The following is a 115343-nucleotide window of genomic DNA, read 5'->3' as shown; positions in this document are numbered from 1 at the left end:
GCGTATTCGCATCGCTTTCGACATTGGTTTGTGCGGACGCTTGCCTAAAGTGATAATCGACAGCCCGATATAACCGGTGCAATAACTCAATCTCCACAGGAAAATTTCTATAATAATAGAACGAACAATTGCTCGAAGAACGACTGTAACCAATTCTTCCATTTTCTTCTCCTATCCCTTTTATTTGCAAATCACTGACGTTAAAGATTTTTTCTTACAGAAGCTGTTCAATGGTTTGCTTTGTTCTGACGCAGGTTTAGGAAACAAGTCTATTATTATCACGGTATACCTAAGTGACCTTAGCATACATGCAACGAGATTACTTTGGTATATCAACTTGTTGATTTAGAGAGGAATAAAATGAAAAAGACACTATTAGCACTCACTGGTGCGGTCGTTATTCTAGCAGGCTGTCAGGATGAGAAACCAGCAGAGACAACTGCGGTTGACATTCCTCAGGCCTCAGAAGTTGAAAGCACCGTTGATGCAACACCGATTGAAGAAGAGCAAATGATCACGACAGATACCTTTGTAGATTCTGGTCACAATGCGCAAAATTCGCTGGATTGGAACGGCATTTACAAAGGCAAACTTCCTTGTGCAGATTGCGCGGGTATCGATACAACGCTAACCCTTAACGAAGACGGCACTTATACATTAGTAGAGCTGTATGAAGGCAAAGAAGGCAACCCAATCAAATCAGAAGGTAAGTTCACTTGGAATGAATCAGGCAACACCATTACATTGGTTGATGAGTCTGGTCCAAACCAGTACTTCGTTGGTGAAAACATGCTAATGAAGTTGGATATGAACGGCGAAAAAGCGACTGGCGAACTGGCTTCATTTTACAACCTGAGCAAGATGCCTTAATACGGTATAACCATTTAATCTAGTCCTGATAAAGACCAAATCCGAGCCTCCCCCCGCTCGGATTTTTTCATTCTTGTTATTTAGAACGACAATCAAGAATTTTCATTTATTAAGAAAAATAACAATTCAACCAATTGACGCAAACGATTGCTATTGGTAGATTTCGCCATCTTTCTCATTTGTAAGTATGTCGTATGCAAATCTTTAAACGTTTCGCTGCACTTTTTCCTGCAGTACTTTCTTTCTCTGTTTTCGCTCAAACTCAACCAATCCTTGTGCAAGGTGCGATGGATATTGAAACTAGCACCCTAGTTGAAGCATTGGATGATGCCAAACAAACCACCATTGGTTCTTGGACCTTCTGGCAAGGTGATATAGATGGCTATCCAATCGTGGTTTCTCGTACCGAAGTTGGCTTGGCGAACGCTGCAGCCTCTACCACTATTGCGATTGAACACTTCAATCCAAAGTATATTATCAACCAAGGTACATCTGGTGGTCACGATCCTAAGTTATACCGCAGTGACATTGTGGTTGGCGAAGCGAGTTTCAACATGGGCGCTTACAAGTCTGAGTTTACCGAAAAAGGCAAAGGCATCGACCCAATGAAGTGGCAGAACTTCGACGTAACCATGCGTCTACGTGAAAACGGCGAGTTTGTTGAACACAAACAATTCAAAGCGGATCCGGCACTGGTTGAAACCGCTCTTTCTTTGTCTGAAGAATACAAAAAAGGCAAAGTCGTGAGAGGCTTGATTGGCTCAGCGGACGAATGGAACCGCGAAGTGGATCGTATCAACTGGTTCCATGAAACATACGGTACGTCTGTTGAAGAAATGGAGACTTCCTCTGCGGCATTGGTTGCTCAAGCTTACCAAGTGCCTTTCGTTGGTATCCGTATACTTTCGAACACAGATCAACACAAGCAAGACTTCGATCCGCAAACCGCGGTCGATTGTCAGCTATACACGGTTGATGTGATTAAAGCGCTGATCAAAAAGCAATAGTCGCTTTTAGAATCATAAAGGGAGGCTTAGCAAAGCCTCCCTTTTACTTTGTAATCGTGAGTGAGGGCTCAGTCCAAATATGCGACGAGCAAGTCTGCCTCAATAGCATTGGCGAGCTTGGGAATAGAAGAGAACAAGCGGCTCATAAACTTATGATGGTGACCACACACCACCAAATCGATGTCATTTTCCTTCGCTATACCAGCCAACTTAATATGTAGATCCCCCACCACCACCATGGACTCGCTAATTGGATAATCACTCTGCTTAGCTAAAGCATCAAGTTCTTGCATTAGCTTTTGCTCGTCCTTCGATTCCAGCGCGACCCTATCGTGATCAACAAAAACAAAAGACACCTTACTGTTTGCATCTCTTGCCATCGCAATAGCTTTGTCGATCACTACTCGACTCGAATCTGATAAATCAACTGCCACCAAAATGTGCGCATAGCTCATGATACTCTCCCAACTGACCTGCCTAAATTAAGTCTAGCATCACAAGGAATACCACGAAGCAATCACACAATCTGCGCTATAAGCACTGCTGTTTAAGCCAGTTAGTCAACTTGATGATTTCAGGCTGACGAGCACGATTCTTCTTATGTACAAAGTAAAAGCTATCCCCAGTTTCTAAGCCGTGAGAGGGGATATAAACCAAGTCTTGAGCCTTATCCCGTTCATTCAACATAAAGTCATTGGCAAACGTAATGCCTTGGTCATAGCGAGCAGCTTCGATAGCCAGCAGCATGTGACTGAAGTGCTGCATATCAATATCTTTTGGCAACTCAAACCCACCGACTTTGCACCACTCTGACCAATCTTTACCGCGCTCACGATAGATAGAATCAGTCGAAAGAATCGGATAGTGCCAGAGTGCATTCGGCATTGGTTGGTCTTGAATTTCTTTCCAGATATTGAGGCTACATACCGGATACAAAGTCTCATCATATAAACGCACAGCCATGTAATTACGCTTAGGCTTCTGCACTGTGATAAAACAGTCACCAACGCTGTCGGTTTGTTCTGGATCTCCTGCAACCATGTTGAGCGTAAGATCAATTTCCGGATGCTGACGCTTGAAGTCCGCCAATCGTGGGATTAACCATTTCACCGCCAGCGAGCTGTAAATTGCCAAGCGTAGACTGCCCTTTTCGCCTTCACGCACTTTTTGGCTCGCCATCGCAATGGCACTAATAGCAGGACTGATATCTTCAAGATAACGAAAGCCAGTATCCGAGAGCGATAACTTACGCCCCTGACGAATGAACAGGGCTTCACCAAGGTAGTCTTCTAATATGCGAATCTGATGACTCACCGCACTTTGCGTCACGTTGAGCTCCTCTGCTGCAAGGGAAAAGCTCAAATTACGAGCAACGGATTCGAAACAGTGAACCGCTCTAAGAGGTGGCAATTTCATTATCTAAAAATCTCATACTTAAACTAATAAATATCATTTCACTTCATCCTATGACATCACCTACTCTTTGGCAAAGAATGAGGAGAGGAATAACGTGAAAGTCACATCTGTCGGCGCAGCCATGCTACTATTAATTGTTGGTAACCTAATTGCGGTGCTCTCAGACGCTTTGATCAAAAGCGTCGGTAATGAGGTGCCGGTTTTTCAGTTTGTGTTTTACCGACAATTGTCAGCTGTGATGATGTTATTACCCGTGTACCTACTCACTAAACAAGCCCCATTAATGGAAGGCTTTAAATGGCATGCGGTTCGTGCGCACGTTTGGTTAACTGGTGCGATTTTTATGGTGTTTGCCATCTCATCAATGCCACTCGCTACGGCAAATGCGATCTTTTATGCAGCTCCTTTGATCATGTTGCCACTGGCAGCGATCTTCTTTGGAGAGAAGCTTTCTGCACAATCTATTGCAGCGGCAGTGATGGGCTTTGCAGGTGTACTTGTGATTATTCGTCCTGATCAGATTGATTGGGCGGCGCTATCGGCATTGGTTGTCGCAGTCACTTTGGCGATCAACAACCTGCTAATTCGGAAGTTACCGAAGAACCAATCCGTACCACACACACTTTTGATGACGAATCTAGCCGGTATGCCTGTATCACTCTTGTTGGTGTTTATCGAGGGCGAAGCATGGGATTGGAGCTCATTCCCTGTAGCAGCAGGTTCAAGCTTATTCATCATGATTTATGCAGCAACCTGCGTGTTGGCTTATCGCTCTATCGATAGCAACAAAATTGCTAGCGCAGAATACAGCGGCTTGATTGGTGCCGTGATCGTTGGTTTGATTTGGTTCGGTGAAGTGCCAGATATTTTTATGGCAATTGGTACAGTAATGATTGTCGTGCCTCTGATTTGGCTATCAAAACGAGAACGCCGCAAACAAAAGCAAGCACAAGCCGCCAAACTTGCAGAAGAGCAACATCACCGAGCCCCTGCAGCGTAAGTATTTAAAAAGCCGAGCGTTCATCGCTCGGCTTTTGTATTTTAGTATCCGATATTCATGCTCGCTTCTGAAACTTGGTCTATGTACAGACATCAACACAACACCCGAATTGTCGTTGCCCTTAATTACTTGTAGAAGAGGTGATCTTACCTAGCCCGTACAGCGTGATTTCTCGCTCATTCATATTGTAGATATTGTCAGCCGATGCTGCGTTTATAGTGAAGTAATAAAAGCCTTCTGGGTCGGGTAATCCCATTTTTCTGTAGTAATCAATGTATGGCTGATGATATTCGTGACCAACAGGAAAGTCTGTGGCAACGTCATCCCCAGCTCCCCAAGAATGCACTCCGATCGTCGCCCCACTTTCTATCGTTCTATTCACGCCAGCTACAAACAAATCTGTACCACCAGAGGCTATTTCTCCATCAGCAGCAATGTAAGAATCTAAATGGCTTGCACGTACTTGGTAAGCGAGCTCTAGGTTTGCATCATCATCAGCAGAGCCATCAATACTAATAAACTTAAGTAGTTTAATCTCTGGGTGCTTTTTCATCATACGTTCAAATGCAGCAGGTGACCCTTTACAAACGACCCCTTGTAATTCTGCCACATCCCCCTTAACTGCAAAGGATAGACTAGGTTCATCTGGAAACAGTTGATCTCCACATTGTGATACAAACAAATTAGGTGCATTAGCTGGAGTAGAAGAATGGCTTTGTCCTTCGATACCACAGCCTGTCAACGCAATCAATATAATCATCGTCAATGTTTGTTTCTTCATCACTACTCCAATAAAACATCATTCAATAAAGAGACAAATTTTAAACAAAAAAACAGCCTCTTCTATCGATGCTTACATACGCTTACAGACTCTCCCAACGCTCGTCTCGCTGTTAACGTCATCGAACTTGAAATTCAATGAAGCGTTGCCTGCTATAGTTAAAACAGTAAATAACAAAATTAAGGCAGCATTGAATTCATCATTACCTCTCGGAAACTCTCAACACTCGGGCTTTTTTGTGCAAGAAATCGCTCTTGATTCAATTCAGCGCTGCCACTTTTTTGAGGGTCTGCGCATGCAAATTGGTTTGAAAACCACACTTCAATTCCTTGTAATTACAACATGTTTGCTTCTTTCTTTACTGACTAGTTCCTCTAACGCTTCTCCGCTTAAGGTCGGGACTTACCCATGTCCTCCTTTTGTTATTGGTTCTGTTGACAGTGATTTGAACGGTCTCAGCATTGAATTATGGGAGCAAATTGCCAAAGAAATGAACGTCGAGTTTCATTTTGAAAACCAACCTTTAGACGATCTACTCAACGCGATAGAAACAGAACAAATAGATATAGGTGTTTCATGTATTTCTATTACTCCAGAACGCGAACTGTTCGCTGATTTTTCTCATTCTTTCTACGAAACCCATCTCGCGATTGCGGTAAAAAACCAAGGCTATCTGCATACCTTGCAATCTATCTTTTTGAACCCGGCTTTGTGGCTCATCGTTGGTGCCATCATATTGGTAGCTGGCTTAGTCGGAGCATTTTTCTATGCGTTAGAAGAAGGGAAAAACGAAAAGTTATATTCAATGAAAAACAGAAGCGGTCGCTGGGTTGAAAGCTTTATTCTTGGCTTGCTGTTTATTACCCGAGGACCGTTTAACTACTTTGAATTTAAAAGCTTAACTGGGCGAATTGTGACGGTATTCATTGGTGTTTTCAGCATGCTTTTTATCGCCAGTATTACTGCAGTTTTGGCTAGCAAACTCACCCTTAGCCAAGGTTATTCCCAAATCAAAGGTATCAATGATCTTGCCAATGTTGAAGTCGGTACCAAAACGGCTACCACCTCTTCCTTGTTACTCACTAGCTTTGGCATTCGCCACAAAGACTATGCAGACATGACGGCACTTTTAACTGCCTTAGACAAAGGTGAAGTCGAGGCGATTGTCGCGGATGATGTTGTGCTCAAATACATGATTGGCAGTAGCAGACTATCTGGGCAATTTGAGGATTTAGAAGTGTTGCCGTACCAACTAGAAAAACAGAACTACGGCTTCATCATCACAGAGAACAACCGTTATGAGGAAGAGATTAACCGCGCGCTGTTACAAATCCGTGAATCACGAAAGTGGCGTAAAACGTTGGTCGACTATTTCGCAGACAAGTAGTATTCACCACTATCTTCTAAAACGAAAAAAGCCCTTAAGTTCAATGAACAAATGGGCTTATGTATTCAATCTAGTTGGCGATTATTGCGGTAGAACCACTTTACCATCTTGAATTGGGAAAGTTTTGCCTGCAGGTTTGCTCTTCATGCGCACAGTCGTTGGTGCACCCGCGACTTCATAAGTGACATCGTAACCTACTACTTTTTCTGAAGTGGTGTATTCAGTGTGGCATTGTTTCTCTGTTGAAGTCACAACATCGCCCTTCTGCACATTGTCTTGAATTTCACGCCCCGCCATTGCACCGGCGATGGTTCCTGCCGCCGTTGCAATCACTTTACCTGAACCACCACCGATTTGGTTACCTAATGCAGCACCCGCCGCCGCACCGCCAACCGTGCCAAGGATCTTGTTGTTGTCTTTAGGTGCAACTTGGTGCGTCACTACAACATCTTTACACACTTGATGTGGGTTCTTCACGGTTTCAGTTACCGCTTCAACAAGCGTAATGTTTGCTTCAGTTGGTGCAGGTGGCGTTTTGTCTTTACAGCCTGCTAGTACAGCAACCACTGCCGTCGCGATTGCGATAGATTTCATATTCATGGATTACTTCCCAGTACAGTTATCTTTGATTGGCGGTATAGTAAATCGAGAACTGTAATTCACATCAGGTAAAAACAAGCCCGAGGTCATTAGCAGGTTAAAAAACGGCGTTTTATAAACGGAATGTCAGGAGGTAATCTTGAAAAGGTCAATCGGAGCCAGATCACATCAATGCTGACTATGAATCGCCCAGCAACTACTAAGTCAGATTGAGTAAACTTTAAGCAACCACCATCCATCGAGTCCAAAAGGCGAGCAAAATCGATGCGAACATGACCCAAACCAGCGTCGCGGCTGTCAGTGTACCCACCAAGCTCAAGCGGTAGCTAAAGTAAAAGACAGACATCAGATACGCCGCATAAGGTATTAGAGAGTAGATACCGAACAGTGCGGTTTGGCGCAGTGCCTCCATATCTCGCTCGCTGCCCACAATAAAGTGCGCAATCAATGCGAAGGTCGGAAACAAAGGCACCAAACCTGCAATATAGAAGCTTTTTGATTTAGAGAGCATGGCAATGACGAGTACTGCCACCGCACCGAGTAACGATTTGAGAAAAAGACTGGTCATCAATATCTATCAAACCGTCTAAGCTAAACTCAAAAACAGCTCATCATCTGTCAGATATTTATGACGATGGCTTAGACTGCGTAAGTGCATAAACATAAAGTCAGGAAAACCTGGAGCAATGACGTTGTTTGGCTCCCAGAAGATGCCACCCACGAAAACGTAGCGGCCTTGCTTTTCATCATCATGCAAAGGGTTATTGATTGGTGTCGACAATTCAGCGCGGCATCCTTCAACCACACAGACGATTTGCCCTTTAAAAATGCCAATTACACGTTTAACAAGGTTCGCTTTTATTCCGCACTTCCATGCTTGGCGCGTTGCCCACTCATAACCGTGTTTGTTAATCGCTTTTTTCTGTAAATGCACAACCAAATTCATCGCTCATTCCCGAGTTGACCTTTGTTTGTACTATAACCAAATCGCCTTCTCGGTTTGCCGATTTTAATTTGTCGAAACCATAGAAGATAAAAATCAAGAAACGGGAGCTTTACAACAATTCGCCTTTTCCTTAACGAATTTTAGGATTTTTCTGACAATATAAAACAACTTCTGTTGCATAGAATGGCGTCATATTTATAAAAATAACGACAACAATAAGGTGACGTATGGCTTTTGATGACTATTGGAAGAAGGTTCGTGAAAAGCACTTAAAGAGTGCCAACTTAGAAGGGCTTATTGTTAAAAGAATACGAGCGAATACAGGCAGTAAGAGGCTCCCATATCGAACGAAGTGTGGCGCACTGTGTGAAATCAAGTACAACGAAGTGTGCGACAGTCAAAAAGAGTGATGATTCTGCACCACCCTTTTCTCAGTATTTCAACTTTACCGCCGATACACACCGTTCTTACCGGACTACGCGTCAATAAGGTAGTTATCGCCTTCGTTTTCTAGGCGATCGATCAGTACGCGACACTCATCGAGATCAAGCGGCTGCTCAAAACGACGCTTCAAATTCATCAAAAAGAAGATGTCTTCGCACATCGCTTTCTCTGGCTCATCGCTGATTTTCGCAACAGGTGAGCCGTTGCATGACACCATTTTAATAACGATAGACAAAGGTTTGTACGCAACACCTTGTGCGTTCACGTAATCACCCATATCGTTCGCAAGCGACGTACCAATGCCAAAACTCACTTGAACACGACCTTGGAAGTGCTCACAAATATCTAGCGCTTGATCGAAGTTCAAACCATCGGTAAACACCAAGGTTTTCGTCATTGGATCGATGCCAAGCGATTGATAATGCATAATCATCTTTTCGCCCCATGTGTAAGGGCAGCCACTATCATGACGCACTCCCACATAAGCATTACTGAGTTCTTCATCAAAGTCTTTTAAGAACGCATCAATACCAATGGTGTCCGTTAATGCAATGCCTAACGCGCCATTAAACATCTTTTGCCAACGCTGCAGAGCTACCTTTTGTGAATCACGAACATTCACGAGCGCTTGGTGCCCCATAAACCATTCGTGTGCCACTGTACCGATTGGCGTGAGATCGAGCTCTTTCGCCAAATGGTAGTTACTGGTTCCAGTTAGACTGTCAGGCAACTCTTCGCTCAGATACTGCAACATTGATCGCTGAGCTTGGAACGAGAAACGACGACGAGTCGACATATCAGCAAACTTAAAGTTGGTGATATTACGACGTTTCAGCTCTGCTTTAAGGAGACGAACCTTCTCTTCTAAAACCGATTGGAACTGCTCGACTGGGATCTCTGCCCAACGTGCACGGCTACGCACTTCGGACACAATACTCATGATGATGGTTTCGTAAAGAATGGTTTCTTTCCAAAGACCATTGATGGTAATGCGTAATTGGCTTGTGCCATCAGCCATGGTTTTCGTATTGAAAGAAACATCGCGTTGAGGGTTAAAACGAAACGCATGCAGTGCATCAACAAACTCAGGACTTAGATAAGGCGCAACACCTTTCATGTACTCAATTTCTTCTGCAGAGAAGGTGATATCTTGCAGTTTAAGTACTTCAGCTTTCACCTCTGGCAGCAATTCAGATAGGTCTTCTTCACTGCGCACGATGAATTTATAAGACACCATCGCATCGGGATAAAGCGCTGCAACAGCACTCATCATGTTCACTTTGTATACGTCAAAATCTAACGCACTTTGGATGATGCGAGACGAAAATAAATTGGTGGTCATTCGGAGCCCTTCTACACGCCCTTTTTCGTTTATACCCAAATTCCCTCAGCACGGTACAAACCGCATCTTATTGTTTTCCCGACAAAGTTGGGGGAAAGTTCTCAACAAGGCAAACTTGGGTATATAACTTGTTGTTACTAACTTAATTGCGTAAACAATAAACACCCACTTAGGGTTTGTCAACTTTTGTTACTAACCACTCATTTTTATAAGGTTTTTACGCACAAAATTCGGACAGTTATTGTGGATAACCTGAGCAGATAAGCACACCTTTGCTTAAAGAGGAACGCTAGACAACAATGAACACGTTTCTAACAATCGGTTACTTACCCATTGATTGACTACTTGTTATGCGCTAGATTACTTACAAATTATTCTCAGGACCAAATCATGATCGTAACCGTCGACATTATTCCATTCAGACTATCTGGCTGCGCCGATAAGGGGTTGGAAGTGTTGCTGATCAAGCGTTCGAACCCGGAACGTCCGTACCACGGTGTATGGGCCCTACCCGGCGGGTTTGTGTTTGATAAAGACATGACCCACGAAGGTGGACGCCCGGCGGACGAGAACTTTGAAGCAGCACGACGCCGTATCTGCCGCGAAAAAATCCATACCTACCCTCGTCACTTTAGTGAAGCCTTTGTCGATGGCGACCCAAAACGCGATCCTGAAGATTGGAGTCTGAACATCACTCACTACGCCTTGGTTGACCGTAACAACAAAGAGCAAATCGACAACGCTGGCGTTCCAGAATGTCATCTAAAGTGGTTCCCACTACAAGCAATCCTTGATGCTGAAGAGACCCTCGCTTTTGATCACCAAAAGATGATTGAAAAGGCATGGCAGAAGTTGCGCGCCTCTATCGAATACACCTCGGTCCTATTGTTCGCACTTGATAAAGAGTTTCTGGTTGCCGACATCATTGCCGCCTATCAAGAGTTCGGTATCGACATCAGTCGCATGACGATCAAACGACGCTTGATTGATTCAGGTGTACTCAAGCCAACCAACAAAGTCGCTTCCACTAACAAAGGTAAAGGCGGCAAACCAGCGATGGTCTACACCCTAGCAAGCGACGAAGTAACCTTTTTCCAAAACTGTTTGCGTGGCTAACGCAAGCATAAAGACAGACAAGGAGTCTGCCATGACAGTTCGAGTTAATTACCAAACCACAGCAGTGATCGACGTGGATCCTGAGAAAGGTTTCACCGAACTTTGCCCTGACGAACTGCCAGTCACTGGCGCATTAGAAATCGTTCCAGAACTACTAAAGAACCACGCGAAAGGTCACTTAAAGCTCGTCAGCCGTGATTTGCATCCACCAAAAGCGGCGTGGGACGCAGAAACGCCAGCGAATATGCTTGAACCAGTAGGCTTACCTAACGTGGATATTAAGTGGAACCGCCATTGTGTGCTTGGCACTACGGGCGTTGAACTGTTGGACGGCCTACCTCCTGTTCTGGAGTACGATTTCCAAGTGAACAAAGGCATGGACCCAGACGCACATCCTTACGGTATCTTTTTCCACGACGTGGCTGATACCAAAACCACAGGTGCGAATGAGTTCCTCAAGTTCAACAACATCGATACAGTTGTTGTCGGCGGCTTAGCGCTCGATTTTTGTGTAAAAAAATCCGTCACTCAAGCACTCGACTTAGGCTTCAAAGTAATTGTGAACCTAGCTTCTAGCCGTGCGGTCTTGCCAGATACCGTCGATGCGGTGATTGCAGAGATGAAAGAGAAAGGAGCGATATTTGTCGACAAGGCGGATGACATCATCGTTGAGAACTTCGCGTAATATATGTCGATTTAAATCTAAGCCCATCAGCTTTTGCTTAAAAAGAAAACGGTCCAGCTTATCTGGACCGTTTTTTGTTTGTGGCGTCTAAGAAGGGGATTACTTAATCACACCACACACAATGCGAGCGCCGCCGCCACCAAGTTTTGCCGGATGGTCAGAGTGGTTATCACCACCAGCATGAACCATCAAAGCACGACCTTTTACGTCATCAAGTTTCACTCGTGGTGCCAATACTGGCTGATCCGCCATTCCATGAGCATTCACGTAAAGCGCCGGTAAATCGCCAAGATGATTGTCGTCCGTCCAAGGGAAGCCATGCTTGCCTGTTTTTTCTGGGTCATAATGCCCTCCAGCAGCACCGCCAAGAATGGTTTTACCTCCTTTGGTAATGCTGTCACACGAGCCGTTAGCATGTAAGTGGAAGCCATGCGTACCAGCGGGTAAACCCTGTAATTTCGGTGTAAAAACGGTGCCGTAATCACTGTCGCTGATCATCACGGTACCAGTTGATTGCCCAGAGCCAAGGTCAATCATTTCTACGCTTACTGTCTTGGCAAAAGTTGGGGAAGAGAGAAGCGTTAGTGCAGCAAGCCATGTTGTTTTATTCATACTGTGGGTCCTATTTATTGTTATTTATCAGTGTTGAAGCGATTTCAACACATTGGATTGACCATAGATCTCGGCAAATTCTTTCAAATTTAGCCCAGCTTTATTGCGCAGCTCTGGTGAACAATCCGCTTGATAGAGGTCTTTCGCTATGCCGATTTCACGCTTGATGAGCGCTCCCATTAATGCAGTGTTACCACGTTTATCTTGCAGACAAGCGTTAGCGCCAGAATCGAGCAGCAAGCGAACGGTTTCTCGATGTCCTTGATATGCGGCCACCATCAATGCGGTATAACTTTGGTTATTGCGTTGGTCGATTGGGAAGCCTTGAGAAACAAATGTATCGACCACTTCGTTATTACCAATTCGCGCAGCATCGAAGAACAGTTCAACCAGAGATTGGTATTCCTCTTCCAGCCTGTCTTCAGCGGCCAATAAGCTCAGCGAAAAGCTCAAAGAGAACAGAACGGTACTGAGCAAAAACACGGTTTTCATTTACTCACCCTCATTAACAGAATTGGAGAATGACCCACGGGAGCCCTGATTTTCGGGCAGAAAAGAGCAGATAAATCTCCCGCAGGTCAAAACTTATTGCTTACATCATCGCTTTGTTTTTCACTTGCTTGAGATTGGTATCTGTCGCCTCAGCCAGACGCGTACCGTACTCTTTGTCTGCGCGGTAGAAATAGCTCACCATGGTTTCCTTAACGTCTTTATCCATCACCTTGTTCAGGTCACCCGCTAAGTTGGCAATCAAATCACTCTGGTCTTGCTTGTTCATGCTGCGGAACAACACACCCGCTTGGTAGAAGTTACGAGGATTGCTGATCGCTTTTTGTTGAACAGTGCCAACCAACTTGGTTTCAACTGCTTTAAATTGCGTGTCTTCTGGCAGTGCCAGTTTGCGGCTTGGTTCGTAGTTCACATCACCATTGCCTTGCTTCGCATTGTTGCTCAATCCATCTTGGTTATGGTTATTCACTGATGCTAACGGACGGTTTACTGGCAGTTGGAACAAGTTCACACCCAAACGGTACAACTGTGTATCTGCATAAGCGAACAAACGACCTTGTAGCAAACGGTCTTCCGATGGTTCGATACCAGGAATCAGATTCGAAGGCGCAAATGCCGACTGTTCAGTGTCTAAAAAGAAATTTTCTGGTAGGCGATTCAACGTCATAGTGCCGACTTTTTGATCCGGTACATTCAGCCATACTTTGGTTGCATCCAACCCGTTGTAATCCAGTTTGCTCAGAGCTTCTGGTGACAGCACTTTCACGTAGAGATCCCACTTAGGATAGTTACCACGCCCAATTTCTTTGTACAGATCATTGGTTAAATGGTTGAAGTCCTTACCCTGCATCGCAGTTACTTCATCAGGACGAAGGCTTTCAATACCTTGTTGGCTCTTCCATTGGAACTTCACGTAGTTCACATCGCCTTGCTTATTGATCCACTTGTAAGCGTGCACACCAAAGCCATCCATCGTGCGATAGCTTGCTGGCGTGCCTAAGTTGCTATAAACCCAAGTCAGCATGTTGGTCGCACTCGGCTCATGACTGAAGAAATCAAAGAATCGGTTTGGATCCTGAACGTTGTTAACTGGAGACGGTTTGAGAGAGTGCACCATATCCGGGAACTTAATCGAATCACGGATGAAGAACACAGGCAGGTTGTTCCCTACCAGATCCCAGTTACCCTGCTCAGTATAAAATTTAGTGGCGAAACCACGAGGATCGCGAAGTGTCTCTGGTGATCCTTTTGAGTGAATAACGGTCGAAAAACGTACGAAAACAGGAGTTACCTTTCCTTTGTTAGTAAAAGGAGCGGAAACCGTTAAGTCACTAAAATCACCCGATGCAACAAACTCACCGTGAGCACCTGTACCACGAGCATGCACAACACGCTCAGGAATTCGCTCTCTAGCAAAACGCTGCAATTTTTGGATCAGGTGAACGTCTTGCAGTAATACGCTGCCATTTTCACCTGCTGTGATTGAATTCTGGTTGTCACCAACTGGTGCACCATTGTCTCTTGTCAGGGTTTGCGCCTGTAGAGATGTGCTGGCTAAGCCAACTGTAATTAATAAAAAGCTTTTTGACATCTGCATGGTTGCTCTCCAATGCGTGCTAACCATTTGACCAGTCGAGTGGTCAATGGATACTCAAAAGCTCTTTTCTGCCCACCGAGAATATATCTTCAACAATTACATTTGTTTAATGGGAAATAACGATAGATTTAATAGGGAGAACCAATGAAATTTTTGAGGTTTTATCGGTTTGATTAATAAAACCTAGACTCGGGCTGAGAAACTCGATGGAAGAGTTAATACACTGACAGAAAAGCACAGCGATGAAAAGGACACCAGAATGCACCAACATGAAAAGTTAAATTACGTTGAGTTTGGCACGCGAGACATCAATGCGACTAAACAGTTTTTCGAGCAAGCCTTTGGATGGGGCTTCGTTGATTATGGTCCAGAGTACAGCGCCTTTTCAGATCAAGGTTTAGACGGTGGCTTTTTTGCAGCAGAGCAAGTGAGCCAAACAACAAATGGGGCGGCACTACTGGTGTTCTATAGTTCAGATATTCACACTACGTTAGCTAAAGTCGAGCAGTTTGGAGGTCAAGTAATTCGTCCGATCTTCGAATTTCCCGGCGGTTGTCGTTTCCATTTCACCGAGCCGGGTGGCAATGAATTCGCGGTCTGGTCTGAAAACCATTAATTAATGACAGGTAAAACAATAATTAATGACAAGTAAAACAGCAACGTACCATTACATTCGATAATTGACTCGAAGAGTTACAAACCAGCTCGCCTCGCCTTCTCATTTATTGATAACGCGGGGCTTTTAGAGCGGTTAAATCTTATACAGTTGTTTTTGTTCTTTAAATACAAAAGCAAAGGTAAAACATGGAAGTTTTGAAGCGTTGGTTCATCGCCCTTTCAATAGGGGTTGTATTATCGGCATGTGGCGGGGGAGATGGCTCCTCTGTAGACAGCAGCTCCGCATATGTTCCTGCGGAAAAAATACAAGACAATATTTTTTCCAATATCACTGGCGTTAGTTATCCCTACGACATCTACTTGCCAGAAAACTATGATGAGCGCACGACATCTTTACCCGTCATCTACGTTTCCGACGGTAATGGGACAGGTCAGGGGTTTGGTAACCTCATCGCCAATGCCGAACTCGATGTCATCCTAATCGCCATTCATGAAGGTCCTCCTGGACGCAGAAACATTGATTATTTGCCACCAGGCGTCGATGACTTCTACCTTTTCTTAACCCAAGAACTCATCCCAATTGTTGAAGCTGAATACGATATTGATCCAAATGAACGCACACTGGCTGGACATTCATTTGGAGGCGCAAAAACTGCCTATATCATGCTAACGGAAGACATCGGCGTCGAGTTCTTCAAAAATTTCATCATCTCTGACGGGTCATTTTGGCGCATTGATGACACCATCTATTCTTTGGAGGAGCAACGTTACGAGGCTTCACCATGGTTAGAAGCCACCGCTATATTGAGCTCAACAAACATCGGAAATCATCCATCGGTTGATGCTTTCTATAAACATATCCAATCGAAGGGCTACATGGGTTTTAATTTGCCACCGCTCATCGAGTACAAAAAATTAGATCACGGGAAGATGTGGTACCACACCTACAGAGACAGTCTGCCAATCTTGTTTCCAAAAGAAGAAATTTAAGACCATCAAAATAAGTCAGTGGTAGCCAGATTCGGAACTGACATTGCATTTCTAGTTGATCTCATCCTTGGTTTAATCCACTGTTAGCGCAACAATTAATCAATGGGGCGCTAGACCTCGACCAAGGATGTATCATGACTGCAGCCAGTTTTTTTCGCTTACTTTGTCTCGCTGCTATTTGGGGTGGCTCGTTTCTGTTTATGCGAGTCGCCGCTAATACGTTCGGACCGGCTTACTTAATCGAGTTTCGTGTTGCATTTGCGGCAATAGCATTGCTCTTGATAGCTTTCTATCTCAAAAAGAAACTTGCCTTCACAAAACACATTAAGCACTTTTTCATTATTGGCTTGTTTAATAGCGCCGTGCCCTTTCTGCTTTTTGCTTATGCTGCTCAAACGCTGAATGCGTCGACCTTAGCCATTCTCAACTCAACCGCACCGATATGGGGCGTGTTAATTGGTTTTGTTTGGTATCGCAGTCCTTTAACGGCAAAAGCCATTCTAGGTATGATGATTGGTATTGGTGGTGTGGCTGTACTTGTCGGCTTGGATTCTTCAACCATCGGCAGAGAGGCTATCTTCCCCATCGGGGCAAGCCTAATGGCTTCTTTCAGCTATGGGATTGCAACCAACTACACTAAAAATGCTCCGCAAGTTCCAGCTTTCGACAATGCACACGGCAGTATGTGGGCAGCGGTTATTTGGGTTCTACCGTTATTACCTTTCCTACCAATGCGCGCTGAACCAAGCAGTTTTGAATGGAGCTCCGTCATCGCTCTTGGCGTTGTGTGTACCGGTCTCGCTTATTTACTCTACTTCCGCTTAGTTTCGGATATTGGTCCTGCTTCTGCCTTGACCGTCACTTTCCTTGTCCCCGTTTTTGGTATTTTATGGGGTTACTTGATTCTGGGTGAACCTGTCGGTTTTAATACCATCATAGGGACAATTTTGGTGCTAGGCGGAACCATGTTGGTGACAGGTTTCTCTCCTGCTGCAATGCTGGCAAAGCGAAAACAAAGAGTGGCATAACGACCGTTGTAGTACACAGTCACTTTATTTATGCCCAAGTGACATCAAACCATTTGAGACCGTGGGAATAGCGGTCTCAGTGTATGAGATAGACAAAGCACTCAGTTATACGCTCTTGCTAGCAAGCCACTGCCTTGATATTGGTAAAACTTACAATCGTTAGTGATAAATGCAGATTCTCCGGCTTTAAGGGTCAGACTTGCCTCTGATGTCATGACCTCAACTCTGCCTTCAACACAAAAAACAATCTCTGCACCACGCACAAACTGTTGTTTGCATTCGCCATCGGAAGAGAGAATATCAAATCCAAAATCATCTACCGGAATTGGATAGCTCAATTTGTCCTCTTTATGAATTGGCGGCAGCTTAATCAGTTCCGGTTGCGTGGTGTGAAATGCCGTATTTGCGATAAGCTCATCCACATCAATGTACTTGGGCGTTAACCCAGCTCTAAGCACGTTGTCAGAATTCGCCATGATTTCCAACGCTGTACCTTGCACATACGCATGAGGCGTTTCGGCATGGAGAAACATCGCTTCACCAGGTGCAAGTTCTATCGTGTTCAACATCAACGGAGACAGCAATCCAATGTCTTTCGGGTAATGCTTTTGAAATTCCGCCACATAACTGAGCACTTCTCTTTCCAATGCCGTCTTTGGACCACGCTCTAATGCCGCGTCCAATTCTGCCAAGGCTTGAATTTTATGAGCTTCGCTCAAGGTCATGATCGCCGTGAAGAAGTCTTTCAGCCCGTCTTGATTTGGGTGCTCGGCTAACGCGGTCACCTCGCTGTCTAAACTGCGAATACCAAATTGGCGGAACAGCGTCAGTATCTGTTCTATCGGACGAAAGCCATTCATCGCCTTGTAGAAAGTCAGTGCGTAGACCAACTCTGGCTTGTGATTAGCGTCTTTGTAGCTGCGATTAGGAGCATCAAGTGGAATACCTTGTTCATTCTCTCGTGCAAAACCAAGCTCAGCTTTTCGCTTGTTAGGATGAACTTGAATCGAGAGCGGAGAATCCGCCGCAAGCACTTTGAATAGGTACGGAAGTTCACCGAAACGCATCATGGTGTAATCACCAAACATACTTGCTTTGTCTCTCGCAATCACATCAGATAATAACTCACCGGTTGCTGCGAGGCGCGAGCAACCATTAGGGTGCGCTCCCATCCAAATTTCAGCTTGAGGTTGATGTTTCGCATTGTCGATGCCAAATAGTTTAGAAATCGACTCTTTGCTTCCCCAAGCGTAGTTTTGAATCACGTTATCTAACTTGAACAGTGACATCTCACACTCTCCCGCGGTGTTTTAACACTGCAATTTGATCGCTTGAATCAAAGCTGAAACGCCCTGCTCGACTTTGCTTCTTGGGCAACCCAGATTGAGTCTGAGATAACCTTTACCAGAGCCGCCATAAACATCTCCAGACATGATGGCAATATTGAATTGCTCAATTAACGCCTGATTAAGCAGCGTCATATCTAGATTCAAAACAGATAAGTCAATCCATGCTAAATAGGTCGCGTCTGGGACAAGGTAACTCACTTCAGGAAAGGCGCTTTCCAGTGCTTCTTTCACGTATTGATGGTTAGCCAATACATACTCGTTGAGCGCCTTTAACCAAGGTTCTCCGTGACGATAAGCCGCCATCGTACCAAGCACGCCCATAATAGAAGGCGATGAAAGACCATCCACCTCTTTGAGTTTATGCAGATAACGTTCGCGAGTTGGTGAATCCGCGATCAACGCATACGCGCCATTCAAGGCTGGAATATTGAATGATTTAGACGCCGATGTGACGACAGCCCAATCTTGTGAACAACCAAACCCCACGTAAGGGACATGACGCTTAAAGCACACATCCATGTGGATTTCATCGGAAATCACTTTGACTTGGTGTTGGTTGCAAAGCTCCGCCATCTTTTCCAACTCGCTTTGGCGCCACACTCGCCCTGTTGGGTTATGAGGGCTGCACAACAACAGCACAGTGTTATTCTGGTCAGCGAGTTTGGTTTCCAGATCTTGCCAGTCAATTTCAAATCGACCCTGCTGTTTGATGAGCGGACTGCGAACGCACGTACGGTCTTGCCCTTCAATCATTTTGTCGAACGCATCATAAGCTGGCGTATGGAACACCACGCCCTGCCCCGGCTGACTCCATTGCTCAATCAACTTTGACACAATGTAGATAACCGAAGGTCCGTACACCACTTGCTGAGTATCGATTTCGCAGTCAAAGCGAGTCTGATACCAGTAGCGAATCGCGGACTTAAAATCCTCATGATTCCAGCGGCTATAACCTAATACCGGATGCTCTAAACGTTGTTTAAGCACATTCATTACAGGCTCTGGCGCAGCAAAATCCATATCTGAAATGGTAAACGGGAGTAGACCCGCTTTACCAAATCTATCCTGAACGTAGTCCCACTGCGTGCAGTAAGTGCCAGTGCGATCAATCGGTGTATCAAAGTCGAAATTCTGAGTCATACGAATATTCCAATATTAAGGTCCCTCGTCACAATCTCATTGGGGGGGAGGATGGAGATTGTGCCGAGGGGGAGCATCTATCAAAGCAATGATTAGCTAGCAGACATGATGGCTTGCATTTCATTCTTCACTAGGTGAACTTGCGTGCCAATCACGACTTGCAGGTTGTGCTCATCAAGCTTCACTACACCCAACGCACCGTTGGCTTTCAACTTCGCGTCGTCGACCAAACTCATATCGTTAACAGACAAGCGAAGACGAGTGATGCAGTTATCCAAAGCCGTGATGTTCTCTTTGCCACCAAGGGCTGCCAATACTGCGGCACCTTTGCCAGATTCGTTGATGAATGCCGCTTCAAGCTCTTTGTCCACTTCCGCCGTATCGACTTCACGACCTGGTGTTTTTAGGTTGAACTTAGTGATCGCAAACTTAAATACTGAGTAATAAACCACGAACCAAACACCCGCCACCAGCGGTACTAAGTACCATTTCGTCGCCGTGCCTTGCAGGATACCGAACACCAAGAAGTCAATCAGGTTGCCGTCTGTGTTACCGATGGTGACATCAAGCAAGCCCATCACCATAAAACCCAGACCAGTCAGAATCGCATGGACAAAGTAAAGCACTGGCGCAACGAATAGGAACAAGAATTCAAGCGGCTCAGTGATACCGCCTACCACACAAGCTACGACGCCAGAGATAAGCAGTGCTTTAATTTTTGAGCGGTTCTCAGGGCGAGCACAGTGGTACATCGCAAGAGCTGCACCCGGTAAACCGCCTAGGAAAGTTGGCATTTTACCTTGAGACAAGAATGCCGTGACTTCCGGTGTAAATGCCGTTGTGTCAGGACAAGACAATTCAGAGTAGAAGATGTTTAATGCGCCAGACACGGTTTGACCACAGACGTCCATAGTACCGCCTGCTTCAGTGAATCGAATCAGCGCAACTAAGATGTGGTGAAGACCGATTGGCAGCAATAAACGCTCGCCTGTACCAAACAACATTGGACCGAAATCACCCGCACCTTCAATCACATGACCGATACCATTGATGCCTGCAGCAAAGTAAGGCCATACGAATGGGATAAATACACCGACAACGCCCAGTACCAATGCAGAAATGATTGGCACAAAACGAGCGCCACCAAAGAACGCTAGCGCATCTGGCATTTTGAAGGTGTAAAAGCGCTGGTGAAGTTTCGCAACAATCACACCAACGATTACCGCGCCAAGGATACCAGTATCAATCGATTCAATGCCGATGATGCTTTTCACACCGTAGGCGGCACGTTCCGCTTCACTGTCTAGTACACCAGCGACGGTTAGGAAGAAGTTGATCGCAAGGTTGAACGCAGCATAGCCAACGAAACCCGCGAAACCTGCCACGCCTTTCTCTTCACGCGCTAACCCAAGCGGGATAGCTACTGCGAACATCACAGGCAAGTAGATGAATGCGACAAGACCGATTTTGGTCATCCACATAAACAGGTATTGCAGAGGGGTGTTGTCTAAAAATGGGATGGCTTCTTTGATTGCGGCGCTAGAAAACGAGCTGCCGACACCAAGAAGAATACCTGAGAATGCCAGCAGCGCGACTGGCAACATGAAGGTCTTGCCGAGGCTTTGCAAGAACTCCCACATGGTCGATTTATTGCTTTTAGACATAGTTTGTCTCCGGAAATTGAGAACTTGTAGGGCTCATACACATCACATTATGTGCGCATGAAGTGTTGTTTTTATGCACTCAATATACGCTGCTAAAAATTTTGATAAAACGTTTTACCAAAAATTCTGTGATCGAGTTAGATATCTTTTTCCACAAACTGTGTAGGGCTTTTAAAATCAACCTAATAGGGTTACAGTTTGATGATAAAACGTTTTTCTAATCCATAAAGTGAATCTATGTCGTCAAAAAAAGTGACCATTACAGAAGTCGCTAAACATGCTGGCGTGTCAGTTACCACCGTCTCTATGGTGTTGGGGAATAAAGGGCGGATCTCTCCAGACACAATAGAAAAGGTCAACGCTGCGGTAGAAGAGCTCGGCTATATCCGTAACCGTGCCGCTGCCAACCTACGATCCAATTCCAGCGAAATCATTGGATTGATCCTCAAAGACATCAGTGATCCCTATTACGCAGAAGTCGCAGCAGGATTGAGTGAAGAAATCGAGCAGCAAGGTTACATGCTGTTTCTGGCTCAAAGTGGGGATAACCAAGAAAAGTTTGAGAAGTGTGTATTAACCATGGCACGCCAAGGTGTCGGTGGTATTGCCTTTTGCCCGATTGGTGAAAGCCAGCAGTTCAACGTCGAAAACCTCAAGCAGCACAATCTGCCAATGGTATGCATTTCACGCGCTTCGGTGGATAAGCAAATCGACTACGTGGGACCAGACAACATGTATGCCGCCAAGTTAGCGACGGAGCATCTGGTTAAGCAAGGGCATCGCAGAATCGCTTATGTCGGCGGTGCGAGCAGTTCTTTGTGTCGTGCTGAGCGTATTGGTGGGTATTGTTCAACTCTGATGCAGTTTGGTTTGCCTTTCAAACCAGAGTGGGTGGTCGAATGTGAGAAAAGCCAAGCGTCTGCCGCTCAAACTGTGCAGCAGTTATTGTTGGAACATCCACAGATTACTGCGGTTCTTTGTCACCATTCCTCGACGGCACTAGGCGCGGTTTATGGCATACATCGAGCGGGACGTTCTATCGGTAAAGATCAGTTTATCGGCGAGCAAGTATCGGTGATTGGTTTTGATGACGTTGAAGAAGCAGAGTTAATTGAACCACCGCTCACCTTCGTTAATTCCAATGCACGAGAGATGGGAAGACAAGCAGCAAAACGATTGATCAATCAATTGAAGCAAGAAGACAGCGAGCCTTACAGCTTGATCCTACCTCCCAAACTCATTGTTCGTGAGTCGGCTTAACCCAACACCACTTCCACACCTTGCTTTCTCAACTGTTCGAGGTCGCTTTTCGGAGCGGCTTTGTCGGTTAACAACACAGAGATTTCACTCGTTTTACCAATCGAAGATGGGTAGATTTGCCCAAACTTGCTTGAGTCCGTCAGTACGATGTTACGGCGCTTTTTCGCAATGATGGTTTCAGCGATTTCTGCACGCATCATGTCTCGGCTAGTAAAGCCTGTGTCTTGATGGAAACCGTCAATACCCAAAAAAGCCGTGCTGAAATGAATGTTCTCAATACACAGCTTAGTCAGCGGTCCAACCAAGCTCTCGCCTTGATGCTGATACACACCACCAAGCAAGATGATGTTGGCTGAAGTGTTTCGGATGAGGTGGGCGATGTACGCCGATGGGGTAATGATGGTGACGTCACCACGTTCAGCTAACGTGCGAGCTAAAAGCGCATTAGCACTGCCGCCTTCGATTAACACGGTTTCGTTTGGTGATACCAAATCTGCCGCTTTGTTGGCTAACGCTTGTTTGATGTCGAAGCGCACTTCGAGTCGCGTATCAATATCGTCACTTTGTAGCGCCGTCGCAGCGCCGTGTACACGCTTTAAGTAGCCTTGTTGCTCAAGAAAGTTCAAATCCTGCCTGATGGTCACGCCCGACACGCCAATGATGTCAGAAAGCTCCGTCACTTGAACGCGTTTGCGGTCATTAACCAATTGCAGGATTTCATTTTGTCTTGAGTTCACAGGCTCGCTCCTTTTTGATGAGCTTGCAGTATACGCCCGAACACTTTCATATGAAAGCAGCCTGTGAACGATAGAAATAAGCTAAGCTGCGTTACACTGTAAGCTCAAGACGGTTGCCATCCGGATCTAAGATGCAGCTTTCGTAGTAACCGTCACCTGTTTGTCTTGGACCGTCGACCCATTGGTAGCCATCATCTACTAAGGTTTTGGTTAATTGATCCACTGCCTGTTCTGATCCTAGATCGAAGGCAAGGTGTGCCAACCCTGTTACCTGCATTGCATGAGATTTTTCACATGCGGTCACACCTTCCATCGACATTAACTCCAGTCGTGCACCACTTTCAAACGAAAGAAAGTAAGATGAAAACTGCTTAGTTGGATTGTGGTATTTGTCGTTAGACACCGCGTTAAAGTATTTCTCATAGAAGGCTTTTAGCTCTTCCAAACGTTCAGTCCAAATCGCGATATGTTCTATTTTCATTAGGATTCCCCCTAGCTCTTAACTGCGCTCAATCTAACGAGGAAACGCAGCACAAAAAAGAGAGCAAATCACTTCTGAGTTGTTCCTGTTTTATGGTTGGAGTTGTGTTTGAATGAAAGTGATGCCCATAATGGCGCAAAGTTTTTCAGGACAGAATGATGGAAAAAATTTACTTCGCAGGCGGCTGCCTTTGGGGCGTTCAAGAATTTATGCGTCACCTTCCGGGCGTAATCAGCACCGAAGCAGGACGAGCAAATGGCACGACGGACAACACTCAAACCGAATACGATGGCTACGCGGAATGCGTGAAAACCCAGTTCGACCCTGAACAAGTGTCGGTTGAAACTTTAATGGGGTATCTGTTTGAGATCATCGACCCGCACAGTGTTAACAAGCAAGGTGAAGACGTAGGTGAGAAGTACCGTACCGGTGTTTATAGTCAAAACGAACAACACCTAGCCATCGCTAAAGCATTTATCGCAGCAAGACCAGATGCCGATAAAATCGCCGTAGAAGTACTACCACTCACAAACTACGTGCCAAGTGATGATGAGCACCAAGACAGACTCACACGCTTTCCAAACGACTACTGCCATATCCCGTTAGATTTGCTGCATAAGTACAAGCAAAACTAATGGTATCCACTGAGCACTTCCCAATTTTCCAATAAAAAAGCCCAGCATGTCGACTGGGCAAAATTGCTGCTTAAAAAACATGACGTGCCTTAATCAAGGCAAATAGGACAGATAAAAGCAGTATGCTTGGATATTTATCGTCTATCGCAATACTAGAAGTTGTAGATCACTGCGATTTCGGCACGAGTAATGTTGTCGCTTTGAGGACCGACAACATCACGCGTATAGTCACTATCCAACGCATAGTACAGGTTCAACTCCGTTTTTAGGTTGCCCGTAATGTAGTTGTGGAACTGCAGATAAAATTGAGTGTAAGCGTATTTTTCATCAGAGTTTTCACCGAACAAAATATCCTGATTTAAGGTATAAATCGCATCGTCTGTATCGGCGCGCCACGTTGACATAAAGCCAGTGATAATGCTCTGTTTTGGCATGTACTCAATAACTGAATAACCGCCAACCTGCATCGCGTTACCGTAAGCCCCGTCATGAGCAAAACCTAGAGGATCCCCCGTCCATAGTGGGTTGAACGTGTTCACTTTATCGCTATCCTTGCTTGTTCCCGATGCATAATGAAGGTTTAAACCTGCACGTACATTCCAATCTGCACTCCAGTTGTAGTTCAGATCTGCATAAGCCATATACGCTGAAATATCTTTGCCAGCATGGTCACCAAACTGATAAACACCATCAACCATGTACCCGAAGCCTTCACGAACAAAATCATGTGCGTGCAAGCCCAGCACTTGAATATCTACATCCCCATCCGGAGCATTAACGAATGAACTGTTGGTCACGTCATTGCTCATGAAATAAGCCTGCATTGCGCCATAGTCCGTGCGCCAATTCGCAAAGATACCTGTGGAGGTTTTTCCGTTGGTTTTGTCATCCCAGTTCCCACTCCAACTGCCATCTTTGCGCAATGGGAAGACTTCTTCACCGTAATAAACATCAAAGTTGATGCCATTCACTCTGTATTTGGCACTCGCCGCATTCCAACTCGATTGCACGGGTGTTGGTTCTCGGTTCATCATTTGCCATTCATTGAGGTAGATCTCTTGGCGTCCTAAACGTGTGCTCAAATACTGTTCACCATCATCGAGCAGCTTGAACTCTGTGAATAGTTGGTGGAAGTCAGTACCAGCATCATCTACCGGACCAGGGTTATCTAAGTTGGTGTAGTTGGTGCGGATTTCACCGTAGATTCGAGCCCAATCTTGGTATGTCACATCAGTAGCAAACTGCATTCGGCTACGGAACTCATTTTTCTTACGTACATCAGAGTCATACATATGATTCCAACGATTATCAAAAGCCGCTTTAATGTTACCGCTAAATGAAACTTTCCACTCTCCATCATCAGTAATATCAAGGCGTTTTAACTTCTCTGAAAAGCTCTTTTCGCTCTCCGCAAGATTGTCTACGTAGCTCCAATCTTCATTTGCACGATCACCCCAAAACACGATTGGGTTTCTTTCAGACCATGTAGGGGCTTCGGTTGCGTGTAGCGCACCAGAAATACTCACTGCAAGCAAGGTTAGGGACACTTTTGTTATATTTTTCATAATTATATTTCCATATTTTGGGTACAGAAATCCCTACCCGTGGTGCTCGCACCACAGGAGGGTTCACTTGTTATTGGTTTTTTATTTGTAGGGGGGAATGATTAAGAGTCGACGCCCAGCGCTTCTTTAATACCTGACGCAATGGTAATAACGTTCGCACCGTAGATGACCTGAATTCCTTTTGGCATTCTCACCACGCCAATTGCATTCAGTTGTTTTTTCCAGACATCATCTGCTGCCGCTAACGTTTCATCATGTAGGGAAACCCTTAAGCGTGTGGCGCAGTTTGAAACGTTATCGATGTTCTCAGCACCACCCAGCGCTTTAATAATTTCGACTGGAAGACCTGCAGAGTTCTGCTCTTTTTTCTTCTTGAAGTCTGCTTTTGAGTAAAGAGCGATATCTGCATCATCGTCCTCTTCACGACCTGGTGTTTTAGAGTTGAACTTCAGAATCACGTACTTAAATGTGTAGAAGTAAATAACGAAGTACAGTGGAATAATCCATAGCAACGCCCAAGCATGTACCTTCTCTGGCTGTAGTAGGTTTGGCACCATAAACAACAGTTGGTTACCATGAATAGAGACGCCAAACATCTCAGTAATGACATAAGCCAAACCATTTAATGGCACGTGCACAGCAAAGAACAAGAATGGTTGAACAAACAAGAAAGTGTATTCAAGTGGCTCTGTGATCCCGATAACTGCTGCAGTAAATACGGCAGGGATCATAATCGCAGCGACTTTCTTTTTGTTTTGTGGTTTCGCGGTGACATACATCGCATAAGCCGCACCTGTAAGACCACCAATCTGAATTGGAATACGACCACTAGTAAAGTTATGTGTGATGTAACCAGTTGCCTCAGGGGAGCTCATTTGACCATTCATGATATTACGTACACCTTCGTACACAACGCCATCAATTTCCATTACCCCACCCACACGAGTGTATTCAATTGGGAAGGCGATGAGATGGTGGAGACCAAATGGTAGTAACCCCTTATCAAACACGCCGAATAGGAAAGAGCCAAAGATACCCGAGCTAGTAATAAGCGTCGTGATAGATTGCAGCCCACCCGCGATCGGTGGCCAAGCATGATAAGCGACAAAGCTGATCGGCATAATCGCAAGATAAGCAAAGATTACGACAGCACGTGGACCAGAGAAGAAGCTCAACATTGCTGGCATTTCAAATTTGTAGAAACGGTTGTGCAGTGCCGCTGTGATACAGCCCACAATGATCCCGCTAAAGATCCCCATGTTGTATGAGAATACGCCTAGGTTTTCACCCCATAGTGAATTGAAATTTTGTGCGGCAACTTTGTCGTAACCCATGTTGTTAACAAGGTAATCAACACTGGTCGTTTCCGGTGTCCAGCCGTTAAAAGCGGCAATGGAACCAATCGCGACGTTGAAACACATAAACATGGTAAAGCCTGTAAATGCTGCCCAACCTTTTTCAGATTTTGACAAGGCAAAGGCTAAACCAATCGCAAAGAATGGTGGTAGGTTTCGCATTACCATCAAACCAAGATCGAGCATCAGTTTGAAGAACGCAAAAATGACAGAGTCTTGAGCTGACATTTGGTTTACAACGCCAGCGCCTATCCCTATAAAAATACCTGCAATGACCAGTACAATGATGGAAACCATCATACCGCCGGCAAGTGCTTGAACCTTATCTCTCATAATTTACTCCTGAAGTGATATGAGAACTTTCACGTATATCGTTATTGCTTTTATTAGTGACTCTAGGTTGAGCTGTTCATTTGGCTCGTGCACAAAGGTCACTTCTTCAGGGAAAGTTGGTCCAAAAGCTACTCCATGCTCCAATGCACGCGCGTACGAAGCCGCGCCTTTACTAAAGCAATTTGCATCCGTTCCAGTAACATCGGAATAAGCTTTCCCCATCGCTTGGATAAGGGCACTTTCGGGAGAGAGGTAGGATAGAGGTAAGTACTGATGTTCGACAAAGTTCACACCAGCTTGTTGGGATAAAGCCAGTAATTGGGAACGAACTCTCTCGATACTCAGTCCTTTAGGAAACCGAAAATCAAAATCCAAATTGTAGCCATGCGAATCCATGTTGATGGCAGAAACACAACACGTTGTGTATCCCATCTCATCATCGTTATGGTATAGACCTAACTTATGCCCGACGTAGTCATTTGCAAAGTGGGAATCAAGCAAGTGGACCAAGCTGGCAGAGTTTGGATCTAATCCTTCCACATGACGCATAACGTTGACGAACTTGTCCATGCAGTTATCAACTTTATGCGGGTTGCGGGATTTCTCCCACGGCGTTGAAATCTCAACGCGGTAATGTGACTGACAGTCAATCACATCAGCAAAAGCAGCAAACTGATGCGCTACTTTTTCAGCACTAGAGCCTGCCAATTCAAGCACCAAAAAGTGACAAGTGGATGTTCTATCTCGTTCACTCTCGATGCGTCTAATTTGGCATGCGCTATCACTGCTTCTGGCAGAAAATTGCTTCCCCAATGACGCATACAAAATACCCTTTTCACCGTTGACGATTGGGAAGTCGCCATCTGGAGAAAAGCCATATTCTGGCTGCGGATTGTGTTGAAAGTAATGCTCTACACATTCCCAAGTTGTCTCTTCTGCACCACCAATAATGACTCTTATTTTCTTATTGAGAGGGACAGTGAGTTGTTTAAACAACTTGAGGATGTACAAGCTAGCAATCAGTGGACCTTTGTTGTCTGTTACGCCTCGTCCAAAAACCATGTTATCAATTTTAGTCATACGGTATGGCGGCGTTCGCCATAGCATCTCATCCCCTGCTGGCACCACATCAACATGGTGCAGCAGAGCGATTTCTTGATCACCTTGCCCAAAGCTTATATCCAAAGCATAACCTTGGTGATCACGCACTTCTAAACCTTCTCTTTCAGCAAATTTGATTAAGTAATCAAACGCTTGCCTAATTTGATAACCAAACGGAGCATTCTCTGTTTGTGTCGTCAAATCACGTACTGATGGAATAGCAACTAGCTCAGATAAATCGTTAAGTAACTCATCAATATACTGTTCAAGATACTCGATTGCTTCTGTCGAAAACTTGCTTTCCATCATGTTTAATCCCTTAAATCCCTAGCCAAGAAGAGGTTATTAATAAACTTGTTATCAGGCTCTCAATTTACCGATAACCAACGAACGCCTTGTGTATTTGAAAACGCCATATAGTGCGCACGGCATTGAGAAAATATGCCATTCTCAACCACACCTGAAAGGGAGTTCAGTCGCTGTTCTAATTCGGTTGGCTCACTCATATCTAGACCAGAAACATCCAAAATGATATTGCCATTATCAGTAACGCAATCAGGGCGTTGCAAAGGACGGCCACCAAGGGATTTTAAGGCGAGAATAACTGGCATTTTCGCCGCTGGGAGGACTTCAATTGGCAGAGGGAATCTCCCCAACGTCTCCACTAAACGTCCTTCATCTGAGATGGTGATAAAGCACTTAGTCATAGAGGCAATGACTTTTTCACGCCCTAAAGCCGCGCCCCCACCTTTGATTGTGATGCCGTTTGTTAACCCTTCATCAATGCCATCAACGTAATAATCCACGTACAAGCAGTCTGCGAGAGGGATTTCTTTCAAACCTGAACTCTGGATGGCTTTAGAAGAGCGTTCTGAACTTGATACACAGTGAGCAAACGCCACGCCACTAGCTGCCAATAATTGGACAAATACTTCTGCTGTTGCACCTGTACCAATTCCAATAACCGTATCTGGAGTGACATTTTGTAGAATGTGGTCCAAGGCTGCTTTCGCAGCCTTGACTCTGACACATTCATCCACCGTATTTGTGATGAAAGTTTCCATTACGCGTTCTCCATCATACGCTTGGCAGTATCCACAACGTTTGCCACAGTAAAGCCGTACATTTCAAAGAGCTGATCAGCTGGTGCAGACTCACCAAAGCTCGTCATACCGATGATCTCTCCTTGTAAGCCAGCGTACTTAAACCAGTAATCTCGAATACCAGCTTCAATCGCGATACGCTTGGTCACATGGGTTGGGAGAACGTGTTGCTGGTATTGTGCACTCTGCGCGTCAAACACGTCGGTTGCAGGCATCGAAACCACACGACAGCGAACATTGTTCAACTGCGCCTTTGCTTCCATAGCAAGAGCAACTTCAGAACCCGTGGCAATGAGAATAAGCTCAGGTTCACCGTCACAGTCGGACAAGATGTAACCACCTTTCGCGATGTTTTCTAATGTCTCCTCATCACGCTCAAATTGAACAAGATTCTGGCGCGAGAAAATCAGTGAAGTTGGACCATCCGTTCTCTCGACAGCGGCTTTCCAAGCGACAGCGGTCTCGACTTGGTCACAAGGACGCCATGTGCTCATGTTTGGCGTTAAACGCAGTGATGCGATTTGTTCCACAGGTTGATGCGTTGGACCATCTTCACCCAAACCAATTGAATCATGCGTGTAGACAAAGATGCTGCGTTGCTTCATCAATGCGGCCATACGCAATGCATTACGTGCGTATTCCATAAACATTAAGAATGTGCCGCCATAAGGAATAAAACCGCCGTGGAGAGCAATGCCATTCATCATGGCTGACATGGCAAATTCACGAACTCCGTAACTAAGGTAATTACCTGAAGCATCCTGAGCGGTAATTGCTTTTGAACCAGACCAATTCGTTAGGTTTGATGGAGTTAGATCTGCCGAGCCACCTAGGAATTCAGGTAAGTGCGCGCCGAAGGCCTCAATCGCGTTTTGCGATGCTTTGCGAGTCGCGATAGTCGCAGGGTTGGCTTGCAAAGTTTTAATCACATCTTCACTGATTTGAGCCCAGTTTTCTGGTAGGTCGCCCTTTACTCGACGATTAAACTCTGCTGCCAGCTCTGGGTATGCCGATTCATATTCCACAAAGCGATTCGCCCATTGCGCTTCCGCATCTTTACCTGCAACTTTGGCATCCCACGCTTGATAGATTTCATGCGGGATTTCAAACGGGGCGTATTCCCAACCTAGGTTTTGACGTACTAGCGCTACCTCTTCTTCACCTAACGGTGCACCATGACAATCGTGGCTTGCTGATTTGTTTGGCGATCCAAAGCCAATAATGGTTTTACAGCAAATTAATGTTGGCTTACTGGTTTCTGCCTGAGCCTCTAGAATCGCTTGGCGAATTGATTGAGCGTTATGACCATCAACATCCGCAATGACGTGCCAACCATATGCTTCAAAACGTTTAGGCGTATCATCCGAAAACCATCCTTCAACCTCGCCATCAATTGAAATGCCATTGTCATCCCAAAACGCAATCAGCTTGCCTAAACCTAGTGTGCCAGCTAACGAACAAGCTTCGTGGGAAATGCCTTCCATCATGCAGCCATCACCCATAAACACATAGGTGTGGTGGTCAACGATATCATGACCAGGACGGTTAAACTGATCAGCTAATACCTTCTCAGCGAGTGCCATACCAACCCCATTGGTAATACCTTGACCTAGCGGACCAGTTGTTGTTTCAATCCCCGGTGCATAACCATATTCTGGATGTCCCGCCGTCTTTGCATGCAACTGACGGAAAGATTGAATATCTGCCATCGTCAAATCATAGCCAGACAAATGCAATAAGCTGTAAATCAGCATAGAGCCATGACCGTTAGAAAGAATGAAACGGTCACGATCCGGCCAATTAGGGTTGGTGGGATTATGTTTTAGAAAATCACGCCACAGAACTTCCGCAATATCCGCCATGCCCATCGGTGCACCAGGGTGACCAGAGCCAGCTTTTTGCACCGCATCCATACTCAATACACGAATCGTGTCTGCAAGTTTATTTCGAGAGATCATCTTCACTACTCCTTACAGACGTGCTTCAATCATTGCTTCTAGTTTGCCTTGGTCTACGGCAAAGTTACGAATACCCTCAGACAACTTCTCTGTCGCCATTGGATCTTGGTTCATTTCCCAACGGAACTCAGCTTCAGTCATTGCCGTTGGCGCAGGGTTCACATTCGTGCGTTGAGCATAAAGCTTTGGTTCAACCTCACCTTCTTGCGCTGCAAGTTGATCTAAGATTGCAGGACCAATCGTTAGACGATCACAGCCAGCTAGAGCGAGCACTTCGTCAGCATTACGGAAGCTAGCACCCATAACCACAGTGTTGTAGCCATGATCTTTGTAGTAGTTGTAAATCTTAGAAACCGAGACAACACCCGGGTCTTCATGTGGAAGGTATTCTTTTTGATCAGTATTATTTTTGTACCAATCTAAGATACGACCAACAAATGGAGAGATAAGGAATGCCCCCGCTTCTGCACACGCTTTTGCCTGAGCAAAGTTAAACAGCAGCGTTAGGTTACAGTTAATACCTTCTTTTTCGAGTACTTCTGCTGCACGAATGCCTTCCCATGTTGACGCCAGCTTGATCAAAATGCGCGCTTTCTCAATGCCAGCTTCTTGGTACATGGCGATCAATTTTCGCGCTTTCACCAAACTGGATTCTTTATCAAATGATAAGCGAGCATCAACCTCAGTAGAGATACGCCCTGGTACGGTTTTTAAGATTTCTACGCCGATGTTGACCGCCAATTTATCGCTTGCATCGATGATCTGCTGTGCTCTATCTGCGCTTTGTTTTTTCGCCCATTCAATCGCATCTACAATCAAGTGATCGTATTGAGGCATCTCTGCCGCTTTAAGCACTAATGAAGGGTTTGTCGTCGCATCTTGAGGCTGGAATGCAGCAATCGCATCAATGTCACCAGTATCAGCAACAACCGTTGTGTATTTTTTCAATTGTTCTAATTTGTTCATAACTCTATCTCGATAAGTTGATAATCAATTGCGCTAGCGAAATTTGACTCATTGACGATAAAACAATGTCTGCATGCGAGACATCTAAGTGCTGAGTCAGGTAATTGGTTACCGCAACTGTTGAAATACCTGCCGCTCGAGCCGCTGTAACTCCTGGAGGAGAGTCCTCAAAGGCAATGGCTTGACTGGCAGAAACTCCGAGTTTTTCTAGGCTAGTGAGATAAACGTCCGGAGATGGCTTACGACGTTCAATCGAGATTTCTTCTGCTCCGGTGAAACAGTCAAAGTAATGCTCTAAATTCAGGCGCTTCAGAATCGGCATATAATGCTCGTATTCAGAACTTGTTGCTAACGCCATCTTAAGCTCCATTTGCTTTGCTGTGTCTAGATAGCAGCGAACACCTTTTCGTTCTGTTTGAAGTGCAATCAGTCGATAAGCATGACTAAAGACTTGTTGTCTGATTTCATCATCAGATAACGCTTGCTTTGAATGATATCGATAAAGGTCACAAAGAGAGGTTGCTGGTACTGAGCTCCCAACTAGACCAGCAACCTGGAGTGGCGAAACATCAATCCCGAATGGCTTCATTAGAGCTTCCCAGCCCCTAAACAAACAGGTTTCTGTATCGACGAGTAGACCATCGAAATCGAAGATTAACGCTTGAATATCACGACGTTTGATGTCCTCTCTATCCACATTCAACGCTGCAAATTTCATTGTTTTTACTTCGTTTTCCATGTTCTCAACCCCTTTTTGTTCTGCTATACCAAGCTGGCGTGCAGAATCGTTTTCATCTCTTCGCCTGTTGTCAAAGGTAGGTTGAAGCAAAACGCTGGTTCTAATGCCTTTACGTCTTCCTCTGTGACTCCTACCTGCGTTAGGTTGTGCTCTAAACCAATTTGCCCTAAAAACGTGACTAAGTGCGTTGCTAGCGATTGTGCTTTTTCTTCAGTGCTTCCCACGGCACCAAATAGCTCAGCAACTTTTGCGTAACGTTCTGGTTGTTTACGCCATTGCAGTTGAACATAAGCGGGATAAACCACCGCTAGTGTCAAACCATGAGGTAAATTCGTTTTTCTACTACCTAAGATTTCCCCTAGAGGATGCGGTGCGCCTGCGCCACCATTAGCCAAGGAGATCCCAGCCAACGTATCAGCGCTTGCCAATCGACAACGACCTTCGATATCGGAGCCGTTCTTCACAACAGCAGGCAAGTTTTCTACCACCAGCTTCATGGCTTCTAGCGCCAAACTATCAACTAATGGTGAAGGCTTTGTGCCGGTGTACGACTCGAACGCATGTGAAAACGCATCAAAACCAGTCATCGCTGTCATACGAGGTGGTAAGGTCAGCATTAATTCAGGATCAATAATGGCTTCACATGGATAAAAATCAGGATGGAACAATGTCAGTTTTGAGTGGCTATCAAGATCAGTAATAACCGCTGCATGAGTAACCTGAGAGCCCGTTCCAGATGTTGTTGGTATCGCAATCAAAGGCACAGTTGATGCTGGCAGCGCCTTAATATCACCAAAAGGCGAATCATAATTTTTAAACCAGTGTGCCCAATCAATTGTGTCAACCTTCATGGTTGCTGCGATGATCTTCGCGGTATCGATCGATGAACCACCGCCAATGGCAAGTACAACGTCACAGTCAGCTTCGATACCAACTTGTCGTCCAAGCTCAACAACCGTCGTTGGCGGATTAGGTACAACGCCATCGAAGTGCGTTACATGAATATCTTGTTCGGCAAGCAAAGCAAAAATACGCTCATACGCTGGTTTAACTGCTTCAAATATCGGTTCAGATACAATCAAACAGCGTCGACCGTATTTGGCAATCATATGACCAATTTGGCTCACATTGCCCGGGCCAAAGCTCAGCTTAGTCGGTTGGTAGTGATTAAAATGTGTCATGGCAATTCCTTGGTTGGTGTCGAGCCGGAGCATTTCGAGGGGGAAGTTCAGCCCGACACCATTAACTCTAATTAAGCTAGTTCAGCGGCAACGGCTTCTTCAGCAGCATTCAGTGCAGCACGGAAATCTTTTACGCCAGCTGTAATGCCTTCTTTGTGACCGAAGATGTTGGTTGATGCCACCATCACATCAATGTCTTCTTTCAACAGCGGCTCTAGGTTGTGGTTACGGATACCACCGTCAACACACAATTCACAGTTAGGGTTACGCTCGTTAATTAGCTGACGCGCTTCGCGAATCATTTCAATCGCAGACTCACGCCATAACCATTCATCGTTGTTCACGCCATGAATAACAATGTGTAGTCGGTCTAGGTAGTAAATTGCTTCTTTAACGAAAGAGACAGGAGTAAAACAGCCAACGGTTAGACCAAACTTCATGTTGTAGTCACGGCAGTACTTCATCATGTACGCCAATGGCGCACCCAAGAAGTTCTCTGCTGGAAGAATCAGCATGTCTGCGCCAGCTTTAGCAATCTTTTCTACAAATAGACGATCACAATCTTTAAAGTAAGCGTGGACTTCGATTGGCTTATCCGTGTACTGACGAATACCTTCAACGATTTGATGACCACCCATAAGCTGCATGTTTTTCAAATCATGCATATCAGCAGCATCACAGTGAATGTAATCCGCACCCGCGTCAGACACTTCTTTTACGATATCTGCGATGTGGCCGTAATCTACGTGTGCAAGACCTGCTGCGATTTTTACTTTTTTCATTGTGTTTCCTTAATAGAAGTAAGAGTGTTGGCATGAATGCTGACCTTCAGACACGATCAATCTGAGGTACTGCCCAATGCCGCAACCGTTGTTATCTGTGACAATTAAGTTCGCTAACCCACGAATGGCTGGACTAGCGTTTTCCATTGCTACGGGTTCTCCAACAACGCGTAACATTTCTGCATCGTTGTCTCCGTCACCAAAAGCAATGGTGTATTTCGGATTCAGGTTGAGTTGATTAAGTAGGTGAAGAGTTGCGGTGCCTTTGTTCGCTCCCTTCGCTGTGATATCAAGCTTGTTCGGCGTTGAAAGATCGGCTTGTACATGATGATGAATCAGCACATCACGTAATTCACAGAGAGCGACTTTGTCTTCGCTAGAGACCAAGACTTTATATACATCACCACATTCATTAAGTAGTGAACGAACACTCGGTACAATTTTCATGTTGTCCTCAACGCCCAGTGCCAACATCTGTTGCTGAAGACCTAAGAAGTGTTCAGATTGTTGAGTCGCGAAAATGCCGTTTTCGCAGTAAAGCGTGAAGTAAAACTGACCAATATTGAGAGTGTCGAGTAATGCATTGAGTGCATTTGAACCAATGACTTGGCTATCGTTGATGCTGCCTTGAACAGGGTCAAACTGGTAGGCGCCATTACAGCAAATCATCGGCAGTTCAATGCCAAGCTGCTTGGCAAAAGGAAGCATCAGGTTATGTGGACGACCACTTGCTAATGTGACTTTATAACCTTCACTAATCGCAAGTTTGATCGCTTCGATATTGTTACTACTGATCTGATTATGGTCATTTAACAGTGTGCCATCTAAATCGATAATGATTGCTTGATACTTCATTTTGGTCTCCAATGACTCTTTGTGACGCAAAATGACTATAAACGGTCAAATAACGTCACGTAAAGTCATTTTTGACTTAAAATGATTCAAAATAAGCTAAAGATCACAAAAACCGGTCACAAACAATTCAAAAAGCGTCATTTTGATTTTTTATTTGCTCAAAACGTCAAATTCGGTCAAAATTGGTCAAAACAAAAATCAAGGACTTAACTATGAATGAAGCTCAGCGTCATAGAAGGCTTTTGGAGTATCTAGAAAATCACACGTATATCAGCACGAGCGACTACGTTGAGATGCTTGATATTTCTCTATCAACAGCCCGACGCGACATAACAAAACTCGCAGAAGACGGGAAACTCACTAAGATCCGCAATGGTGCGGAAGTGATTAAATCAGAACAAGTAGCCACACAATCTCATGTTGCTTCTCATTTCATTCCTTCAGAAAAAGACATTGAGAATTTTGCAGCTAAATCTCGGATTGCCCAAGCCGCCGCTGAAATGTGTGATGAAGGTGATAGTGTGGTGGTAAGTGGCAGTAACACAACGTTATTGTTGGGTGACTATTTAGCTGGCAGCAACATTCAAGTGGTGACCAACTTTATGCCACTTGCTTACCAACTCATTCAGAAGAAACATTCTAGTTTGATCATTCTAGGTGGGCAGTATCTACCAGAGCGTCATATTACCATCTCACCAGATGCTGAAAATACTGACGACTATTCAAGTCGTTACGTTTTCTTCACAGGTACCGGTGTTTCGAAAGCTGGCGTGTACACTTCTGATCTCTTGGTTTACATGGCTGAGAAGAAACTATTGGAATACGGTGATCGTCTAGTAGCATTAGTCGATAGTAGCAAGATAGGCAAACACGGCGGAAAGCTTCTGGCTTCTGCCTCTCAACTTGATACCCTAATTACGGATCAAGGTGCCGATGAAACAACACTTAAAGCACTAGAAGAAGCTGGCGTTCAAGTAATTACGGTATAGCAACGTATTACCATAGACATAACAGCCGGAAGCAACAGTCATGTTCTTCCGGCTTTTTCAATTAATATTTGATTCCCTTCTCGTTTATTTTCAAGCTTCATTATTAATTTCAAAATAAATGGAATATAAGTCACAATACTAATTCCCTTCTAGCTCATTGATATTAATGACTTCTATCACACTTAGCTCTCAGTGATACAAAAATATAGTTATTGGATTTTTTTTACTATTTCAGAAAACCGTAACATTAATTAAATTTGCCTCATTACTTCAGTACCAATGAGTCAAAAAATGATTACAGAACTAACAAACGTCAATTTAATTAAAGGCAACCTTCAAGCAAATAATAAAAAAGAAGTCTTTGAAGAGCTAGCGCAAATGCTATTCGAAAATAATCGAATCAGCAGTAAAGAGGCTTTTTTAACCGACATCGAAGCACGTGAAGCATTGAGCGTAACTTCAATGGACGGCATCGCTTACCCACACGCAAAAAGCAAAGCGGTTACAGAACCTGCAATAGCTGTTGGCGTAAAGCGCGAAGGCATCGAGTATGGCGACGAAGAGGGAGTCAAACCGACCGTATTCTTCATGATTGCTTCACCAGATAACGGTGCCGACCACCATATTTATGTTCTTCAAGAATTATTCGGTAAATTTAGCGAAGAGTTTATTGAAGATATTCATAACGCAAAAGACGAAAACCAAATACTAAATATTTTAATTAATTCATAAGGCGTGAAATTATGAGTACAATCACAGCTCAAGCTAGTAATAATAGCGATTTCAAAAAAATCCTAAGTACCATGAAAGGTCACCTTTTATTCGGTACTTCTCACATGCTTCCATTTATCGTTGCGGGTGGTGTACTACTGGCGCTAGCGGTAATGGCATCAGGTAAAGGTGCGGTTCCTGCGGACGGTTTATTAGCTGATATTTCTAATATCGGTATTAAAGGTCTGGTGCTGTTCCCAATTATTCTTGGTGGCTTCATCGGTTACTCAATTGCAGACAAACCAGCACTAGCGCCAGCGATGATCTCTTCTGGCATCATGGCTGACATGGGCGGCGGCTTCCTTGGTTGTATCGTAGCGGGCTTCATCGCAGGTGGTGTGGTATTCCAACTTAAGAAGATCCCTCTTTCTGCTAACATGACTGCGTTGGGCGCTTACTTCATCTACCCTCTACTAGGTACGCTTATCTCTGCAGGTATCGTTCTATGGGGTATCGGTGAGCCAATCAAGATCTTCATGGCTTCTATGAACGAATTCCTAGCTTCTATGGCTGGCGCTTCTAAAGTGGTTCTAGGTACGATTCTTGGTGGTATGACTGCATTCGATATGGGCGGTCCAATCAACAAAGTAGCAACGCTATTCGCTCAAACTCAAGTTGATACTCAACCATGGCTAATGGGTGGTGTTGGTATCGCAATCTGTACGCCTCCTCTAGGTATGGCACTAGCAACATTCCTATTCAAGAAGAAGTTCACTAAGCAAGAACAAGAAGCAGGTAAAGCAGCAGCAATCATGGGTTCTATCGGTATCTCTGAAGGTGCTATCCCATTCGCAGCAAACGACCCAGTACGCGTTCTTCCTTCAATCGTTGCTGGTGGTATCGTTGGCTGTGTGTTCGGCTTCCTAACAGATGTACTGCTACACGCACCATGGGGCGGTCTAATCACAGCTCCTGTATCAAGCAACATCCCAATGTACGTTGTGGGTATCGCATTAGGCTCACTAACAACAGCAGTTATCGTTGGCTTCTGGAAACCAGTTGCTGAAGAAGAAGCAGAAGACGAAATCGTTGAAGCAGCACCTGCACAAGCTCAAGCGGCTCCAGCAGCAGGCGAAGGCGAGTACGACATCGTAGCAGTAACATGTTGCCCATCTGGCGTAGCACACACATTCATGGCAGCGAAAGCACTAGAGAAAGCAGGTGCAGCAGCGGGTCTGAAAATCAAAGTAGAAACTCAAGGTCAAAACGGTATCCAGAACCGCATCACTGACCTAGATGTAGCAAACGCGAAGCTGGTTATTCTAGCTCACGATATCCAAGTAAAAGACGCTCACCGCTTTGCAAAAGCAAACGTTGTTGAGTGTTCAACGAAAGAAGCGATGCGTAACGCAGCGACTCTTGTGAAAGCTTAAACCTTAAGCTCCTCCCCCTAAGAGCCCTTTCCCCCAAAGGGCTCTATTTCAAGTTTTTAAGTTTTAGTAATACCCCTGATTTTTTTAATTATATAACCCTACAATTTACAAGGCTTTAAAAATGAAATTCAAACCTTCCCTACTCGCTTGCGCAGTTTTAAGTGGTCTAGTCGGTCTGACTGGCTGTAACGACGACACAACCAACATTTATGAAGGCGGTGACACCAACCCTGCACTGCCGGATATTCCTGACGGCGGCAAGCCAGTATGTCCTCCAGTTGGCGATGGCGACTGTGATGACAAGCCAAACCCAGAAACACCTGAAATCGACATGGGCGTTCACATTCCGGTAGATTTCGCCGATATGGACGTAACACGCTACGTCAACCCATTCATCGGCACAGGTAACCTAGGCAACACCTACCCTGGTGCAACCACACCACACGGCATGGTGCAGCTTTCTCCAAACAACGGTTCTAACGGCTGGGAATACATTTCAGGCTACTACTACCACGACGCACGTACTTCCGGTTTCTCTCATACCCACCTTTCCGGAGCAGGTGCTGGCGACTTGAACGACATTCTCGTCATGCCAATCAACTCGCGTTCGGATTACATGATTGATGAAGGTTCGGCAACGCTAAACCTAGAAGCGTCTCGCTTCCAACATCGTGACGAGCAAGCGACGGCAGGCTACTACAAAGTCGATCTATTGGATTACGACATCAAAGCAGAATTGACGGCGTCTGATCGCGTTGGTGTCCATCGTTACACCTTCCCTCGTGATGAGAAGTCAGAAATCATCGTGAACACTGGCTTCAAAATTAACTGGGACTACACCTCAGATTCTTACTTGAAATGGGACAAAGACAATAACCGTCTTGAAGGTCACCGTTTCTCAGATGGTTGGGCACCAAGCCAAAAAGAATTCTTCGTGATGGAATTCGACCAACCAATCAAAAACGTTCGCTTTGCTTACTACGATAAAGAGCAGGGTCGTTACATGGACGTGCCAGAAGGCATTACAGAAATCGGTAACGAAACACGCGGCAAGTACCAATACGCGCGCGCTTACGTTGAGTTCGACACATCCAAAGACGGCTTAACGGTTGAAGCGAAACTGGCGCTATCAAACGTTGAGATTGGCGAGAATGGCAAGTCTGGTGCTTCTCTTAACATGACTGAAGTTGCGGGCATGAACTTCGACCAAGTACGTGAAGCGGCAACGAAGAAATGGGAAGACGAACTCGGCAAGATCCAAGTCTCTGGCGATGAAGATTACAAACAGACGTTCTACACCGCGATGTACCACTCGTACCTAGGTCAAACCATTCACTCTGACTTAGATGGTCGCTACCGCCAAGTTCACCAAGGTCGTAACGCATACCCTGATGGCAACACACCTTGGGGCGATAAGATCGATACGCTGAAAGAGTCGATCCGCACTGCCGATGCCAACAAAGATGGCAAAGCAGACTTCACGCGTTACGACACTTTCTCTTTGTGGGATACCTACCGCGCAGTTCAACCGCTGTCTTCGATTCTTGAACCTGACCGCTTAGCAGACGTGGTGCTGTCTATGCTGTCTTACGCTGAAGAAGAATGGGTGGATGACAAAGGCAACGTGCGCAAAGGTCGTCTGCCTGAGTGGACATTCAAAGGCAACGAAACAGGCATGATGATGGGCATGCACTCAACGCCTGTGATTCATGATGTGTTGTCGAAAGGCTCACTAGAAAAACGCATGATCGATCTTGGCTTCACAGAAGCTGAGCGCAAAGACGTTAAAGAACGTTTAGTTGAAGCGATGATCACTGACGCGCGCGCCGCAACGAGCCAAGGCGTAGCATGGATCAAAGAGTACGAAGAACAAGGTTACGTGCCAGCGCAATTGCACGACACTCCACCAGATTCTTACGGCGGTCACTCACCATTTAAAGACTCTTGGACAGCATCTTACTCGCTTGAATACTCAATGAACGACTGGGCAATCGCACAATCGATCAAAGAAGTGTTCGGTGAAGAAGATCCACGCTACACCGAGTTCGCTAACCGTTCTAAAAACTGGCAAGCGCAATTCGACTTCGGTGGTAAGCAATACCAAGGTTGGTTCAAAGCCCGTGACTACGATGGCGAGTTTATCGATGCAGGTTGGGTAGACCCAATCACCGGTCGTGCGGTAGGTAAAGACTGGCGTCCAGACATGTTTAACTGGGCATTCTCTGAATCGAATGGCTGGCAATACTCGTTCAGTGTTCAGCACGACATTCATGGCTTGATTGACCTGATGACACGCTTCGACAAGACACAAAACCCTGAAGCAGAACGCGGAGACTTGTTTGCAGCACGCTTGGATGAGTACTGGTCAACCTACCCAGATCGCAACGCAGGCGACAACCAATTCCCAGTGTTCAACACAGGTAACGTTGGTCAGCACGTGCAAGGTAACGAACCAGATATCCATGTTCCTTACTTGTACAACTACGTCGGTCAACCTTGGAAAGGTCAGGCAGCCATCGCCGCAGCAACCAACATTTGCTACAAGAACACGGCTGACGGCATTTGTGGTAACGACGACTTCGGTACGCTCTCTGCGTGGTTCGTGTTCCGTGCACTTGGCTTCTACCCAGTGAATGCTTCTTCTGGCATCTACGAAATCGGTACTCCGCTGTTTGAAAGCGCGTCTATCGATGTCGGCAACAACCAGAAGTTCACGGTTACCGCGAAGAACGTTAGCCGCGAAAACATCTTCATTCAATCCGCTCGCTACAACGGCAAAGACTTCAACCGCACTTACCTGACTCATGACGAAATCATGTACGGCGGTGAGCTGGAGTTCGTGATGGGCGACAAACCAAATCAACGTTGGGGCTCTCTAGAGCAAGATCTTCCACCAGCACAAGGCATCGGTGAGTTCTTGCATGAAGACGAGATGCCAGCAGGTTCTCGTTAATCCCAATAGTGACAACTCAGCCGGGAGAGCGCATCTCCCGGCTATCCCTACAAGCAAATTTTATAAGCAGTCCTTTATAAACAGTCTCTTATAAACACTTTTATATACGAATAACGACAAAACGGTATGCACATGTTTAAACGTAATCTTATCTCTTTGGCTATCCTGGTTGGTCTGACGGGTGGCTTGGCTGGCTGTAACAGCGACAACGATTCTTCCTCTTCACTGCCGGGCGATCCAATTGTTGATCTTGCGGTATTGAAATACGTCAATCCAATGATCGGCACAGCAGCTTCTGGTCATACATTCCCGGGTGCGACGGTACCGGCAGGTATGGTTCAGCTGTCTCCAGATACTTTCATCGGTTCTAACACAGACCATGAATCAGGACTTAACCCTTGGCACTCAGCTTCTGGCTACTGGGATTCATCCAACTACGAAACTGGCGAAGTGGTTAACACTGACGTTCCGCTGTACGGCTTCTCCCATACTCACCTTTCAGGTACAGGCGCAACGGACTTAGGCGACATCTTGGTTCTGCCATACGCAGACATGGCGAACACACAGCTGAACTCTTTCGACAAAGCCAATGAAGAAGCAAGCGCAGGCTACTACAAAACCAAGCTAAACCAAGGTCAAATCGAAGTAGAACTGAGCGCAACCAAACGCGTTGGTTTGCACAAATACACTTTTGCTGAAGGCGCGGACCGTAACGTGAAGTTCGATTTAGGTCATACCCTAATGAACAACAACGGCAAGTCTTTGAAGAACAAAGTAGAAGTGGTGGACGAATACACCATTCGTGGTCGTAAAACTTCAACAGGCTGGTTCCAAGGGCAAGATCACCAAGGTCAGGACATCTTCTTCTACGCGAAATTCAACCAGCCAATCGCCAAAGCACTATTGGGTGAACAAGACAAAGAACCAACGCGCGAAATGCGCAATGGCGCGGTTTACTCAGGCGATGATCTGACCGCTTACCTAAACTTCGGCACAGGCGAAGAGCCAATTGAGATCCGCGTCGGTATCTCTCCAGTTAACTGGCAAGGTGCACAGAAAAACTTAGAAGCAGAAGCACCAAGTTTCGACCTAGCAAAAGTAAAAGAAGACGCAGAATACGCGTGGGCTGAGAAGCTAGCAAAAATCAAAGTCGAAGGCGGCACAGACGCAGAGAAAACCAACTTCTACACTGGCATGTACCACATGATGATCGCGCCAATCGAGTTCTACGATGTGGATGGTCAATACGTGGATATGCTTGGCACGGTGCGCACACTGAACGATGGCGACACACCAAACTACTCGATTTACTCAACGTGGGATACGTTCCGCGCGGTTCACCCAATGTGGACCATCATCGACCCAGACCAAGCAACGCTATACGTGAAAGACTTGATTCGTAAATCCAACGACGAGTTTGGTTTATTGCCGAAATGGGAAGGTCATGGCTCAGAGACTGGCACCATGATCGGCTACCCATCGGCAGCAATTCTAGGCGATGCGGTAACCAAAGGCTTGATTGATGCAGAGCAAGCTTACACCGCATCAGTGAAATCAGCTCGCTACACACCGCATGAGTACCCACAGATTCATGACGACATCCTAAGCTCACTCATGGCAGGTCAGTTGAACTACCACGAGAAAGAACAGTGTGTTCGTTACCCGAACTGGAACTCAGTGTCGTACTCGTTGGAATTCTCCTTCTACGATTGGACGATCGCAGAAATGGCAAAAGCTGCTGGCGATATGGACGCGTATGAAGAGTTCAAAGCCCGTTCTTACAACTCATTGAAACACTGGGATGCGAAAGCAGGTAACGCAGACGGCACGGGCTTCTTTGTACCGACAGAGCTGAAAGAAGGCGACCCATGTGCGCTGAAATACGCTTCAACTGACTTCGACCCTTACAAGTCTGACGCGTTCTACTACACAGAAGGCAACGCGTGGCAGTGGCAATGGGCGTTCATGCAAGACTTAGACAAGCTGACTGAAATCATGGGCGGCACGCAAGGTCTGAACGACAAGCTGAACAACCTATTTACTGCCGATCCAAATGGCGGCGAAGCGCACCAAGACATGACAGGCTACATCGGTCAGTACATTCACGGTAACGAGCCTTCGCACCACGTCATCTACTTGTACAACCGTACTGAAGAGTCTTACAAGGCGCAGGAATACCTAGACCAAGTTTACGACCAGTTCTACAAACCGACGCCAGACGGCATCATCGGTAACGAAGACGTAGGTCAAATGTCGGCGTGGTACTTGATGTCAGCACTGGGCTTCTACCAAATCTCGCCAACCGATCCAACCTACAGCATCGGTCGTCCAATCTTCGACAAAGCGACGGTAGACATTGGTTCTGGCACGTTCACGGTAACGGCTGAGAACAACGGTCCAGACAACATGTACATCAAAGAAGTAACCATCAACGGTAAGCCTCTGGATGTTTACAACACTTTCCAGCACAGCGAATTCAAAGCAGGCGGCGAACTGCACTTCGTGATGACGGCTGACAAGTCTGAAGCAATGCAAGCCAACCTAGGCGAATAATGATTTTGAGGGGACCTCGTGTCCCCTTTTCTCGTGGAATAAAAACAATGAAACTAAAAAGAACCCTACTCTCTACCGCAGTGTTAACCGCCATGCTTGGTCTTGCTGGTTGTGGCAGCGACGCAGATCCAGAAACTCCGGTTATCTCTACCCCTACTTTGGAATTCGTTGATACCTTGATCGGCACTAAAGGTCTTGGCAACGTCAATCCATCTCCAGTCATGCCAGAAGGTATGATTCAACCTTCACCAGATAACTTCGATCCAAACGGTTGGAATGGTAAAGGCTCGCCTGTTGAATACGATCCTGTGCACAGCCTGCTTTCTGGCTTCTCAATGACGCACATTTCTGGCGCAGGTAAAGGCGACCTAAACGACTTCGCTTTCTTGCCATACACAGGTTTCAATACTGATGCCGTGACCATGGATAAAAGCTCGGAAGTAGCGGAGGTTGGTTACTACTCGGTTGACCTTGTAGAAACTGGCGTAAAAGCAGAACTGTCCGCAACCGACCGCGTGGCGTTCCAACGTTACACTTTCAAACCAGGTGAAGACCGCAAAGTACGTATCGATCTTCAACACGAACTGTTGGAGCAATACGGCAACCACTCTCGCAGCATCTACTACAAGCGCGTTAATGACACTACCGTCGTAGGCGCGCGTACCTCAAACGAATGGGGTCAATGGCAAACCGTGTTCTTCGCGGCAGAATTCTCTGATCCAATCATTGAAGAAAACCTGTACACCAAGCTTGCTTCTGAAAGCAAACTGACTCCAACCGACGCTACCGAAGTCGGCTTGGAAGATTACCGCGGTTACGCAGAGCACAAACCAATGCCGGGCGAACCAGAACCTGACCCAGAACGTTTGGCAAAACGCGCAAACGATGTCCTGACGCATTTGAACTTTGGCAAGAGCGATGAGCCATTGGTGGTCAAAGTAGCGATTTCTGGCACTGGCGTTGACGGCGCACTGAAAAACCTAGAAGCAGACACTAACGGTTGGGACTTCGACAATGTCGTACAACAAAACCGCTTGGCTTGGGAAAACATCCTTGGCGAGTTTGAACTGGAAGGCGGCAACAAAGCCGACAAAACCATGTTCTACACCTCGCTCTACCGTACGTTTGTTGCTCCATTCCTATACCAAGATGTGGATGGCAAATACCGTGGCATGGATGGCAAAGTGCACCAAGCAGAAGATGGGTTAGTGAACTACTCAGTGTACTCAATGTGGGATACCTTCCGCGCCGCACACCCACTGAAAACCATCATCGATAAAGACCGCGCGATTGAACACGCACGCGATCTATTGAACAAATACCAAACGGGCGGCGTGCTGCCAAAATGGGAACTGCACTCAGATTACACTGGTGAAATGGTCGGTCATCCTGCGGTTTCGGTTATCGCCGATATCATGGTCAAACACCCAGAAGCCTTTACTGCCGCTGAGTTTGATTTGGCACTGAAAGCCGCTGACGAAACAGTCAACTTCAACCTTGATAAAACTGAAAGCTGGGTGCCTTACCAAGACGCTTGGAACGGTGACAAACGCTTCACAGTCATGACACGTCATAACGACTACCAAGAAGACGTCGGCTTTATTCCAGCCAACACCAAATGGGCGCCGGATTCTGGTGACAAACCGGGTTATGTGGAAGGCTTGAAAGTCGATAAATACGACGAGCTCGTGAACGAGTCGGTGTCTTACGGTCTTGAGAATGCTTACTACGACTGGTGTATCGCTCAGATCGCTAAACTTGCGGGCAACGACCAACAATACGACCGCTACATGGCGCGCTCTGAATCGTTCAAGAACTACTTCGATTACAACCCAGAGCAATACGGCAAGTTGCAAGACACCAAAGGCAACGCATTGGGTGCGACGGGCTTTATGCGTCCGGCTTACATGAACAGCGGCAGCAAGGTTTGGGCAAACAACCTGAAAGCCGAATGCTTGGACGAGAACATGGCGCTGTCTATCCCAGACGGTATGGACTACAACGCGTGTAAAGACCGCAAAGCACTCAACGAAAGTGACGTGTTCTGGCCTTACCGCGCCGAGCACCGTGGTGAAGACTTCACCGAAGGCAATACATGGCAATGGACATGGTTTGCACCGCACAACTTGAACGGTCTGGCTAACGTGATGGGTGGCGAGCACATCGACCGTACTGACTTCTCTCTTCCTGAAGACGTAACCGAACAAGGTAAAGCGGCATTCTTAGCCAACTTGAATGCGCTGTTTAATGCGGACTCCAACGCCGATACGAGCCAATCACACGACATGTCTGGCTACATCGGTCAGTTCGTGATGGGTAACGAGCCTGATCACCACGTTCCTTACCTATACAACTGGACGGCAGAACCTTGGAAGACACAAGAAATTGTCGACCAAGCGATGAACGAGTTCTACCACCCAACGCATGAAGGTCTGATTGGTAACGAAGACGTCGGTCAGATGTCGGCGTGGTATGTGATGTCTGCATTGGGCTTCTACCAAGTCACGCCGGGCGAAGCAAGTTACACCATCGGTCGTCCTCTGTTCGACAAAGCCGTGATTCCAGTCGCGGACGGTAAATTCACCATCACCTCAGAAAACAACAGCCAAGAGAGCATCTACGTGAAGTCGGTGACCATCAATGGCAAACAATTGAGTGACAACTTCAGCTTCGCGCACAGCGATTTGAAAGATGGTGGTGAGCTGCATTTCGTCATGACTTCAGACAAATCTGAAGCGATGAAAGCGCAGTAACCGATACCCATCTAAATAACATCCCCAAACTACTTGGCGTTGTAACTAGGCGACATCGTTGCAACGTCAAGTGAGGCGGGGATAAAGGGGTACACCCTCGCCCCTTATTTTCTGTAGAACCTTCACTTCTGTGGAACCATAAAAATGAAACTAAAAAGAACCCTTATCTCTACCGCTATTCTCGCTGCCATGTTTGGTCTTGCTGGTTGTAACAGTGATGACGACAACAGCAAGTCTGGTACTCCATCCCTCGACACCACACTAACTCAATACGTCAATCCATTGATTGGTACAGGCGCAGATGGTCACACCTTCCCTGGGGCGGTTGTGCCTTACGGTTTGGTGCAACTTTCTCCTGATACCGAAATGGAAGGCTGGGGCTCTGCTGCCGGTTACTTCGACCACGGCAAGCTGACTGAAATCCCAGTGTATGGTTTTTCCCACACTCACCTTTCTGGCACAGGCATTACCGACCTTGGTGACATCTTAGTTCTGCCTTTCACCAAGAAAGAAAACGCCGTTTTCAACACCTTCGATAAAGACAACGAAACCGCAGAAGCGGGCTACTACGCAGTTGAACTGAACAAAGGCGAAATCAAAGCTGAGCTAACTACCACGCAACGTGTTGGCTTCCACCGCTACACCTTCAAAGAAGGCACGACACCACACATCAAGTTCGATTTAGACCACACCCTCAACAAAGGTCACTTCAACAACCGCACCATGAAGGGTGATTTAGAGTTCATCGACGCTTACACCATTCGCGGTTTACGTAGCTCGAACGGTTGGGCGAACAACCAACACGTGTACTTCTACGCCACCTTCAACCAACCTATCGTCAAAGCCATTGCTTTAGTTGACGGCGCAGAAACGGAAATCGATGTAAACAACGACAACATCGACGCAGTGAAAACCATCGCTTACCTAGAATTCGCACCATCATCAACACCGTTAGAAATCCAAGTAGGTTTGTCACCAACAGGCACGGAAGGTGCAGAGAAGAACCTAGAAGCAGAAGCGAAAGACGTGTCATTTGATACTGCGCGCGCTCAAGCAAACGACGCATGGCACCAAGAGCTTAGCCGCATAATGGTATCTGGCGGCACGGAAGATCAGAAAGAGATCTTCTACACCGCGCTTTACCACGCTTCTATCGCGCCAATGATTTTCCAAGATGTCGACGGCCAATACCCTGCGATGCGTACTCGCATTCAAAAAGACGCGGGCGACACACCAAACTACTCCGTGTACTCCATGTGGGATACTTTCCGCGCTGCGCACCCACTGAAAACCATTATTGACCCAGAACGTGCCGAAGAGTTTGCTAACGACTTGATTCGTAAATACGAAGACGGTGGCATTCTGCCGAAATGGGAACTGCACAGCCATTATACGGGCACTATGATCGGCTTCCCTGCGGTTTCTATCATTGCTGACGCGATGGCAAAAGGCTTAGACATCGACCCACAACTTGCCAAAGAAGCGGCTGAATTTACGGTGCGTTACCACGAGGCGTCTGAATTCCCAGATTGGACGGAAGACAACAACATCGGCGCAGCAAACGTTGTGCAAGTGAAGGTGTACGAAGAAAACGGCTTTGTTCATCACGGCTACTGGAACAGTGCCTCTTACACGCTTGAGTTTGCTTATGGCGACTGGGCAATGGCAGAAATCGCGCGCATGGCTGGCGATGTAAAACTGCAAGAAGAGTTTATGACTCGTGCTGACAACTGGCTCAACCATTGGGATGCAGAGACGGGCTTCTTACGTCCGAAAAACCACCCGCTGAGTTCATCACCAAACAAACCGCCTTTGGAGTTCAACCAACCGATTGATGAAGATCGTTTGGATGAGTGTGAAATGGTTGAGTGGCCAGAAGGCTCAGGTGTGATGAAAGAGAAATGCCCGCTGCTACCATTCGACCCTTACTACGTGGACGAGTTTGCCTACACCGAAGGGAACGCGTGGCAATGGAAGTTCCAACCAATGCACGATTTCAACCGTCTGAAACAAGAAATCTACCAAGCAGACTTGGCGCAAGGCAAAGACACCACACCAGAGAAAGCCTTCCGTGAAGACTTGGACGAACTATTCAACGCGCGTTCTTCAAACACAGGTGAAGAGCTGCCCGACCTAACGGGTTATATCGGTCAGTACATGCACGGTAACGAGCCATCGCACCACATTCCTTACCTATATGCGCTAACGGATGAGCCATGGAAAGCGCAGGAGTACCTAGACCGCATCATGTCAGAGATGTACACCAGCGAGCCAACTGGTTTGATTGGTAACGAAGACGTAGGTCAGATGAGCTCTTGGTACTTGATGTCAGCAATGGGCTTCTACCAAGTGACGCCTGCGGATCCGGTCTACACCATCGGTCGTCCTATGTTTGATGAAATCACCATTCCAGTGGAAGGCGGCGAGTTCACAGTCATCGCAGACAACAACAGCCCACACAACAAGTACGTGAAGTCCGTAACCATCAACGGCAAGCCGCTGGATGCCAACTTCACCTTCAAGCACAGCGAAATCAAAGCGGGCGGCGAGCTTCACTTCGTCATGACGGGTGACAAGCAAGAAGCGCTTCAAGCTCAGTAACGTTTTATGTAATTCGTGTTTAAAGAATAAACAGATAGATTAACTCAGTGGCAGGAAGTGACTCGCTTCCTGCCTAAGGAATCAAGATTATGAACTTTACGAAAACCGCTATCGCCACCGCTGTGATTGCGAGTGTTATTGGTTTGGCTGGCTGCAACGATGACGACGATAACACCTTACCAAGCGTCGATACTTCCAACCTAAAATACGTCGACCCATTCATTGGTACCGGCTTTAACGGACACACCTTCCCGGGTCCTGTCGTGCCAGAAGGCATGGTACAACTTTCTCCAGATACCGAGCTGATCGGCTGGCACTCTTCATCAGGTTACCACTTTGATAAAAAGACCCTATTTGGCTTCTCCCACACTCACCTATCTGGCACGGGGATGGGCGGCTTAGGTGACATTCTGTTCCTGCCGTTTACCGAAGATAAAGCCAAGTACATCGAAGACAGCGACGACTACCGCGAAGCGATTTCGGTCAAGATGGACAAAACCTCTGAAGTGGCAGAAGCAGGTTACTACTCAGTGAAGATTGCAGAGAACGGCATCAAAGCTGAGCTTACAGCTTCTGAACGTGTCGGCTTCCACCGCTACACCTACCCACAAGGTCAACCACAACGTCTGAAGATAGACCTCAACTCCATCCTTAACAGTGATTGGGGTTCGACCTCTCTGCGCAACAAACTGACGGTGAGCGAAGACGGTCATACCATCACGGGCGAGCGCGATGCAGCACACTTCTCTGGTTGGGCGAAAAACCAAAAAATCTTCTTCTATGCGACTTTCGATAAGAAGATCAAAGACGTCTACATCCTTGCCAATGGTAAGCCTGTTGACGGCCTAACGGCAGAGCACGTTTCTGAATTGATTTACGATGACCAAGGTAATCCTGTTAAGCGTGTCAAAGCGGACGTCACTGCCTACATCGAATTTGAAGATGAAGGCTCACAAGAGTTGAATGCGCAAGTGGCGTTATCTGCGGTTGACCCACAAGGCGCAGAAAACAACTACGATGCCGAAGCGAATGTCTCTTTCGATACTGCGCGTAACAATGCACGCGAGAAATGGGCTAAAGCACTCAACTTCTCAATTGAAGGGGGCACGGAAGATCAGAAAGAGATCTTCTACACTGCGCTTTACCACACCAAGATTGCGCCTATGGTGCATCAAGACGTGGATGGTCGATTCCGTGGCATGGGCAAAGGCTCGATTCGTGAAGGCGAAGAGGAATACTCCATCGCTTACGGTCAAGCAACAGAAGAACAGCCAAACTTCTCGGTTTACTCTCTATGGGATACCCAACGTGCATTACACCCACTAAAAACCATCACAGAGCCAACTCGCGCGGTGCAATACGCGAAGAACCTAGTTCAGAAGTACACTGAAAGCGGCTTGCTGCCGAAATGGGAGCACTTAGGTGACGAAACAGGCACCATGGTTGGCTACCCAGCGGTAGCAGTGATTGCGGATGCAATGACCAAGTTCCCAGAAGAGTTTACTCAACAAGAGAAAGAGCTGGCGCTGAAAGCCGCGATCGACTCTTCGACTTACGGCAACTACCCGGTACTGCAAGCAGATTGGGATCAGGGCGTATTGGATCGCACTTTAACCAAGCACATCGACTACATTGAGAAAAACGGCTTCACGCCTGCTATCCAGCGTGTCGATGGTGAACCAGTATTTGAAGACTACACGGTTGAGTCTGTTTCTTACGGTCTAGAAAACGCGTTCTACGATTGGGCTATCGCGCAAATCGCCAAAGCAGCCGGTGATACTCAAGCGGAAGAGCAATATCTTGAACGCTCAAAAGGCTACAAAAAATACTTCGATTACAACCCAACTGAATACGCAGAACATGGCGTGACGGGCTTTATGCGCCCAGTGATGATTGATGAAACCTTCATGACGCCATTCGACCCATACGGCACAGAACACGAAACAGGCAACTACACCGAAGGTAACGCGTGGCAGTGGACTTGGTTTGTACCGCATGACATCGCGGGCTTAAAAACCATCATGGGTGGCGATGCTGAGTTCCAGAAAAACCTAGAAGCAACCTTCACCGCAGAAAGCCAAGGCACTGAAACACCGGATATGTCTGGTTTGATTGGTCAAGTTGCGTTTGGTAACGAGCCTTCACACCACATTCCTTACCTATTCAACTGGACCGCAGAACCATGGAAGACGCAACAAGTCGTCGACCACATTCTTGATGACATGTATTTCGCTGCCCCAGAAGGCGTAGTTGGTAACGAAGACGTGGGCGCCATGTCCGCTTGGTATGTGATGTCTGCATTAGGCTTCTACCAAGTGAACGCAGCAGAACCTATTTACACTGTGGGTCGTCCGCTATTCGACAAAGCGGTGATTCCGGTGAAAGGCGGCACGTTCACCATCACCACAGAGAACAACGCCGATGACAACATGTACATCAAGTCTGTCACCATCAATGGCAAAGCTTTGGATAACGGTTTCTTCTTCGACCATTCCGAGTTCAAACCGGGTGGTGAGTTGCACTTCGTGATGACGGGCGATCAATCAGAAGCGATGAAAGCGCCTCAATAAACCTCTATCACTCTTCCCTCTTCAAAGGTCAATTCGCAAGCGCTGACCTTTTTTCATAAACAAATCAATCGATGTTCTGACCAATACGCCACAACACGCCACTAGGATCGTGCAAACAGAACTCTCGCATCTTCCAAGGTTGATCAATCAGTTCCGTCATCTTGGCTCCGAATGATTCCAAATCTACACTTGAAACATGTTCATGCCAGCTGACAACATCTTCCACCAACAAATGCATCATGAAATTATTGCAATGTTTCGGCTCATAAAAATCTTGCAGCAAGAATGAGCAACTGCCCTTGAAGAAGTACGCCACACCACCAAAATCCGAAGGCATCTCAAACCCCAACGCCTGATAAAAACGCTTTGATAGCTCATAATCTTTCGCCGGAACAAAAGATTTAATTTCAACAATATTGAGGTTTTCCATTTCCTAAATTTCCATTATGTAGCACGTATTCAACCACTCTAGGTAACTCAGCGCGCCCTGACTAGGGTCTCTCTCTGTTTCTTAGGTGCAAGGCACACACTCCGCCATTTGGTTTTGCAGCCAATGGACAAATTTTTGTTCCAGTTCAGAACGTGCTTTGTCTTGAGTCAATAAGACATAGTCATGCCCTGACGGCACAAAACCAAATGGCGCGACAAGGTTACCGCGTTTGAGATCGTCCATCACTAGAGGATAAGAGCCCATCGCCGCACCTAAGCCATCGACTGCAGCTTGAATGCAGAAATAGAAATGCGCGAAAGACTGTTCTGCTTTTCCGCTTATCGACGCACCACCAGAGCGCTGAATCCATTCTTGCCAAGCTTCGGGTCTGGTTTGGCTGTGTAATAACTTCACGGAGTCCAAGTCGCTTTTCACTTGCTGCCAATAGTCAGGTGAAAACACGGGACCCACCCACTCTTCCACTAACTTGGTTTTTGGGTAGTGATACACAGGCTCAAAGTCATCTCGACGAATCGCCATAGCAAGACCCGTCGAGCCAAGCGTTACAGGTCCTCCCGCAGTCGAAAGACGAACATCTGCGTCACAACCATCATTAAACGCGGAAAGCCTTGGCATCAACCAACGCATGGTTAACGTTGGCTCACAAGAGACTTCAAGGTGTTGATGCTTTTCCTGCACCAGCTTGTTCACGCCAGTTTCCAGCGCTTGGAATGCTTGCTCGGTGTAGCTTTTCAGCATCTCACCCTCTTTAGTGATCAGCATATTACGCCCCTGTTTGTAGAACAGAGGTTGAGCCAGATAGGTTTCCAACACTTTGATCTGCTTACTCACTGCACCATGCGTAATATTGAGCTTGTTTGCTGCTTCACTAAAACTCGCAGACGATGCCACGACATGGAAAACATGGAAGGATTTAAGATGCCTCATCTGTGACTTTTTCTCACACTTAGCGGAATTTGTTTCGATTATAGTCTCCGAACTCTCGACCTACAATTGCCCCATTAATAACAACGAAGAAACAGGAAACACTATGGAGCTTTTCAGCCTTGCCTTATTAGGCATACTCATCGTTATCAGTCCCGGAGCTGATTTTGTACTGGTTCTTAGAAACAGCCTCAACAATGGCAGACAAGCGGGAATTTGGAGTGCCGTGGGCATTAGTCTTGCGATTTCGGTGCACATTACCTATTCATTGCTTGGTATCAGTTACTTAATCTCACAGAACGAATGGTTGTTCAGTTTGATTCGCTACCTCGGTGCGGCTTATCTGAGCTATCTAGGATTAAAAGGGATTTTTGGGACTGACTCTCAGCAGAAGATAGAGGGGGAAACACAACAAAGCATCTCCATTTGGCAGTTCTTTTTCCAAGGCTTTTTGTGCAATGTGCTTAACCCAAAAACCATGTTGTTCTTCTTGAGTATCTTTAGCCAAGTCATCGACCCGAATGCAGAATCACAGCACCTAGCTTTAGGTTACGGTGTCTACATGATTGCGCTACACGGGATGTGGTTTTCTATGGTTGCCATCTTGTTTACCTCACCGCGATTACAGAGCTTATTACTGCGCGTGAAACATAGGTTGAATCAAGCTTGTGGCGCTGGGTTATTGGTGTTTGGCGCAATGTTAGGATTAAAGTCATAACACGCTAGGTTACGACATTTCGACTGGTGCCACATCGAAGTTTGATAATCGCACGTATAATCTTCATCAGAACGATTAAGGGCAATTGACCTTGAGGAAAGGAACTCAATGAAAAAACTACTTCCGATTGTATTCACTTGTTTGAGCTTAGCTTTCACCGCACCATCGGTATTGGCTTCTGAACGTGCTGAGCAGGGTTGGCAATGGATTGAGCAAGGCGCAATGATTGTCGATGTACGCACACCACAAGAGTTCGCCGATGGTCACTTGGACAATGCGGTTAACTTTCCGCTATCAGAGTTGGATAAACACTTTGCTAATGTCGATAAAGACACACAAATCGTGCTCTACTGCCGCAGCGGTAATCGCTCAGGGCAAGCGTATCAGTACCTACAATCGCAAGGATTTACCAACCTTCATAACGCGGGTGGCTTGGCTGAGATGCAACAAGCGAAGTAATGCCACTTAGCACCTGCCTAGACAATGGCATGGAAAAGCACACCTCTCGTGTGCTTTTTTTGTTTTCTCGACGCCGAAAGCTAAAGTTGGTACTGCAGCACCAATTCGTGTTTCTCTTGGTAGGTTTGAATCAGTTCGGCTTTACTCTTAGCGGCATTTTGATAAAACAACGCACCTCCTTCAACCAACAAATCATAATGTTGCTGCAGCATATCTAAAACAAACTGCACACGTTTAATTGTGGTTGGCGTGCAACTCTTACCATCCAAGTCATCTTCAATATCGAGCACATGCGAACGAAACATCTCAAGCGTAAAAAGATGTTCCAACTCAGCATCAGATTTTAGCGCTGTTTGTATCTTTTCCATCGACGTTTGCACTCGCTCTACGATTTCTGGCACGGCATAGTTTTGAACTAACCAGTCCCGCTTGTATTCAAGCATCTTAACGCCTTGTTGTTTCACGTTTTTGAATAGCTGCACTGCCTCTTTTCGGGAATAATTTTGCTCCAATAACCAACCAGAGAAGAAGCGCGTTTCAAACCGCTCACAAGCATCAAACATAGGGTCATGCATACCATTGCTGTTGAACTCTCTTAACGGGTCAAACCGATACATATAACCAAAATCGAACAACTTTAGCTGACCTTGTTTATCCACCAGCAAGTTCCCTGAACACAAATCCCATTCAAACAATCCACTTCGCTCACAGACAAATAGAGTCGAGAATAACTGCCTTAGTAAGTCCTCAGTTAGGGCTTGAATACGCGAACCCTCAATCCAATCTGAAACAATGATTCCTAAACGATAATCAGCATAAACAGTCTCAACAATGTGTTTAAAATCCTCAGCTAGATTCGGATTGTCTTTTTGAGTTTGAAAATCAAGACGGCGTTGAACTTCATTCAGAAAGGAGTACTGACCATCAGGGTTTTGCACTTTCGCCTGTGGGCGTTTTTTCTTGAGCGTATAGTCTCGTCCGCCGACACGAATATGAAATACCTGCGCCGTCAAACCACTTTCAAACGTTTCGACAACATACTCTGAGTTCGCTGTCGTAAACGCCAAGGTTTCTGGTGGCAATGGACATCGACCCACATTGCCGACAATTAAGTTTTGATCACTTAAGTCAAATACTTGCTGCTGTAATTGGCGTTGGTTCATGAAGTGCTCCCTGCTAACGATTCAGATATTGTTTACTTTATCGACAATGAAGCACATGACCTCCCCCTTTCTAACCAAAGTCATGGTTGAGTACTTGGGTGGAGTCCTGTTTAAATCGATGAATTGATTCAGATGTTGTCTTCTTCAGAGAGCCTGCGAAAGTAGTCTTCCAGTCGATGATGACCATAAGTCGGTGCGATATTGTCACCGCCTAACATGGTCAGGAAGAACTCAGCAGGACCGCCCCACTTCTCTGGTAGGTGGCTGACTATTACGAGAGCAGCTCTGCGCAACAAATCCGGCAAATGCGTATTTTTCTCCGGCTTATTCTGAGATTTGAATGCAAGCTGAGCAATTTGGTTTACTGAAAACACATTCGGTCCGCCTACGTTAATCTCCGTTTCAGTGCTATCGATAGCCTCAACACAAAATCTCGCCAAATCTTTTCCGTGAATGGGGTTAAGCAAGTTTTCACCATCGCCAAAAGTAAACACTCGACCCGATTTCGCCATGTTGTACACCTCGGTAATATCAGAGAAAAAACCATTCGGACGAATCACACAAGGGGTTAATTTTGTTGATTGCAGAAGCCGACTCGCAAAGCGCTCTTTCGCCTCTAGCAGACGAACTTGAGGATATTTCTGAGCATTGAACGCAGAGATGTAAATGAATTTACCAACACCTGCTCGCTCTGCTTCTTCGAGTAAGTTCAAGTTTGCTTGGTAGTCGACATCCAAATAACCTAATCCATCTTGCTGACGAGTAATGCCCAAGCATGAGATAACAACGTCCACACCCTCGCAAACTCCTTTTAGCTCATCGGGGTGAGTCACCTGAGCTTCTACTGCCTGCGACTCTTGTAAGCCCATCGCAAGGAGCTTGGTTTTGTTTCTCGCCAACGCTTTAAACTCGGCGTGCTGCGCCATGAGAAATTCAACAATATTCGATCCTAAATAACCCGTTGAACCGACAATTAAAATTCGAGGCTGCGTTTTCATATCGATGTTTCCTATTCTTGGTAGAGGAACAAGACAAAGAGTCCCTTAGCCTTTATTTAGACCAATTGGTCTTTTTAAGTTAGTACGATTCAAACACAAGGTAAAGATCTTTCTTGCCCACTTGGTCTAAAAAAAGAATCTTGTGATATACTGCCGTGATTACGCTAACCATCGAAAAGAGAAAAATATGCCTAAAATCGTCGATCACGATAAAAAACGAGAAGAAATAGCGCTAAAAGCAACATGTATATTTCTTGAATTTGGCTACAAAAATCTTGGGATGAGACAGCTTTGTGAACAGCTTGGCATGAGTAAAAGTGCGGTCTATCACTACTACAAAAGTAAAGATGAGCTGTTCAAAGCCGCCACCGAGGCAATGGTTAACTTCGATGCAGAAATATTGGCAGGAAGACCGAGCGCAACAAGCGCTAGCCCTGAACAACAAGCAGAGAACTTTGTATTAATTTTCCAACAGATGGCACCGCGTTTCTTCCAAGAGATGAAGTTAGTGTCTGATTATATTGATGTGATTGGGCAAGAAAACGTAGCTACCGATCCATGCATGTTACTAGCGAATCAAAAGTACATGACGATGCTAGAAAACTACGTTTCAGCACAACACAAAGAATCACTTTATACCCTAATGCTTGGACTGCTAAACCATCAGTTGATGTTAGGTAAAGCACTAGAAGAAGCGTTTATTATTGAGCAAGTTGAGCGCATTTTAGTTTAGATTCAAACTCGCCTTTAAAAGCAATGTGAATGAGGCTCCGTCGAGCCTCTTTTGTCTAGGTTAATATGGTGAAGCCTAGTCGCTTAATAGCTCTACTTCCCTCGCCCATACATCTTGTCGAAGTTTGGGATGTTCTTCTCCCAAATGGGCGTCTCTTCTCCCACAATAGATTTGAGTGTGTCGATAAATAACTTGGTTTTAATCGGTGCATCTCGGTGCGGATACACGGCATAAAAGGTACCGAAATCATCAATGTTCAAGTGCGTCATGATCGGCACTAACTTGCCTTGTTTGATTTCGTCTTGAACCATTTGTGCAGTCACCACAGCAAGCGTATTTCCTCCTGCAGCGCTTCTTGCCAACATTTCCACATCATTCACTTTATAAGCGACATTAAGCTGAAAATGCTGTTGTTTACCTTGCTCATCTTGATAGCCGAATTTATCGAATAACAAACCAGGAGCGGCGTAAATAGTGGCGGGTAAAGATTCCAATTTCTCCAGACTGTTCACCTCACCATGTTTTTCTAAAAACGCTGGGGCAGCAACAATCAACAGACGACTTCGCGCAATCTTACGGGTAATCAAGCTCGAGTTTTTAGGTCGTCCGATGCGGAAGCCAATATCAAAGCCCTCTTGCACCATATCCACCATGCGATCTTCTAAGCGCAGTTCAAACTCCACATCTGGGTATTGTTGTTGGAACACCGAAATCGCATCTTGAACGTATTGACGCCCGAACATGGTCGAGCTGGTAATGCGCAAGACACCACGAGGCTCTTCGTGATAATTCTGCGCCAAACGGTGAGTATCACTGAGAAGTGACCGAAGGGATTTGGCTTGATTGACCATTTCACTCCCTGCTGCCGTCAATGATAAAGAGCGCGTGGTTCGGTTGAGTAAGCGAACACCCAGCTCCTCTTCCAAACGGCTGATCTGCTTTGAGATCACCGAGCGATCCACATTCTTCTGTTCTGATACCTTAGTGAACGAGCCAAGCTCGACCACTTCTAGTAACAGCAATAAACGACTAGAGAAATCCATAACGTCATACCTAAAAAATTATTGTTGCTTTTATGGCACCAATTATATGCCATTTAGCTTATTTTTCTCATCTTATAACAAATCTATAGTAGCTGCACACAACGGGAGAGAGACAAACCTCCTCAATACCAAACCAATAAATTCGCGTGACCGAGGTCTGCTGATCTTACTAACGCTGAGGAAACAGCTATGAAAACTCTATCAATCACACAACAAAATGGCATCGCTACTGTTGAAATCAACAACCCACCAGTGAACGTACTGACTATCGATTTGATTAACGAAATCAACGAATTTGTCCTATCACTTAAAGATGACCGCGATACGAAAGTGGTGGTATTCAAATCGCTTCATGAGTCTTTCTTCTTGGCGCATTTAGATTTGAACGTTATCAACGGCACACAAGGTGGTCAGGCAGCATCAATTGAATTCAACCACATGATTGCCAACATCAAAGCGATGAAACAAATATCGGTTGCTGTGGTTGATGGCGTGGCTCGTGGCGGCGGTAATGAGTTTGTTATGGCGTGTGACTTGGCTTACGGCACAGAAAACGCAGCATTTGCTCAGCCAGAGATCCACGTCAACATCCCAACGGGTGGTCAAGGTGCGGTGCAGTTCGCTCGTCGCATGGGCAAAAATAAAGCGCTTCAAGCACTACTACTTGGTAACGACTTTACGGCACAACAAGCAGAGCAGTTAAACATCATTACTCAGTATGTTCCTAAAGCAGAGTTGGATGGATTCTTGGCGGCAACATTGGGCGTGATTAGCCAACTAGAAGTGCGTGACATCGTAATGTACAAAGAGATCATCGCAACTTCTATTAAAGATGAAGACGCAGGTGCAGAGCTAGAATTGCGTTACTTCTTAGAGCGCGCAAAAGAGCAAAAAACCGCGGCGATCATCGACGCGTTCCTAAAACACGGTGGTCAAACAGAACGTGAAGCGAAAGACATCCAAGGCATCTTTGTTGATACTGCGGCAGAGCTAAACAAACAATAGAACTTGGTTCATCCTCGACCTAAGGCACCGACAGTCCGTTGGTGCCTTGTCTATTTGTAAACTCTGGGGGAATCTTATTGCATGAAAAACGATTAAATCATTCGTTTATTGCAAACTTGGCTTTTCGACAGCAATGTTAGAAACAAAATTGCGCGTGCGAGGAAATACAATGGAGACACTTAAACAATAGCCAGATTATTAGAGAAACGAGGTACTCCATGAATCAACTTCCCGACGAAAACCAAAAACGATTTGTTGCCGTAATCAGTAAAAAAGTCGAGGTGGGGCGCGCCGTTAACGTATTAGGACACTTGAGCGTAAGCCTTGCGAATCAACTTTCTGATGGCGACGCAGTCTATACCGACTATCACGACCTCAACGGCAATGTTCATCCAAATATCTCCCACTATCCGTTTATCGTCTTGAGAGCGGACAACTCCAACAAAATCAGAAAGCTTCGCCAACAAGCACTCGATAAAAGCATCCCCTTCTCCGATTTTACTCACACCATGGTAGAAGGTGGCTCTGAAGTACAACAACAAACCACCAAAAACACGCCGGAAGCTGAATTAGAGTATTTGGGCATTTGTTTGTTCGGCGAGACTGAAACTCTTCGAGAGTTGACCAAGAAGTTCAGCTTATATCGCTAAAAGCGCGTGATAGCTCAGTGATCCTCTCATCATTTTTTCATCAAGCTATCTGTACATTGCCACTTTTAGGGTTAGAATCTAGCGCATCTATCAACCAAAAGTGGCAACACTTACAACGAAATTAAGGAGGAATTTATGTCTTTGTGGTGTTCAATCAACCCACGTTTTTATGGCATGAAGGACCGCTCAAGAGTTTCAGATTTCGCGCTGCGATAATCTCGACTTGAGCGAATAATTACCTTTCGACGAAAACACGTCACCCGAGTACTTTCCCTCAAGCTCGAAGAATTATTGTCAGCTATGACAACGGCGTCTTACGCCCAAAATTCTTGAGAACACTATGAGTACTTTTTTAACTGCACAATCATTAACCCTTTCTCACACAGCAACACCAATCTTCAAAGATCTAACGTTTACGATTCATCGTGGCGACAAAATTGGTCTTATCGGTCATAACGGCTGTGGTAAAAGCTCCCTACTCAAACTGCTTAGCGGTCAATTTGAACCAAGCCAAGGCACGGTTGCCAAAGCCAGTTCATGTTTGATGCGTTATGTTGAGCAGCATTTACCTGAGTCTTTAAGCACACATTCCGTATTGGACGCGTTAGCGGAATCCTTATCCGATGATGAGATTTGGCGCGCCGAACTCTTATTGGATGAACTCGGATTTTCAAACACAGAACGACACATGCCGGTTGAGAATTGCAGCGGAGGTCAGCAAATGCGACTCCTGCTTGCTCGTGCGATTATCCATCAACCTGACTTACTGCTTCTGGATGAACCAAGCAACCACTTGGACTTGCCATCGCTCCTTTGGTTAGAGCAATTCCTATCAAACTGGAAAGGCTCATTCGTTTTGGTATCTCACGATCAAACCTTACTCGATCGCGTCACCAACACCACTTGGGTCATGCGAGATCGATCTCTGCATCATTTCTCTCTGCCTTGTTCTCAAGCAAGACAAGCATTGAAAGAGAAAGATGAAACCGATCAACTTCGCCATGCCAGCGAGCAGAAAGAGATCGACCGAATCGAAAAAAGCGCCAAGCGTTTAGCCACTTGGGGCAAAGTCTACGACAACGAAGATCTTGCTCGAAAAGCCAAGACGATGTTTGCGCGCAAAGAACGTTTAGAGGAAGAACAAACCGAACTGACAGAAGGCACACCGTGGGCGCTACAACTTCAAGGTGAGTCAATGCCAGCAAATCGACTGTTAGAGGTTTTGCCTTTCTCGGTAACGCCACCAGACAGTGATTATCACTTGTTTGATATGGCAGAAATGCGCGTCAAAAGTGGCGACCGGGTTGCCGTTCTAGGCAGTAATGGTTGCGGTAAATCGACTTTATTAAACCTGCTTTATCGTCAGTATGAAGTCATCCAAACCGACCTAGGCAACCAACATGAGAGTGTGACTTTCCACGACCGCTGCCGCTTGGGTTACTACGATCAATCTCTAAGGCAACTCGACGATCATCAATCCATCACGGATGCGTTGCAGTCATTTGCTAGCATCAACAGTGAACAGGCAAAACGTTCACTAATTGGTGCAGGATTCGAGTACGCAAGACACGAGCAGAAAGTCATCAGTCTAAGTGGTGGAGAGCGAGCACGGCTGCTGTTTGTCGGCTTAACCCTCGCTCGTTATCACATGCTGTTTTTAGATGAACCGACCAACCATTTGGATATGGAAGGCAAAGAGGAGTTGATTGAAACTTTGCAAAACTTCGAGGGTGCCGCCTTATTGGTGAGTCACGACCGAAGCCTGATAGAGCAAAGCTGTAATCGATTCTGGTTTATTAAAAATGGCTTACTGACGGAGTATTTGAGCGCGGAAGAGGTGTATCAACGCGTAACTGATACTGCTCCCAAATCTGCCATACCGCATCATTGCAATGAAGTAATGTCGATGGAAACAAACACCGCGCCTGATGAGCAATCCGAAGAGCAAATGCTGGAAAGACTGTTGGAACTGGAAAGCTTGCTGGAAGCTGATTTAGGGCGGAAACCCAAACATCAAAAACCAGCGATGCAAAAGCAATGGCAGCAAGAGATAGAGGAAATTACGGCGCAGCTATAAAAACAAAGCCGGAGGTAATCTCCGGCTTTCTTTATTAGATTCGAATTAGAACCACTCAATTTCAGGTCCTGCGGGCACAATCCCATTTGGGTTGATGTGCTTGTGCGAGAAGAAATAATGCAGCTTCATGTAATCAATATCGATGGTGCTGCGAATGCGCTCATCGGCAACCAAATCCAGCATGTAACGATACAAGTTTTGGTACGCCTTTAAGGGCTTTTTGTTGGCTTTGAAGTGCACTTCATACACAGCCTCGAAGCGCACTAATGTTGGCAGCAAGAACAAGTCTGATAAGGTAACGTCTTCGCCATGCAAGTAGCGCGACTGCCCCAAACGCTGATTCAATTGCTCTAGCGCATCAAACAAGGTTTCACTCGCTTGGTAATATTGCGCTTGCGTGGTTGCAAAGCCGACTTGATACACCTTGCCATTCACATTGCTGTGAAGCCATCGATTTAGGCTTTCGATCTCTCCACGCAATGCGGCTGGTACCAACGCCACCGGATGTTTTGCCAAAGGTAGCCAATGCGTCGCGAGGTTCATTGCCATTGCGGCTGAATCATTGCCCACAATCGCATGGTTTTGCTTATCCCACAGTAGAGGGACGGTTACGCGTCCGGTGTAGTCGCTTTTCGCTTTCACATACAACGCCGCTAGATTATCCGCGCGGTATAGAGGATCAGGATGTGCACTATCAAACTCCCAACCATTGCTGTAACGCTTTGCAGCAACGGAAGAGATGGAAATGACCTCATCCAAACCAAGGTACTTGATCACTAAGTAAGGGCGATGGGCAAATGGACAAGCCAACGACATGTACAAGTGATAGCGACCTGCTTCGATCTGACTTGGTAACGCGAATTGATCTTCTGCTGTCAGCTCACTTGCGTCTTTGTTTGGATACCAAACGCCTTGTTCTAATACCGCCATATCTTACCTACCTTTCTTGATTAGCTACCCTGATGAATCACTACTCATGCGAGTATAGATAACTTAAAGAGACTTCTCGAAAGACACCATTAGCTCACTCAGTTCCGCTAAGGTCGCAACATCAAATTCGCCATCTTGGAATTTGTCGTAGAAGCAGCCTAGGCTGTATGTGCCTTTTACATCGCCACCCCACCAAGGCATCAACTCAGCCATGGTTTTGATGTTAGTTGCGCCGCCGTTTGCACCTGGAGATGTGCTCACTAGCAGAACCGGTTTCTTGGTGTCACCAAAGAAAGACGTACCTTGGGGTGCAACACGCGATAGCCAATCAATCGCATTTTTCAGGAATGCTGGCATTGAGCCGTTGTGCTCTGGTGATGCAATGATGATCGCATCGTATTCGTTTAACGTTGCACGCAGTTTGTGTGCGTTTTTTGGGATGCCCTGACCTTCAACGTCCAAGCCGTACATTGGCAATTCAAAGTCATTTAGGTCAATGGTGTTTACTTCTGTTTGTTTAGCTTGGTTTGCCAACGCTTGAACTAAAAGGCTGTGGATTGATTGGCTGTTGTTGCTACCAGTAAATGCGACGATCTTTTTCATAGTGGAATCCTAATTACGTTTGCCCCTACTTATGTCGGGCACTCAGTGAATGAGGTGATATTAATTAACTCCCACCAGTGAATAAACACTATAATAGTGGCTATATAGTTCACAATTAGTGAACAATAAAAACATGAGGAAACTAATGCGTGGATAAGATCAGAGCATTAACCGTATTTCGTCGAGTGGTGGAGCTAGGTAGCTTCGTCGCGGCAGCAGAAGATTTAAATCTCTCAAAAGCAGCAATAAGTAAGAACATCAATGAATTAGAGAGCTATTTGAAAAGCCCTCTGATTAACCGTACTACCCGCAATTTACACATTACCGATAATGGTCAGCTCTATTATCAACAAGTGTGTCAGGTTCTCGATGCACTCAACAACGCAGACCGCTCAGTGATTGAGTCTTCCCACACATTAAAGGGCACACTCAAAATCAGCATGCCGATGTCATTAGGCTTGATTGAGCTAAACCCCATAATCTGTGAGTTTATGAAGCTGCATCCAGAACTGTCCATCGAAGTGGTGATGAGTGATGAACATATTGATTTGATTGAGCAAGGGGTCGATATTGCCATTCGTGGCGGAGGCGAATTGGGTAACTCTAGCCTACGCTCGCGTAAACTATTGGATATCCGCCGTGTACTTTGCGCTTCCCCTCAATACCTTGAAGAGTCGCAGCCGTTTAAATCTCCACGTGACGTTATAAACCATCGCCTACTTAGCTATAGCCTCTCTTCAACGTCTCGCCGCTGGACATTTCAAAATGGCAGTGAGGTACTGGAAGTTGATCTGCCTGCGAGTGTTTACACCGTCAATAGCGGTTTGGCACTCACCCAAGCGGCATGTGCCGGACATGGGGTTGCGTTGTTGCCAGACTTCTTTGTTGAGCCTCAATTAGCATCCGGTGAATTGGTTGAGATTACCCCTGAATGGCAGATGGAAAAGCACGCGCTGTATATCGTTTACCCTTACCACAAAGAGCAATCGCAAAAGTTACGAGCCTTTATTGATTATGTGGTGGAGAGCTTCCAAGCACGATTCAGCCGTCAGTCAGATCCGCAGCAGATGTACTCTTCGATTATCAAGCTAGGGTCTTAATAACGCCCTGTTAAGGTGTGAGCAACGCAATACTGATGCGACCGCATACCACCTTAAACACTAAACGCAACGCATAGTAAAAATGCCACGCGTTGCGAATCACTCTTAAACAGTTTGTTATACGATTTTGGGGCTAATTTCTTTGATTGCGTTTGAGAGAGGGTACTTTTGGGTTAAACCACCAATGTAAGCATACAACTTATTATATGCACGTCGATCTACAGAATAAGTGTATGATAGTAACCCATTGATATGAGAGAACTCCGTTGACTTACCCGTAAATAGATGATGAAGTTTTGCCCTAATTTCTCTGTGTTTAACACGTCCTATCCCTACACTGCTCTCCGAGAGTATAAGACCAGTAACTTTTTTCTGGCGTTTCGTACCACATATGGCTGTCTTTTTATGGTTAATCTTAAATCCTTCATCACTGATAATGGTCCCGATGAAGTGTTTAACTTTTGTTATTTTAGAAGCCGTATGAGAAGAAAACGTCATATCGTCAGCATAACGAGTGTAAACAATACCTCTTGGTCCAGCATAACCTTGTATCCTAGCGTCGAGTTTCGCACATACTAGATTCGCTAGCTTTGGAGAAGTCGGAGCTCCTTGAGGTAGCCCACCACCATATGTGCACAAATTGGTTAGCAAAATCGACAACTCTTTGTTGTACCCAATAGAACTAAAAACCCCATACACTTTAGATGCTGAAACATTGGGGAAAAAATCCTCTAAATCTATAGTTAATACATAGTTAGAACCAACATGTGGTCGAGCATTGTCTAGAATTGACGTTCCAACTTCGAAACCTTTTGAGCAAGGAGAAGATGAAAGCTTGTCTAAGATATTTCGCAAAATCCAAGCCTGTACAGCTTTAAGTTCCCTGGACGGTTGAGAAATAAGTCGACTCTTTCCGCTTACTTTAGGGACTGGATAAACTTTGTAATGAGATTCGGCAGTTGCAGAAAGATAACGAATTTTACCCGCAGAAAGTCGAGCTTGATTAGCGAAATCGTCAATGGATAGCATTGCAGGCAACCCAATGTTTTTAAGGCTATATATATTTTTTGAGGTCATTTGTGGCGACACACCCTTACGTCTTAAGTCGCGGATGAAAAGGTGCAGTTCCAGAAACGACTGTATTCTGGCTCTGCACATTTTCATGCGGCATTGAATCAGATTGTATGCAGGATAGCGAAACGCTATCCAATGAACTAAGTTAGCTCATTCGCTAAGGGTGTGCGCCGGAGACGATTCTATCATAACGCACACTTGCATTTCTACGATTTTCCGCATTCAATATTTCGATCCTTACCTTATCCAAGTATATGTTATCAAATGTATTTCTTACATACTCAGCACCTAAGGGGGTCACTTGGTAACCAGTCGCAGTTCGTGATATAAACTTCTTAAAAGCCAACCTTCCTAGTGATGACTTAGTCGCGATATCACATAAAACTTTATCTTGATTGGTTGCAAAGCCAATCAATTTTGAAAGCATTACGTTATTGAGTTTATCGAGTAAGTAGATACAAGGAAGAATAAAGTTTTCAGCTTCTAGTATATTCGCAACGTCTTTTTCTACGGGGTGCTCTTTCCGTATTTGAGTTATATAGTTGTTAACATTTCGATAGATTCGATGATATTCATCAGGAATGGTCAAATGATCATAATTGATATGGATAACCTTTCCTGTGCCTGATGACTTTATTAATCTATAAGGTCCATAGTTAATAAAACTTTTATTACTTTTATATTTTTTATTCGAAAGAACAACCATTTTACGAGCAAGTTGCTCATTATTGGAAAAAGCACCAATCTCAGCAAATGACCCCGGACTTTCTGGGAATAGTACTATTGCATCAACACTATCCGCCAGAATTCCCTCAAGCTTTAACAAGCTATGTTGACCTTGACCCGCTAACAAATCGTCAAATAGATCCTCAGGATACAATAACTCATATCGAGGATAATGCGAAAAAACAGCAGCCATTTGAGAACGTGCTGTCTTATTATTTTTTATGTCTGCACCACACAAAAATACTGTAACTCGCTTTCGATTACGAGGTACAAAAATCTTGTCTTTAATAACCCGAGCAACATGCTCAAGTTCTTGGTCTGTCAAAGACTTGTTCATACACAACCTTCGCGCCTAAATAAATCGCTGAAATAATACACTATTTTTCGTCATGGTGGGAAAATCGTATAACTGGGTTTAGCTGAAGAAAAGATAATAAAAAAGCCAAACTGGGTAGTTTGGCTTTTCATCAAAATCACTCTTGTACCTAGGCAACAAGCCTACAAGAACAAGAAAACTGAAAGTTTATCGACGGCGGTTATTAAAACGAGCACGATCTGAGCGTTGCTTTGCTGAACGCTCTTTGTGCGCAGACGCAGCCTTTGCTTGTGAAGCCAGAATCGATTCAACCGTCAGTTCCATTGGCTCACGCGGCTCCAATCCATGACGGAAAGTACGTGCGCGTGGTGGCAGGTTGTACTCGTATTCAGATGCCTTTGGCATGCGCTTGTAGCGGTATAGGTAAAAGTTCTCTACACGCTCACGAGCCCATTCTGTTTTCTTCAGGTATTTAACACTACTCGCAATGCTTGGCTTGGTGTTGAAACAGTTCATACGCATTGCTGTGTCGAGGATTTCCCAACCGTAATGGTCAACAAGCTGCTGCAACATGTCTTCTAATTTAAGACCGTGCAGAGGGTTGTTCTTCTGCAGTTCAATACGTTCTTCGTCGGTCATAAATTCATGGCTCATGAACGGCTCCTTAATTGTGGGTGGCGAGCGTTGTACTCACCACCTTACCTCTATTAGGTTTAGATTAAATCACTATTGCGAATAATCTGTTGTTTTCTTCGTCTCAAAGACGAACTTTACGTCCAATTATTCACGATGTTCAGCGCTTGGTTACGCAGCGTTAAGCACCTTTTGTTGGTGTGCCATGTACTCTTCAAATGTACCTTGGAAACTCACCAACTGTTTGTCTTTTACATCAATGATTGAAGTCGCCAATGACGATACGAACTCACGGTCATGACTAACAAAGATCAAAGTGCCAGTGTAGTCTTTTAATGCACTGTTTAACGCTTCAATCGCTTCCATATCCATGTGGTTGGTTGGCTCATCCATTACCAAAACGTTGATGTCTTGCATCATTAGCTTACCAAACAGCAAGCGGTTCTTCTCACCACCCGAGCAGTTTTTCGCTTTTTTGTTGGCATCATCAGCGGTAAACAACAAGCGACCTAGAATACCACGCACCATTAGGTCATTGTGCTTCACGGTACGCCACTGAGAGATCCACTCAAAGATGGTCAGATCATTATCGAAGTCCGCACTGCTGTCCTGTGGGCAGTAACCAATCGAAGCGTTTTCAGACCACTTTACTACACCCTGAGTTTGCTCTAGTTCGTTCACTAGGCAACGCAGCAAGGTCGTTTTACCCACACCGTTTTCACCGATGATCGCAAGGCGAGTGCCTGCTTCGAGTAACAAGTTGCCTTTTTCAAACAACAGCTCATCACCAAACGAATGACCAAGGTTTTGCAGTTCCAATGCTAAACGATGCAGTTTTTTGCCCTCACCGAAATCAATCGATGGGCTAACACGGCTACTTGCTTTCACTTCATCGAGTTGGATTTTTTCCATCTTCTTCGCGCGAGAGCTGGCTTGTTTTGCTTTTGATGCATTCGCACCAAAACGGTTCACGAATTCTTGAAGTTCGTTGATTTCAGCGGTTTTCTTCGCGTTGGAAGCCAATAACTGCTCACGACGAAGACCAGATGCTTCAAGGAAGTATTCATAGTTACCTGGGTAAATGCGCAACTCACCGTAATCGATATCTGCCATGTGCGTACACACAGAGTTTAGGAAGTGACGGTCGTGCGAGATGATGATCATCGTACACTTACGTTGGTTCAGCTCTTCCGCCAACCAGTTGATGGTGTGAATATCCAAGTTGTTGGTTGGTTCGTCGAGCAGCAAAATATCTGGGTTAGCAAACAGAGCTTGCGCCAAAAGCACACGCAGTTTCCAGCCCGGAGCAACTTGTTGCATCAAACCAAAATGCAGCTCTTCTTCAATACCCGCTTGAAGCAAAATATCGCCAGCACGGCTTTCTGCTGTGTAGCCGTCCATTTCTGCGAATTCGCTTTCAAGCTCAGCGACTTTCATACCATCTTCTTCACTCATTTCTGGTAATGAATAGATGCGGTCACGTTCCTGCTTCACTTCCCAAAGCTTGCGGTCGCCCATGATCACAGCGTCAATTACGCTGTATTGCTCGAACGCAAACTGATCTTGGCTCAATACGCCCAGTTTCAGCCCCGGAGTAATAGAAACGTTGCCCGAGCTTGGCGCTAATGCTCCGCTCAGGATTTTCATAAATGTCGACTTACCACAGCCGTTTGCGCCAATCAGACCATAACGGTTGCCGTTGCCAAATTTAGCAGAGATATTTTCGAACAATGGCTCGGCACCAAATTGCATGGTGATATTGTTTGTACTAATGATAGCGGCGTCCTCGAAGGAAATTTCTTTTAAATAACAAGTTGTTAAATCACTTTCGAGATACGGTTAGAAAAGGGCATATTGAAAGTGGACGCCATTCTATCTGATTCGTTCAATGGGTGATATAGATCACGCTAATGTTGCGAAGGATTTTTATCAAAAACAAAGCGCAACTTTCGCCACGCTTTGCTTACTGACAATATCTTGGATTAAAAATCGAGATGGTAATTGTTGTTGGATTGGTTCAGCGAAATCACCCAGTTCTTCTCAGATTCACTAGCGCTCATTGGCACCCATTGTGCGTACAACTTGGTCCAATTACCATTCACCTCCAACTCAACCTGGCTGGTTCGCGTTGGGTAGACTGTTGTGATCCGTGACATAGGGTCCGCGATCACATCCCCATTCTCAGTGGTAAATGCCGCTTTAGTATAGAGGTGTAATGCACCATCAGCAGAGCCTTGGTAGTTCATGGACAGAGTAATCGTCTCACCAATATCAAAAGAAAAGTCGCGCTGCGCCACAATGTCTTGCGTATCATCAACCTCGTCAGCAACAGGTGTTGGTGCTGGCGTAGAAGAACCGCCACCGCCACCGCCTCCACAAGCAGCGACTAAGGTTGAAGCAAACATGATGGTCAGTAGTTTTGTCGAAGTATTCATGTGATGCTCCTTGTTATTCCGTTGCTGAGATAGCTTTGCCGCTGGCTGCCGTCTTGTACCAATCAGTATCCGTTTCGCCACTGCTGGTTACCCATGTTGGGAATCCTGTGTAGGCGTGACTGATGTCAGTATTCTCGGTTGGGTGATCCCATTCATCACGAATGTTGATTGCCCAAGGCATATTGTTACTGGTTAGGAAGTATTCTGAACCGCCCGTGTCATCGTCATGCAAGTTGTACAAAGCGTTATTCATCTCGCTTGTGCCAGAAAACGACTTAAGGTGGGTTTGCCACGTCATCCCCGGGAAGGTTGCGACAAAGTCACCGTGGTACGTGCCTTCTGCCGCAAAGATGAATGAGTCATAAGGCGGGTAGCCGACTTGGTCTCGTGCGACTGGCGTGGTCAGTTCAACCACCATTTGGTAGCTGAGAATATCGGTCGCTTGCTGATTCAAACAATTGCTCTGAGTACGATAATAAGTACAACCTGATGTCAAAACGCCGAGTGCATCCAGTTCCGCTCTTAAGTTCTCAGATACCACCAACACTGTTTCACTGCCAGATTGAAGCACCGTATGTTCCACCGCTTGACCATTTTTGGTCACCGTTACTGATGCTACGTTGGACGAATCCACATTAGGGAGATTTACGGCAAAACCATTGGAATAGCCTGCTCCCATGGCTTGCAGGGTGTAATCGACGGTAATGGTCTTTAATTCACGTTGACCATTCAAAAGTTCGGTTACACGATAGCGCCACACCACATCGTTGAAGTCATAGTCACCCATTAACGGCCAGCGATCTTCGAACGCCATCGTCGCGTAAGTATCAGAGCTTGGGTAAACTGATGTCACTGTGACTTCCGGATCATTTTCTTGAACCAAGACTTCGTATTTCGAGTCGGTCGTGCCATCGGTATTCACGCCATCTACCGCCGAGAAAGGTGAAATATCCACAGTAAAGATCAAATCGTTGAAGTCGTTATCACCACTTGGGCGGCGAATGTCTTCAAAACCAAGCACTAAAAATTCGTTCTCAGTATCCAAGAACGCGACATTGTGGCGACGGTAATTAGCGGTCGTTTCTGGATTCAAGCTGGATAGACTGTAGAAAGGCGTATTCCAGGGACCAAGATACGGAATGTTATTGTAAGTACTTGCACTCCAACCATTTGGAATAACAAAGAAAGCTAAGGTTTGTCCTGCGGTCAGTTGAACATCAAGTTCAATCGTGTCCCCTTCTTGCATATCCCCATCAGGCGCTTTGGATGCGTTCGGGAAGATAACCATATGAGTGACAATATCGTCTTTGCTTGCTGGCGGGTTGTCAGTGTCATAAACAAAATACCCGAGAGAATTACGATACCCAGCCCCTTCGTTTAAAAAAGTGACAGACGCTGTCGCGTAATCCGCACCGTTGAGTTCATCATCGATGTCGATATTAGAATAACGGTCCGGCGCGATAAATGCGGTATTGACGTAAGTACCTTCTGGCAGCATCGAATAGACATTCGTCAGGGTATCTTGAGGCAAAGTATCCGCAATAGAAATGGTCTCAAGTGGTTTACCCTTGATGGTGTAATTTGAATTGTCGCTGCCTGATTCGAACGATAAATCACTGGTAGTGAGTGCGTATCCGGACATCGATACGCAACAACTGGTTAGCGCAATAAGTTTCCCTGCTTTCATATTATTCCCCTCATCAACTGAATCGTTGGTCGTAGAGGGTTAACGCAAATATGATGCCGAAAACACCTTATTTAAAAACAACAAGTTATATTGACTGAAATACCATTATCAATTTGAGAATTAAGCTGATAAGCAAAGTGAAGCACATTGGGAAGAAACGGAAGGGGCAAATGCCCAAAACAAAAAAGCGTCCCGAAAGACGCTGTTAATATCAATTAGCATGAATCTATGAACGCGAAGCCATTGGGTGGCTTGGACTCATCTCTAGCAAGTCCCACAGGTTGCCATAGAGATCTTCAAATACAGCGACTGTGCCGTAGTCCTGCTCCGTTGGCGGGCGAACAAACTGAATGCCCTGCTCTACCATTCGGTTGTAGTCGCGCCAGAAGTCATCGGTGTTCAAGAATAGGAATACCCGTCCACCAGTTTGATTACCGATGAAGTCATGCTGCTCTGGCTTAGACGCTTTGGCTAGCAATAATGTCACACCATTAGAACCCGGTGGAGAAACCACAACCCAGCGCTTATCTTGTTCTGGTTGGTACGTATCTTCCATCAGCTCAAACTTCAGCTTATTCACATAAAAGTCTATCGCTTCATCGTAATCTTTTACGACCAAAGCAATATGGATAATGGATTGTTTCATCGCGTTATACCTTTAGTTTTCCGCTGATTACCGTCTTTGCAGAGCCAATCAGTTTAATGCGTCCGTTTTCAAGCAATTCGGTTTGTAAATGGCCACCACGGGCTGAGGCTTGATAAGCGCGGAACTGGTTTTGACCGAGTTTTTGCGACCAAAACTGAGTCAGTGCGCAATGGGCTGAGCCTGTGACAGGATCTTCATTCACGCCCACCCAGGGGGCGAAGTAACGCGAGATAAAGTCGAGATCCGGAGAATTCGATTGAGCAGTTACCACCACGCCACGCCCTTGAATGTTCTTTAATGCGTCAAAGTTAGGCTCGAGTTCCAACACGGTTTTTTCATTGTCGACTTCAATAAAGCCTTTGCTGTCAAATTGAGCATAAGAAACCACTTGCTCCGCTTTCAATCCAAGTCCTGCTAGCAATGCGATGTCTTGTTCAACATCCATTTCAAACTGAGTAGCAGGAAAATCGAGCTCAATCGTCGACTGGTTTACTTTTGCATGTAACTCACCTGAGAGGGTTTGAAAGGCAATGGTATCGCCAACCTTTGCTAATCCTTGTTCTTTTAAGATTTGCGCTGTAGCTAATGTGCCATGACCGCATAGCGCCACTTCGACTTTAGGTGTGAACCAACGCAGTCGCATGTCTTTCAAACAGAGAAAAGCGGTTTCTGATACCGCCATTTCTTCAGCGATAGAGAACATCAATGCTTCTGGTAAAGGTTCTTGTGAAAGGCAAACTCCGGCAGGGTTTCCTTTAAAAGGTTCGGTGGTGAAAGAGTCCACTTGGTAGATATCGAGATCCATGATGCGCTTCCTAACATTGCGATTTTGGCAAGGTGCCAAACAGCTTATCGGTTTCATGGTAAAGCGACAATGCATGCCCTGATTGTTCTTGCAAAACACAAATAAAAGGCACCTTTCACGGTGCCTTTTTACATTCTGATGCTTGTTCAGCTCAAACTAATAACGTTCAATTTACCTGAACGAAACTTTAAAATTACTAGATATAATTAACCATTCATATTGGATATCTTATTCCCGTGCTTTGACGGACATCAAAAACAAATCGTTTTTCCTGCCTCTTCAACACTTCTTTGGATGCTCACCCAAAGGAAATAAATAAGAAAAATCAAACTCATAGGTATTTGATATGAAACAGCCTTTAAAAGCGTTAGTGCTGGCTCTGGGGTTATCTCTCGGAGCCGCCAACAGTTACGCACTCTCTCTCGAACCGCTAGACAAAGATTTTACTTTGCAACTTCTTGGTTCTGGCGGACCAATCTCTGATGACCTTCGTGCCTCGTCTGGTGAACTGGTTTGGTGGAAAGGAAAGTCACGCGTGATGATCGATGCCGGTGGTGGTGTCTATCTGCGTTTTGGGCAGGCGGGCGGCAAACTGGAAGACTTAGATTTCCTAGGTTTAAGTCACTTTCACACCGACCACGTTGCCGACGTTCCAGCCCTGCTAAAAGGGGGGTACTTCTTTGATCGTGAAGATCCTCTCGATATCGCGGGTCCAGAAGCGGGCTCTGCATTTCCTAGCTTGACTGGTTACATGAAAGCGCTTTTCGACGGTGATGAAGGCGCGTACGCATATCTGAACGGCTTGTTTGATGGCAGCGATGGCTTGTTCCCTGTCACCATTACCGATGTGCCATACAAAACTTCCCAAGGCACCAAGGTGTACGAGCAAGATGGGTTAACCATTTACGCACTGGGTATCCCACACGGCGACGTTCCTTGTCTCGCTTTTCGAATCGAAAGTGCCGAAGGCGTGATGGTGATTTCCGCTGACCAAAACGGCAGTAACCCTGACTTCATCGACTTCGCTAAAGGTGCGGACATCTTATTGATGCCATTAGCTATTCATGAAGAAGCCGACGAAGTCTCATCGTTTATGCACGCTAAGCCATCGGTTGTCGGCAAGATCGCCGCAGAAGTGAATCCAAAACTCTTGGTGCTTAACCACTGGATGGGCTTAGGTCTAAAACTCAAACCAGCTTCCATCAAGATCGTTAAAGAGTACTACCACGGTCAAGTTATTGCTGGTCACGATTTATCTAGCTACCCAATGAGCGCAGCGAAGGAGATGTCTCATGAACAATAAACTTGCTCTATCTATCGCGATGACGTCTGTCATTACTTTGAACTCAGGCATGGCGTTTGCCGATGCACCCACAGAAGCTCCCGTAGAGGCTCAATCCAGCTCTCAACATGGCGGTAAGTGTGCGGCTGGTAAATGTGGTACAGAGAAACGCTTTGAGAAACAAGAACTAAAGAACGATCCACAAGGTCGCTTGGTACGCGCTCGTGACGGCAAATGTGGCGTGACTGGCGAAGGTATTAACCCTTCAGAAGAAACCATCAAACTCACCAAAAGCAAAGTAACAGGTGGCGTATGCGGACAATAACCGATACATCAAAAGGGATTGGGCTGCGCAGCGAACACGTTGATTTGCTGTGTCAGTTGCCCGAGCACCCAGATATCGATTTCCTCGAATTAGCACCGGAAAACTGGATGAATATTGGCGGCTTGAAACGTGAACAGCTGCAAGACATTGCGAAATATTATCCGCTTGTCGCTCATGGCTTGAGCTTATCGATTGGTGATTGCCAACCGTTAAACGAGTCTTTTGTACGAGACGTCGCACGCTTTCTCGATGAATTTAATATCGACATCTATAGCGAACATCTGAGTTTCTCTAGAGACAATCAGGGCTATTTGTATGAACTGCTTCCGATCCCTCGACATAAAGAGAACATTCCGTATTTGGTCGAACGCATTCAACGCGTGCAAGACATTATTCAGCGTCCATTGGCGTTAGAGAATATCTCTTACTACCACGATTACGGACATGAAATGCCAGAGGGTGAGTTTATCGCTGAAGTGAGTGACCGCAGTGGATGTGAGCTGCTTATCGACATCAACAATGTGTTCGTCAACAGCCGAAATCATCATTTCTGCCCTTACGACATGCTGAGTACTTTACCAAGCGACGCGATTCGTTATTACCACATTGCGGGTCACTTGAAAGAGCGTGATGACTTCTTGCTCGATACCCATGGAAAGCCAGTGCCTGATGAAGTGATTGATCTGGCTCGTTACACCTACTCGGTGCATGGCAGCAAACCTTTACTGCTTGAGCGCGACCACAATGTGCCGTCGTTGCTTGTTCTGGCTGAAGAGCTTCGCAGCATTCATGGCGAGATCTTGGATTTCAGTCAAACACTCGAAGTTTTATGTAAGGAGGTGCTCAATGCTTAATCCTCCGAGCAAAATGCGCGCGCAAACCGAGTCCCTAACGGCTCTAATTCGCACGCCTATGAATCAGCATGCGCTGTGTCGATATAGCGAATTTATCCGCGACAACATCTTGGGTGTCGTTGCGAATACGTTCCCTCTATTTTCTTCGCAGTTCGCTGATGAACAACTTGAACGCATGGTGGATGACTTTGTGGTGATGCATGGCGCGTCCGAGCCTGAGTTTCATCATATTGCCACCGAGTTTGTTCAATTTTTGCAGCAGAAAGCGCATCAAGATTCCAGCTCCATCTCTGCCGATCAGAAGGCGTTATTGGAATATGAATGGGTGGCGTTCAATGTAGAAATTGACACCTTAGTCGCGGCATTCAATTCACCCTCGAATCCGATATTCGAAGAGAATCAAGTGCTGCAACTCAACCCAACATTAAGGCTGTTAGAAGTGCCTTTCTTGCTGCATCAAGACTCCGTGACTTTCCTAACTGACAGGCGTCACCCTGTATTTTATGGCGTGTTTCGGAACTCACAGCATCATGTGATATCGCAAAAGCTCAGAGAAGTAGATGTCGCATTGATTCAGCTATTACAACAGCAACCAAACCTGACTCTGGCGCAACTACAACAAATGATTGCTCAGCAACTCGCCAGATTCAGTTTCATGGAGTGGGCTCAACACTTCAATGAACTAGGACTCGTCAGCGTCCGCCCTTCAGGAGAAAAATTATGATTAAGTCAGCCCTCAATTGGTTCGACGGTCTCGTCGAGAAATGCAAAAGATACGATTACTTAGCGTTGCTTGCGATTCGTCTCTACCTCATTCCGGTCATTTTCGTTGGCGCTCGCTCTAAGGTGCTGGGCTTCTCTGGCACCGTCGCGTGGTTTGGCGCGTCCACCGCAGATGGAGGTTTGAACTTACCATTTCCCGAGTTGTTAGCGTTTCTTGCCGCAGGTACGGAAGTGCTTGGCTGTATTTGTATCGCTTTGGGTTTGTTTACACGAGTGATGTCGATTCCGATGATTTTCTTGATGAGTGTTGCGAGCGCGATGGTGCACTGGAAACACGGTTGGGATGCCATCGCCACCAGCGGCATGGAAGCAACAGTGCGTTTGAACGGCTTTATAGAATGGTTAGCAACCAACTTCCCAGGTCGATACAACTACATCACCGAATTGGGCGACCCAGTAATGCTCAACAACGGTATGGAGTTCGCAGCCACCTACTTTGTGATGTTGCTGGTGCTGTTCTTCTACGGCGGTGGTCGCTACGTAAGCTTGGATTACTGGTTGAGAAAACCTTTCTCCCGCACACCAGCAAAAGCGTAACTCAAGCGCCCAAGTTTTAACGCTTAGTTAAACAGACTAATAATAACCTTATCTAACCCGCTACTCTGGTAGCGGGAAGGAGTCCTTATGTTTGCAGATGTCGTTGATCTGTCGCGGTTTCAGTTCGCTAGTACCGCACTCTATCACTTTATATTCGTCCCACTGACCATAGGTTTGTCTTTCTTGCTGGCTGTTATGGAGTCTTTGTACGTCATGACGGGGAAAACCATCTACAAGGACATGACCAAGTTCTGGGGTAAGTTATTCGGGATTAACTTTGCCGTGGGCGTGGCGACCGGTCTTACCATGGAGTTTCAATTTGGTACCAACTGGGCGTATTACTCTCACTATGTGGGCGATATTTTCGGGGCACCGCTTGCCATCGAAGCCTTGATTGCCTTCTTCCTCGAATCCACCTTAGTCGGCATGTTCTTCTTCGGTTGGGATCGATTGTCAAAACGCCAACACTTGTCGGTCACTTGGCTGACAGCGCTAGGTTCTAACTTCTCTGGCTTGTGGATTTTGATGGCGAATGGCTGGATGCAAAATCCAGTCGGCGCAGAGTTCAATTACCAGACCATGAGAATGGAAATGATCAACTTTGCTGATGTGGTGTTTAACCCCGTCACGCAAGTCAAGTTCGTTCATACCGTGGCTGCCGGTTACACCACAGGTGCTTTGTTTGTGATGGGCATCAGTGCTTACTACTTACTCAAAGGCCGAGATATCTCTTTCGCTCGCCGTTCGTTTGCGGTGGCGTCCGCATTTGGCATGGCGGCGATTGTGTCGACATTGATGCTGGGTGATGAATCAGGTTACGAGCTTGGTGACGTGCAACAGGTAAAACTCGCGGCAATTGAGTCCGAATGGCACACCGAAGAAGCACCCGCCTCGTTCACGCTATTTGGCTTACCAAACCAAGAAACCATGGAAACCGACTACGCCATTAAGATTCCATATCTAATGGGGATCATCGCGACTCGCTCGCTGGATGAGCCAGTGATGGGCTTACGCGATCTGATGGCGCAGAACGAAGATCGTATCCGCGATGGTATCCAAGCTTACGGCATGCTAGAGGAACTTCGCGCAGGTAACGATAGCCCAGAAAACATCGCTCAATTCGGCGAGATGAAGAAAAACCTCGGCTACGGTCTGCTATTGAAGAAATACACCGAGAACGTCACCGACGCGACTGAAAGCCAAATCAAGCAAGCGGCGCAAGACACGATTCCTCAAGTGGCACCACTATTCTGGAGCTTCCGAATCATGGTGGCGTGTGGGGTATTAATGTTCTCCATTATCGGTTTGTCTTTCGTCCAAGTCTGCCGCAGAAAATTGGGTTCGAGCCCTTGGTTATTGAGAGCGGCACTATGGGCGATTCCATTGCCTTTTATAGCTTGTGAAGCAGGTTGGTTCGTTGCCGAATACGGACGTCAACCATGGGCAATTGGTGAGGTACTTCCGGTCAATATGGCGGTATCTAACCTCGCACCAAGTGACATTTGGATTTCGCTCGGCTTTGTTTATGTACTCTACACAGCGTTCTTGATTGTAGAAATGTTCTTGATGGTGAAGTTTGCCAAACGTGGACCAAGCGTGCTTAAAACGGGTCGCTATCACCACGAAGAAAACAACAAAAAAGACAAACAATCCGACACATTCAAACTGATTGATCAGCACTAAGGAGGCACTATGTTTGATTACGAAAACCTACGCCTATTTACTTGGGCGATCGTTGGTGTGCTGTTGATTGGTTTTACCATCACCGACGGATTCGATATGGGGGTAGCCGCGCTGCTCCCTGTTATGGGGAAAAAGAACCTAGAGCGCCGCGTAATGCTTAACGCTATCGCGCCGCACTGGGACGGCAACCAAGTTTGGCTGATTACCGCTGGCGGTGCCATCTTCGCGATATGGCCCTTGGTATACGCCGCAGCGTTCTCCGGATTCTATATTGCCATGCTGTTGGTGCTCGCATCCCTTTGGTTGCGTCCTATTGGTATGGATTACCGAGCTAAAATCGATAATCCGCAATGGCGCAATGTGTGTGATATCGCCTTGTTCATCAGCGGTGTTATTCCACCAATTATCTTTGGGGTTGGCTTCGGTAACTTGTTGGTTGGCGTACCGTTCGAGTTAAACAACTTGCTGATGCTCGATTATCAAGGTGGGTTCTTTGACTTGCTCACTCCATTCCCAATTCTGTGTGGCTTAGTGAGCTTGACCATGGTGGTGACACAAGGGGCTGCTTTCCTTCAAATGAAGACAAAACATGATCTACGTGCACGAGCACAAAACATTACGTTGTGGGGTGCGGGTGCAACCATGATGTTGTTTATGTTCGGTGGTTTGTTTGCGGCATCGCAATCCGGTTACATCATCATCGGCGCGATGCTAAAAGATGGCATTTCAAACCCACTCAACAAACAAGTGGTGAGTATTGCAGGTGACTTATTGCATAACTTCAGCGAAATGCCACAACTTTGGCTGATTCCGTTCACTGCGGTAACCAGCTTACTCGTGTGCTTTTGGGCAACAGTCTCTCGCCGTGCTGGAGTGGCGTTCACTATGTCGAGTATTGCGATCGCTTGCATCATCTTAACCGCAGGCGTCACCTTGTTCCCGATGATCATGCCATCAAGCATCAACCCATCACACAGCTTAACGTTATGGGATGCGACATCGAGTGAGAAAACGCTCGGCATCATTTCTATCGTTGCCATCATCGTTGTTCCTGTGATTTTGGGCTACACCGCATGGTGTTATTACAAAATGTTCGGACGTTTGGATAACAACTACATCCGCAGCAACAGCTCATCGCTCTATTAAGGAGGCAAGTATGTGGTACATGTGTTGGGTACTTGGCGTATTACTCGCCTGCGCCTTTGGCGTCATCAATGGTTTATGGCTAGAGAACACAGGACGCTTTGAAGAGGAAGAGTTCTAACCTCTCACTTCAGAACGGAACATTCCCAATAACAAACGCCCTTAATCACGAGGGCGTTTGTTCATCTCAATGAGCTTACTATGCCGACAATCGATAGCGGCGCACTGCGTATTTATCTTGCTCTGAATAGAATGTATTGAGGAACTCGCCACCCGCTTTTTCGATCACGCGTTTTGATGCGGTATTGTTCACATCACAAGTAACGATAGCGCTGTCTTCTATAACCTCGGCTTTCACCCAATTCAACATGAATGTGGCGATGCCTTTGCCTTGAGCATCTGGCGCAGTTTCGTAACCAATGTGCCCAATCACATTTTCAAGGTAGTCGTTATTACCATCACGAACCCGAATCGAACCAAGTATCACTCCTTCCTCTATACAGAAATATGTCGAAGACGGCGTCCAACCTTCCGGCAAACCTTCGCCTTTCGCGTATCCAATTCGTTTTTTCAGCAGCGCTTCACTGTCGCTTTGGGCGATGATGTACATTTCCATTCCCGCCAGAGCACACTTTTCAACATACTGCTCAAACGCTTCAAAATGGCTGAGATTGGCTTTAACTATTTCCATATAGCACCATCTTTCAGGCTTAAATATCACAAAAAATAAAGCTCAAAAGAAGGACATTACTTTTGAGCTTTCATTATGTTCTTAAGCTATGTATTTAGATTTCACCAGATTTAATTTTCTGTTGAGCATCGCTAATTGTCTGCTCTCCAAATAAGATCTTAATCATCGACTCGATACGCTTGGTATCTGTACCAAATTTGTCCAAATTACCATTGTTTGGTGCTTTAAATTCAACTTGACCAACTTTCTGGTCATTTTTATAAGCGTTAATCTTTGCATCCGCAATAAAGGTTCTAAAGTCCCAACTCCAGCGAGACACATAGGTTAGCGTCAGTTCATCTGCCTTGGGTGCAGTGCCATCACTGACCACTGTACATTTACGCGCAGTGTCTAAGCACCATTCTTGCAAAGAATCTAAGAACACTGCTCTTGTCGCATTATCTTTTACGATGGTGATTTCTTTGCTTTGATTCGACTGCGCAATCGGCTCAGCCGTATATTTAGGTGCGGAACAACCTGCTAATACAACAGGAAGAGCTAGAACTAGAGCTTTTTTAAACATATTTTTTCTCTGCTTATAAATAACAACCAATGACGCCAAATGAATAATCAGCATCGAATGTTGGATACTGACAGTTTTCATTCAATGCCTCAATAATCTTTCTCACAAAATCAACAGGATAAATACATTCTAGTTCGATGATTATTACGAAACTAATGGCTCGATGTTTTCTGCAAATAAGCACTCAAGAGGATAAGGCAAAGCAAGTGTCGGCATATCTGATTTCGAGAACCAAGCTAGCTCGCTAGTCTCCTCATCTAAGTCTTCTGCAAACTGTCCTGTTTGTTGACACTTAAACATGATCACTGTGTATTCAACTTGGTCTCCGTTTGGATAAGCAAAACCAAATCCCTCTCCACCGAAAACACCGAGCACACGTTCAACTTCAACCGCGAGTCCGGTTTCTTCTCTTACTTCTCGAATCACAGCTTGCGAAGGTGACTCACCTGGTTCAATCATGCCTGCTGGTAAGCTCCAACTGCCATCAGATTTCTTTTGCAACAGAAGTTGGTTGCTTTCATTAAGGATCACAGCGGCAACGCCCGGAATCATTAATACTTGATTACCTACTTTGCTGCGTAGCTCTTTTAGGTAGTGACTGGCACTCATTTATCTTCCTTGAGCTTAGTGTTTAGTTTCTCACCAGACATTCATTTTGAAATACAACAAGAAACAGCTGATAAAGATCAAGCCACACCATGAAAAAAAGCTTATCGCCTTCTGTTCAGTCGTTGCTTCCTCAGGATCTGGGTGCAAAATGCCATAAAGGCAGGCAATGGGGATCAACTCGTAAGTTTTGCCAATGTATTGATGCCCCATTTCGAGAAATGGTGGAATGTACAAATACACCACAGCGTAAGTAATAAAATAAAGTATGCCGAGGATCCGGTTCAAGCCAATGACTTGCCCTTCTCGATAAAACCAAATTAACGCCGCTACCCCTGCAAGTATTGCGATGAGTAAAAACATCCGTTCTTCTACCCTTCTTTTTAATTTTCTCCTACCCTATTTAAACCACTTAATTAATCAATCAGTTATGCAACTAAACACGATACAGCTCAAATAGAAAAAGGCACCAATTGGTGCCTTTGTGACGCTCTGACGCGTTTATTAGTACGTCACTTTCAGTGCTTCGCGCGCTTTTAAGTTCTGCGCTGCATGCTTAGGCGCGTCTGCCAAGATATTTCGGCTACCTTGTTCTGATTTTCGATTCAGTGTCACTGAAGTGATTTGCCAGTTATCGCCCGCCCGTTGCAAACCAAACTCGTATTCACCCGAAACCGCCCAGAAACCTTCTTCACCGAGCCAATGACTAGCGATGAAATCCACTGTCACACTCGCCTTATCGCCATCAATAGAGACGCGTAGATTGCTCAAGTCATGGAATGTCGCATCAAACCCAGGCAGGAATCCCGCCCACTGCTGCATTAAATCTTGGCGTTTGACTTGTTGGGCTTCACCGCCAAACAGCGAAGTGTAATCCACCGTTAATTCTGGAGCGAACAGTCGACCTAAGTACTCAAATGCGTCTTGGTCTGCCAAAGCCGAGAAGCTGTTAATGTTGCTACGAATTTTCGCTTCGTCCAAAGACATGGTTTGAGCATTCACATTCATGGCAATCACTCCGATAAACAGCAACCACAGTTGTTTAAGCTTCATCACGTGACTCCTTATAGGTTCGCTTCGAAGTGCTCTACAACTTCATCGACAGCCAGTTTTACCGCTTCTGGTTGGTCATAGAAATCGAATTGATTGATGTTGTATAGCCATACTGCGTTAACGTTGCTGCCAGCATTCTCGATGTAACGATGCACACCAGCAGGCAGAGCCATGGCTTCAGATGCCACCATTAGCACTGGTTTATCTTGTGTTGCTGCGCTTGCTTGAGCGTCGTAGTTCAACCAACCAGCCCATGATGCAACGTTGTATTGGTTGTCATATTCAGGAATCAAACCGCGGTCGTTCTCCGTGTAGTAAGGCGCTTGGAACATCAACGCGTTCTCATTGGTTGTGCTTGCCGCTTCGATGTAAACCGGAGTCGATGAATGTGCTGCCTCTTCCGCTGCTGCAAGTAGGTTTTTCGCGCTTTGTTCGCCGCCATAAATTTCAGTCGCCATCGCTTTATCGTGCAGCCAAGGAGCAACCACTGCCGCTACTTTTACTTTGTCATTACCGGCAACCGCATCTAACATGTAGCCCGCCGATGCACAGATACCCAAACCACCGATGCGTGATGCATCAACGCCATCGAGTTGACTCACCGCTTCAATCACTGCGCGAATGTCTGCAGTTTTACGTACAGGATCTTCTAAGTACATCACTTGGTCTTTGCTTTCACCCCAACCACGGAAATCAAACGTCAGTGCCGCATAACCTCGCTCTGCCAATGCTTGAGCATAAACCGCTGGCATCTGCTCTTTCACCGTTGTCCACGCACCAGTCACGACAACAACTGGGGCATTCTTCGCACCTTTTGGTAAGTAAAGGTTTGCAGCTAGTTGACCAACTTGAGTATTGAGTTCGATGTGTTTCATGGTGGTGTCCTCTAAAGCTAGGTTAGTGTTGTTGTCATTTGCAGAAACTGAGTGAGCAAAGGTGGTGAAAGGCAAACTACTTAAAAGTAGTAAAAGCGATTTCTTAAACATGGCATCCTCTCTGTCTTATGTTTTGCCCGAGCTGTCCGGCTAACTTGGGTATAGATTAGCGCTGCACCGCGAGAGAAGATTGAACATTCCTGCCCAAGTTTTTGTACTTTATTGCCCCCTCAATGAGTTGACGAAATGTGCAAAACTCGGCTAATTTCAGCTAGCAAGTGGAAGAGAGCAAAGGAAAGAAAATGAAGTCCGAGCTTAAGTTTTATGACTCTGAATCTAATGCGCTATCAAGCTGTGGCGACGTGCTGGATATTGAGTTTTCAAACCATGGATTAGATTGGTCGGGCGTATTGGTAGAAAAAGGCACGTCCCCTTATTTCTATCCGAAGAATGTCTACACCCCCTACTTCTACTTTGCATTGGCACTAGAAAAAGATTTGAATTGGAGTGTTGAAAAAGATGGCACGTTCGCTGATCTAAAAACCAGCCCAGGCAATATTTGGATTAATCCGCCTAAAACCCCGTTTACCCATGATGTGGCAGAGCCTTGTTACTTCGTGATTTTAGCGATTGAAGAACAAGAGTTTTTCTCACACTGCCCGCTTAACTTAGAGGGAATTGAGCTGCAATTTTTGAACAACTACAACGTGTTGGATGAAACCATCAAAGGCATCATTGAGCTGTTTATGTTGGAAGCGAAAGCCAAAGGACGAAATGGCAAAACCTACCTCAACAACTTGGTTTCACTCCTGGCAACCCACTATATCCAAAACTACTCCAACTACTTTGACCTTAAGAACAACCAGCTTGCAGCCTCTAAGTTCGACCAACACCAAGTCGATAAGATTGACCAATACATCGAAGAAAACATCGGCAACAACATCGCGGTTGATGACCTTGCAGACTTGCTTGGGTGTAGTAAGTTTTACTTTCTGAGGGAATTCAAAAAGCTCATCGGCGTAACGCCTTATCAGTACCTGATGAATAAGCGTTTGGAGCAAGCACGAGTGGCGCTCTCTTCTGGCTCAGTCAATATCGCTTTAACGGCGCACGAGCTTGGCTTTAATGACCAGTCCCACTTTACTCGAGCATTCAAAAACCATTTCGGCATGACACCGGGACAATTCGTCAAACAACAAGAAAGCTAATCTTAAGACTGGTTAGCTTTCTTCCACTGTAAGGGGGTGATGCCATTCGCGCGTTTAAAGGCACGCACAAACTGAGTGGCATCAGCGTATCCCAAGTGCACAGCAATATCTCCAACCGCACTGTTTCTTTGAATCAAAACGCGTTTGGCAAAGGTAAAGTTGAGCGCCTCTTTTACCTCTCGAAAACTGGTGCCTTCTTGCTTCAAACTGCGCTGTACCGTGCGCTTTGAAATGCCTATTAACTCGCTAAACACGTCCAAAGACATATCAACTCGCCCAACATACGCAGACAAAGCTTGCTCAACATAGTAAGCAAAAGGCTTGTCCTCAGCGCATACATTTATCCTTTCAATCCCTTCTAAAGCGGGATACTCCAACGCTAAATGTTCTTGACCAAGAAACTGCGGAATGTCGTTTCTGATTTGGAGCTCAGTTAAGGGCTGGCCTTGCGGGTGGGGCAGATAATAAGCACTCGGCTCTTGCAGATTTGGGTACCTAGCTTTCATATACGCATGAAGATAAACCGTTAGAAACAACTCGGTCTCTATTTGATCAAAGGCACTAGCATGAGCTTCTACACGAGTGACATGAGCTGACGTTTCAACATTCAAGGCTCTTAACCCTAAGCTCGTTATGACGTTTTCCGGCGTGGCTTGGTTGAACTTCAAATTAATACTCGCGTGCTTCGCGATAAGTTGTAATGAAGAGACAAATACCGTTGCACCTAAGTGCTGTCTCAACCCAGATAGCAACCGAGAAAAAGCATGGAAAGGAATGAACTCAGCCGTTGAAGTGTCTAGCGCAAATGGCATGTCGGCTTGCTCTTGCTGTTGCGCCAGTGCTGTAGGCTCCAGAGCTAACTGACCAAGAAAATCATACACGATTGCTTTTCTAATCAATGGAATGGAATGAATCACACCTTCTCCTAAGTTCAACTCGTCTCTTTTCATTACATGACTTCTGACGTTACTTGACTGGCTTTTCAAAAGATAGGAAATGTGGCGCAAAATGCACATTTTCATATTCCTAACTGGCTAAGATAACCACATCACTTGAGTGAAGCTAAGGCAAAAAATTTGAGCCATAGATCGTATTTCACATCAAGTTTCCGTTATCGCTTAGAGATTGGCAGCAAGAATGTGAGTTTTGACTAATATTCAATTAGTTGAATTAAACCGTTCACGACAAAAGCCATCTCTAAACGCTAGATGCATCCATCAAAATAAACGGACTTACACTCACTATTGAGAGGTTACTATGATCAAGAAAATGTCATTGGCAGCAATCACTATCGCCGTATCAATGGGCTCCGCTTACGCCAGCGTAGAAAGCAAAACGTGGCCAGCCTCAGACAAAGCAAAAGCCTTTGTTCAAGACACCATTGTGATTGGCATGCTAGCAAGCCCTTATGGTGCTGGTTGGACAGACGATCAACAACTTCTCGATTACTTCCAGTTAGCACGCGATAACGGCATTACTGGTCATGAATATACGATTACTGCGGCTGACCATAACTTTGATGACTTCATTTTCCACCACCACAAACACCGTGCAGCCATGGCAAAAGAACCAGACAATTTTATTGTTGCCCACTCCAACCAAGACATTGAGAAAGCGCACGTAGAAGGCAAAACCGCCGTTCTTTGGAATAGCCAAACTGCCACCATTTTAGAAGAAGACGTGACTCGTATGGCTCTGCTTAAAGACATGGGGTTGAAAAGCATGATCTTGGCGTACAACGATATTTTTCGTACCGGTTCAGGTCAATTAGCCGCCTATAATGGCAGCGATATTGGCTTAACGCCCTGGGGCCAATCAGTGATTGATGAGATGGTGAAATACCGCGTAATTCTCGACTTGAGCCATACCGGTTCCAAGACCGCCAATGATGCGATGGATTACATGGAAAAGAATCATGCAGGAACGCCATTTATCTACTCTCACTCAGTCCCTGCGGGTTTATATAAGAGTGAACCTGATGCAACACCAAAAGGCTGTTATCGTGCAATCCCTGATGATGAAGCAATTCGTGCTGCGAAGTCAGGCGGCTATGTATCTCCAACCTTTACTGAGTGGATGATGGATGGTGTATGGCCTGAGGACATTTCGCCAAAGCAAGCGGCAGATATGATTGATTACTATGTGAAATTGGTTGGCGTTGACCATGTTGGTATCGCAACCGATGACATGTTCTCAACAAAGGGCGTGGTCGATTTTGCGATGAAAAATGCCAAGATGTATGACGATGGCGACTACATGATTGACGCCTTCAACAAGGGCGCAACAGGCAACGGCGAACTATCCAAGATCTTAGCCGCAATTACTGATGACTTATGGGCACGAGGCTACAGCAACGAAGACTTGGCGAAGATTTACGGCGGCAACAAGATGCGAGTATACGCCCAAGTTTCTGAAGGCGTTGACCCAAAAGCCTTCCAAGAACAATATTCAAAACGCTTAGAAATGCTAACAAAAATGCGCCACGAGCATATGGCTAAATAAACTCAGACCAAACCGCAAAAAGGCACCAACCGGTGCCTTTTGTTTTACTTAGTGAGTGTACTTACAGCTCGTGCTCAGTGCGTGCGATGATGTCGTCTTGCGCATCTGGTGATAGCGCGGTGAAGAAGGCTGAGTAGCCTGCAACTCGCACAACAAGATCACGATATTGTTCAGGGTTCTTCTTCGCAGCTAGCAAGGTCTCACGAGAGACGATGTTGTATTGCACATGCCAACCCTTGTGGTGGTTGAAGAAGGTACGAATCAACATAGAAAGCTTGAGCTTATCCCCTTCAGACTCAACCGCCGCAGGGCTTAACTTCTGGTTAAGCAGCACGCCACCAAGGATCTTATTCGCTTGGATCTTACCGACCGAGTTGTACACAGCTGTTGGACCTAAACGGTCTGAGCCAGACGACGGGCTTGCACCTTCTGCCAATGGTGTTTTCGCTTTACGACCGTCCGGCGTTGCCATGGTTGAAGCACCGAATGGGACGTTTGCCGAGATACTTGATGTACCTGCGTAGTAACCGCCGCCAATTGGACCACGCCCATGACGCGTATTAACGAACTGCTCTAGCTCATCAATGTACACTTGGTAAGCGTCTGCCAGTAGTTGGTCTACTGCGTCATCATCATTACCGTATTTTGGTGCAAAGTTGATAAGACGTTGGCGAAGCTGCTCGTTCTCCATGCCGTCGAAATCTTCTGCTAGTGCTTTTGCCAGCTCTGGCTGAGTGATTTGTGCGTCATCGAAAACAAGGTGTTTGATTGCTGCTAGGCTGTTACCCAAGTTTGCGATACCGACTTGCAAGCCAGATACCCAGTCGTATTTCGCGCCGCCTTCTTTCACAGTTTTACCACGAGCTAAACAGTCATCCACCAGCGTTGAACAGAAGATGTCTTGTGCTTGCTGTTCAAGTACGCTGTCGACTACCGTATCAATCTCAATCGATTTACGGGTGTAGTAGCGGATTTGCTCTGCCCAAGACGTCGTCACTTGCTCAAAGCTCTCAAAGTTGCCTTTTGCTAATGACTTATCGTGTGGCAAGAAAGCTTTACCCGTTGTTGCATCCACACCTTCGTTCAATGAAGCGAGCAGGATACGAGCAAAGTTAATGAAGCTCATGCCCGTACAACGGTAACCCCATTTGCCCGGAACCGCCGTCTCGATACAGCCGATAGATGCGTAGTTGTAAGCGTCTTCTTTCTCTACGCCAAGCTTGATGAATTCAGGAATGACAATCTCATCGTTGTTGAAAGCAGGCATGCCGAAGCCACATTTAATCACTTCAACACAGCCCATCAGGAATTCTTGGTTTAAACCTTCATGGTAACGCACACTCAAGTTAGGTTGCGTCGAACGTAACTGACCACAAGATTCCAGAATCGCCCAAGAAAGGGGATTCACAGCGTCTTCAGGCTCACCCTTTTCATTCAACTTCTGACCGCCGATACACACGTTTTGATACAGCGGAGAACCTGCCGATGCTTTCGAATGTGCACCGGAGCGAATCTTGTTTACTTCAAGCAGCTTCAACCAGCAGCTTTGTAAAAGCTCTAGTGCGAAGTCTTTTTCAAGCGTGCCGTTTTCGATATCACGAACATAAAACTCGTTGAGGAATTGGTCCATACGACCGAAAGAAACCGAGTGACCATTCGATTCGATTTGTAGCATCAATTGAACGAAGTAGCTCAATTGCAGTGCTTGCCAGAAGTTTTCTGGTGCGTGGCTCGCGACATGACGACAGTTTGCCGCAATGCTTTCTAACTCAGCTTTGCGTAGCGGGCGCGTCTCTTCTAACGCCATTTTTGCCGCCAATTCAGAGTAGCTCACTATGTGGTCTTGAATCGCAAGCAGCACGATTTCGACCGACTTGTAGAACTGCTCTTTCTTCAAGCCTTCAAAGGTCGAAACATCATTGTTAACACGGTGCTGACGAACATCCTCTAACAAACCGTTCATGCCTAGCTTAAGGATTTTCTCGTTATCCACCGCAAGGTGCGCGTCACCCGAAGTCATGTTGCCTTCAGCTTTAATGATGGTGCTGGCTAAGATTTCTTGCTGCTCATCAGTGAACAAGCCGTAACAACGGTCTTGAACGGTTTTACCACGCCAATACGGTGTGATGCTGTGAATGCTTTGCTTATCTTCTTCGGTAACGGCAAAGCCTGCACCTGGGCGGTCGGCTAGATCATCAATTTCCGCTTCAATCCAACGTACAGTGTATTCCGGGAAAATAGGCGCAGCACGCACTTTGCTCGCTTGGTTACCGACGATCAACTCATCGTGTTTAATCCAAATAGTACGAGTGCGTAAATGCTCTTGCAGTGCTAGCGCACGTTGGACAATCACAGGTTTGTCTTCGTTTGCTTGATAAGCACGAGTGTATGCCTCTGCACGCTCGGTACAGACAGGTGGCGTTACGATATTTACCAGTGCCAATTTGTGCGCTTTGATACGCTCAGGAAGGTAATTCAGGTCCATAGTTAACCTCTTACAATCACGTTAAGTTGGGTGTTTTCGCTTGCGTATTGCATGGCGCTTTCTAGCAGTTCTGGTTTGTTTAATGGCTTGTCAGAACACTCGTAAGGCATATCGAGCAAACGGTATTTATTGATGCCGAGCGTGTGGTACGGCAGCAAGTGAAGTTCTTGGCAGCTTTCTAGTGAAGCCGCAAAATCGATGATGTCTTTCAACTCTTCAATGGTGTCATTGAACCCCGGCACCACTGGAACGCGAATCACAATGCGTTTCGCGATAGGTGCCAGTTTTCGGAAATTGTCTTTGATGCGTTTTAGTGAACCTTTCGCCCAGCTAAGAAACTTTTCTTCGTCGGTGTGTTTTAAATCCGCCAACCAGCAATCAATATGCGGCGCAGCTTTTTCGACGTTCTTCCACGGCACATGCATGCACGATTCAATAGCGGTAGAGACTTGGTTGTCATGCAGACGTTGTGCGAGTTCTGCCACCAAATCGGCTTGCATGAGTGGCTCACCACCGGAGAATGTCACGCCACCTTGGCTTTGGTCGTAGAACGGTTTGTCTTTCATTAAGGTGTCGAACAACATGTCTGATTTCGCCTCTTCACCGCAGACAGTCAGTGCTTGCGTAGGACAGACGTCTCGCAGCGCGATCAGTTGGTCCTCTTTGATGGCTTTGCGATTGATGATGATCTGGTTGTCGATGCGTTGAATACCATCGCTCACCGTTTCACTACCCGCAGTAGATTGAGTTGTAGCTTGATAAGCAGAAACGCACAGCTGGCAATCTTCCATGCAGCTGCGCTGATCAAACAGCAGTGAATGCTTTTCGCTGCGACTTTCTGGGTTTTGACACCAAGGGCAAGACAAGCTGCATCCTTTAAGAAAAAGAATGGAACGAATGCCATCGCCATCATGGGTAGAGAATCGTTGGATATTGAAATACATCTCTGCTTGCCTCTTGGTCTGTGCTACCGCTGTGTACCTAATTCGTTTCTTTTGCTCGTTGAGTCTTATGAACAGCTTTTCTGTTTTCTAACTGAAAGCTTCATTTGAGCGTTTACAAGTTTTACTTAACTTTCATTTAATGAAATTATTATAATTTCAAATGAAATTTCAATTGATCAAAATCAAGATCTCGTTCGATTGTCAGATCTATAGTGATCCCATCATCAAAACGAAGATTTTGTTTAAGGTAGAAACCATGATTGAACTTTATTTAGATACTGCTGATGTGGCAGAAGTAAAACGCTTTAACCAGTGCCTACCGCTAAAAGGCGTGACGACAAACCCAAGCATTTTGGCGAAGTCAAAACAGGGTCTGAATGAAACCCTAGCAGGCATGCAAGAAGCACTTGGTGGTACACCTCGCTTTCACGCTCAAGTCGTGAGTTCAACCGTCGAAGGTATGTTGGCAGAAGCGCGCCAACTGAATGAATTGCCTTACGATATGGTGGTAAAAGTGCCAGCAACAGAAATTGGCTTAGCAGCAATTAAGCTAATGAAAAAAGAGGGAATTCAGGTTCTTGCTACCGCTATCTATTCAGCTCAACAAGGGTTCCTTGCAGCACTGTGCGGTGCAGACTACCTAGCACCTTACGTAAATCGCATTGATGCAATGAACGGCAACGGTGTTGAAGTGGTCGCGGATCTTCAATTGTTGCTCGATCAAAACCAACTACCAGCGAAGATTTTGGCAGCCAGCTTCAAGAACACTCAACAAGCGATGGAGGTGATGAAACTGGGTATCGAAGCCATTACATTACCTACCGATGTGGCGGCACAAATGTTCGCTCACCCAGCAGTAAAACCGGCGGTTGAACAGTTCGATAAAGACTGGAAAGAGACGTTCGGCGACAAACTTTCATTTGAAAGCTAATTAAAAGTAGCAGCTAGACGTCTTAGTTAGGGTCTATTAATAAGGGAATCTTAACTCACCCTGTGCGCCGGTGAGTTTAAGATTCCCTTTTGTATTTCATATAAAGAGGTGAGGTTTACAGCAGTTCTCTATTGGTCAGTGACCAAAGGTACACGCGCTTGAGTAAACTGATTTTGAGCCTCTTACGAATACCTCGTTTGGAATGGCTAAGTCGGTCTGGTAGCGCAATGGCTTTCACCTCGGTTTTTATTTCTTTTCTATCCAACAACACAGTAGACCTCCGATGCTATAAGCCAGCAGATCTTTCCAATCAAATGTGGCGCCCAAAATCACAGCCAGAGGCGATGAAGATTCGATACCAAGCCAAGCTGCGACCTGAAGCAATTGCCCCAACTCGACGGCAAACGCAATCAACACCACCAATGAAACCAGCCAGTTAACGGGCATAGAGAACATACTTGCAAGAAAGTAGTAGAGCCAAACCACAACGAGAACATCACCAAATGTCGGACGAATAAAGTTGTCTCGAACATAGAGCGCAATAACGACTAATGCGATAAAACACAGCAAGCTTTTCAGTCCATTTTTTGCAGATAATCGCAGGTGGATAGCGGATGTCTCTTCCACCATATCGCTTGGCTGACCAGTGAGAATTGCTCGTTTAAACATCTTCATGATTCGCCTTTGCGCTTTCTTCTGCTTTCTTATTTCGTGCGTACCAGTCGATGTTGCGTGTGATAACCATAGTGAAGCTCAAAATCGCGAAACACAGTAATGTCCCCATAACCAATGCGTAGCTCTCTGCTTGCAGCAAGCCAAACAGTAATCCGTAGAGAGTAAGTAAACACGCTCCGAATATCGCGCCGTGTTTGGTGTTGCTCAACATACCGCTCACGTACACACTTAAAAGCCCCGTCGATGCGACTGCTGACACCACATACGCCCAGTTAAAGCCGAGGTGTTCACTCATCGAAATCAGCAACAGATAGAAAAGTGCTAAAGCCAGACCAATAAAGCCGTATTGCACTGGGTGCACCGGACGCGCTTGGAACAACTCCAGTAAGAAGAAACTCGCAAATACTAATGTGATAACCAACAGTGAATAGTTAACGGCTCGGTGAGACTTCAAATAGTGATCAACGGGGTCAATCAAATCTACGCCCATTTGTCGCTGTTCAAGCTCGTGACAAGCGTGATTCGATGACAAACAGCTTTGGAACAGCTGCGCGATATTGGTTGAGAAGTTGTTGCTCGCCCATTGCGCGTTAAATCCATCTTCAGATACCTCTGACGACACTGGTAAGTAATCACCGATAAAGCTTGGATGCGCCCATGTTGAAGAGAGCTCCACTGTTGTTTGACTGCCAATTGGTGTGACTTGAAGCTGTCCCATCCCTTGTAGCAAGAAGTTAAGATCGAATGCCAAAGGTTGTGCTGGGTTTAGGTCTGCAAGTGTCAGATCACTGTGGAAGCCTTGTGGTAACTGATTTAACCCCGTCCCCGGTGCGACTTCGATATCAGCACTCGCCATGGTCATGTCATCCAAACGAATCAATCCACGGCTGTCTTCAATGCCAACCACTAGGCTCATGTTTTCAATATCAAGCCCCTGCAACGCCGCGAGATCGTCTTCATCAAAAGTGCCTTTCAGTGCCACTTGTGCTTTGTATAAACGCGCACGGTAAATGCCTCGGTACTTTTCAAAACTGTCCAGATTCGCGCTCATATCAAAAGTGCTAGGTAGGAGGAATTTACGACGCTCTTTAATCTGTACTTTGTCATCTCGGTAACTGGTTTCGGTGTAGTTAACCATGATGAATGGACCAATGATACGCTGTTCGCCGCTACTGCTGCGTGCGATGTCGTTTCTAACTTCATCTTGGCGATATGAGCGCTCTGAGATTAGCCCTGTGACCATTGAAAGCGGGATTTGCAGTAAGACAAACAAAAACAGCACGAAAGCGAACTTCGTGCCGAGTTGGTTATTGAGGATCTTTTTCATATTTCATTCTCCATTTGCTGATGGAAGTAATCTAAATCAGCAATTTGGAGAACGAATGGAGCTAATGTGGAGTTTCTATGGAGTTGGTAAAATCAGGGTCACTTTCACACCAGAATCGACGTTTTCGACTTGCAACTTACCTTTGTGCAGCTTGATCACTTGCTCAACAAAATTCAGCCCAAGCCCAGTACTCTTAACACCATTTTCCCGAGCGAGGGAGTAGAAGCGCTCGGTCAAACGAGGCATCGCGTAGTCGGGAATGTGAGGACCTGAATTGAAAATCGACAGGCACAGCTTCTCTTTCGTGACCTCAGCCTTCCATTCAATACGTCCCTCTGAATAAACAAAATCCAGCGCATTATCCATCAGGTTAAAAACGGCTTGCTTCAGTAAGAAGGCATCACCAAGCACGGCGAGATGGTCATCAATTTGGATGTTGGCTGTGACCGACTTAGCACTCAAGCGCGCATCCGCCGATTCAACCACTTCATTGACCATTTGTTTTAGCGAGATAGCTTCGACTTGTTCTAGTTCAGGGCGCTTTTCAAGGCGAGCAAGTTCGAGCAACTTATCAATCAATGACTGCATGCGGTCGCTTTCTCGCTCAATGTTGCCAGCAAAGCGCGTGACCTTTTCTTCAGGCAACGGCATTTGCAATATTTCACTCGCGCCTTTAATCGCTGATAACGGGCTTTTCAGCTCATGAGTCAGCGTCTGTACGTACTCTTCCACATATTGTTTACCATCAAGCTGGTTGCGCATTTTCTCCAATGCGTCGCTTAGCGTGCCGTACTCATAAAAGATACGAAATGTTGGCTTAGAAACCTTTTCGCCCTCACCCATTTTGGTCGCGTAGTCTTCTAGCTTGTTCAGTGCCGAGTGAATTCGCCAAGCAAACAATGCCCCCGCCAATAGCACTAAACCACTCATCCACACCATCCAAAACAGCACATTGCGTTTAGACAGATCGATGAAGGGTTGTACTGAGCGATTGGATTTTGTCACCGTCACGCTGCCAATGATTTCGCCTCTGTGGTAAATGGGCGCAGCAACGTGCATAACGGTTGAGAGCGGATCTTTCGGGTCTTCGATGGTACTGCGTGCACCGTATTGACCGCGCAACGTGAGATAAACATCGTTCCATTGCGAGTAGTCTTTGCCTACGTCTTGCTGCCAAGAATCCGCAATCACAATCCCTTGTTTATCGGTGATGTAAATTCGATGGTTAATCGCTTTTTTGCCAATTTCCCAAATTCGCGCTTGAGGTTCTCGCTGCCCATAAGCCGCTAATAGTTTGGAGAAGCGACTCTCAGACAACTTTCCGTTTGCAACGTCCTCTTCTGCCAATACCGCGAGCAAGTTCGCCATATCCACCAGCGTCTCTTCGGTGGTTTGACGCACGGTTGGCTTAAGTTCTTGGACGACAGTTTTGCTCACCATGTAAGCCGTCATTCCGACTAAGATGAAGTAGAGAAAAAACAGTCTGAGTCCAAGTGGGATCTTCGGCCAACGATTCATCATTCACCTTTAATGCAGTAAAAGTAACCAAAGCCACGTTTGGTACAGATGCGTTCAGACATCTCAAACGACTTCAACTTATGGCGAATCGCTTTGATATGGGTATCGATATTGCGCTCATATGCAGCCTCTGGCGCCATGTCTGCCGCGATCATAAGTTGCTCTCGACTCAATACATTGGAAGAGACGGAAATCAGCTTATCGAGGATCTTAAATTCCACCGCTGTTAACCCAAGCATTTGTCCACCGACACCATAATCAAAGTTCTGCGCAACCAAATCGTGACTAAATTGAGATTGCTCTATGGTTAATGTTGGTTCTGGTTTATGTTCCACCATCGGTGCTTTGGATTTGATTCGTAACTTGATGCGCGCCAACATTTCACGCGGACTAAATGGCTTAGTCACGTAATCATCCGCGCCAATCTCCAAGCCCACTACACGGTCAATTTCATCGCTTCTTGCGGTGAGAAAGATAATTGGAATATCAGAAAACTCACGGATAGCTTTGCAAAGCTCAAAGCCGTTGCCGTCTGGCAAGCCAACATCCAATACAAGCAAAGCCGCGGTATTGTGCTGCAAAAAAGCGAAACCTTCTCCTGCCGTTGCAAACCACTCTACGTGGTAGCCATCCATCTCCAATACATGAATCAAGTTGTCGGCAATAGCAGATTCATCCTCGATAATGACAACGGTTGATTGGTCACTCAATGTCTAAACCTCATTGACTATATTTATCTTAATGTCGTTGTTGCGTGTCTACTTTGATGTAAAGGCTATCGAATTGATACAACAAAGGCAAAATCCGTGAACAATATTAATCAAACTCGAATTCATTCAGCGAATTGAACTTATCACTGATACTGATGACTCACTACAATTGCGAATACAATGATTTCAACTATTGATATGAACAGTGTTCATTTTACACTCAGCCATATCAATTCGATTTTGTTTAAAGGACAGTAACTGATGAAAAGAGCGCTAATCCCCCTAGCAGTACTCACTTTGCTCTCTGGTTGCGCCAGCATGTCTCCAGATGAGTGTAAGACAGCAGACTGGTATAGAGTAGGCTACAAAGATGGGCAGGAAGGTAACAATCCGAGCATCATTAACAGCTACGCTGAAGACTGTGGTGAAGCGGGTGTCACTCCAGATCGAGAACAGTGGAAAGAAGGCTTTGATAAAGGCACGATTCTTTACTGTTCACCAGACAATGGCTATACCGTCGGTATTGAAGGTAAAGAATATTATGGTGTGTGTAGCAATAAACAGTTCATTGAAAACTATCAGTTAGGCCATCAAGAGTACCAACGCCAACAGCGTATCCAAGAGATCGATAATGAAATTTCTATCATCGATAATCAACTGGATAACAACCCAGATAAAGACAACGCTAAACGCTTAAAAGAGAAGAGAAAGCGATTGGCTGACGAACGTTCAAACCTCTTGTCGCCAACCATCAATTTCAATTTGAACTTCTAATTTCAACTCACTATCAATCAATGACCCTAGCTCAGTTCTAGGGTCATAAATTGACTATTTGGATCGAGTTCGTAGTCACCAAACGGATCGCAATACACAAAGCCATGCTTTTCATACAACAGGCGCGCAGGTTTAAAAAATTCCATCGAGCCAGTTTCTAAACTTAAGCGCTGCAAACCTTTTTGCTTCGCTTGCTCAATTACATGAATCAATAATTGAGACGCCACACCTTGGTTTCTTGCCGCTGGCGTGGTGCGCATGGATTTAAGCTCAGCATGTTGATCATCCAACTCTTTAATCGCTGCACACCCAAGCAGTTGCTCATCCTTCCATCCGGTCCAAAATGTTACTTCTGGCGCTTTGAGCTTAGCTAAATCTAACGCATGCACACTCTCTGGCGGCGATGTGGCATACATGTCTTGTAGATGTTCTTCTAGTAATGCGATTACGGCTGTTCTTTCTAAATTGTCGACTTCAATTTTCACATATCGTCCTTGAGAGTTCGTGGTTATTCATTCAGTTGCATCAAATTTATTGCAAAATTTTAGTAGGTACAATCTATTGCTTTGTTCTTCTTTACAATTCCTGTCGCATGATGTGCTGAGGTCCAACTGGTCCACCATGATAAAGCTCATTAGTATCTTCAAAACCCGCCTTTAGGTAACACTGATAGGCGGGGACGTTTCGACAATTAACCGTTAGGTAGAGAAATTCAAATGTTGGATAGTGCAACTTAACAAAGTCCCTAAACAAACCAATGGCTTGCTTCGCAATACCTTTGCCTTGATGGCGATGATCCACCAGTAATGAGCGAACACCTAAACTTCTTTGAGGGCAAAAGTCATAATCTTCACTGTACGCAGCATCAAATAAAAAGAACCCGACCACACGATCATCTTCAAGGATCAAATGAGGTAGCTCTGTCGGTTTAAGACTTTCCAATCGCTGACCAATATTCTCAACCGTAAACTGAGCTTGATCTTCCAAGACTTGCAGCTCAATGGTTTGCGCGTGTCGACATGGCGTATACTTTTCAATAGTAATCATGGTCATCCTTGTTGAATTTACGTTCGATTTATACAGGGTATGTCGTAAATGGAAATACCTACGGTCGCAATTCCCACTCGCTGGCAAACGTTTCACACATTATGATCCTCACCAATTGTTAGTGAGGTTGCCATGTTCCGTTTTTTGCTTTGTAGTTTTTCCCTTGTATTACTCTATCCTACCGCGATTGATCTTTACCTTGTAGGTTTGCCTCAAATTGCCGCGGATTTAAACGCCAGTGAATCACAGTTACACATTGCGTTCTCTATCTACCTTGCCGGTATGGCAACGACTATGTTGTTTGCAGGAAAGATCGCCGACTCCATTGGTCGAAAACCTGTTGCTATGGTTGGCGCTGCGATCTTCATTGCAGCATCACTACTTGGTAGCATGGCTGAGCAGTCCGAGGCGTTTTTAATTGCTCGATTTACCCAAGGTATTGGAGCTGGCTCTTGCTATGTGGTTGCTTTTGCCATTCTTCGCGACACGTTGGATGACAAACGTCGCGCGAAGGTACTATCTATGCTCAACGGCATTACCTGCATCATTCCTGTCATCGCCCCCGTTGTTGGCCATCTCATTATGCTCAAATTCCCTTGGCCAAGCCTGTTCACCACAATGGCAGGCATGGGTGTGGTGGTTTGTTTGCTTTCAACCTTGGTGCTCAAAGAATCAAAACCTAACGTAATACCACAACAAAGCGCCGCTTCAGCTTCTAACCAAGAAACCTTCTGTGAGCGCTTTTTTATTAGCCGACTCATCATTACTGCCATTGGCGTGACCACCATTCTTACCTACGTGAATGTCTCTCCAATGCTGGTGATGGGCGAACTTGGTTTTGATCGTGGTGGCTATTCTTCTGTCATGGCAGGCACGGCACTCGTCAGTATGCTCACCTCTTTTTCTGCGCCATTGGCTTTGTCTTATTTTAAACAACGTACACTGATGCTGACGTCGCAAACCGTGCTTGTCAGTGCTGCGATGGTGATTGGTTTTGCGCATCTAGACCAATGGGGAATCCCATTTTACTTATTCGGATTTGGGCTGATTTGCGCTGGCTTCTCGATTGGCTTTGGCGTGGCCATGAGTCAAGCGCTCAGCCCATTCTCTCAACGTGCAGGTGTAGCAAGCTCATTGCTGGGCATCGCTCAAGTGTGTTGCTCTGCGATCTACATCTGGTTCATGGGATTGATTGGCGTTAATGCGCTGAATATGTTGGTGTTTATCTTAGCAATAGGTGGCGTAATCAGCTTGGCTCTAATACTATTTATTCCTAAGCCTGCTCATGAAAGCCACTATGAAGAAATCACTAGCCCGTCTTGATCTCAACTTATTGTTCACTCTGCAATTGCTGCTGCAAGAGCAGAGTGTTTCCAAAGCGTCGAAGAAATTAAACGTTACGCCGTCAACGGTAAGTAAATCGCTCAATAAGCTTCGTGACTGGTTTGATGATCCTCTGTTTGTCAAAACACCGAAAGGATTAGCGCCGACTCCGTTAGCACAAAGCATGGAGCAAGATCTGGCGGAATGGTTACAAATTGGCAGCCAAATTGCGGAAAAACGCAGCGATATAGCACCAAAAGGCGTACGCTTTGATTTGACCATTGAATCCCCGTTAGTGCTGACGATTCTTGATGATCTTCTTATCGCAATCCACCAGCGTTACCCGGATGCTAAAGTCAAAACCAGTAATTGGGATTATGATTCACTCGATGCGATTGTGCGTGGAGAAGCAGACATCGGCTTTACAGGAAGAGAGAGCCATCCCCGCTCGAAAGAGTCACTCGACCTGCTCCCTTACTTCCTCGATTTTGAAGTGCTGTTCTCAGACCTACCTATGGTGTACCTGCACAAAGATCACCCTGCTTTGAAGCAGGAATGGAATCTTGAGACCTTTTTGAGCTATCAACACATCAATATTGTTTGGGAAAAGAGTGAAACATGGGCATTGGATGAAGTATTGAGTGAACTGGGCTTACAGCGCTCAATTGGCTTAACCATGTCGAGCTTTGAGCAGTCTCTATTTATGGCCGCACAGCCACACCACAATATGCTGACCACCGCACCGCAATACTGTGAAAGTTACACCAAGAAGCTACACCCAGATTTGGTGTGTCTACCCATTCCATTGGAACAAACTCAACAAGATAAACTGCTGATCCCGTTCACCATGATTTGGCACAAACGTAATGCGTACAACCCAAAACTGGTGTGGTTACGAAATACCATTAAGTCACTTTATGGTTGTTCCAGTGACATCGATAAATAGCAAAAGGGGCGATATTCTCGCCCCTTTTTATTCTAATGGTGTGATTAGCTAAAAAACTCAATGATCTGCTCAACAGCTTGATCAACGTATTCGTCTTCGTCATAGAGCCCAATGTGATTCGCACCTTCAATTCTAATCAATTGTTTAGGCTGCGAAGCCGCATCAAACATTTGCTCACTTTCGTATGCGGAATCCGCTTCTGTACCGACAATCATCAGCAGTGGTGTCGGTGTCAGGTTTGCAGCAATATCCAACGCAGAAAAGTTAGCCAACGTCTCATAAGACCAAGGCAAAAACTTGCTTTCGTATAAACCTTTTGCTCCGCGCTCTGTCATGTAGTACTGGTAGAACTCTCTAAACAGACGTGGCATTTCCTCACTGTCTTCAGTTGGTGCATGAGGCAGAAAATCAATCTGCCCAGTAGCAAGATAACGTTCTCTCGCTTCATTACCTTTAAGCAGTAAATCTAACAAACCCTCTCGACCAATTACGTTGTGATAAAAACCTCGGTGGTCAAAGTAAGCACTCACAGTCGCAAGTGATTTTACGCGTCGATCTGTCGCAACGGCATGAGCTAAATACCCGCCGCCAGAACAAACACCTAACCCATGGATTTGCTCGTTGTTCACATACGTTAAAGAACGTAAATAAGTGACCCCATTGCGGCAATCTTCCGCTTTACTGTATGGGTTCTCATGAAATCTTGGTGCACCTTCACTCGCGCCAAAACTGGCATGGTCAAACGTTAATACCACAAATCCCTTGGCAGCAATTTTCTTGGCGTAGATTCTTACCGTCTGCTCTTTCACACCCGCCTGTGGCGCTGCAATCAAAACCGCGGGTAAAGGATTCTCCACTACGGATGGACGATGAATTTCCGCTGCAAGTCGGTTGCCATTGCTGAAAAATGAAGCCTCATATCTTGTTACTGTCACTCGATTCACTCTCTATGGTTAACGGTTTTTTAGACGATAGAGACGAGCATTCACAAACATTTGTACTCTGCTCCTCTCTTTTAAACCAGTATAAGGAGCGCTATTATTCAGATATATATGAGCATTATGAAAACACTGTTAGGTTTACATGAACAATCTATCTTGGCGAGGTATTCGAGCGTTTATTTATGTGGCGGAATGTGGAAGCTTTACCTCCGCAGCCGAAGCGATGGGCGCATCAAAGGCAAACGTGAGTCAGCTCGTGAGTGAATTAGAGTCCTCGCTGGGTGTTCAATTGCTTTATAGAACCACACGTCAGCTTCGCCTTACTGAAATTGGCGATGGCTACTTTCGCAAGTGCAAAGAAGCAATGCTACAACTGGATGCTGCCGCAGAGTGGGCACAGCAAACCACCAGCGAAATTAAGGGTCGGATCCAAATGAATTCTGTCGGAGGTCCGATTGGCGAAGAGCTCATTGCCCCATTGGTGATGAGTTTTCAATCCGCCTACCCGAACGTAGAAGTAGAGCTCGATTTCTCAAAACATCGCGTTGATCTTATTGAAGATAGCTACGACTTAGTCCTCCGAGTCGGCGAAATGCCAGACTCCACTCTCATCGCGCGCCGACTCACCACACTTCGCACGCACTATGTCGCAAGTCCAGATTTTCTTGAACGACACCCGAACATCCTCGTCCCAGAAGATCTTAAAGCCTTGCCTTTGATTCACGGCAGTGTTGATCATTGGATCATGAAGAATCATAAAGAGCAGCGCATTATCAACGTAGGGCAAGGTATTAAAGCGGCTACTGGCAGGACCATGCGGCATGCGGCGCTTTCTGGACTAGGGGTAACGCGACTAACCGATGTGTACTGCCATGCTGATTTGGCATCCGGAAGACTTATCGAGGTGCTCCCGGAATGGTCAGAAAAAACCTTACTTTCGCTCGTCTGTCCGCCAGTCAAATATCAACTACCAAGAGTCAAAATGCTTATGGACTGGATAAGCGACCGATTCGAAGAACACTATAAACAGTTCAGAATTGAGGGCGAACATTCAAGCTAAGCTCGGTTTCAATCACTCGTGCGAACGCATTTTTTCTCAGCAAGTGCCATAGCGATATTGGCTTTGCTGTACGCACTCTCGTTGATGAAATGCGGATAGATATCCTGTTTGCCTTCCCAGAAAATATCGTAACCAAAGAAGGTCGCGAGTAGTGGTTCGCCCGGTTTGACTACCTCGAAATCTCGTCCACAGATCATAGGATGTACTGTCGCGACACGCATACCATCGTGGTCGACAGGGATCATGAATTCTTCGGTGTAAAAATACGCGTCGTAGTCATTCAACTCACCAACTCGACCAAGGTTATGCTGTTCAAGGTAATCGAGCACCATGGTCAGCATCTTCTTCATTAGCTCTAGAGTGTCGTACTTCAGTGAACCATGTGCTTGAGCTCCAACTTCGATCATCACGCCATGCTGCCCGGTGGTGCACAAATAAGGTTGGTCATCCCACGCTTTTCTGTCTTCAAACAAGATGTTGGCTTCTGGCATGCGTTGCTTCACATACGCCCCCATCATGCGATAGAACACGTCATTAGAAACCAAAATCAAGGTCGCACCCATGTTACTGGTGGTGTTGTGCAGATCGATGATCAATTGATTCTCTTGGTGAGCATGTACTTGCGTGAATTGCTGCGCGATTTCAGTTTCTTGCTGAGTCGCAGGCGATGATTGATTCGCCAAGGCAAATTCACGGTTGAGATCGGTCTCCACATAACGAACGTTTTGCTTTACCGCTTCAGGGTTGCCAAGCACACACTGAGTATTGAACGTCGAACGGTCAGCAACATAGAGGCGATCTTTGATGAGCTTTTGAAGATAAATGCCAGAAAGCTCGTTACCATGCGTACCTGCCACGAGCAGAACACGATTAAGTTTGTCCATAAAAGTAATATTCCAAATATTGAGTAAAAGTGAGTTTTAATTGAGATTGAGCAGCGCCATCTTAGCGAAACGCCATCGCTCCTTTTCCCACACCTTCATAGGCGATAATTTGCAGTGACTGCCCCTCATTTAATGAAGGAGCAATTTCATTAGCGATAAATACGGCAAGCAGTTCCACCGTTGTATCCGTGTTCAGCACTTCGGTTTCACTGTGTGCAATCGCTAACTGGAAGTCCCCTTGAGAGGTGGTGTAACGAAAGCCAAAGTGGGTATCGCTACTGCTGCCATTAGCGTGTTCACTCAACTCTAAATGCTCAACTTCAACTAAGTCTTCGATGGAGGCGAGATAGATATCTTGCCAACGCTGTGCAAAAGCGTGCTCGCGTTCGATATCACGCTGCCCATCCACTAGGATTTGGATCGGTGAACGATGTCCGTGTGCGATACGCTGACAATTACCATCGTGTTTTTTTAAACCGTGGGTGTAGTGATAGTAAGCGCCATCGAGTTTTTCATGACGTAAGGTCACATCAATCGATGCCACATTACTCGGTAGATGACCTTGTAGAACATGGTGAATGTGTTTCGTCACGCTCTCTATTGAGATTTTTTTAGCATCAACAAAGCAAAAGGCTTCATCCGGACAATGTAGATGAATGCCCTTTTCACCACGCATAAGGTCGACTTGGGAATAGCCTGATTGAATACTTGTGGTTTCCACCGCGTCATTATCTACGGGAACAAGCAAACGGTGATCAACATATTGATCGACCAATTGTTTGATTTGCTTCTTCACTTTCGAGAAATCCAGCACCATGCTCATCTCATTGAGATCGCCATGCATTACGACATCCAGAATCCAGCTCTCGCCGACCATGCCTCGTTTTTCACACAAATACGATGCATCAATAACCGTGAGATCATTAACAAATAGATTCAACCCGAATTCCTCATTCTGTATTTATTACCGAACCAAATTGTTATGTTATAACAATTGCTATTTTCACTCAATTTGGCAAGACTTCGATATCTCAATGCACCATGAGTGTGCGTTTTCAGCTATAACTAATCACTTTATCAACTAATTAGCTTCTTATGTTTGGCGCTACACTGCGTATCTTGCTTAGGATTGAGGATAAGGAATGTCGACATTTTTACTGACCGCGATTGCTATGTTGGCGTTTGCTGCCAATTCACTGCTGTGTCGCTTAGCATTAGCAGCAGGTCTCATCGACGCGGGTAGCTTCACCCTTATCCGTTTACTCTCTGGTGCAGTCACCTTAGTTACCATCCTACTTCTGAGAGGAAACTTTCGCAGCCAGCTACCGACAACCAAATTCAGTCTGTTTGCAGGAGTAGCCTTATTTGGATATGCCGCCCTGTTTTCTTTCGCCTATATAAAACTAGCAGCTGGAACCGGAGCCTTGTTACTTTTTGGTGCTGTACAGCTGACCTTACTCGCCCTTTATTGGTGGCAAGGGCAGCGCTTTAAATCGCTCGAAGTGTTAGGCATTGCGGTGTCATTAGCGGGGTTTGCTTGGCTCATGCTGCCATCGGCAACTCGACCAGATGTCTGGTCTGCTGTATTGATGGTACTTTCCGGTGTTTGCTGGGCAGGCTTCACCGCTCTAGGTAAATACGCCCCAACTCCGAGCAGTGGGATTACTTGGGGGTTCATTACCGCTTCCATCTTAGGACTCTTACTTTCCCCACTGTTATTAGATTCAATTCAAGTAACCTTAAAAGGTACATTATTAGCCATTGCATCGGGTGCCATCGCCTCAGGTTTTGGTTATGTACTTTGGTATCAGGTAATGCAAAAGTTATCTCTGTTACAAGCAGCAGTTAGCCAGCTTTCTGTTCCTGCCATCGCTCTGATTTTAGGTAGCATCTTGTTAGGTGAAGCCCTGACCCTACATTCGTTAATAACCAGTGCTATCATTCTTGGCGGTATTGCATTGGTCTTTTTATCTCGCTCCCAAAAATCCAAAACCACATCTACAAGCCAGTAAAAAACAAAAACTTCCCTCTCAACTTATTCCTCATCATCTATGCTTTTTGTTAGGCACTTGTTTTCACAATAATTTGGAAGTGAGCAAGACCTAACATGCTGGCGATGAGCCTTGAATAGAAATTTGGTTTGATAATTCCTGCAAAACTGTATCAGTAATGAGACTTTCTAGTTAAACGTTTTCTTGGTCGTTTTTCCTCCCACGCTATGAGCAACGGGGCTCGAAGAACGATTTAGGCTTTTCAGTCCGATTGGGTTTTGACAAAGGATTTACAAACCTCTTCATTTCAATCGCTATATTCCGCGTCCGCAATTTTTTCAGAACGAAATTCTGATTATTGATTGAATAAATTCATCCACTTACAAGCATAAGCCTGAGCTAACGTTGACACTATGAACGAGAAAATCAAATTCGCCACAAAAGTAGCGCTTAGCCTAACTCTGGCTTATCTGATCCCGTTTGCAATGGGTTGGCCGCAAGCATCTACCGCGGCTACGACAGTAATGTTAATCGCTTCTACCGGTAGTCGACGTGAGTCTCTCGCCAAAGGCACATTGCGTGTGCTGGGTACTTTAGTAGGTGCGGTAATCGGTTTGTTGCTTGTCGGCATGTTTGCCCAAGATCGCTTGCTGTATATGCTCAGCGTTTCTGTCGTTGTTTCCTTTATTTTCTATTTCCGCAACGCGTACCAAAAAGACCCGACCTTACTTGCCTTAACTGGCGTAATGGTCTTAATGATGTCGAATGGTGGAGATGCAGAAGGCGCATTCATGTATGGCGTTGATCGCGCGTACATGACGATCTTTGGTGTAGTACTTTACACCTTAGTGGGCACATTCCTATGGCCGACCAAGACAGAGCAAAATCTGCGTCAGCTCATTGAGCAACTGAATCAAGCTCAACAAGCGTTGTTTAATGCCATTTTGCAAAACTTCGAACAAAAAACAGCGCTACAACAGGATGTGGTCACCAATGTGGAAGCGACTGAAAACGATGAAGCACCGTCACCAACCATCGATGAGTTGTTAGAAAAAGTATTCGCCGCACAAAACGCGCTAGAACAACGCTTTGCAACCGTCAGTGTCGAGTGCAGTGATGTCTCGGCCTATATGAAAGAGTGGCAACTCGCGGTCCACTTCAATAAGCAAATCACTCAAGAGCTTAGCGTGGCTGCACATAGTCACTTTAGCCACCAGCAAGACCGAAGCTGTATCAACAACTTTGATCAAGCGACTCAAGAAATCCAACAACTGTTCAAGATCAGTCAAGAGATGTGGGCCAACGAGGGAGCGGCTTACCGAGCTCAAGAATTAAACATCGAATACAACCAAGCGGCGCTGGCAGACGCGTCTCACCTTGTGAAAGGCTCAGCACTCACACTTGGTCACTTACTTAAACTCATGCACCAAAGCTTGTCTCGCTTAGCTGAGAGCATTAGCTGTATTGATTCTGTGACCAACAATGTGTCGTTTAAGCAAGAATTGCCGAAGCAGAAGAGTAAGTTCCTTTGGTGGGATGCTGAGAACTTCAAAACCGCAGTGAAAACCTTCACCACCTACTGGGTGGCAGGGTTAATTTGGATTTATTTCAACCCGCCAGGTGGCTACTCGTTTGTTACCTTCTCAACCATCTTTATGTCACTGCTGTCGTTTGTACCTGTTCACCCATTCATGTTGCTGATTTTGTTTACGTTTGGCTTCCTATTTGCAGTGCCTTCGTACGTCTTTATTTTGCCGGGTTTAGAGTTAGGTGCCGAACTGGGCTTGTTCATCTTTATCTATACCTTTATCGGTTTCTATCTATTCAAAGGACCGGTGACCATCTTCTATATGATTGGCTTGTTCGTGCTCGGTCTCGACAACAATATGACCTATCACTTTGGCATCCTAATGACGATCATGACCTTGTTCTACATGGTGGTGTTCATGATCATTTTCGCTCATTACTTCCCTTTCAGTTCACGTCCAGAGCATTTGTTCTTAACGCTGAAAGAGCGGTATTTCAGGCATGTTGGTGACCTATTTGCTAGCTATCACCAACAATCTGAGTCCTCTTTTAAAAAGCTGAAACGTTCTTTGCATTTGGTGACACTAAACGTCTCTTCCAAAAAACTGATGGTTTGGGGCTCAAAGATCAACCACAAGTTATTTGATAAAACGCCGCCAGAGGCCATCGGCGCATTCAGCAAGTCATGCAATGCCCTAAATAACCACGTCAACATTTTGATTGCTGCCGAACAAAAGCTGTTAAGTAACCGACTTATCAAACAGTTACGCAGCAAGCATACCGATTCCATATTACCTCTGATGGCTGGCGCACTAGCAAGCCATCAGACGACCGACGAGCTCAATTCTGTGTTCGAACAATACAGCCAAGATTACCAATCCTTTGAAAATAAACTGGAAGAATTCTTTAGTGAGTTGGATTTATCTGACTACGCTTATTCAGAGATAGCTGGTTTTTATATCTTGCTGAATTTAAAACGGAACGTGTTCGAAGCAATAAACCAATGCAAGCAAACCTACGAGGATATCGATTGGGTGAACTTACGTCAGAAGCGGTTTTAAAGGTGAGGATATGATGCTTCTAAAACTAACTAAACCTAGCCTCGCCATACTCTCTGTACTCGGATTGAGTGCGTGTACGACTTTGGGTCCGGATTACGTCCATCCAGAGCAAACCGCCTTGCCAAGTGATTGGTCATTAGAAAAAGTGGCGCAAGACACACAGCAATCCGAGCAAAAACTGCAGCAGTGGTGGCAGCAGTTCAACGATCCAACACTGAACCAACTGGTTGAGATGGCGAGCCAACAAAACCTCGATCTTGAGGCGGCGGGTTTGCGCATCGTCCAAGCACGTTCGCTATTGGGCATCTCCACAGGATTGCAATACCCACAAGTGCAAACTGTCTCCGGTAACTTAGCCAGAGCTTATGTGAACGACCAAGGTGTAAATAACGCCGCGCTGTCATTTGATGCAGGGTGGGAAATGGACATCTGGGGCAAATACGCGCGTGGCATTGAATCTGCTGAAGCTGGCTACTATGCGTCGATTGCGTCTTACCACGACATCATGGTGACCATCACTGCGGAAGTGGCACGCAACTACATCAACTACCGCACGTTCCAAGAGCGTATTTTACTCTCTCGTCGAAACATCGAGATCCAAGAGCGCGTAGTGAATATTACTCAGGTGCAATTTGATTCTGGTAACGTAACTGAGCTCGACGTTCAGCAAGCAAAAAACCAGCTCTTCAATACTAAAGCGGCGCAACCTTCGCTTGAAATTGCAATGAAGCAGTCGCGCACTGCATTAGCATTGCTGTTGGGTGTGCTGCCAGAAGACGTTGAAAAGCTGTTGCAATCTGATGGCTTTGCTCAGCGGATGGCTGATTACGAAAACCAGTTTAAATCCTCAGGCAGAAAACCCGCACTATCAGGCAACGACGAACGTTCCATCGTACCTCGTCCACCTCTACTGGATAACAAAGTGGATGCAAATTTGGTGATGCGCCGACCTGATCTTCAAGTATCAGAAATGCAAGCTCGTGCTCAGAGTGCTCAGATTGGCGTTGCCGAAACAGCCTTGTACCCAAGCTTCTCTCTGTTCGGCTCTATAGGTATCGATAGCACGGTTCCAGATGGCAGCAGCTTCAGTTTCAGTGACTCGTTAACCATGGTGGTAGGTCCAACGTTCAGTTGGAATATCTTCCAATACGGACGAGTGAAAAACAACATTCGATTTGAAGATGCGAAGTTTCAAGAAACGCTGACCAACTACAACAAGAAGGTGCTGCAAGCGGTTAATGAAGTGACTAATGCACTGGAAGCTTATGACTTGTATTTGGAGCAAAAATCGCTGCGTCTGCAATCGGTCAATTCGTCGATTCGCGCGTTCAATATATCGATGACGCAGTACGAAAACGGTCAGATTTCCTTTGAGCGTCTTCTGAATTCAGTAGAAAAGATGACTCGCGCAGAAGACAGCTACGCCACCATCAAAGGTAACGTCGCAAACCAAGTTGTGGCACTTTACAAAGCGCTCGGCGGTGGATGGGAGGCTCAAACAGGTAAACCATTTTTATCTGAAACCGTCGCCAAACAGATGCAAGACCGCAGCGATTGGGATGGTTTGCTGGATGAAGAAGAACGTGTTCTGCCACCAATTCGCATCGAGCCATCTTCAGACAAAGCGCAAGCAGACAGTGCCGAGCAACTAAGTACCCAGAAAAATAGTTCCGAGCAAGATGGGGAGGTGCAGTAATGCCACACGAACTCTCTTGGGGGGACGTTTACTTTTCTCCCTTGTTACTGGTGCTGATTCTTGCCGTCACTGCCACATGGATAACGGTGATCATCTTGAACAAGACACGCTTGTCACGCTTCATTGCATTTCCGTCTCTGACATTCATTGCCATCATGGTGTTTTACGTGGTGGCCATCGACAGTTTTTATATACAGTTTTAGGTGCCCAACAAGATGAAAAAACTACTCGTTATTGCACTCAATCTTGTCATTCTTGGTGGCGCGGCGTGGTTCGGCTATCAGAAGTTCGAAGAGTATTTTAATAACCCATGGACCCGCGATGGTCAGGTACGTGCGAACGTTATCAAGGTTGCACCTCGTGTATCTGGTCCTATCGTTCATGTTGCCGTGATGGACAACCAAGAAGTGAAGAAAGGCGATCTGCTGTTTGAGATCGATCCAACCACTTACGACGTTGCCCTATCACAAGCAGAAGTGGCGTTAGAGAAAGCCATCGTCAGTTCACGCGGTAAAAAGATCGAATACGATCGTTTAAAAGACATCCGAGCCAAAGACCGAGGCGCAGTTTCTCACAAAGATCTCATTCGTCGCGAAATCACCTACGAAGAATCGTTACTGCAAATCAAATCAGCAGAAGAACAGCTTAAGTCTGCGCGCCTGAACCTTGGTTACACCAAAGTGTACGCATCGGTTGATGGCTTTGTATCAAACCTAGATATCCGTGACGGTACACAGGCGGTTGCAAACCAACCGTTAGTGGCACTTATCGACAAAAACAGCTTCTGGGTCTTTGGCTTCTTCCGCGAAAACCAATTGGCTCAAATTGCCCCGGGCAATGAAGCTCGTGTCACCTTGATGTCTCACCCAGACACACCTATCGACGCTACGGTGGACTCCATCGGTTGGGGTATCGCCCCTAAAGACGGCACCGTTGGCTACAACCTTCTCCCTAATGTGAACCCTGTATTCCAGTGGATTCGCTTAGCCCAACGCATTCCCGTTCGCGTGTCATTGCATGAATTACCAGAAGGCGTCGACCTACGCTTTGGTCTTTCTGCTTCCATCATGGTGATGAAGGACTCATCACAAGAGCAAGAATAGGAGTTAAACAGACATAACCATGGCTATCGGAAAAAAACTCAAAAACATCAATGAAGAAAACAACTTCTTCTATCTGACCCTAGCGTTAATCGGGCTCTTAATTGGCGGTGCGTTTGTACAGGTTGTAGGAGAAGGAGCGATGGAACACCTGTTACAAGGGTTCACCATCATCACTTTTATCGTCTGTATGGCGAGCTTACGCTTTGACAAAAACTGGTCACGTTTTCTTTATACCTTGCTCGGTACTTGGGTATTGGTGATTGGTATTAAAGCCGCTCTCGGTATCAAAGAAATGGACGTGGTGATGCTCGCCCTCACCTTCGCCTTCTTCTTCGGGACATTCAAATCCATCGCAAGACAGATTCTGTTCACTGGGCATGTGAACACCAACAAAGTCATTGGTTCGGTTGCCCTATTTTTGCTGCTGGGACTGATGTGGGCAATTGCCTATCTCATCCTTCTTGAGTTCTCTCCAAACTCATTCACCGGGATGGAAGCCATCTCTTGGGGTCAGAACTTCTCTAATGCAGCGTATTTCAGTTTCGTCACCTTAACCACGTTAGGTTACGGCGACATCAGCCCTCTAACACCATTGGCACAAGTCGTTGTGTATTTAGAGGCCATTGTAGGCGTGTTTTATATGGCGATTGTTGTTTCAAGTCTCGTCAGTTCCAACATTGAACATCAGGTAAACAAAAATGGATAAACAATCGGAAAAAACAGAGAGTAAGATTTTCATCAGTAATATGGTGGAATCTGCGATACGTATCGGCTTGATCTTAGTCTTGCTGATGTTTACGTATGACATTATCAAACCTTTCATTCTTCCTGTGATTTGGGGTGCGATCATCGCGGTTGCATTGATGCCAATCTGTAAAAAACTAGAAAGAGTGTACGGTGGTAAACGAGGTCTCGCGGCAACGACAATTGCGTTGTTGGGTATCGCCCTACTGGTCACGCCTCTAGTGATGGTATCAGGCTCCATTGTTGATGGCGCAACGCACGCACTAGAAGTATTGCAAAATGGCGACATCAAAATCCCTGGTCCAAAACCTTCTGTTGCTGATTGGCCACTTGTCGGTGACAAGCTTTACGAAGTATGGACGCTGTTCGCGACAAACTTAGAGAAAGCAATTCAAACCTTTATGCCACAAATCAAGTCAGGCTTAACGTCTCTACTTGGCATGGTAGGCGGTGCTTTGGGTAGTCTGCTTCTTTCTATCCTATCGCTTGCGATTGCTGCTGGCTTTATGACTTACTCAGAGTCCTTGGCATCAGGTCTTAGCACCATTGCCGTTCGCACCGCTGGCGACAACGCCAAGAGCTGGACAACACTTATCGCCGCAACCATTAAGAGTGTGTTGCTTGGCGTGGTTGGTGTCGCTGCGATTCAAGCGCTATTGATTGGTGCAGGTTTCTTCATCTTCGGCGTACCTGCTGCAGGTCTACTCACACTTATTCTGATGATCCTGTGTATCGCACAGCTTCCAGCACTGCTTGCCGTACTGCCTGTAATTGGCTACATGTACATGACCCAAGACACCAGCACTGCGACTATGTTCACTGTGTGGGTTGTGGTTGCGGCATTGTCAGAGAACCTGTTCAAACCGATGCTAATGGGACGCGGTGTTGACGTACCGATGCCTGTGATTCTACTTGGTGCCATTGGCGGCATGCTCTTCTACGGCATCGTTGGTCTGTTCTTAGGTGCCGTTATCCTAGCGATTTGGTATGAGCTATTCGTATGGTGGTTGAGCATAGAGAAAGCACAACAGCAAGAAGAAGCGGTCATCGAAGAGAAAGAAGCGTCGCAAGCGGAATCTGGTCACGGCGCTGGTATCTAACCTTGCAAGCATTTGAAACAAACCGCTGTCTTTGCAGCGGTTTGAGCTATTTAGCTCACAGTTTCATCGCTTGGAATCAGATTAAAATGACGTTCTTGTTAAATTTTCAATCTTCTAACATTCGAGAGTTGCAATCAGACAATGAACAATGCAATCTCGATGACCACTAATGACAGTGCTTAGGATAAAAACAATGAAATTGATCAAGCCTTTAACTTGCGCGCTTGCTTTGGCAATGAGTGGCATGGCATTCGCGGATGTGACGGTAACCGTTCCTGACGACGTTTCAATCTATGCGGCTAACGGTGAAAAAGTAAAACTATCTGGTGGCTTTTTTGCTTCTGAAAGATCATTCACTCTGCCTGACGGTGTAAACCAAGTTGTTTTCCGCTACGCACCTTACTTCAGCCAAGGCAATGATCGCCTAAGTGTTGAGAGTGACGTTATCGTAGCTCGTTTCGACGCAACCGATGCTGAGCTAGCGTTCCAACTTCCTGAATACCGTGATCTTCGCCAAGCAGAAGAAAGAATCAAAGACCTAGATTGGAAACTGGTTGATGCTTCAGGCAATGCAATTGCGGTAGAGCAAGACAAGCTAATCAAACCAGGTATGCAAATTGGTCGTGACTACGTTCGCGAAGTGGAAGACTACAATAAAGCAGGCGGTGTAGCGGCAGTCGGCGTTGCAACTGCAGCGGTCGTTCAGCCTGTAACGCTTCCAGCAGCAATTCCATCAGACATGAAGCAAACTAAGCCTGCGACGATGAAAGCAGATTCAACGGCTGAAGAAATGCTGCACTTCTGGTACCAAAAAGCAGACGCTGAGACACAAGCGCGCTTTAAAGACTACATCAACAAGCAATAGCTCGTTGTCTGGTAGACGAAATATTCAATACAAAAAGCCACACTCCTGTGTGGCTTTTTTAATTCAGAATTTGTACGCCATGGTCAGCATTGGACCATAGAATCGGTAGGTAACATCGAGCGCAGAATTGTCGCTTTCGTAATCAACCCCTACTTCGTAATAGTTAAATGAACCCGTCATGCTGAATTGGTCGGTAAAGAAGTACTTAGCGCCAATGTCCACCTCAAACAAATAGCCTTCTATATCATCCACAGCTAAATAGAACACCTGTGCGTGGCTTTTTAAAATCCAGTCTTGCGTCAGTGAGTACTCTGCTCGAATCCCCAAATCTGGCAAAGGGGCAGTAACATCATTTAAAACCGCATCATCAACAAACATTACTGGAATTTCATCCACCCCACTCACTTTTGCGCCAAGCTTGCCATCTAAACCTAATGACAGCCACATCACGTGCAGCCCCGCCAATACATCCACCGCCCATTTATCACTGGTGTAAAACTGATAACCGTAACCTAGGCGTGCAATATCAATGTTCAGTTCTGTGGTCAGTTTAGAGCCAGCTTGAACCGCATAAGTGGTGCCATCAACGGTAATTTCAAAAGGTTTGGTTACCGCTGTGCGGGTTGCCTCACGGTGCAAACTACGCCAATCAAGATACACGCTATGTTTTTTATTGAAGTAATACTCCACCTCAACATAAGGCAGCACGGTAAACTCTTTCAAATCGAGATCAGATTCGAAATCAATGGTACGTATTTGGTCGAGGTAAGGGTCGTAGGCGTTAAGTTTGGTGTCAGTGCGAGAGAAAAATCCCCCCGCTTCAATCTCCCACTCTCCAGCAACAACGCCGGAAGAAATGAGAGTAGCGAGGCACACTGTCCAACCAGCTTTGTTCATCATCCTTGAGTCCTAAGCGATTGAATTTATGTTTGAAGTAAGTGTAGTCGTAGGAAGAAAGATATGGAAAGACGATTCGATCGCAACTCTGCATGAAACTGATCATTCAACGTCAAATCAGCAGTTGAGTTAGCAATTCACCACTTTGGTACCTGAAAGCAAATCGTGCAACAAACGACGCTCAGGGTGAAATAAAAATAGAGCAAGGTTGACCAATGGTGTAAACGGGATAAGCATTTCAATCAAATAGCTCATACACAATCGTAAAGACGTGGTCACTTTCGTCGTGTCGTGACCGTTCTTCATCACCACTTTGATCCTAACCAAACGCATCCCAACAGTTTGTCCCTCACGGAGAAAATTCCAATTCGCCATCATCAACATAGGAATGGTTAGCACGTAGCTTGCTTTTGTGTCCTTAACTAATTGAAGGTTTTCACTCAAAGAAAGTTCGAAGCCATTTACAACAGAATTGATGGTCAAAGCGATTGTAAGCACTAAACCAGTCACGATCATCAGATCGATGAAACCACCAATAAATCTTCGCCTTCTATCGGCAATTGAGCACCACATACTTCCCCCTGAAATGCAAGCTGATGCATTCTAGGGATGGGTTGTAAGGCGCTCAATTGTGAGAAGCCATATTTGTGACCCTCTCTCAGAACTGAGATGGTCAAATATCAATCAAACCTTACCAATATCTCTCGTAAATGATATTGCCACCTGTTCGGGCACGATACTTCTCTAAGCCTAAACCTTGCAGTACTGGAGAGGTATCTTTGATCATCTCTGGGTTAC

At 45.8% G+C, this 115343-nt stretch carries 112 protein-coding genes (2 of these 112 running past the window's edge); 50 read left to right on the top strand and 62 right to left on the bottom strand.

The features are described 5' to 3' along the window. A protein-coding gene (locus OH463_RS06210) for a hypothetical protein (protein WP_005452947.1) crosses the window boundary here: on the bottom strand, positions 1-162 show its 5' portion. Its footprint begins 54 nt before the window's first position; 162 of the gene's 216 nt are visible here — the first part of the coding sequence; the start codon lies at positions 160-162; its stop codon lies off the left edge, out of view. A gap of 198 nt (positions 163-360) precedes the next feature. Between OH463_RS06210 and OH463_RS06205 the strand changes: the two genes are divergently transcribed. Beyond that, on the top strand, positions 361-870 hold the full coding sequence (locus OH463_RS06205; RefSeq protein WP_009697899.1) for a copper resistance protein NlpE: 510 nt from the start codon (positions 361-363) through the stop codon (positions 868-870). Between the two features lie 194 nt (positions 871-1064). After that, entirely contained in the window at positions 1065-1877 is an 813-nt protein-coding gene (locus OH463_RS06200) for a 5'-methylthioadenosine/S-adenosylhomocysteine nucleosidase (protein WP_269990898.1), read from the top strand. 68 nt (positions 1878-1945) lie between these two features. Here OH463_RS06200 and OH463_RS06195 read toward each other — a convergent pair whose 3' ends face one another. Together OH463_RS06195 and OH463_RS06190 are read right to left on the bottom strand one after the other, a co-directional pair. Continuing rightward, positions 1946-2332 carry a universal stress protein gene (locus tag OH463_RS06195; protein WP_256901858.1) on the bottom strand — a complete coding sequence of 129 codons (387 nt, stop codon included), beginning with the start codon at positions 2330-2332 and terminating at the stop codon, positions 1946-1948. A gap of 76 nt (positions 2333-2408) precedes the next feature. Then, a complete protein-coding gene (locus tag OH463_RS06190) occupies positions 2409-3293 on the bottom strand; it encodes a LysR family transcriptional regulator (RefSeq protein ID WP_047514143.1) in 885 nt (294 codons plus the stop codon). A 94-nt stretch (positions 3294-3387) separates the two neighbouring features. On the opposite strand from OH463_RS06190, the gene OH463_RS06185 reads away from it, so the two are divergent. Next, positions 3388-4293, top strand: coding sequence for a DMT family transporter (locus OH463_RS06185; protein WP_009697902.1), 906 nt, complete (start codon positions 3388-3390; stop codon positions 4291-4293). A 121-nt stretch (positions 4294-4414) separates the two neighbouring features. Here OH463_RS06185 and OH463_RS06180 read toward each other — a convergent pair whose 3' ends face one another. Then, a complete protein-coding gene (locus OH463_RS06180; RefSeq protein ID WP_009697903.1) occupies positions 4415-5074 on the bottom strand; it encodes an alpha/beta hydrolase in 660 nt (219 codons plus the stop codon). Positions 5075-5369: 295 nt separating this feature from the next. On the opposite strand from OH463_RS06180, the gene OH463_RS06175 reads away from it, so the two are divergent. Next, on the top strand, positions 5370-6461 hold the full coding sequence (locus OH463_RS06175) for a transporter substrate-binding domain-containing protein (protein ID WP_269990893.1): 1092 nt from the start codon (positions 5370-5372) through the stop codon (positions 6459-6461). An 81-nt stretch (positions 6462-6542) separates the two neighbouring features. Here the strand turns inward: OH463_RS06175 and OH463_RS06170 are convergent, their stop codons facing one another. From OH463_RS06170 to OH463_RS06160, 3 genes are all read right to left on the bottom strand, one after another. Beyond that, positions 6543-7061, bottom strand: coding sequence for a glycine zipper 2TM domain-containing protein (locus tag OH463_RS06170; RefSeq protein WP_005452967.1), 519 nt, complete (start codon positions 7059-7061; stop codon positions 6543-6545). A gap of 220 nt (positions 7062-7281) precedes the next feature. Further along, the gene (locus OH463_RS06165) at positions 7282-7629 is read right to left on the bottom strand and encodes a GlpM family protein (protein WP_009699273.1); all 348 of its coding nucleotides are present in this window, start codon (positions 7627-7629) and stop codon (positions 7282-7284) included. Between the two features lie 18 nt (positions 7630-7647). Beyond that, positions 7648-8007: a hypothetical protein gene (locus OH463_RS06160; protein WP_005452972.1), complete on the bottom strand. Its 360-nt coding sequence runs from the start codon at positions 8005-8007 to the stop codon at positions 7648-7650. A gap of 227 nt (positions 8008-8234) precedes the next feature. On the opposite strand from OH463_RS06160, the gene OH463_RS26270 reads away from it, so the two are divergent. Beyond that, complete coding sequence (locus tag OH463_RS26270) at positions 8235-8417, top strand: hypothetical protein (protein ID WP_005452974.1); 183 nt, start codon at positions 8235-8237, stop codon at positions 8415-8417. 65 nt (positions 8418-8482) lie between these two features. Here OH463_RS26270 and pncB read toward each other — a convergent pair whose 3' ends face one another. Next, complete coding sequence (gene pncB, locus OH463_RS06155; protein ID WP_005452976.1) at positions 8483-9793, bottom strand: nicotinate phosphoribosyltransferase; 1311 nt, start codon at positions 9791-9793, stop codon at positions 8483-8485. 390 nt (positions 9794-10183) lie between these two features. Here pncB and OH463_RS06150 point away from each other — a divergent pair, with 390 nt between their 5' ends. Beyond that, positions 10184-10909: an NUDIX domain-containing protein gene (locus tag OH463_RS06150; protein WP_269990891.1), complete on the top strand. Its 726-nt coding sequence runs from the start codon at positions 10184-10186 to the stop codon at positions 10907-10909. A gap of 31 nt (positions 10910-10940) precedes the next feature. Next, a complete protein-coding gene (locus OH463_RS06145) occupies positions 10941-11594 on the top strand; it encodes a nicotinamidase (protein WP_050907972.1) in 654 nt (217 codons plus the stop codon). A gap of 99 nt (positions 11595-11693) precedes the next feature. On the opposite strand, the gene sodC is transcribed toward OH463_RS06145, so the two are convergent. From sodC to OH463_RS06130, 3 genes are all read right to left on the bottom strand, one after another. Further along, entirely contained in the window at positions 11694-12206 is a 513-nt protein-coding gene (gene sodC, locus OH463_RS06140) for a superoxide dismutase [Cu-Zn] SodC (protein ID WP_269990889.1), read from the bottom strand. A 27-nt stretch (positions 12207-12233) separates the two neighbouring features. Then, complete coding sequence (locus OH463_RS06135; protein WP_269990887.1) at positions 12234-12698, bottom strand: ankyrin repeat domain-containing protein; 465 nt, start codon at positions 12696-12698, stop codon at positions 12234-12236. Positions 12699-12798: 100 nt separating this feature from the next. Further along, the gene (locus tag OH463_RS06130; RefSeq protein ID WP_269990885.1) at positions 12799-14313 is read right to left on the bottom strand and encodes a catalase; all 1515 of its coding nucleotides are present in this window, start codon (positions 14311-14313) and stop codon (positions 12799-12801) included. A 259-nt stretch (positions 14314-14572) separates the two neighbouring features. On the opposite strand from OH463_RS06130, the gene OH463_RS06125 reads away from it, so the two are divergent. The 3 genes from OH463_RS06125 to OH463_RS06115 all read left to right on the top strand — a co-directional run bounded on the left by OH463_RS06125 (position 14573) and on the right by OH463_RS06115 (position 16949). After that, complete coding sequence (locus tag OH463_RS06125; protein ID WP_005452996.1) at positions 14573-14929, top strand: VOC family protein; 357 nt, start codon at positions 14573-14575, stop codon at positions 14927-14929. A gap of 188 nt (positions 14930-15117) precedes the next feature. Further along, entirely contained in the window at positions 15118-15921 is an 804-nt protein-coding gene (locus tag OH463_RS06120; protein WP_038899332.1) for an alpha/beta hydrolase, read from the top strand. A gap of 134 nt (positions 15922-16055) precedes the next feature. Beyond that, positions 16056-16949: a DMT family transporter gene (locus tag OH463_RS06115; protein ID WP_269990883.1), complete on the top strand. Its 894-nt coding sequence runs from the start codon at positions 16056-16058 to the stop codon at positions 16947-16949. Between the two features lie 101 nt (positions 16950-17050). Here OH463_RS06115 and manA read toward each other — a convergent pair whose 3' ends face one another. From manA to malX, 3 genes are all read right to left on the bottom strand, one after another. Beyond that, on the bottom strand, positions 17051-18238 hold the full coding sequence (gene manA / locus OH463_RS06110) for a mannose-6-phosphate isomerase, class I (protein ID WP_269990881.1): 1188 nt from the start codon (positions 18236-18238) through the stop codon (positions 17051-17053). Positions 18239-18259: 21 nt separating this feature from the next. Continuing rightward, positions 18260-19438 (bottom strand): MalY/PatB family protein, encoded by a 1179-nt coding sequence (locus OH463_RS06105; protein WP_269990880.1) that lies wholly within the window; start codon positions 19436-19438, stop codon positions 18260-18262. Positions 19439-19530: 92 nt separating this feature from the next. Then, on the bottom strand, positions 19531-21102 hold the full coding sequence (gene malX, locus OH463_RS06100) for a maltose/glucose-specific PTS transporter subunit IIBC (protein WP_005436347.1): 1572 nt from the start codon (positions 21100-21102) through the stop codon (positions 19531-19533). 237 nt (positions 21103-21339) lie between these two features. On the opposite strand from malX, the gene malI reads away from it, so the two are divergent. Next, entirely contained in the window at positions 21340-22362 is a 1023-nt protein-coding gene (gene malI / locus OH463_RS06095; protein WP_269990877.1) for a Mal regulon transcriptional regulator MalI, read from the top strand. Here malI and OH463_RS06090 read toward each other — a convergent pair. Then, positions 22359-23099: a DeoR/GlpR family DNA-binding transcription regulator gene (locus OH463_RS06090; protein ID WP_038899327.1), complete on the bottom strand. Its 741-nt coding sequence runs from the start codon at positions 23097-23099 to the stop codon at positions 22359-22361. The genes malI and OH463_RS06090 overlap by 4 nt on opposite strands. A gap of 91 nt (positions 23100-23190) precedes the next feature. After that, positions 23191-23580 (bottom strand): VOC family protein, encoded by a 390-nt coding sequence (locus tag OH463_RS06085; RefSeq protein ID WP_269990875.1) that lies wholly within the window; start codon positions 23578-23580, stop codon positions 23191-23193. Positions 23581-23738: 158 nt separating this feature from the next. On the opposite strand from OH463_RS06085, the gene OH463_RS06080 reads away from it, so the two are divergent. After that, positions 23739-24215, top strand: a complete 477-nt coding sequence (locus tag OH463_RS06080; RefSeq protein ID WP_009697918.1) for a peptide-methionine (S)-S-oxide reductase — start codon at positions 23739-23741, stop codon at positions 24213-24215. Between the two features lie 152 nt (positions 24216-24367). Here the strand turns inward: OH463_RS06080 and OH463_RS06075 are convergent, their stop codons facing one another. The 10 genes from OH463_RS06075 to OH463_RS06030 all read right to left on the bottom strand — a co-directional run bounded on the left by OH463_RS06075 (position 24368) and on the right by OH463_RS06030 (position 36153). Beyond that, a complete protein-coding gene (locus tag OH463_RS06075) occupies positions 24368-25780 on the bottom strand; it encodes an alginate export family protein (RefSeq protein WP_005453010.1) in 1413 nt (470 codons plus the stop codon). A 101-nt stretch (positions 25781-25881) separates the two neighbouring features. Next, on the bottom strand, positions 25882-27468 hold the full coding sequence (locus OH463_RS06070; RefSeq protein ID WP_069217773.1) for a PTS transporter subunit EIIC: 1587 nt from the start codon (positions 27466-27468) through the stop codon (positions 25882-25884). A gap of 3 nt (positions 27469-27471) precedes the next feature. Beyond that, positions 27472-28878 (bottom strand): Sapep family Mn(2+)-dependent dipeptidase, encoded by a 1407-nt coding sequence (locus OH463_RS06065; protein ID WP_171904749.1) that lies wholly within the window; start codon positions 28876-28878, stop codon positions 27472-27474. A gap of 59 nt (positions 28879-28937) precedes the next feature. After that, complete coding sequence (gene rpiA, locus OH463_RS06060) at positions 28938-29633, bottom strand: ribose-5-phosphate isomerase RpiA (protein ID WP_009697920.1); 696 nt, start codon at positions 29631-29633, stop codon at positions 28938-28940. Continuing rightward, positions 29633-31630 (bottom strand): transketolase, encoded by a 1998-nt coding sequence (gene tkt / locus OH463_RS06055; RefSeq protein ID WP_269990872.1) that lies wholly within the window; start codon positions 31628-31630, stop codon positions 29633-29635. The genes rpiA and tkt overlap by 1 nt, the downstream gene beginning before the upstream one ends. Positions 31631-31642: 12 nt before the next feature. After that, positions 31643-32596 (bottom strand): transaldolase, encoded by a 954-nt coding sequence (tal, locus tag OH463_RS06050; RefSeq protein WP_009697922.1) that lies wholly within the window; start codon positions 32594-32596, stop codon positions 31643-31645. A 4-nt stretch (positions 32597-32600) separates the two neighbouring features. Beyond that, positions 32601-33335, bottom strand: coding sequence for an HAD family hydrolase (locus OH463_RS06045; protein ID WP_269990869.1), 735 nt, complete (start codon positions 33333-33335; stop codon positions 32601-32603). Positions 33336-33358: 23 nt separating this feature from the next. Beyond that, positions 33359-34516, bottom strand: a complete 1158-nt coding sequence (locus OH463_RS06040) for an iron-containing alcohol dehydrogenase (protein ID WP_005453032.1) — start codon at positions 34514-34516, stop codon at positions 33359-33361. Between the two features lie 71 nt (positions 34517-34587). Beyond that, entirely contained in the window at positions 34588-35298 is a 711-nt protein-coding gene (locus OH463_RS06035) for a ribulose-phosphate 3-epimerase (RefSeq protein ID WP_005453033.1), read from the bottom strand. Between the two features lie 9 nt (positions 35299-35307). Further along, a complete protein-coding gene (locus OH463_RS06030; RefSeq protein ID WP_069687812.1) occupies positions 35308-36153 on the bottom strand; it encodes a Cof-type HAD-IIB family hydrolase in 846 nt (281 codons plus the stop codon). 212 nt (positions 36154-36365) lie between these two features. Here OH463_RS06030 and ulaR point away from each other — a divergent pair, with 212 nt between their 5' ends. The 8 genes from ulaR to OH463_RS05990 all read left to right on the top strand — a co-directional run bounded on the left by ulaR (position 36366) and on the right by OH463_RS05990 (position 52716). Beyond that, positions 36366-37142: an HTH-type transcriptional regulator UlaR gene (gene ulaR, locus OH463_RS06025; protein WP_005453036.1), complete on the top strand. Its 777-nt coding sequence runs from the start codon at positions 36366-36368 to the stop codon at positions 37140-37142. Between the two features lie 291 nt (positions 37143-37433). Then, positions 37434-37874 (top strand): PTS sugar transporter subunit IIA, encoded by a 441-nt coding sequence (locus tag OH463_RS06020; protein ID WP_005436338.1) that lies wholly within the window; start codon positions 37434-37436, stop codon positions 37872-37874. Positions 37875-37885: 11 nt separating this feature from the next. Next, entirely contained in the window at positions 37886-39286 is a 1401-nt protein-coding gene (locus tag OH463_RS06015; RefSeq protein ID WP_005453038.1) for a fructose-specific PTS transporter subunit EIIC, read from the top strand. Between the two features lie 121 nt (positions 39287-39407). Next, a complete protein-coding gene (locus OH463_RS06010) occupies positions 39408-42239 on the top strand; it encodes a GH92 family glycosyl hydrolase (RefSeq protein ID WP_005429443.1) in 2832 nt (943 codons plus the stop codon). 132 nt (positions 42240-42371) lie between these two features. Then, positions 42372-44792, top strand: a complete 2421-nt coding sequence (locus tag OH463_RS06005; protein WP_199479086.1) for a GH92 family glycosyl hydrolase — start codon at positions 42372-42374, stop codon at positions 44790-44792. A gap of 47 nt (positions 44793-44839) precedes the next feature. Further along, a complete protein-coding gene (locus tag OH463_RS06000; protein WP_269990851.1) occupies positions 44840-47545 on the top strand; it encodes a GH92 family glycosyl hydrolase in 2706 nt (901 codons plus the stop codon). A 144-nt stretch (positions 47546-47689) separates the two neighbouring features. Then, positions 47690-50146 carry a GH92 family glycosyl hydrolase gene (locus tag OH463_RS05995; protein WP_269990849.1) on the top strand — a complete coding sequence of 819 codons (2457 nt, stop codon included), beginning with the start codon at positions 47690-47692 and terminating at the stop codon, positions 50144-50146. 89 nt (positions 50147-50235) lie between these two features. After that, positions 50236-52716 carry a GH92 family glycosyl hydrolase gene (locus OH463_RS05990; protein WP_269990847.1) on the top strand — a complete coding sequence of 827 codons (2481 nt, stop codon included), beginning with the start codon at positions 50236-50238 and terminating at the stop codon, positions 52714-52716. A gap of 64 nt (positions 52717-52780) precedes the next feature. On the opposite strand, the gene OH463_RS05985 is transcribed toward OH463_RS05990, so the two are convergent. Both OH463_RS05985 and OH463_RS05980 read right to left on the bottom strand, forming a co-directional pair. Next, positions 52781-53146, bottom strand: coding sequence for a VOC family protein (locus OH463_RS05985; RefSeq protein WP_017818460.1), 366 nt, complete (start codon positions 53144-53146; stop codon positions 52781-52783). Between the two features lie 81 nt (positions 53147-53227). Further along, positions 53228-54094: a LysR family transcriptional regulator gene (locus tag OH463_RS05980; RefSeq protein ID WP_269990845.1), complete on the bottom strand. Its 867-nt coding sequence runs from the start codon at positions 54092-54094 to the stop codon at positions 53228-53230. Positions 54095-54197: 103 nt separating this feature from the next. Between OH463_RS05980 and OH463_RS05975 the strand changes: the two genes are divergently transcribed. Further along, positions 54198-54809, top strand: coding sequence for a LysE family translocator (locus OH463_RS05975; RefSeq protein WP_269990844.1), 612 nt, complete (start codon positions 54198-54200; stop codon positions 54807-54809). 108 nt (positions 54810-54917) lie between these two features. Beyond that, positions 54918-55268, top strand: a complete 351-nt coding sequence (locus OH463_RS05970; protein WP_269990843.1) for a rhodanese-like domain-containing protein — start codon at positions 54918-54920, stop codon at positions 55266-55268. Positions 55269-55348: 80 nt separating this feature from the next. Here the strand turns inward: OH463_RS05970 and OH463_RS05965 are convergent, their stop codons facing one another. Together OH463_RS05965 and OH463_RS05960 are read right to left on the bottom strand one after the other, a co-directional pair. Beyond that, positions 55349-56431 carry an AarF/UbiB family protein gene (locus OH463_RS05965; protein WP_269990842.1) on the bottom strand — a complete coding sequence of 361 codons (1083 nt, stop codon included), beginning with the start codon at positions 56429-56431 and terminating at the stop codon, positions 55349-55351. A 128-nt stretch (positions 56432-56559) separates the two neighbouring features. Further along, on the bottom strand, positions 56560-57429 hold the full coding sequence (locus OH463_RS05960) for an SDR family oxidoreductase (RefSeq protein WP_269990841.1): 870 nt from the start codon (positions 57427-57429) through the stop codon (positions 56560-56562). 187 nt (positions 57430-57616) lie between these two features. Between OH463_RS05960 and OH463_RS05955 the strand changes: the two genes are divergently transcribed. Further along, positions 57617-58162, top strand: a complete 546-nt coding sequence (locus OH463_RS05955) for a TetR/AcrR family transcriptional regulator (protein WP_269990840.1) — start codon at positions 57617-57619, stop codon at positions 58160-58162. 92 nt (positions 58163-58254) lie between these two features. On the opposite strand, the gene OH463_RS05950 is transcribed toward OH463_RS05955, so the two are convergent. Next, the gene (locus OH463_RS05950; protein ID WP_017818454.1) at positions 58255-59205 is read right to left on the bottom strand and encodes a LysR family transcriptional regulator; all 951 of its coding nucleotides are present in this window, start codon (positions 59203-59205) and stop codon (positions 58255-58257) included. Positions 59206-59394: 189 nt separating this feature from the next. On the opposite strand from OH463_RS05950, the gene OH463_RS05945 reads away from it, so the two are divergent. From OH463_RS05945 to OH463_RS05935, 3 genes are all read left to right on the top strand, one after another. Continuing rightward, a complete protein-coding gene (locus tag OH463_RS05945; protein WP_269990839.1) occupies positions 59395-60210 on the top strand; it encodes an enoyl-CoA hydratase/isomerase family protein in 816 nt (271 codons plus the stop codon). 218 nt (positions 60211-60428) lie between these two features. Further along, positions 60429-60860: a DUF2000 domain-containing protein gene (locus OH463_RS05940; RefSeq protein ID WP_047514211.1), complete on the top strand. Its 432-nt coding sequence runs from the start codon at positions 60429-60431 to the stop codon at positions 60858-60860. A 340-nt stretch (positions 60861-61200) separates the two neighbouring features. After that, positions 61201-62937, top strand: coding sequence for an ABC-F family ATP-binding cassette domain-containing protein (locus tag OH463_RS05935; protein WP_269990838.1), 1737 nt, complete (start codon positions 61201-61203; stop codon positions 62935-62937). A gap of 45 nt (positions 62938-62982) precedes the next feature. On the opposite strand, the gene OH463_RS05930 is transcribed toward OH463_RS05935, so the two are convergent. Beyond that, the gene (locus OH463_RS05930) at positions 62983-63867 is read right to left on the bottom strand and encodes a glutathione S-transferase C-terminal domain-containing protein (protein WP_269990837.1); all 885 of its coding nucleotides are present in this window, start codon (positions 63865-63867) and stop codon (positions 62983-62985) included. A gap of 63 nt (positions 63868-63930) precedes the next feature. Next, positions 63931-64470 carry an NADPH-dependent FMN reductase gene (locus OH463_RS05925; RefSeq protein WP_269990836.1) on the bottom strand — a complete coding sequence of 180 codons (540 nt, stop codon included), beginning with the start codon at positions 64468-64470 and terminating at the stop codon, positions 63931-63933. A 149-nt stretch (positions 64471-64619) separates the two neighbouring features. Here OH463_RS05925 and OH463_RS05920 point away from each other — a divergent pair, with 149 nt between their 5' ends. After that, complete coding sequence (locus OH463_RS05920) at positions 64620-65570, top strand: LysR family transcriptional regulator (RefSeq protein ID WP_005436284.1); 951 nt, start codon at positions 64620-64622, stop codon at positions 65568-65570. A 117-nt stretch (positions 65571-65687) separates the two neighbouring features. Here OH463_RS05920 and OH463_RS05910 read toward each other — a convergent pair whose 3' ends face one another. The 8 genes from OH463_RS05910 to OH463_RS05875 form a co-directional block, all read right to left on the bottom strand. Next, complete coding sequence (locus OH463_RS05910; protein ID WP_269990831.1) at positions 65688-66659, bottom strand: retron St85 family RNA-directed DNA polymerase; 972 nt, start codon at positions 66657-66659, stop codon at positions 65688-65690. 142 nt (positions 66660-66801) lie between these two features. Then, the gene (locus OH463_RS05905) at positions 66802-67707 is read right to left on the bottom strand and encodes a retron St85 family effector protein (protein WP_269990829.1); all 906 of its coding nucleotides are present in this window, start codon (positions 67705-67707) and stop codon (positions 66802-66804) included. 186 nt (positions 67708-67893) lie between these two features. Next, positions 67894-68325 (bottom strand): VF530 family DNA-binding protein, encoded by a 432-nt coding sequence (locus tag OH463_RS05900; RefSeq protein ID WP_005436283.1) that lies wholly within the window; start codon positions 68323-68325, stop codon positions 67894-67896. 165 nt (positions 68326-68490) lie between these two features. Beyond that, positions 68491-70095 carry an ABC-F family ATPase gene (locus OH463_RS05895; protein WP_269990920.1) on the bottom strand — a complete coding sequence of 535 codons (1605 nt, stop codon included), beginning with the start codon at positions 70093-70095 and terminating at the stop codon, positions 68491-68493. A gap of 206 nt (positions 70096-70301) precedes the next feature. Beyond that, a complete protein-coding gene (locus OH463_RS05890) occupies positions 70302-70754 on the bottom strand; it encodes a hypothetical protein (RefSeq protein WP_053049565.1) in 453 nt (150 codons plus the stop codon). 13 nt (positions 70755-70767) lie between these two features. Continuing rightward, entirely contained in the window at positions 70768-72441 is a 1674-nt protein-coding gene (locus OH463_RS05885; protein ID WP_038899300.1) for an LruC domain-containing protein, read from the bottom strand. Between the two features lie 226 nt (positions 72442-72667). Beyond that, positions 72668-73087 (bottom strand): VOC family protein, encoded by a 420-nt coding sequence (locus OH463_RS05880; RefSeq protein WP_005453087.1) that lies wholly within the window; start codon positions 73085-73087, stop codon positions 72668-72670. A gap of 4 nt (positions 73088-73091) precedes the next feature. Then, positions 73092-73892, bottom strand: a complete 801-nt coding sequence (locus OH463_RS05875; protein ID WP_029788291.1) for a PhzF family phenazine biosynthesis protein — start codon at positions 73890-73892, stop codon at positions 73092-73094. 346 nt (positions 73893-74238) lie between these two features. Here OH463_RS05875 and OH463_RS05870 point away from each other — a divergent pair, with 346 nt between their 5' ends. The 8 genes from OH463_RS05870 (at position 74239) to cydX (ending at position 80620) form a co-directional block, all read left to right on the top strand. Beyond that, complete coding sequence (locus OH463_RS05870) at positions 74239-75195, top strand: MBL fold metallo-hydrolase (protein WP_009702263.1); 957 nt, start codon at positions 74239-74241, stop codon at positions 75193-75195. Continuing rightward, positions 75185-75499, top strand: coding sequence for a hypothetical protein (locus OH463_RS05865; protein ID WP_005453102.1), 315 nt, complete (start codon positions 75185-75187; stop codon positions 75497-75499). The genes OH463_RS05870 and OH463_RS05865 overlap by 11 nt, the downstream gene beginning before the upstream one ends. Continuing rightward, positions 75487-76353, top strand: a complete 867-nt coding sequence (locus OH463_RS05860; protein ID WP_010453176.1) for a DUF692 domain-containing protein — start codon at positions 75487-75489, stop codon at positions 76351-76353. Before OH463_RS05865 ends, OH463_RS05860 begins: the two co-directional genes overlap by 13 nt. Continuing rightward, positions 76346-77077 carry an HvfC/BufC family peptide modification chaperone gene (locus OH463_RS05855; RefSeq protein ID WP_269990824.1) on the top strand — a complete coding sequence of 244 codons (732 nt, stop codon included), beginning with the start codon at positions 76346-76348 and terminating at the stop codon, positions 77075-77077. The genes OH463_RS05860 and OH463_RS05855 overlap by 8 nt, the downstream gene beginning before the upstream one ends. Then, positions 77074-77673 (top strand): HvfX family Cu-binding RiPP maturation protein, encoded by a 600-nt coding sequence (locus OH463_RS05850; RefSeq protein WP_045374304.1) that lies wholly within the window; start codon positions 77074-77076, stop codon positions 77671-77673. The genes OH463_RS05855 and OH463_RS05850 overlap by 4 nt, the downstream gene beginning before the upstream one ends. A gap of 87 nt (positions 77674-77760) precedes the next feature. Next, entirely contained in the window at positions 77761-79356 is a 1596-nt protein-coding gene (locus OH463_RS05845; protein WP_269990822.1) for a cytochrome ubiquinol oxidase subunit I, read from the top strand. A 9-nt stretch (positions 79357-79365) separates the two neighbouring features. After that, complete coding sequence (cydB, locus tag OH463_RS05840; protein ID WP_009701255.1) at positions 79366-80502, top strand: cytochrome d ubiquinol oxidase subunit II; 1137 nt, start codon at positions 79366-79368, stop codon at positions 80500-80502. A gap of 10 nt (positions 80503-80512) precedes the next feature. Continuing rightward, positions 80513-80620, top strand: coding sequence for a cytochrome bd-I oxidase subunit CydX (gene cydX / locus OH463_RS05835; RefSeq protein WP_010453186.1), 108 nt, complete (start codon positions 80513-80515; stop codon positions 80618-80620). 78 nt (positions 80621-80698) lie between these two features. Here the strand turns inward: cydX and OH463_RS05830 are convergent, their stop codons facing one another. The 6 genes from OH463_RS05830 to OH463_RS05805 form a co-directional block, all read right to left on the bottom strand. After that, positions 80699-81190, bottom strand: coding sequence for a GNAT family N-acetyltransferase (locus OH463_RS05830; protein WP_269990818.1), 492 nt, complete (start codon positions 81188-81190; stop codon positions 80699-80701). 94 nt (positions 81191-81284) lie between these two features. Then, the gene (locus tag OH463_RS05825) at positions 81285-81752 is read right to left on the bottom strand and encodes an Sbal_3080 family lipoprotein (RefSeq protein ID WP_009697960.1); all 468 of its coding nucleotides are present in this window, start codon (positions 81750-81752) and stop codon (positions 81285-81287) included. Positions 81753-81896: 144 nt separating this feature from the next. Further along, positions 81897-82361 carry an NUDIX domain-containing protein gene (locus OH463_RS05820; RefSeq protein WP_252045409.1) on the bottom strand — a complete coding sequence of 155 codons (465 nt, stop codon included), beginning with the start codon at positions 82359-82361 and terminating at the stop codon, positions 81897-81899. A gap of 30 nt (positions 82362-82391) precedes the next feature. Continuing rightward, positions 82392-82721, bottom strand: coding sequence for a hypothetical protein (locus OH463_RS05815; protein ID WP_005453130.1), 330 nt, complete (start codon positions 82719-82721; stop codon positions 82392-82394). A gap of 141 nt (positions 82722-82862) precedes the next feature. Beyond that, positions 82863-83411, bottom strand: a complete 549-nt coding sequence (locus OH463_RS05810) for a nuclear transport factor 2 family protein (protein WP_269990815.1) — start codon at positions 83409-83411, stop codon at positions 82863-82865. Between the two features lie 11 nt (positions 83412-83422). Further along, positions 83423-84397, bottom strand: a complete 975-nt coding sequence (locus tag OH463_RS05805; RefSeq protein ID WP_269990813.1) for an alpha/beta hydrolase — start codon at positions 84395-84397, stop codon at positions 83423-83425. Positions 84398-84588: 191 nt separating this feature from the next. On the opposite strand from OH463_RS05805, the gene OH463_RS05800 reads away from it, so the two are divergent. Continuing rightward, positions 84589-85494 (top strand): helix-turn-helix transcriptional regulator, encoded by a 906-nt coding sequence (locus OH463_RS05800; RefSeq protein ID WP_152163883.1) that lies wholly within the window; start codon positions 84589-84591, stop codon positions 85492-85494. A 2-nt stretch (positions 85495-85496) separates the two neighbouring features. On the opposite strand, the gene OH463_RS05795 is transcribed toward OH463_RS05800, so the two are convergent. Further along, positions 85497-86444, bottom strand: coding sequence for a helix-turn-helix transcriptional regulator (locus OH463_RS05795; RefSeq protein ID WP_269990810.1), 948 nt, complete (start codon positions 86442-86444; stop codon positions 85497-85499). Positions 86445-86751: 307 nt separating this feature from the next. Between OH463_RS05795 and OH463_RS05790 the strand changes: the two genes are divergently transcribed. After that, complete coding sequence (locus tag OH463_RS05790; protein ID WP_269990809.1) at positions 86752-87996, top strand: dipeptidase; 1245 nt, start codon at positions 86752-86754, stop codon at positions 87994-87996. Between the two features lie 61 nt (positions 87997-88057). Here the strand turns inward: OH463_RS05790 and OH463_RS05785 are convergent, their stop codons facing one another. Beyond that, the gene (locus OH463_RS05785; protein ID WP_269990807.1) at positions 88058-90481 is read right to left on the bottom strand and encodes a formate C-acetyltransferase/glycerol dehydratase family glycyl radical enzyme; all 2424 of its coding nucleotides are present in this window, start codon (positions 90479-90481) and stop codon (positions 88058-88060) included. 2 nt (positions 90482-90483) lie between these two features. Further along, a complete protein-coding gene (locus OH463_RS05780; protein WP_050919234.1) occupies positions 90484-91425 on the bottom strand; it encodes a glycyl-radical enzyme activating protein in 942 nt (313 codons plus the stop codon). Positions 91426-91681: 256 nt separating this feature from the next. Between OH463_RS05780 and OH463_RS05775 the strand changes: the two genes are divergently transcribed. Further along, the gene (locus OH463_RS05775; RefSeq protein WP_269990805.1) at positions 91682-92356 is read left to right on the top strand and encodes a fructose-6-phosphate aldolase; all 675 of its coding nucleotides are present in this window, start codon (positions 91682-91684) and stop codon (positions 92354-92356) included. Between the two features lie 246 nt (positions 92357-92602). Here OH463_RS05775 and OH463_RS05770 read toward each other — a convergent pair whose 3' ends face one another. The 4 genes from OH463_RS05770 to OH463_RS05755 all read right to left on the bottom strand — a co-directional run bounded on the left by OH463_RS05770 (position 92603) and on the right by OH463_RS05755 (position 96586). After that, on the bottom strand, positions 92603-93031 hold the full coding sequence (locus OH463_RS05770; protein WP_269990803.1) for a ribosomal maturation YjgA family protein: 429 nt from the start codon (positions 93029-93031) through the stop codon (positions 92603-92605). Further along, positions 93018-94358, bottom strand: a complete 1341-nt coding sequence (creD, locus tag OH463_RS05765) for a cell envelope integrity protein CreD (protein ID WP_269990801.1) — start codon at positions 94356-94358, stop codon at positions 93018-93020. Before creD ends, OH463_RS05770 begins: the two co-directional genes overlap by 14 nt. Before the next feature lie 75 nt (positions 94359-94433). Then, the gene (gene creC, locus OH463_RS05760) at positions 94434-95876 is read right to left on the bottom strand and encodes a two-component system sensor histidine kinase CreC (RefSeq protein ID WP_269990919.1); all 1443 of its coding nucleotides are present in this window, start codon (positions 95874-95876) and stop codon (positions 94434-94436) included. Then, positions 95876-96586 carry a response regulator gene (locus OH463_RS05755; RefSeq protein ID WP_269990799.1) on the bottom strand — a complete coding sequence of 237 codons (711 nt, stop codon included), beginning with the start codon at positions 96584-96586 and terminating at the stop codon, positions 95876-95878. The genes creC and OH463_RS05755 overlap by 1 nt, the downstream gene beginning before the upstream one ends. Before the next feature lie 261 nt (positions 96587-96847). On the opposite strand from OH463_RS05755, the gene OH463_RS05750 reads away from it, so the two are divergent. Further along, a complete protein-coding gene (locus OH463_RS05750) occupies positions 96848-97360 on the top strand; it encodes a DUF2799 domain-containing protein (protein ID WP_009697974.1) in 513 nt (170 codons plus the stop codon). 26 nt (positions 97361-97386) lie between these two features. On the opposite strand, the gene OH463_RS05745 is transcribed toward OH463_RS05750, so the two are convergent. Both OH463_RS05745 and OH463_RS05740 read right to left on the bottom strand, forming a co-directional pair. Next, positions 97387-97845 carry a GNAT family N-acetyltransferase gene (locus tag OH463_RS05745; RefSeq protein ID WP_009697975.1) on the bottom strand — a complete coding sequence of 153 codons (459 nt, stop codon included), beginning with the start codon at positions 97843-97845 and terminating at the stop codon, positions 97387-97389. A gap of 91 nt (positions 97846-97936) precedes the next feature. Beyond that, positions 97937-98407: a GNAT family N-acetyltransferase gene (locus tag OH463_RS05740; protein WP_026000275.1), complete on the bottom strand. Its 471-nt coding sequence runs from the start codon at positions 98405-98407 to the stop codon at positions 97937-97939. Positions 98408-98539: 132 nt separating this feature from the next. Between OH463_RS05740 and OH463_RS05735 the strand changes: the two genes are divergently transcribed. Beyond that, positions 98540-99730 carry an MFS transporter gene (locus tag OH463_RS05735; protein WP_009697977.1) on the top strand — a complete coding sequence of 397 codons (1191 nt, stop codon included), beginning with the start codon at positions 98540-98542 and terminating at the stop codon, positions 99728-99730. Next, entirely contained in the window at positions 99705-100676 is a 972-nt protein-coding gene (gene yidZ, locus OH463_RS05730) for an HTH-type transcriptional regulator YidZ (protein ID WP_005453192.1), read from the top strand. The genes OH463_RS05735 and yidZ overlap by 26 nt, the downstream gene beginning before the upstream one ends. 44 nt (positions 100677-100720) lie before the next feature. Here yidZ and OH463_RS05725 read toward each other — a convergent pair whose 3' ends face one another. Further along, entirely contained in the window at positions 100721-101611 is an 891-nt protein-coding gene (locus OH463_RS05725) for an alpha/beta hydrolase (protein WP_009697979.1), read from the bottom strand. Positions 101612-101759: 148 nt separating this feature from the next. On the opposite strand from OH463_RS05725, the gene OH463_RS05720 reads away from it, so the two are divergent. Further along, positions 101760-102677 carry a LysR family transcriptional regulator gene (locus OH463_RS05720; protein ID WP_269990796.1) on the top strand — a complete coding sequence of 306 codons (918 nt, stop codon included), beginning with the start codon at positions 101760-101762 and terminating at the stop codon, positions 102675-102677. A gap of 8 nt (positions 102678-102685) precedes the next feature. Here OH463_RS05720 and OH463_RS05715 read toward each other — a convergent pair whose 3' ends face one another. Both OH463_RS05715 and OH463_RS05710 read right to left on the bottom strand, forming a co-directional pair. Then, on the bottom strand, positions 102686-103561 hold the full coding sequence (locus OH463_RS05715) for an aspartoacylase (RefSeq protein ID WP_269990794.1): 876 nt from the start codon (positions 103559-103561) through the stop codon (positions 102686-102688). A gap of 61 nt (positions 103562-103622) precedes the next feature. Continuing rightward, positions 103623-104501 carry a 6-carboxytetrahydropterin synthase gene (locus tag OH463_RS05710; protein ID WP_239211135.1) on the bottom strand — a complete coding sequence of 293 codons (879 nt, stop codon included), beginning with the start codon at positions 104499-104501 and terminating at the stop codon, positions 103623-103625. Between the two features lie 202 nt (positions 104502-104703). Here OH463_RS05710 and OH463_RS05705 point away from each other — a divergent pair, with 202 nt between their 5' ends. The 8 genes from OH463_RS05705 (at position 104704) to OH463_RS05670 (ending at position 113648) form a co-directional block, all read left to right on the top strand. Beyond that, entirely contained in the window at positions 104704-105573 is an 870-nt protein-coding gene (locus tag OH463_RS05705; protein WP_269990791.1) for a DMT family transporter, read from the top strand. A 392-nt stretch (positions 105574-105965) separates the two neighbouring features. Further along, positions 105966-108140: an FUSC family protein gene (locus tag OH463_RS05700; RefSeq protein WP_269990790.1), complete on the top strand. Its 2175-nt coding sequence runs from the start codon at positions 105966-105968 to the stop codon at positions 108138-108140. 10 nt (positions 108141-108150) lie between these two features. After that, on the top strand, positions 108151-109836 hold the full coding sequence (locus tag OH463_RS05695; RefSeq protein WP_269990788.1) for a TolC family protein: 1686 nt from the start codon (positions 108151-108153) through the stop codon (positions 109834-109836). Then, on the top strand, positions 109836-110039 hold the full coding sequence (locus tag OH463_RS05690) for a DUF1656 domain-containing protein (RefSeq protein ID WP_005453214.1): 204 nt from the start codon (positions 109836-109838) through the stop codon (positions 110037-110039). The genes OH463_RS05695 and OH463_RS05690 overlap by 1 nt, the downstream gene beginning before the upstream one ends. A 12-nt stretch (positions 110040-110051) precedes the next feature. Then, positions 110052-110939: an HlyD family secretion protein gene (locus OH463_RS05685; protein WP_005453216.1), complete on the top strand. Its 888-nt coding sequence runs from the start codon at positions 110052-110054 to the stop codon at positions 110937-110939. A gap of 19 nt (positions 110940-110958) precedes the next feature. Next, the gene (locus OH463_RS05680; protein ID WP_005453218.1) at positions 110959-111645 is read left to right on the top strand and encodes a potassium channel family protein; all 687 of its coding nucleotides are present in this window, start codon (positions 110959-110961) and stop codon (positions 111643-111645) included. After that, on the top strand, positions 111638-112783 hold the full coding sequence (locus tag OH463_RS05675; RefSeq protein WP_005453220.1) for an AI-2E family transporter: 1146 nt from the start codon (positions 111638-111640) through the stop codon (positions 112781-112783). Before OH463_RS05680 ends, OH463_RS05675 begins: the two co-directional genes overlap by 8 nt. 193 nt (positions 112784-112976) lie before the next feature. Then, a complete protein-coding gene (locus OH463_RS05670) occupies positions 112977-113648 on the top strand; it encodes a DUF2057 domain-containing protein (RefSeq protein ID WP_269990786.1) in 672 nt (223 codons plus the stop codon). A 63-nt stretch (positions 113649-113711) separates the two neighbouring features. Here the strand turns inward: OH463_RS05670 and OH463_RS05665 are convergent, their stop codons facing one another. The 3 genes from OH463_RS05665 to OH463_RS05655 form a co-directional block, all read right to left on the bottom strand. Next, positions 113712-114548, bottom strand: a complete 837-nt coding sequence (locus OH463_RS05665) for an outer membrane beta-barrel protein (protein ID WP_005453224.1) — start codon at positions 114546-114548, stop codon at positions 113712-113714. A gap of 126 nt (positions 114549-114674) precedes the next feature. After that, the gene (locus OH463_RS05660; RefSeq protein WP_009697987.1) at positions 114675-115118 is read right to left on the bottom strand and encodes an RDD family protein; all 444 of its coding nucleotides are present in this window, start codon (positions 115116-115118) and stop codon (positions 114675-114677) included. A 118-nt stretch (positions 115119-115236) separates the two neighbouring features. Then, positions 115237-115343, bottom strand: partial view of a ferredoxin--NADP reductase gene (locus OH463_RS05655; protein WP_269990785.1) — the 3' end only. The gene runs 658 nt beyond the window's last position; the window shows 107 of its 765 coding nt (coding positions 659-765); its start codon lies off the right edge, out of view; its stop codon occupies positions 115237-115239.

Source organism: Vibrio sp. NFR (assembly GCF_027587095.1).
Taxonomy (GTDB): Bacteria; Pseudomonadota; Gammaproteobacteria; order Enterobacterales; family Vibrionaceae; genus Vibrio; species Vibrio harveyi.
The sequence above is the reverse complement of the archived record's forward strand: the minus strand, read 5'-3'. Positions and strand labels throughout refer to the sequence as shown.

Coding starts and splice junctions, on each gene's coding strand:
- OH463_RS06205 (WP_009697899.1), top strand. CDS start 361: ATGAAAAAGACACTATTAGCACTCACTGGTGCGGTCGTTATTCTAGCA.
- OH463_RS06200 (WP_269990898.1), top strand. CDS start 1,065: ATGCAAATCTTTAAACGTTTCGCTGCACTTTTTCCTGCAGTACTTTCT.
- OH463_RS06195 (WP_256901858.1), bottom strand. CDS start 2,332: ATGAGCTATGCGCACATTTTGGTGGCAGTTGATTTATCAGATTCGAGT.
- OH463_RS06190 (WP_047514143.1), bottom strand. CDS start 3,293: ATGAAATTGCCACCTCTTAGAGCGGTTCACTGTTTCGAATCCGTTGCT.
- OH463_RS06180 (WP_009697903.1), bottom strand. CDS start 5,074: ATGAAGAAACAAACATTGACGATGATTATATTGATTGCGTTGACAGGC.
- OH463_RS06175 (WP_269990893.1), top strand. CDS start 5,370: ATGCAAATTGGTTTGAAAACCACACTTCAATTCCTTGTAATTACAACA.
- OH463_RS06170 (WP_005452967.1), bottom strand. CDS start 7,061: ATGAATATGAAATCTATCGCAATCGCGACGGCAGTGGTTGCTGTACTA.
- OH463_RS06165 (WP_009699273.1), bottom strand. CDS start 7,629: ATGACCAGTCTTTTTCTCAAATCGTTACTCGGTGCGGTGGCAGTACTC.
- OH463_RS06160 (WP_005452972.1), bottom strand. CDS start 8,007: ATGAATTTGGTTGTGCATTTACAGAAAAAAGCGATTAACAAACACGGT.
- OH463_RS26270 (WP_005452974.1), top strand. CDS start 8,235: ATGGCTTTTGATGACTATTGGAAGAAGGTTCGTGAAAAGCACTTAAAG.
- pncB (WP_005452976.1), bottom strand. CDS start 9,793: ATGACCACCAATTTATTTTCGTCTCGCATCATCCAAAGTGCGTTAGAT.
- OH463_RS06150 (WP_269990891.1), top strand. CDS start 10,184: ATGATCGTAACCGTCGACATTATTCCATTCAGACTATCTGGCTGCGCC.
- OH463_RS06145 (WP_050907972.1), top strand. CDS start 10,941: ATGACAGTTCGAGTTAATTACCAAACCACAGCAGTGATCGACGTGGAT.
- sodC (WP_269990889.1), bottom strand. CDS start 12,206: ATGAATAAAACAACATGGCTTGCTGCACTAACGCTTCTCTCTTCCCCA.
- OH463_RS06135 (WP_269990887.1), bottom strand. CDS start 12,698: ATGAAAACCGTGTTTTTGCTCAGTACCGTTCTGTTCTCTTTGAGCTTT.
- OH463_RS06130 (WP_269990885.1), bottom strand. CDS start 14,313: ATGCAGATGTCAAAAAGCTTTTTATTAATTACAGTTGGCTTAGCCAGC.
- OH463_RS06125 (WP_005452996.1), top strand. CDS start 14,573: ATGCACCAACATGAAAAGTTAAATTACGTTGAGTTTGGCACGCGAGAC.
- OH463_RS06120 (WP_038899332.1), top strand. CDS start 15,118: ATGGAAGTTTTGAAGCGTTGGTTCATCGCCCTTTCAATAGGGGTTGTA.
- OH463_RS06115 (WP_269990883.1), top strand. CDS start 16,056: ATGACTGCAGCCAGTTTTTTTCGCTTACTTTGTCTCGCTGCTATTTGG.
- manA (WP_269990881.1), bottom strand. CDS start 18,238: ATGTCACTGTTCAAGTTAGATAACGTGATTCAAAACTACGCTTGGGGA.
- OH463_RS06105 (WP_269990880.1), bottom strand. CDS start 19,438: ATGACTCAGAATTTCGACTTTGATACACCGATTGATCGCACTGGCACT.
- malX (WP_005436347.1), bottom strand. CDS start 21,102: ATGTCTAAAAGCAATAAATCGACCATGTGGGAGTTCTTGCAAAGCCTC.
- malI (WP_269990877.1), top strand. CDS start 21,340: ATGTCGTCAAAAAAAGTGACCATTACAGAAGTCGCTAAACATGCTGGC.
- OH463_RS06085 (WP_269990875.1), bottom strand. CDS start 23,580: ATGAAAATAGAACATATCGCGATTTGGACTGAACGTTTGGAAGAGCTA.
- OH463_RS06080 (WP_009697918.1), top strand. CDS start 23,739: ATGGAAAAAATTTACTTCGCAGGCGGCTGCCTTTGGGGCGTTCAAGAA.
- OH463_RS06075 (WP_005453010.1), bottom strand. CDS start 25,780: ATGAAAAATATAACAAAAGTGTCCCTAACCTTGCTTGCAGTGAGTATT.
- OH463_RS06070 (WP_069217773.1), bottom strand. CDS start 27,468: ATGAGAGATAAGGTTCAAGCACTTGCCGGCGGTATGATGGTTTCCATC.
- OH463_RS06065 (WP_171904749.1), bottom strand. CDS start 28,878: ATGATGGAAAGCAAGTTTTCGACAGAAGCAATCGAGTATCTTGAACAG.
- rpiA (WP_009697920.1), bottom strand. CDS start 29,633: ATGGAAACTTTCATCACAAATACGGTGGATGAATGTGTCAGAGTCAAG.
- tkt (WP_269990872.1), bottom strand. CDS start 31,630: ATGATCTCTCGAAATAAACTTGCAGACACGATTCGTGTATTGAGTATG.
- tal (WP_009697922.1), bottom strand. CDS start 32,596: ATGAACAAATTAGAACAATTGAAAAAATACACAACGGTTGTTGCTGAT.
- OH463_RS06045 (WP_269990869.1), bottom strand. CDS start 33,335: ATGGAAAACGAAGTAAAAACAATGAAATTTGCAGCGTTGAATGTGGAT.
- OH463_RS06040 (WP_005453032.1), bottom strand. CDS start 34,516: ATGACACATTTTAATCACTACCAACCGACTAAGCTGAGCTTTGGCCCG.
- OH463_RS06035 (WP_005453033.1), bottom strand. CDS start 35,298: ATGAAAAAAGTAAAAATCGCAGCAGGTCTTGCACACGTAGATTACGGC.
- OH463_RS06030 (WP_069687812.1), bottom strand. CDS start 36,153: ATGAAGTATCAAGCAATCATTATCGATTTAGATGGCACACTGTTAAAT.
- ulaR (WP_005453036.1), top strand. CDS start 36,366: ATGAATGAAGCTCAGCGTCATAGAAGGCTTTTGGAGTATCTAGAAAAT.
- OH463_RS06020 (WP_005436338.1), top strand. CDS start 37,434: ATGATTACAGAACTAACAAACGTCAATTTAATTAAAGGCAACCTTCAA.
- OH463_RS06015 (WP_005453038.1), top strand. CDS start 37,886: ATGAGTACAATCACAGCTCAAGCTAGTAATAATAGCGATTTCAAAAAA.
- OH463_RS06010 (WP_005429443.1), top strand. CDS start 39,408: ATGAAATTCAAACCTTCCCTACTCGCTTGCGCAGTTTTAAGTGGTCTA.
- OH463_RS06005 (WP_199479086.1), top strand. CDS start 42,372: ATGTTTAAACGTAATCTTATCTCTTTGGCTATCCTGGTTGGTCTGACG.
- OH463_RS06000 (WP_269990851.1), top strand. CDS start 44,840: ATGAAACTAAAAAGAACCCTACTCTCTACCGCAGTGTTAACCGCCATG.
- OH463_RS05995 (WP_269990849.1), top strand. CDS start 47,690: ATGAAACTAAAAAGAACCCTTATCTCTACCGCTATTCTCGCTGCCATG.
- OH463_RS05990 (WP_269990847.1), top strand. CDS start 50,236: ATGAACTTTACGAAAACCGCTATCGCCACCGCTGTGATTGCGAGTGTT.
- OH463_RS05985 (WP_017818460.1), bottom strand. CDS start 53,146: ATGGAAAACCTCAATATTGTTGAAATTAAATCTTTTGTTCCGGCGAAA.
- OH463_RS05980 (WP_269990845.1), bottom strand. CDS start 54,094: ATGAGGCATCTTAAATCCTTCCATGTTTTCCATGTCGTGGCATCGTCT.
- OH463_RS05975 (WP_269990844.1), top strand. CDS start 54,198: ATGGAGCTTTTCAGCCTTGCCTTATTAGGCATACTCATCGTTATCAGT.
- OH463_RS05970 (WP_269990843.1), top strand. CDS start 54,918: ATGAAAAAACTACTTCCGATTGTATTCACTTGTTTGAGCTTAGCTTTC.
- OH463_RS05965 (WP_269990842.1), bottom strand. CDS start 56,431: ATGAACCAACGCCAATTACAGCAGCAAGTATTTGACTTAAGTGATCAA.
- OH463_RS05960 (WP_269990841.1), bottom strand. CDS start 57,429: ATGAAAACGCAGCCTCGAATTTTAATTGTCGGTTCAACGGGTTATTTA.
- OH463_RS05955 (WP_269990840.1), top strand. CDS start 57,617: ATGCCTAAAATCGTCGATCACGATAAAAAACGAGAAGAAATAGCGCTA.
- OH463_RS05950 (WP_017818454.1), bottom strand. CDS start 59,205: ATGGATTTCTCTAGTCGTTTATTGCTGTTACTAGAAGTGGTCGAGCTT.
- OH463_RS05945 (WP_269990839.1), top strand. CDS start 59,395: ATGAAAACTCTATCAATCACACAACAAAATGGCATCGCTACTGTTGAA.
- OH463_RS05940 (WP_047514211.1), top strand. CDS start 60,429: ATGAATCAACTTCCCGACGAAAACCAAAAACGATTTGTTGCCGTAATC.
- OH463_RS05935 (WP_269990838.1), top strand. CDS start 61,201: ATGAGTACTTTTTTAACTGCACAATCATTAACCCTTTCTCACACAGCA.
- OH463_RS05930 (WP_269990837.1), bottom strand. CDS start 63,867: ATGGCGGTATTAGAACAAGGCGTTTGGTATCCAAACAAAGACGCAAGT.
- OH463_RS05925 (WP_269990836.1), bottom strand. CDS start 64,470: ATGAAAAAGATCGTCGCATTTACTGGTAGCAACAACAGCCAATCAATC.
- OH463_RS05905 (WP_269990829.1), bottom strand. CDS start 67,707: ATGAACAAGTCTTTGACAGACCAAGAACTTGAGCATGTTGCTCGGGTT.
- OH463_RS05900 (WP_005436283.1), bottom strand. CDS start 68,325: ATGACCGACGAAGAACGTATTGAACTGCAGAAGAACAACCCTCTGCAC.
- OH463_RS05890 (WP_053049565.1), bottom strand. CDS start 70,754: ATGAATACTTCGACAAAACTACTGACCATCATGTTTGCTTCAACCTTA.
- OH463_RS05885 (WP_038899300.1), bottom strand. CDS start 72,441: ATGAAAGCAGGGAAACTTATTGCGCTAACCAGTTGTTGCGTATCGATG.
- OH463_RS05880 (WP_005453087.1), bottom strand. CDS start 73,087: ATGAAACAATCCATTATCCATATTGCTTTGGTCGTAAAAGATTACGAT.
- OH463_RS05875 (WP_029788291.1), bottom strand. CDS start 73,892: ATGGATCTCGATATCTACCAAGTGGACTCTTTCACCACCGAACCTTTT.
- OH463_RS05870 (WP_009702263.1), top strand. CDS start 74,239: ATGAAACAGCCTTTAAAAGCGTTAGTGCTGGCTCTGGGGTTATCTCTC.
- OH463_RS05865 (WP_005453102.1), top strand. CDS start 75,185: ATGAACAATAAACTTGCTCTATCTATCGCGATGACGTCTGTCATTACT.
- OH463_RS05860 (WP_010453176.1), top strand. CDS start 75,487: ATGCGGACAATAACCGATACATCAAAAGGGATTGGGCTGCGCAGCGAA.
- OH463_RS05855 (WP_269990824.1), top strand. CDS start 76,346: ATGCTTAATCCTCCGAGCAAAATGCGCGCGCAAACCGAGTCCCTAACG.
- OH463_RS05850 (WP_045374304.1), top strand. CDS start 77,074: ATGATTAAGTCAGCCCTCAATTGGTTCGACGGTCTCGTCGAGAAATGC.
- OH463_RS05845 (WP_269990822.1), top strand. CDS start 77,761: ATGTTTGCAGATGTCGTTGATCTGTCGCGGTTTCAGTTCGCTAGTACC.
- cydB (WP_009701255.1), top strand. CDS start 79,366: ATGTTTGATTACGAAAACCTACGCCTATTTACTTGGGCGATCGTTGGT.
- cydX (WP_010453186.1), top strand. CDS start 80,513: ATGTGGTACATGTGTTGGGTACTTGGCGTATTACTCGCCTGCGCCTTT.
- OH463_RS05830 (WP_269990818.1), bottom strand. CDS start 81,190: ATGGAAATAGTTAAAGCCAATCTCAGCCATTTTGAAGCGTTTGAGCAG.
- OH463_RS05825 (WP_009697960.1), bottom strand. CDS start 81,752: ATGTTTAAAAAAGCTCTAGTTCTAGCTCTTCCTGTTGTATTAGCAGGT.
- OH463_RS05820 (WP_252045409.1), bottom strand. CDS start 82,361: ATGAGTGCCAGTCACTACCTAAAAGAGCTACGCAGCAAAGTAGGTAAT.
- OH463_RS05815 (WP_005453130.1), bottom strand. CDS start 82,721: ATGTTTTTACTCATCGCAATACTTGCAGGGGTAGCGGCGTTAATTTGG.
- OH463_RS05810 (WP_269990815.1), bottom strand. CDS start 83,411: ATGAAGCTTAAACAACTGTGGTTGCTGTTTATCGGAGTGATTGCCATG.
- OH463_RS05805 (WP_269990813.1), bottom strand. CDS start 84,397: ATGTTTAAGAAATCGCTTTTACTACTTTTAAGTAGTTTGCCTTTCACC.
- OH463_RS05800 (WP_152163883.1), top strand. CDS start 84,589: ATGAAGTCCGAGCTTAAGTTTTATGACTCTGAATCTAATGCGCTATCA.
- OH463_RS05795 (WP_269990810.1), bottom strand. CDS start 86,444: ATGAAAAGAGACGAGTTGAACTTAGGAGAAGGTGTGATTCATTCCATT.
- OH463_RS05790 (WP_269990809.1), top strand. CDS start 86,752: ATGATCAAGAAAATGTCATTGGCAGCAATCACTATCGCCGTATCAATG.
- OH463_RS05785 (WP_269990807.1), bottom strand. CDS start 90,481: ATGGACCTGAATTACCTTCCTGAGCGTATCAAAGCGCACAAATTGGCA.
- OH463_RS05780 (WP_050919234.1), bottom strand. CDS start 91,425: ATGTATTTCAATATCCAACGATTCTCTACCCATGATGGCGATGGCATT.
- OH463_RS05775 (WP_269990805.1), top strand. CDS start 91,682: ATGATTGAACTTTATTTAGATACTGCTGATGTGGCAGAAGTAAAACGC.
- OH463_RS05770 (WP_269990803.1), bottom strand. CDS start 93,031: ATGAAGATGTTTAAACGAGCAATTCTCACTGGTCAGCCAAGCGATATG.
- creD (WP_269990801.1), bottom strand. CDS start 94,358: ATGAAAAAGATCCTCAATAACCAACTCGGCACGAAGTTCGCTTTCGTG.
- creC (WP_269990919.1), bottom strand. CDS start 95,876: ATGAATCGTTGGCCGAAGATCCCACTTGGACTCAGACTGTTTTTTCTC.
- OH463_RS05750 (WP_009697974.1), top strand. CDS start 96,848: ATGAAAAGAGCGCTAATCCCCCTAGCAGTACTCACTTTGCTCTCTGGT.
- OH463_RS05740 (WP_026000275.1), bottom strand. CDS start 98,407: ATGATTACTATTGAAAAGTATACGCCATGTCGACACGCGCAAACCATT.
- OH463_RS05735 (WP_009697977.1), top strand. CDS start 98,540: ATGTTCCGTTTTTTGCTTTGTAGTTTTTCCCTTGTATTACTCTATCCT.
- yidZ (WP_005453192.1), top strand. CDS start 99,705: ATGAAGAAATCACTAGCCCGTCTTGATCTCAACTTATTGTTCACTCTG.
- OH463_RS05720 (WP_269990796.1), top strand. CDS start 101,760: ATGAACAATCTATCTTGGCGAGGTATTCGAGCGTTTATTTATGTGGCG.
- OH463_RS05715 (WP_269990794.1), bottom strand. CDS start 103,561: ATGGACAAACTTAATCGTGTTCTGCTCGTGGCAGGTACGCATGGTAAC.
- OH463_RS05705 (WP_269990791.1), top strand. CDS start 104,704: ATGTCGACATTTTTACTGACCGCGATTGCTATGTTGGCGTTTGCTGCC.
- OH463_RS05700 (WP_269990790.1), top strand. CDS start 105,966: ATGAACGAGAAAATCAAATTCGCCACAAAAGTAGCGCTTAGCCTAACT.
- OH463_RS05695 (WP_269990788.1), top strand. CDS start 108,151: ATGATGCTTCTAAAACTAACTAAACCTAGCCTCGCCATACTCTCTGTA.
- OH463_RS05690 (WP_005453214.1), top strand. CDS start 109,836: ATGCCACACGAACTCTCTTGGGGGGACGTTTACTTTTCTCCCTTGTTA.
- OH463_RS05685 (WP_005453216.1), top strand. CDS start 110,052: ATGAAAAAACTACTCGTTATTGCACTCAATCTTGTCATTCTTGGTGGC.
- OH463_RS05680 (WP_005453218.1), top strand. CDS start 110,959: ATGGCTATCGGAAAAAAACTCAAAAACATCAATGAAGAAAACAACTTC.
- OH463_RS05675 (WP_005453220.1), top strand. CDS start 111,638: ATGGATAAACAATCGGAAAAAACAGAGAGTAAGATTTTCATCAGTAAT.
- OH463_RS05670 (WP_269990786.1), top strand. CDS start 112,977: ATGAAATTGATCAAGCCTTTAACTTGCGCGCTTGCTTTGGCAATGAGT.
- OH463_RS05665 (WP_005453224.1), bottom strand. CDS start 114,548: ATGATGAACAAAGCTGGTTGGACAGTGTGCCTCGCTACTCTCATTTCT.
- OH463_RS05660 (WP_009697987.1), bottom strand. CDS start 115,118: ATGTGGTGCTCAATTGCCGATAGAAGGCGAAGATTTATTGGTGGTTTC.